This window comes from Mycobacterium sp. IDUB_37, assembly GCF_055419245.1.
In genome coordinates this window covers 227,672-340,585 of sequence record NZ_JBVAXG010000002.1, presented here as the reverse complement: position 1 = coordinate 340,585, position 112,914 = coordinate 227,672, and the positions used below count along the sequence as shown (strand labels likewise).

113 protein-coding genes and 4 pseudogenes (2 of these 117 only partly in view) are annotated in these 112,914 nt (G+C 63.4%); 53 read left to right on the top strand and 64 right to left on the bottom strand.

Going from position 1 to position 112,914, the window contains the following annotated elements; genetic code table 11:
* On the top strand, window positions 1-1,447 hold the 3' portion of the coding sequence (locus tag ACZY1I_RS08185) for a DNA repair helicase XPB (RefSeq protein ID WP_463753850.1). The gene continues 203 nt to the left of window position 1, outside the view; 1,447 of the gene's 1,650 nt are visible here — the last part of the coding sequence; its start codon lies beyond the left edge, outside the window; it ends in the stop codon at window positions 1,445-1,447.
* 18 nt (window positions 1,448-1,465) lie between these two features.
* Here ACZY1I_RS08185 and ACZY1I_RS08180 read toward each other — a convergent pair whose 3' ends face one another.
* Both ACZY1I_RS08180 and ACZY1I_RS08175 read right to left on the bottom strand, forming a co-directional pair.
* Window positions 1,466-2,611 (bottom strand): thiolase family protein, encoded by a 1,146-nt coding sequence (locus ACZY1I_RS08180; RefSeq protein WP_463753849.1) that lies wholly within the window; start codon window positions 2,609-2,611, stop codon window positions 1,466-1,468.
* A 19-nt stretch (window positions 2,612-2,630) separates the two neighbouring features.
* Window positions 2,631-3,044, bottom strand: a complete 414-nt coding sequence (locus tag ACZY1I_RS08175) for a Zn-ribbon domain-containing OB-fold protein (protein ID WP_463753848.1) — start codon at window positions 3,042-3,044, stop codon at window positions 2,631-2,633.
* Between the two features lie 153 nt (window positions 3,045-3,197).
* On the opposite strand from ACZY1I_RS08175, the gene ACZY1I_RS08170 reads away from it, so the two are divergent.
* The 3 genes and pseudogenes from ACZY1I_RS08170 (at window position 3,198) to ACZY1I_RS08160 (ending at window position 7,038) form a co-directional block, all read left to right on the top strand.
* Complete coding sequence (locus tag ACZY1I_RS08170; protein WP_463753847.1) at window positions 3,198-5,108, top strand: serine/threonine-protein kinase; 1,911 nt, start codon at window positions 3,198-3,200, stop codon at window positions 5,106-5,108.
* A pseudogene (locus ACZY1I_RS08165) lies at window positions 5,008-6,253 on the top strand (serine/threonine-protein kinase); the annotation flags it as partial. The gene ACZY1I_RS08170 and the pseudogene ACZY1I_RS08165, both read left to right, overlap by 101 nt.
* Before the next feature lie 164 nt (window positions 6,254-6,417).
* Complete coding sequence (locus ACZY1I_RS08160; protein WP_463753846.1) at window positions 6,418-7,038, top strand: hypothetical protein; 621 nt, start codon at window positions 6,418-6,420, stop codon at window positions 7,036-7,038.
* 10 nt (window positions 7,039-7,048) lie between these two features.
* On the opposite strand, the gene ACZY1I_RS08155 is transcribed toward ACZY1I_RS08160, so the two are convergent.
* Together ACZY1I_RS08155 and ACZY1I_RS08150 are read right to left on the bottom strand one after the other, a co-directional pair.
* Complete coding sequence (locus ACZY1I_RS08155) at window positions 7,049-8,032, bottom strand: LLM class F420-dependent oxidoreductase (protein WP_463753845.1); 984 nt, start codon at window positions 8,030-8,032, stop codon at window positions 7,049-7,051.
* Between the two features lie 23 nt (window positions 8,033-8,055).
* Window positions 8,056-8,592 (bottom strand): TetR/AcrR family transcriptional regulator, encoded by a 537-nt coding sequence (locus ACZY1I_RS08150; protein WP_463753844.1) that lies wholly within the window; start codon window positions 8,590-8,592, stop codon window positions 8,056-8,058.
* 74 nt (window positions 8,593-8,666) lie between these two features.
* On the opposite strand from ACZY1I_RS08150, the gene ACZY1I_RS08145 reads away from it, so the two are divergent.
* Genes ACZY1I_RS08145 through ACZY1I_RS08135 form a run of 3 tightly spaced genes read left to right on the top strand, consistent with a single transcriptional unit; the run spans window position 8,667 to window position 11,384 of the window.
* Window positions 8,667-9,872 carry an FAD-dependent monooxygenase gene (locus ACZY1I_RS08145; RefSeq protein WP_463753843.1) on the top strand — a complete coding sequence of 402 codons (1,206 nt, stop codon included), beginning with the start codon at window positions 8,667-8,669 and terminating at the stop codon, window positions 9,870-9,872.
* Between the two features lie 30 nt (window positions 9,873-9,902).
* Window positions 9,903-10,769 carry an LLM class F420-dependent oxidoreductase gene (locus ACZY1I_RS08140; protein WP_463753842.1) on the top strand — a complete coding sequence of 289 codons (867 nt, stop codon included), beginning with the start codon at window positions 9,903-9,905 and terminating at the stop codon, window positions 10,767-10,769.
* Between the two features lie 9 nt (window positions 10,770-10,778).
* Window positions 10,779-11,384: a class I SAM-dependent methyltransferase gene (locus tag ACZY1I_RS08135; RefSeq protein ID WP_463753841.1), complete on the top strand. Its 606-nt coding sequence runs from the start codon at window positions 10,779-10,781 to the stop codon at window positions 11,382-11,384.
* Window positions 11,385-11,454: 70 nt separating this feature from the next.
* On the opposite strand, the gene ACZY1I_RS08130 is transcribed toward ACZY1I_RS08135, so the two are convergent.
* Both ACZY1I_RS08130 and ACZY1I_RS08125 read right to left on the bottom strand, forming a co-directional pair.
* Window positions 11,455-13,599, bottom strand: coding sequence for a 3-hydroxyacyl-CoA dehydrogenase NAD-binding domain-containing protein (locus ACZY1I_RS08130; protein ID WP_463753840.1), 2,145 nt, complete (start codon window positions 13,597-13,599; stop codon window positions 11,455-11,457).
* Between the two features lie 4 nt (window positions 13,600-13,603).
* Window positions 13,604-14,815, bottom strand: coding sequence for an acetyl-CoA C-acetyltransferase (locus ACZY1I_RS08125; protein WP_463753839.1), 1,212 nt, complete (start codon window positions 14,813-14,815; stop codon window positions 13,604-13,606).
* 231 nt (window positions 14,816-15,046) lie between these two features.
* On the opposite strand from ACZY1I_RS08125, the pseudogene ACZY1I_RS08120 reads away from it, so the two are divergent.
* Window positions 15,047-16,256: pseudogene (locus tag ACZY1I_RS08120) on the top strand (pyridoxal phosphate-dependent aminotransferase).
* Here ACZY1I_RS08120 and ACZY1I_RS08115 read toward each other — a convergent pair.
* The 4 genes from ACZY1I_RS08115 to ACZY1I_RS08100 form a co-directional block, all read right to left on the bottom strand.
* A complete protein-coding gene (locus tag ACZY1I_RS08115; protein WP_463753838.1) occupies window positions 16,210-16,644 on the bottom strand; it encodes an SRPBCC family protein in 435 nt (144 codons plus the stop codon). The pseudogene ACZY1I_RS08120 and the gene ACZY1I_RS08115 sit on opposite strands and share 47 nt — an antisense overlap.
* Window positions 16,645-16,709: 65 nt before the next feature.
* Window positions 16,710-17,171 (bottom strand): SRPBCC family protein, encoded by a 462-nt coding sequence (locus tag ACZY1I_RS08110; protein ID WP_463753837.1) that lies wholly within the window; start codon window positions 17,169-17,171, stop codon window positions 16,710-16,712.
* Window positions 17,172-17,227: 56 nt separating this feature from the next.
* A complete protein-coding gene (locus tag ACZY1I_RS08105; protein ID WP_463753836.1) occupies window positions 17,228-18,316 on the bottom strand; it encodes a CaiB/BaiF CoA transferase family protein in 1,089 nt (362 codons plus the stop codon).
* Between the two features lie 5 nt (window positions 18,317-18,321).
* A complete protein-coding gene (locus ACZY1I_RS08100; protein ID WP_463753835.1) occupies window positions 18,322-18,765 on the bottom strand; it encodes an SRPBCC family protein in 444 nt (147 codons plus the stop codon).
* On the opposite strand from ACZY1I_RS08100, the gene ACZY1I_RS08095 reads away from it, so the two are divergent.
* Window positions 18,764-20,494, top strand: a complete 1,731-nt coding sequence (locus ACZY1I_RS08095; protein ID WP_463753834.1) for an alpha-keto acid decarboxylase family protein — start codon at window positions 18,764-18,766, stop codon at window positions 20,492-20,494. The genes ACZY1I_RS08100 and ACZY1I_RS08095 overlap by 2 nt on opposite strands.
* Before the next feature lie 2 nt (window positions 20,495-20,496).
* Here the strand turns inward: ACZY1I_RS08095 and ACZY1I_RS08090 are convergent, their stop codons facing one another.
* From ACZY1I_RS08090 to ACZY1I_RS08060, 7 genes are all read right to left on the bottom strand, one after another.
* Window positions 20,497-20,676 (bottom strand): (2Fe-2S)-binding protein, encoded by a 180-nt coding sequence (locus tag ACZY1I_RS08090; protein ID WP_463753833.1) that lies wholly within the window; start codon window positions 20,674-20,676, stop codon window positions 20,497-20,499.
* Window positions 20,677-20,688: 12 nt separating this feature from the next.
* Window positions 20,689-21,318, bottom strand: a complete 630-nt coding sequence (locus tag ACZY1I_RS08085) for a fatty-acid--CoA ligase (protein WP_463753832.1) — start codon at window positions 21,316-21,318, stop codon at window positions 20,689-20,691.
* 11 nt (window positions 21,319-21,329) lie between these two features.
* Window positions 21,330-21,968, bottom strand: a complete 639-nt coding sequence (locus ACZY1I_RS08080) for a twin-arginine translocation pathway signal (protein WP_463753831.1) — start codon at window positions 21,966-21,968, stop codon at window positions 21,330-21,332.
* Entirely contained in the window at window positions 21,965-22,981 is a 1,017-nt protein-coding gene (locus ACZY1I_RS08075) for a hypothetical protein (protein ID WP_463753830.1), read from the bottom strand. The genes ACZY1I_RS08080 and ACZY1I_RS08075 overlap by 4 nt, the downstream gene beginning before the upstream one ends.
* A gap of 414 nt (window positions 22,982-23,395) precedes the next feature.
* Window positions 23,396-24,853: a FadD3 family acyl-CoA ligase gene (locus tag ACZY1I_RS08070; protein ID WP_463753829.1), complete on the bottom strand. Its 1,458-nt coding sequence runs from the start codon at window positions 24,851-24,853 to the stop codon at window positions 23,396-23,398.
* Window positions 24,850-26,040 carry an amidohydrolase family protein gene (locus ACZY1I_RS08065; RefSeq protein ID WP_463753828.1) on the bottom strand — a complete coding sequence of 397 codons (1,191 nt, stop codon included), beginning with the start codon at window positions 26,038-26,040 and terminating at the stop codon, window positions 24,850-24,852. The genes ACZY1I_RS08070 and ACZY1I_RS08065 overlap by 4 nt, the downstream gene beginning before the upstream one ends.
* A 124-nt stretch (window positions 26,041-26,164) precedes the next feature.
* Window positions 26,165-26,587 (bottom strand): lipoprotein LpqH, encoded by a 423-nt coding sequence (locus ACZY1I_RS08060; protein ID WP_463753827.1) that lies wholly within the window; start codon window positions 26,585-26,587, stop codon window positions 26,165-26,167.
* A 99-nt stretch (window positions 26,588-26,686) separates the two neighbouring features.
* On the opposite strand from ACZY1I_RS08060, the gene ACZY1I_RS08055 reads away from it, so the two are divergent.
* Window positions 26,687-27,451, top strand: a complete 765-nt coding sequence (locus ACZY1I_RS08055) for an enoyl-CoA hydratase/isomerase family protein (RefSeq protein ID WP_463753826.1) — start codon at window positions 26,687-26,689, stop codon at window positions 27,449-27,451.
* A 38-nt stretch (window positions 27,452-27,489) separates the two neighbouring features.
* Window positions 27,490-27,879: a hypothetical protein gene (locus ACZY1I_RS08050; protein WP_463754343.1), complete on the top strand. Its 390-nt coding sequence runs from the start codon at window positions 27,490-27,492 to the stop codon at window positions 27,877-27,879.
* Here the strand turns inward: ACZY1I_RS08050 and ACZY1I_RS08045 are convergent.
* The gene (locus tag ACZY1I_RS08045) at window positions 27,795-28,508 is read right to left on the bottom strand and encodes a TetR/AcrR family transcriptional regulator (protein WP_463753825.1); all 714 of its coding nucleotides are present in this window, start codon (window positions 28,506-28,508) and stop codon (window positions 27,795-27,797) included. The genes ACZY1I_RS08050 and ACZY1I_RS08045 overlap by 85 nt on opposite strands.
* A 227-nt stretch (window positions 28,509-28,735) precedes the next feature.
* On the opposite strand from ACZY1I_RS08045, the gene ACZY1I_RS08040 reads away from it, so the two are divergent.
* Window positions 28,736-30,022, top strand: a complete 1,287-nt coding sequence (locus ACZY1I_RS08040; RefSeq protein WP_463753824.1) for a cytochrome P450 — start codon at window positions 28,736-28,738, stop codon at window positions 30,020-30,022.
* A 3-nt stretch (window positions 30,023-30,025) separates the two neighbouring features.
* On the opposite strand, the gene ACZY1I_RS08035 is transcribed toward ACZY1I_RS08040, so the two are convergent.
* Genes ACZY1I_RS08035 through ACZY1I_RS08015 form a run of 5 tightly spaced genes read right to left on the bottom strand, consistent with a single transcriptional unit; the run spans window position 30,026 to window position 33,550 of the window.
* A complete protein-coding gene (locus ACZY1I_RS08035; protein ID WP_463753823.1) occupies window positions 30,026-31,072 on the bottom strand; it encodes a CgeB family protein in 1,047 nt (348 codons plus the stop codon).
* Between the two features lie 10 nt (window positions 31,073-31,082).
* A complete protein-coding gene (locus ACZY1I_RS08030) occupies window positions 31,083-31,364 on the bottom strand; it encodes a cytochrome C oxidase subunit IV family protein (protein ID WP_463753822.1) in 282 nt (93 codons plus the stop codon).
* Between the two features lie 4 nt (window positions 31,365-31,368).
* Window positions 31,369-31,956, bottom strand: a complete 588-nt coding sequence (locus tag ACZY1I_RS08025; protein WP_463753821.1) for a cytochrome c oxidase subunit 3 family protein — start codon at window positions 31,954-31,956, stop codon at window positions 31,369-31,371.
* Window positions 31,953-32,780: a hypothetical protein gene (locus ACZY1I_RS08020; RefSeq protein ID WP_463753820.1), complete on the bottom strand. Its 828-nt coding sequence runs from the start codon at window positions 32,778-32,780 to the stop codon at window positions 31,953-31,955. The genes ACZY1I_RS08025 and ACZY1I_RS08020 overlap by 4 nt, the downstream gene beginning before the upstream one ends.
* The gene (locus ACZY1I_RS08015) at window positions 32,777-33,550 is read right to left on the bottom strand and encodes a hypothetical protein (protein WP_463753819.1); all 774 of its coding nucleotides are present in this window, start codon (window positions 33,548-33,550) and stop codon (window positions 32,777-32,779) included. The genes ACZY1I_RS08020 and ACZY1I_RS08015 overlap by 4 nt, the downstream gene beginning before the upstream one ends.
* A 101-nt stretch (window positions 33,551-33,651) precedes the next feature.
* Between ACZY1I_RS08015 and ACZY1I_RS08010 the strand changes: the two genes are divergently transcribed.
* Together ACZY1I_RS08010 and ACZY1I_RS08005 are read left to right on the top strand one after the other, a co-directional pair.
* Window positions 33,652-34,221, top strand: coding sequence for a TetR/AcrR family transcriptional regulator (locus ACZY1I_RS08010; protein WP_463753818.1), 570 nt, complete (start codon window positions 33,652-33,654; stop codon window positions 34,219-34,221).
* Between the two features lie 68 nt (window positions 34,222-34,289).
* Window positions 34,290-34,577 (top strand): hypothetical protein, encoded by a 288-nt coding sequence (locus tag ACZY1I_RS08005; RefSeq protein ID WP_463753817.1) that lies wholly within the window; start codon window positions 34,290-34,292, stop codon window positions 34,575-34,577.
* A 6-nt stretch (window positions 34,578-34,583) separates the two neighbouring features.
* Here ACZY1I_RS08005 and ACZY1I_RS08000 read toward each other — a convergent pair whose 3' ends face one another.
* Window positions 34,584-34,988, bottom strand: coding sequence for a hypothetical protein (locus ACZY1I_RS08000; protein ID WP_463753816.1), 405 nt, complete (start codon window positions 34,986-34,988; stop codon window positions 34,584-34,586).
* A gap of 165 nt (window positions 34,989-35,153) precedes the next feature.
* Between ACZY1I_RS08000 and ACZY1I_RS07995 the strand changes: the two genes are divergently transcribed.
* The 3 genes from ACZY1I_RS07995 to ACZY1I_RS07985 all read left to right on the top strand — a co-directional run bounded on the left by ACZY1I_RS07995 (window position 35,154) and on the right by ACZY1I_RS07985 (window position 37,079).
* On the top strand, window positions 35,154-35,876 hold the full coding sequence (locus ACZY1I_RS07995) for a hypothetical protein (RefSeq protein WP_463753815.1): 723 nt from the start codon (window positions 35,154-35,156) through the stop codon (window positions 35,874-35,876).
* Window positions 35,873-36,430 (top strand): twin-arginine translocation pathway signal, encoded by a 558-nt coding sequence (locus ACZY1I_RS07990; protein WP_463753814.1) that lies wholly within the window; start codon window positions 35,873-35,875, stop codon window positions 36,428-36,430. The genes ACZY1I_RS07995 and ACZY1I_RS07990 overlap by 4 nt, the downstream gene beginning before the upstream one ends.
* A gap of 199 nt (window positions 36,431-36,629) precedes the next feature.
* Window positions 36,630-37,079, top strand: a complete 450-nt coding sequence (locus ACZY1I_RS07985) for an Rv2253/PknI dimerization domain-containing protein (protein ID WP_463753813.1) — start codon at window positions 36,630-36,632, stop codon at window positions 37,077-37,079.
* 17 nt (window positions 37,080-37,096) lie between these two features.
* Here ACZY1I_RS07985 and ACZY1I_RS07980 read toward each other — a convergent pair whose 3' ends face one another.
* The 10 genes from ACZY1I_RS07980 to ACZY1I_RS07935 all read right to left on the bottom strand — a co-directional run bounded on the left by ACZY1I_RS07980 (window position 37,097) and on the right by ACZY1I_RS07935 (window position 49,567).
* A complete protein-coding gene (locus ACZY1I_RS07980; RefSeq protein ID WP_463753811.1) occupies window positions 37,097-38,773 on the bottom strand; it encodes an MCE family protein in 1,677 nt (558 codons plus the stop codon).
* The gene (locus ACZY1I_RS07975) at window positions 38,773-40,068 is read right to left on the bottom strand and encodes an MCE family protein (RefSeq protein WP_463753810.1); all 1,296 of its coding nucleotides are present in this window, start codon (window positions 40,066-40,068) and stop codon (window positions 38,773-38,775) included. Before ACZY1I_RS07975 ends, ACZY1I_RS07980 begins: the two co-directional genes overlap by 1 nt.
* A complete protein-coding gene (locus tag ACZY1I_RS07970; RefSeq protein ID WP_463753809.1) occupies window positions 40,065-41,489 on the bottom strand; it encodes an MCE family protein in 1,425 nt (474 codons plus the stop codon). Before ACZY1I_RS07970 ends, ACZY1I_RS07975 begins: the two co-directional genes overlap by 4 nt.
* Window positions 41,486-42,568, bottom strand: a complete 1,083-nt coding sequence (locus ACZY1I_RS07965; RefSeq protein WP_463753808.1) for an MCE family protein — start codon at window positions 42,566-42,568, stop codon at window positions 41,486-41,488. The genes ACZY1I_RS07970 and ACZY1I_RS07965 overlap by 4 nt, the downstream gene beginning before the upstream one ends.
* Window positions 42,561-43,592: an MCE family protein gene (locus ACZY1I_RS07960; RefSeq protein ID WP_463753807.1), complete on the bottom strand. Its 1,032-nt coding sequence runs from the start codon at window positions 43,590-43,592 to the stop codon at window positions 42,561-42,563. Before ACZY1I_RS07960 ends, ACZY1I_RS07965 begins: the two co-directional genes overlap by 8 nt.
* A complete protein-coding gene (locus tag ACZY1I_RS07955) occupies window positions 43,589-44,848 on the bottom strand; it encodes an MCE family protein (protein ID WP_463753806.1) in 1,260 nt (419 codons plus the stop codon). The genes ACZY1I_RS07960 and ACZY1I_RS07955 overlap by 4 nt, the downstream gene beginning before the upstream one ends.
* A 28-nt stretch (window positions 44,849-44,876) precedes the next feature.
* The gene (locus ACZY1I_RS07950; RefSeq protein WP_463753805.1) at window positions 44,877-45,722 is read right to left on the bottom strand and encodes an ABC transporter permease; all 846 of its coding nucleotides are present in this window, start codon (window positions 45,720-45,722) and stop codon (window positions 44,877-44,879) included.
* A 44-nt stretch (window positions 45,723-45,766) separates the two neighbouring features.
* Window positions 45,767-46,573 (bottom strand): MlaE family ABC transporter permease, encoded by an 807-nt coding sequence (locus ACZY1I_RS07945; protein WP_463753804.1) that lies wholly within the window; start codon window positions 46,571-46,573, stop codon window positions 45,767-45,769.
* Between the two features lie 256 nt (window positions 46,574-46,829).
* Complete coding sequence (locus tag ACZY1I_RS07940; RefSeq protein ID WP_463753803.1) at window positions 46,830-48,035, bottom strand: CaiB/BaiF CoA transferase family protein; 1,206 nt, start codon at window positions 48,033-48,035, stop codon at window positions 46,830-46,832.
* On the bottom strand, window positions 48,032-49,567 hold the full coding sequence (locus tag ACZY1I_RS07935; protein ID WP_463753802.1) for an aldehyde dehydrogenase family protein: 1,536 nt from the start codon (window positions 49,565-49,567) through the stop codon (window positions 48,032-48,034). Before ACZY1I_RS07935 ends, ACZY1I_RS07940 begins: the two co-directional genes overlap by 4 nt.
* Window positions 49,568-49,865: 298 nt before the next feature.
* Between ACZY1I_RS07935 and ACZY1I_RS07930 the strand changes: the two genes are divergently transcribed.
* The 3 genes from ACZY1I_RS07930 (at window position 49,866) to ACZY1I_RS07920 (ending at window position 52,146) form a co-directional block, all read left to right on the top strand.
* Window positions 49,866-50,567, top strand: coding sequence for an SDR family NAD(P)-dependent oxidoreductase (locus ACZY1I_RS07930; RefSeq protein ID WP_463753801.1), 702 nt, complete (start codon window positions 49,866-49,868; stop codon window positions 50,565-50,567).
* Between the two features lie 11 nt (window positions 50,568-50,578).
* Entirely contained in the window at window positions 50,579-50,773 is a 195-nt protein-coding gene (locus ACZY1I_RS07925; RefSeq protein ID WP_463753800.1) for a ferredoxin, read from the top strand.
* A 116-nt stretch (window positions 50,774-50,889) separates the two neighbouring features.
* Window positions 50,890-52,146 carry a cytochrome P450 gene (locus tag ACZY1I_RS07920; RefSeq protein WP_463754342.1) on the top strand — a complete coding sequence of 419 codons (1,257 nt, stop codon included), beginning with the start codon at window positions 50,890-50,892 and terminating at the stop codon, window positions 52,144-52,146.
* Window positions 52,147-52,240: 94 nt separating this feature from the next.
* Here the strand turns inward: ACZY1I_RS07920 and ACZY1I_RS07915 are convergent, their stop codons facing one another.
* Both ACZY1I_RS07915 and ACZY1I_RS07910 read right to left on the bottom strand, forming a co-directional pair.
* Entirely contained in the window at window positions 52,241-53,416 is a 1,176-nt protein-coding gene (locus ACZY1I_RS07915; RefSeq protein ID WP_463753799.1) for an acyl-CoA dehydrogenase family protein, read from the bottom strand.
* On the bottom strand, window positions 53,400-54,398 hold the full coding sequence (locus tag ACZY1I_RS07910) for an acyl-CoA dehydrogenase family protein (protein WP_463753798.1): 999 nt from the start codon (window positions 54,396-54,398) through the stop codon (window positions 53,400-53,402). The genes ACZY1I_RS07915 and ACZY1I_RS07910 overlap by 17 nt, the downstream gene beginning before the upstream one ends.
* Before the next feature lie 114 nt (window positions 54,399-54,512).
* Here ACZY1I_RS07910 and ACZY1I_RS07905 point away from each other — a divergent pair, with 114 nt between their 5' ends.
* From ACZY1I_RS07905 to ACZY1I_RS07895, 3 genes are read left to right on the top strand one after another with little or no spacing between them, the layout of a single operon-like run.
* Complete coding sequence (locus ACZY1I_RS07905) at window positions 54,513-55,013, top strand: nuclear transport factor 2 family protein (RefSeq protein WP_463753797.1); 501 nt, start codon at window positions 54,513-54,515, stop codon at window positions 55,011-55,013.
* A complete protein-coding gene (locus ACZY1I_RS07900; protein WP_463753796.1) occupies window positions 55,010-56,110 on the top strand; it encodes an NAD-dependent epimerase/dehydratase family protein in 1,101 nt (366 codons plus the stop codon). The genes ACZY1I_RS07905 and ACZY1I_RS07900 overlap by 4 nt, the downstream gene beginning before the upstream one ends.
* 7 nt (window positions 56,111-56,117) lie before the next feature.
* Window positions 56,118-57,104 (top strand): NAD-dependent epimerase/dehydratase family protein, encoded by a 987-nt coding sequence (locus ACZY1I_RS07895; protein WP_463753795.1) that lies wholly within the window; start codon window positions 56,118-56,120, stop codon window positions 57,102-57,104.
* On the opposite strand, the pseudogene ACZY1I_RS07890 reads toward ACZY1I_RS07895, so the two are convergent.
* From ACZY1I_RS07890 to ACZY1I_RS07880, 3 genes and pseudogenes are all read right to left on the bottom strand, one after another.
* A pseudogene (locus ACZY1I_RS07890) lies at window positions 57,093-57,738 on the bottom strand (nitroreductase family protein). The gene ACZY1I_RS07895 and the pseudogene ACZY1I_RS07890 overlap by 12 nt on opposite strands.
* 90 nt (window positions 57,739-57,828) lie before the next feature.
* Window positions 57,829-58,905: a phosphotransferase family protein gene (locus ACZY1I_RS07885; RefSeq protein ID WP_463753794.1), complete on the bottom strand. Its 1,077-nt coding sequence runs from the start codon at window positions 58,903-58,905 to the stop codon at window positions 57,829-57,831.
* On the bottom strand, window positions 58,902-60,035 hold the full coding sequence (locus tag ACZY1I_RS07880) for an Rv3169 family protein (protein ID WP_463753793.1): 1,134 nt from the start codon (window positions 60,033-60,035) through the stop codon (window positions 58,902-58,904). Before ACZY1I_RS07880 ends, ACZY1I_RS07885 begins: the two co-directional genes overlap by 4 nt.
* Before the next feature lie 94 nt (window positions 60,036-60,129).
* On the opposite strand from ACZY1I_RS07880, the gene ACZY1I_RS07875 reads away from it, so the two are divergent.
* The 4 genes and pseudogenes from ACZY1I_RS07875 to ACZY1I_RS07860 all read left to right on the top strand — a co-directional run bounded on the left by ACZY1I_RS07875 (window position 60,130) and on the right by ACZY1I_RS07860 (window position 63,358).
* Window positions 60,130-60,750, top strand: coding sequence for a TetR/AcrR family transcriptional regulator (locus ACZY1I_RS07875; protein WP_463753792.1), 621 nt, complete (start codon window positions 60,130-60,132; stop codon window positions 60,748-60,750).
* Between the two features lie 91 nt (window positions 60,751-60,841).
* Entirely contained in the window at window positions 60,842-61,978 is a 1,137-nt protein-coding gene (locus ACZY1I_RS07870; protein WP_463753791.1) for a phosphotransferase, read from the top strand.
* 87 nt (window positions 61,979-62,065) lie between these two features.
* Window positions 62,066-62,452: a carboxymuconolactone decarboxylase family protein gene (locus ACZY1I_RS07865; protein WP_463753790.1), complete on the top strand. Its 387-nt coding sequence runs from the start codon at window positions 62,066-62,068 to the stop codon at window positions 62,450-62,452.
* A pseudogene (locus ACZY1I_RS07860) lies at window positions 62,449-63,358 on the top strand (NAD(P)-dependent oxidoreductase). Before ACZY1I_RS07865 ends, ACZY1I_RS07860 begins: the two are co-directional and overlap by 4 nt.
* Here the strand turns inward: ACZY1I_RS07860 and ACZY1I_RS07855 are convergent.
* Window positions 63,349-64,017 (bottom strand): hypothetical protein, encoded by a 669-nt coding sequence (locus tag ACZY1I_RS07855; protein ID WP_463753789.1) that lies wholly within the window; start codon window positions 64,015-64,017, stop codon window positions 63,349-63,351. The pseudogene ACZY1I_RS07860 and the gene ACZY1I_RS07855 overlap by 10 nt on opposite strands.
* A 236-nt stretch (window positions 64,018-64,253) precedes the next feature.
* On the opposite strand from ACZY1I_RS07855, the gene ACZY1I_RS07850 reads away from it, so the two are divergent.
* From ACZY1I_RS07850 to ACZY1I_RS07835, 4 genes are read left to right on the top strand one after another with little or no spacing between them, the layout of a single operon-like run.
* Window positions 64,254-65,411 carry an amidohydrolase family protein gene (locus ACZY1I_RS07850; RefSeq protein WP_463753788.1) on the top strand — a complete coding sequence of 386 codons (1,158 nt, stop codon included), beginning with the start codon at window positions 64,254-64,256 and terminating at the stop codon, window positions 65,409-65,411.
* Between the two features lie 22 nt (window positions 65,412-65,433).
* Complete coding sequence (locus ACZY1I_RS07845) at window positions 65,434-66,579, top strand: amidohydrolase family protein (RefSeq protein WP_463753787.1); 1,146 nt, start codon at window positions 65,434-65,436, stop codon at window positions 66,577-66,579.
* Window position 66,580: 1 nt separating this feature from the next.
* Window positions 66,581-66,973, top strand: coding sequence for a Rieske (2Fe-2S) protein (locus tag ACZY1I_RS07840; protein WP_463753786.1), 393 nt, complete (start codon window positions 66,581-66,583; stop codon window positions 66,971-66,973).
* A gap of 15 nt (window positions 66,974-66,988) precedes the next feature.
* Window positions 66,989-67,855, top strand: coding sequence for an alpha/beta fold hydrolase (locus ACZY1I_RS07835; RefSeq protein WP_463753785.1), 867 nt, complete (start codon window positions 66,989-66,991; stop codon window positions 67,853-67,855).
* Window positions 67,856-67,860: 5 nt separating this feature from the next.
* On the opposite strand, the gene ACZY1I_RS07830 is transcribed toward ACZY1I_RS07835, so the two are convergent.
* A complete protein-coding gene (locus tag ACZY1I_RS07830; RefSeq protein ID WP_463753784.1) occupies window positions 67,861-68,334 on the bottom strand; it encodes a hypothetical protein in 474 nt (157 codons plus the stop codon).
* 37 nt (window positions 68,335-68,371) lie between these two features.
* Here ACZY1I_RS07830 and ACZY1I_RS07825 point away from each other — a divergent pair, with 37 nt between their 5' ends.
* The 5 genes from ACZY1I_RS07825 (at window position 68,372) to ACZY1I_RS07805 (ending at window position 72,173) form a co-directional block, all read left to right on the top strand.
* Window positions 68,372-69,667, top strand: coding sequence for an NADH-ubiquinone oxidoreductase-F iron-sulfur binding region domain-containing protein (locus tag ACZY1I_RS07825; protein ID WP_463753783.1), 1,296 nt, complete (start codon window positions 68,372-68,374; stop codon window positions 69,665-69,667).
* Complete coding sequence (locus ACZY1I_RS07820) at window positions 69,664-69,969, top strand: ferredoxin (protein WP_463753782.1); 306 nt, start codon at window positions 69,664-69,666, stop codon at window positions 69,967-69,969. Before ACZY1I_RS07825 ends, ACZY1I_RS07820 begins: the two co-directional genes overlap by 4 nt.
* Window positions 69,966-70,751, top strand: coding sequence for an SDR family NAD(P)-dependent oxidoreductase (locus ACZY1I_RS07815; RefSeq protein ID WP_463754341.1), 786 nt, complete (start codon window positions 69,966-69,968; stop codon window positions 70,749-70,751). Before ACZY1I_RS07820 ends, ACZY1I_RS07815 begins: the two co-directional genes overlap by 4 nt.
* Window positions 70,739-71,710, top strand: a complete 972-nt coding sequence (locus tag ACZY1I_RS07810; protein WP_463753781.1) for a phosphotransferase family protein — start codon at window positions 70,739-70,741, stop codon at window positions 71,708-71,710. Before ACZY1I_RS07815 ends, ACZY1I_RS07810 begins: the two co-directional genes overlap by 13 nt.
* A 109-nt stretch (window positions 71,711-71,819) precedes the next feature.
* Window positions 71,820-72,173 (top strand): type II toxin-antitoxin system HicB family antitoxin, encoded by a 354-nt coding sequence (locus ACZY1I_RS07805; RefSeq protein ID WP_463753780.1) that lies wholly within the window; start codon window positions 71,820-71,822, stop codon window positions 72,171-72,173.
* Window positions 72,174-72,254: 81 nt separating this feature from the next.
* On the opposite strand, the gene ACZY1I_RS07800 is transcribed toward ACZY1I_RS07805, so the two are convergent.
* Window positions 72,255-73,547 carry an acyl-CoA dehydrogenase family protein gene (locus ACZY1I_RS07800; RefSeq protein ID WP_463753779.1) on the bottom strand — a complete coding sequence of 431 codons (1,293 nt, stop codon included), beginning with the start codon at window positions 73,545-73,547 and terminating at the stop codon, window positions 72,255-72,257.
* A gap of 14 nt (window positions 73,548-73,561) precedes the next feature.
* Window positions 73,562-74,344: an enoyl-CoA hydratase/isomerase family protein gene (locus ACZY1I_RS07795; RefSeq protein ID WP_463753778.1), complete on the bottom strand. Its 783-nt coding sequence runs from the start codon at window positions 74,342-74,344 to the stop codon at window positions 73,562-73,564.
* 95 nt (window positions 74,345-74,439) lie between these two features.
* Here ACZY1I_RS07795 and ACZY1I_RS07790 point away from each other — a divergent pair, with 95 nt between their 5' ends.
* The 6 genes from ACZY1I_RS07790 (at window position 74,440) to ACZY1I_RS07765 (ending at window position 82,145) form a co-directional block, all read left to right on the top strand.
* Window positions 74,440-76,107, top strand: coding sequence for a thiolase C-terminal domain-containing protein (locus tag ACZY1I_RS07790; protein WP_463753777.1), 1,668 nt, complete (start codon window positions 74,440-74,442; stop codon window positions 76,105-76,107).
* Complete coding sequence (locus ACZY1I_RS07785) at window positions 76,104-76,994, top strand: alpha/beta hydrolase (protein WP_463753776.1); 891 nt, start codon at window positions 76,104-76,106, stop codon at window positions 76,992-76,994. Before ACZY1I_RS07790 ends, ACZY1I_RS07785 begins: the two co-directional genes overlap by 4 nt.
* Window positions 76,995-77,089: 95 nt before the next feature.
* On the top strand, window positions 77,090-78,802 hold the full coding sequence (locus tag ACZY1I_RS07780; protein WP_463753775.1) for a PE-PPE domain-containing protein: 1,713 nt from the start codon (window positions 77,090-77,092) through the stop codon (window positions 78,800-78,802).
* 126 nt (window positions 78,803-78,928) lie between these two features.
* Window positions 78,929-80,638, top strand: a complete 1,710-nt coding sequence (locus tag ACZY1I_RS07775) for a PE-PPE domain-containing protein (RefSeq protein WP_463753774.1) — start codon at window positions 78,929-78,931, stop codon at window positions 80,636-80,638.
* A 101-nt stretch (window positions 80,639-80,739) separates the two neighbouring features.
* Window positions 80,740-81,945 carry a cytochrome P450 gene (locus ACZY1I_RS07770; RefSeq protein WP_463753773.1) on the top strand — a complete coding sequence of 402 codons (1,206 nt, stop codon included), beginning with the start codon at window positions 80,740-80,742 and terminating at the stop codon, window positions 81,943-81,945.
* Between the two features lie 8 nt (window positions 81,946-81,953).
* Window positions 81,954-82,145, top strand: coding sequence for a ferredoxin (locus ACZY1I_RS07765; RefSeq protein ID WP_463753772.1), 192 nt, complete (start codon window positions 81,954-81,956; stop codon window positions 82,143-82,145).
* 18 nt (window positions 82,146-82,163) lie between these two features.
* On the opposite strand, the gene ACZY1I_RS07760 is transcribed toward ACZY1I_RS07765, so the two are convergent.
* The 8 genes from ACZY1I_RS07760 to ACZY1I_RS07725 form a co-directional block, all read right to left on the bottom strand.
* Window positions 82,164-82,451: a DUF1330 domain-containing protein gene (locus tag ACZY1I_RS07760; RefSeq protein WP_463753771.1), complete on the bottom strand. Its 288-nt coding sequence runs from the start codon at window positions 82,449-82,451 to the stop codon at window positions 82,164-82,166.
* A gap of 10 nt (window positions 82,452-82,461) precedes the next feature.
* Window positions 82,462-82,650 carry a ferredoxin gene (locus ACZY1I_RS07755; protein ID WP_463753770.1) on the bottom strand — a complete coding sequence of 63 codons (189 nt, stop codon included), beginning with the start codon at window positions 82,648-82,650 and terminating at the stop codon, window positions 82,462-82,464.
* The gene (locus ACZY1I_RS07750; RefSeq protein WP_463753769.1) at window positions 82,647-83,921 is read right to left on the bottom strand and encodes a cytochrome P450; all 1,275 of its coding nucleotides are present in this window, start codon (window positions 83,919-83,921) and stop codon (window positions 82,647-82,649) included. Before ACZY1I_RS07750 ends, ACZY1I_RS07755 begins: the two co-directional genes overlap by 4 nt.
* A 136-nt stretch (window positions 83,922-84,057) precedes the next feature.
* Entirely contained in the window at window positions 84,058-84,561 is a 504-nt protein-coding gene (locus ACZY1I_RS07745) for a hypothetical protein (RefSeq protein ID WP_463753768.1), read from the bottom strand.
* The gene (locus tag ACZY1I_RS07740) at window positions 84,558-85,175 is read right to left on the bottom strand and encodes a TetR/AcrR family transcriptional regulator (RefSeq protein ID WP_463753767.1); all 618 of its coding nucleotides are present in this window, start codon (window positions 85,173-85,175) and stop codon (window positions 84,558-84,560) included. Before ACZY1I_RS07740 ends, ACZY1I_RS07745 begins: the two co-directional genes overlap by 4 nt.
* A 105-nt stretch (window positions 85,176-85,280) precedes the next feature.
* Window positions 85,281-86,426: a thiolase family protein gene (locus ACZY1I_RS07735; RefSeq protein WP_463753766.1), complete on the bottom strand. Its 1,146-nt coding sequence runs from the start codon at window positions 86,424-86,426 to the stop codon at window positions 85,281-85,283.
* 43 nt (window positions 86,427-86,469) lie between these two features.
* On the bottom strand, window positions 86,470-87,636 hold the full coding sequence (locus ACZY1I_RS07730; RefSeq protein WP_463754340.1) for an acyl-CoA dehydrogenase family protein: 1,167 nt from the start codon (window positions 87,634-87,636) through the stop codon (window positions 86,470-86,472).
* 114 nt (window positions 87,637-87,750) lie between these two features.
* Window positions 87,751-89,049: an amidohydrolase family protein gene (locus ACZY1I_RS07725; protein ID WP_463753765.1), complete on the bottom strand. Its 1,299-nt coding sequence runs from the start codon at window positions 89,047-89,049 to the stop codon at window positions 87,751-87,753.
* Between the two features lie 388 nt (window positions 89,050-89,437).
* Between ACZY1I_RS07725 and ACZY1I_RS07720 the strand changes: the two genes are divergently transcribed.
* Genes ACZY1I_RS07720 through ACZY1I_RS07690 form a run of 7 tightly spaced genes read left to right on the top strand, consistent with a single transcriptional unit; the run spans window position 89,438 to window position 95,147 of the window.
* Window positions 89,438-89,998: a carboxymuconolactone decarboxylase family protein gene (locus tag ACZY1I_RS07720; protein WP_463753764.1), complete on the top strand. Its 561-nt coding sequence runs from the start codon at window positions 89,438-89,440 to the stop codon at window positions 89,996-89,998.
* 2 nt (window positions 89,999-90,000) lie between these two features.
* The gene (locus ACZY1I_RS07715) at window positions 90,001-91,296 is read left to right on the top strand and encodes an aromatic ring-hydroxylating oxygenase subunit alpha (protein ID WP_463753763.1); all 1,296 of its coding nucleotides are present in this window, start codon (window positions 90,001-90,003) and stop codon (window positions 91,294-91,296) included.
* Window positions 91,277-91,603 (top strand): hypothetical protein, encoded by a 327-nt coding sequence (locus ACZY1I_RS07710; protein WP_463753762.1) that lies wholly within the window; start codon window positions 91,277-91,279, stop codon window positions 91,601-91,603. The genes ACZY1I_RS07715 and ACZY1I_RS07710 overlap by 20 nt, the downstream gene beginning before the upstream one ends.
* A gap of 2 nt (window positions 91,604-91,605) precedes the next feature.
* The gene (locus tag ACZY1I_RS07705; protein ID WP_463754339.1) at window positions 91,606-92,817 is read left to right on the top strand and encodes a metal-dependent hydrolase family protein; all 1,212 of its coding nucleotides are present in this window, start codon (window positions 91,606-91,608) and stop codon (window positions 92,815-92,817) included.
* Window positions 92,804-93,238: a nuclear transport factor 2 family protein gene (locus ACZY1I_RS07700; RefSeq protein ID WP_463753761.1), complete on the top strand. Its 435-nt coding sequence runs from the start codon at window positions 92,804-92,806 to the stop codon at window positions 93,236-93,238. The genes ACZY1I_RS07705 and ACZY1I_RS07700 overlap by 14 nt, the downstream gene beginning before the upstream one ends.
* Complete coding sequence (locus ACZY1I_RS07695; RefSeq protein WP_463753760.1) at window positions 93,235-94,335, top strand: acyl-CoA dehydrogenase family protein; 1,101 nt, start codon at window positions 93,235-93,237, stop codon at window positions 94,333-94,335. The genes ACZY1I_RS07700 and ACZY1I_RS07695 overlap by 4 nt, the downstream gene beginning before the upstream one ends.
* Window positions 94,336-94,394: 59 nt before the next feature.
* Entirely contained in the window at window positions 94,395-95,147 is a 753-nt protein-coding gene (locus tag ACZY1I_RS07690; protein ID WP_463754338.1) for an acyl-CoA dehydrogenase family protein, read from the top strand.
* A gap of 24 nt (window positions 95,148-95,171) precedes the next feature.
* Here ACZY1I_RS07690 and ACZY1I_RS07685 read toward each other — a convergent pair whose 3' ends face one another.
* Window positions 95,172-96,347 (bottom strand): acyl-CoA dehydrogenase family protein, encoded by a 1,176-nt coding sequence (locus ACZY1I_RS07685; protein WP_463753759.1) that lies wholly within the window; start codon window positions 96,345-96,347, stop codon window positions 95,172-95,174.
* A gap of 189 nt (window positions 96,348-96,536) precedes the next feature.
* Between ACZY1I_RS07685 and ACZY1I_RS07680 the strand changes: the two genes are divergently transcribed.
* From ACZY1I_RS07680 to ACZY1I_RS07665, 4 genes are all read left to right on the top strand, one after another.
* On the top strand, window positions 96,537-97,190 hold the full coding sequence (locus ACZY1I_RS07680; RefSeq protein ID WP_463753758.1) for a TetR/AcrR family transcriptional regulator: 654 nt from the start codon (window positions 96,537-96,539) through the stop codon (window positions 97,188-97,190).
* A 259-nt stretch (window positions 97,191-97,449) separates the two neighbouring features.
* On the top strand, window positions 97,450-98,649 hold the full coding sequence (locus ACZY1I_RS07675) for a cytochrome P450 (RefSeq protein WP_463753757.1): 1,200 nt from the start codon (window positions 97,450-97,452) through the stop codon (window positions 98,647-98,649).
* Between the two features lie 21 nt (window positions 98,650-98,670).
* The gene (locus ACZY1I_RS07670; protein ID WP_463753756.1) at window positions 98,671-99,522 is read left to right on the top strand and encodes a mycofactocin-coupled SDR family oxidoreductase; all 852 of its coding nucleotides are present in this window, start codon (window positions 98,671-98,673) and stop codon (window positions 99,520-99,522) included.
* Window positions 99,523-99,543: 21 nt separating this feature from the next.
* Entirely contained in the window at window positions 99,544-100,380 is an 837-nt protein-coding gene (locus ACZY1I_RS07665) for an SDR family NAD(P)-dependent oxidoreductase (protein WP_463754336.1), read from the top strand.
* A gap of 29 nt (window positions 100,381-100,409) precedes the next feature.
* Here ACZY1I_RS07665 and ACZY1I_RS07660 read toward each other — a convergent pair whose 3' ends face one another.
* From ACZY1I_RS07660 to ACZY1I_RS07605, 12 genes are all read right to left on the bottom strand, one after another.
* Entirely contained in the window at window positions 100,410-102,821 is a 2,412-nt protein-coding gene (locus ACZY1I_RS07660; protein ID WP_463753755.1) for a CaiB/BaiF CoA transferase family protein, read from the bottom strand.
* Window positions 102,818-103,795, bottom strand: coding sequence for an enoyl-CoA hydratase/isomerase family protein (locus ACZY1I_RS07655; protein ID WP_463753754.1), 978 nt, complete (start codon window positions 103,793-103,795; stop codon window positions 102,818-102,820). Before ACZY1I_RS07655 ends, ACZY1I_RS07660 begins: the two co-directional genes overlap by 4 nt.
* Before the next feature lie 3 nt (window positions 103,796-103,798).
* A complete protein-coding gene (locus ACZY1I_RS07650) occupies window positions 103,799-104,917 on the bottom strand; it encodes a M24 family metallopeptidase (protein ID WP_463753753.1) in 1,119 nt (372 codons plus the stop codon).
* Window positions 104,907-106,076, bottom strand: a complete 1,170-nt coding sequence (locus ACZY1I_RS07645) for a M24 family metallopeptidase (protein WP_463754335.1) — start codon at window positions 106,074-106,076, stop codon at window positions 104,907-104,909. The genes ACZY1I_RS07650 and ACZY1I_RS07645 overlap by 11 nt, the downstream gene beginning before the upstream one ends.
* Before the next feature lie 62 nt (window positions 106,077-106,138).
* Window positions 106,139-107,296 (bottom strand): amidohydrolase family protein, encoded by a 1,158-nt coding sequence (locus ACZY1I_RS07640; protein WP_463753752.1) that lies wholly within the window; start codon window positions 107,294-107,296, stop codon window positions 106,139-106,141.
* Window positions 107,297-107,333: 37 nt separating this feature from the next.
* A complete protein-coding gene (locus ACZY1I_RS07635; RefSeq protein WP_463753751.1) occupies window positions 107,334-108,572 on the bottom strand; it encodes a cytochrome P450 in 1,239 nt (412 codons plus the stop codon).
* A 2-nt stretch (window positions 108,573-108,574) separates the two neighbouring features.
* On the bottom strand, window positions 108,575-108,769 hold the full coding sequence (locus ACZY1I_RS07630; protein WP_463753750.1) for a ferredoxin: 195 nt from the start codon (window positions 108,767-108,769) through the stop codon (window positions 108,575-108,577).
* Window positions 108,766-109,437, bottom strand: a complete 672-nt coding sequence (locus tag ACZY1I_RS07625) for a TetR/AcrR family transcriptional regulator (protein WP_463753749.1) — start codon at window positions 109,435-109,437, stop codon at window positions 108,766-108,768. Before ACZY1I_RS07625 ends, ACZY1I_RS07630 begins: the two co-directional genes overlap by 4 nt.
* A 151-nt stretch (window positions 109,438-109,588) precedes the next feature.
* A complete protein-coding gene (locus tag ACZY1I_RS07620; protein WP_463753748.1) occupies window positions 109,589-111,094 on the bottom strand; it encodes an FAD-dependent oxidoreductase in 1,506 nt (501 codons plus the stop codon).
* A 62-nt stretch (window positions 111,095-111,156) separates the two neighbouring features.
* Entirely contained in the window at window positions 111,157-111,621 is a 465-nt protein-coding gene (locus tag ACZY1I_RS07615; RefSeq protein ID WP_463753747.1) for an SRPBCC family protein, read from the bottom strand.
* 90 nt (window positions 111,622-111,711) lie between these two features.
* Window positions 111,712-112,116, bottom strand: a complete 405-nt coding sequence (locus ACZY1I_RS07610; protein WP_463753746.1) for a DoxX family protein — start codon at window positions 112,114-112,116, stop codon at window positions 111,712-111,714.
* Between the two features lie 41 nt (window positions 112,117-112,157).
* Window positions 112,158-112,914: the 3' portion of an SDR family NAD(P)-dependent oxidoreductase gene (locus ACZY1I_RS07605; protein WP_463753745.1), read on the bottom strand. It continues 50 nt past the right edge of the window; only the last 757 of its 807 coding nucleotides appear in the window; its start codon lies off the right edge, out of view; it ends in the stop codon at window positions 112,158-112,160.

The window sequence follows — 112,914 nt, the reverse complement described above, 5'->3', positions numbered from 1 at the left end:
TGCGCTGGTGAGTTTCTCCCGGTACGCGGTGCCACAGCCGTTGCTGGTCGACATAGTCGACACCATGGCCCGCTACGGCCGGCTGCAACTGGTCAAGCACCCTGCCCACGGTCTGATGCTGGTGAGTTTCGATCGGGCCGTGCTCGAGGAAGTGTTACGCAACAAGAAGATCGCTCCGATGCTTGGCGCCCGGATCGATGACGACACGGTCGTCGTGCACCCCAGCGAACGCGGCCGCGTCAAGCAGATGTTGCTCAAGATCGGCTGGCCTGCAGAGGACCTCGCGGGCTATGTGGACGGCGAAGCCCATGCGATCAGCCTGCAGACCGATGGGTGGGAGCTCCGCGACTATCAGCAGCTCGCCACCGACTCGTTCTGGGCGGGCGGTTCCGGTGTGGTGGTGCTTCCCTGTGGTGCCGGCAAGACATTGGTCGGTGCAGCAGCCATGGCCAAAGCCCAAGCCACGACGCTGATTCTGGTCACCAACATCGTCGCGGCCCGGCAATGGAAACGTGAGCTGGTCGCACGCACCACGTTGACCGAGGAGGAGATCGGCGAATACTCGGGCGAGCGCAAGGAGATTCGGCCCGTCACCATCTCGACGTACCAGATGGTCACCCGTCGCACCAAAGGCGAATATCAGCACCTCGAGCTGTTCGACAGCCGCGACTGGGGGCTGATCATCTACGACGAAGTGCATCTGCTGCCCGCTCCGGTTTTCCGGATGACCGCGGACCTGCAGTCGAGGCGGCGACTTGGCCTGACGGCAACGCTGATTCGCGAAGACGGCCGTGAAGGCGACGTGTTCTCCCTGATCGGTCCGAAGCGATATGACGCGCCATGGAAGGACATCGAGGCACAGGGTTGGATCGCGCCGGCGGAGTGCGTCGAAGTGCGCGTCACAATGACCGACAACGAACGGATGATCTACGCCACCGCCGAGCCGGAAGAACGCTACAAGCTGTGCTCGACCGTGCACACCAAAATCGCTGTGGTCAAGTCGATTCTGGCGAAGCACCCTGGTGAGCAGACGCTGGTGATCGGCGCCTACCTCGACCAGCTCGATGAACTCGGCGCCGAACTGGACGCCCCAGTGCTGCAGGGTTCGACCAGAACCAAGGAACGCGAGGCGCTGTTCGACGCTTTCCGGCGTGGCGAGATCTCCACGCTGGTGGTGTCCAAGGTCGCCAACTTTTCCATTGACCTTCCGGAAGCCTCTGTAGCGGTGCAGGTTTCGGGAACCTTCGGGTCCCGGCAGGAGGAGGCACAGCGGCTGGGCCGGCTGCTGCGACCGAAAGCCGATGGCGGCGGCGCCATTTTCTATTCGGTCGTGGCCCGCGACAGCCTGGACGCCGAATACGCCGCGCACCGTCAGCGCTTCCTGGCCGAGCAGGGCTACGGCTACATCATTCGCGACGCCGATGACCTGCTAGGCCCCGCCATCTAGTCTCACCGCGAGCAGGTATCAGAGCGACAGGATCGTCGCCGACGCGGTGCCCGGCGCGCCGTACACCTGGGCCAAGCCGACCTGTGGGTTGCCGGGCACCTGACGTTCGCCCGCTTCCCCGCGCAACTGTCGCACCAGCTCGTGCATCTGCCGCAAGCCCGAGGCGCCGATGGGTTCGCCGTTGGCGATCAGCCCGCCGTCGGTATTGACCGGCAAGGACCCGTGAATCTCGGTCGCACCGTCGGCCAACAACTTTTCCTGATCGCCATGGGCACACAGACCAGTCTCGGCCATGTGAATGACCTCATTGCCGGCATCGGTGTCCTGCAGTTGGGCCACGTCGACGTCCTCAGGCCCGATCCCCGCAGCCTCGTAAGCCGCCTTCGACGCGTACACCGTCGGTGAGACATCCTCGTCCAACGGAGCGAAAGTGGCATGCACTTCGTAGGCCCCGTAGCGACGGGTGCGGATCTCACAGGCACGCACATACACCGGCTTGTCGGTGTACTTGTGCGCGATGTCGGCCCGGCACATGACAACCGCCGCGGCCCCTTCGTCGGGAGCACAGAACATGTACTGGGTCAGGGGGTAGTTGAGCACCGCCGAGTTGAGGATCTCTTCCTCCGAGATTGCCTTGCGGCGGAAGGCATTCGGGTTCAGCGCACCATTGCGGAAATTCTTCGCGGCGACCTTGGCCAGGGTGGCCTGGGAAATGTTGTGGTCGTGCAGGTACTTGTTGGCCTTCATGCCGAAGAACTTGGTGGTGACGAACTGCCCGTTCTGGGCGTACCACTGCGGCAACGCAAGTTTGGCGGGGTCGTCGGTGAAGGCACCGCGTGGATGCTTGTCCAGCCCGATGGCGATGCCAATGTCGTACTTGCCCAACCGGATCGTGTCGGCGGTCTGCTGGATGGCGCTGGCCGCGGTGGCGCAGGCGTTGAACACGTTGGTGAATGTGATGCCCGTGAGCCCAACCAGTCGGGTCACCGCGTCGGGATTGGATACCTCGTGGCTACCGCCGAACCCGAACTGGATGTCCTTCCATTCCAACCCGGCGTCGGTGAGCGCGAATTGAATCGCCTCGGCACCCATCTGCATCGCGGTCTTGTCGAATCTGCCGAAGGGATGCAGGCCCACTCCGATGATGGCGACGTCGTTGGTCATCTCAGCCTCCTGGGTCCTGTTAGACCGGCTCGAACGCGAAGGTGATGATCTCTTCGCCCTCTTCATTCGTTACCAACGGCACCATGGTGAGCTCGACCTCCTGGCCGAACTGCAGCTTGGCCGGGTCGTTCTCGGTGAGTCGGCCCTCGACTCGGATCACGTCACCGAGTTGCACCAGGCCCACCCCGAACGGCACGAAATGCTTGCCGGTGGGCCCGGCGTACGGAGCGCCGGGCGGGAATCCTTGCGTGGTCCACGCGATCAGGCTGCCGCGGCGCGGCAACAGCACCTGGCTCATCTCCCCTCGGCTGCAACGCGGACACCGTTCCTGCTCGGGGAACGTGGTGGCCTCGCAGTTGCCGCAGCGGCTGCCGATCAACTGTGGATTGTCGTCGGGCCAGGTCGAAATGCCAGGGTCGAGTGCTTTTTGCATCGAGGGTCCTCCGTCGTCGGACGTGAGAAATAATGCGACTCACCAAACCGTACAACAGGGTTCCGGAAAGATGGAAATCCCATTCTCAATCTGGGCAGCACTCCGCTTGCAATTGCCGCTACGCCGAAATCGCCCAGCAATTACGATTTGGCCATGTCGCTTGAGGTTGGCCAGGTGTTCGCCGGCTACACGATCCTGCGGGAGCTCGGCGCGGGGGGAATGGGGAAGGTATTTCTGGCGACGCATCCACGGCTACCCCGCGACGACGCCATCAAGGTTTTGCCCGCCGAGTTCACCGACGCCTCGGAGTATCGCGCGCGTTTTGCCCGCGAAGCGGATCTGGCCGCGGGCTTGTCGCACCCCCACATCGTGCGGATTTATGACCGCGGCGAGGACGAGGGCCGGCTGTGGATCTCGATGGACTACGTGTCGGGCACCGACGTCTCACACCTGCTGCGCGAGCGGTACCAGAGCGGCATGCCCGTCGACGAGGTCGTGTCGACAATCACCGCCGTCGCCTCGGCGCTGGACTACGCGCACCACCGCGGCCTGTTGCACCGCGACGTCAAACCGGCCAACATCCTGCTGTCCGACCTCGAAGGTCAGCAGCGCCGGGTATATCTCGCCGACTTCGGCATCGCCCGCCTGATGGATGACTCCTCGGGTTTGACTGCCACCAACATGGCGGTGGGCACCATTGCCTACGCCGCACCCGAGCAGCTCAAAGGCGATCCGGTGGACGGTCGCGCCGACCAGTATGCGTTGGCCTGCACCGCATTTCATATGCTGACCGGCGCACCGCCGTACGCCGATTCCAATCCCACCGTGGTGATCACCCAGCACATCAGCGCCCCACCCCCGTCGATCGGAGCGCGCCGGACCGAGCTGGGCGGACTCGACACCGTGTTCGCCGCTGCAATGGCCAAGGCCCCGGCCGATCGATTCGGCAACTGCAGCGATTTCGCCGCCGAACTGAGCCGACACCTTTCTCCCTATCACCACGACAGTTCAGTCTCCTTGTCCGCCCAGCACACTCAGCCGGCGATTGTGCTCCCCTATCCGCCCACGGCACCGATCCGACAGCCGAAGCAACGAAGGAACGCCTTCATTGTTGGCGCGTTGATCGCGATTGCGTTGCTGATCGTCGGCGGAGTCTTCGCCGGCGTCAAACTCACCCAGTCCCACAACAGATCCACCCCCGCCTCCCCCAAACCGACTGCCGGCCCGGAAAACAAGCCTCAAGGCTCGACGGCGGCGCCGCAGCCGGGACCCTTTACCGGCACCTATCGCGCCGACTTCGGACCTGTCGGCAACCTGGACGACCAACCATCGCCGGGCGCGGCACCCACGGTCGGCAGCTACGGCGTGCGATCGGTGTGCGGCGGCGCCGGGTGCGTAGCGACAGCGTCGCGCCTCAAGGGTGAGGCCACTTTCGCCACGACGATGGTGTTCGACCAAGTGGGCGCGAAATGGATTTCGGTGGCCCTTTCCACCAACCGGTGTCGCGACAGCACCGGCGAAATCTGGGAGGTGTTCGTGCTACAGGCACAGCCTGACGGCACGTTCACCGGCGAACACACCCGCACAGCGCGCAACAACTGCCAGGAGAAGCGGACGGTGAAGTTCACCCGCACCGGCGACGTCGACCCCGGACTTCCCGACCCGGCCACACTCCCGCCGCGGGTGTCCTCGGCGGCCGAAGCACTGCACGGCCACTACAAGTTGACCCGGGTCTTCGTCGGCGGAAACCCTGAGCAACTGGGCAATTCGCTGATCATCACCTACTGTCTGCGCACCGGCGATCGGTGCATGAGCTACTTCCACTCCAAAACCGGTGATGTACCGATGATTTTCCAAGGCACCGCCTGGACCTGGGATGACTCGAGCAACGGGAAGTGTCCCAATGGAGACGCGGCGACCCTGAAAGCCAACGGCCAGTACCCGCTACCCCAACCGATGCAAGATCCGATTCCCACTCTCACCGGCAACGGGCGATGGGTGCAGACGGGATCCTGCGCGGTCAATGTCGATTTCGCCGAAACGTTCACGCGCACAGGCGATTAAGAAAATGCCGCTGCAGGTCGGCCAAGAGTTTGCAGGGTATAAGATTCTGCGTGTCCTAGGCGCCGGGGGCATGGGCACGGTGTACTTGGCGACCCATCCGCGGTTGCCGCGGGACGACGCACTCAAGGTGTTGCCGGCGGAGTTCACCGGCGATGAGGAGTATCGCGCGCGGTTCACCCGCGAAGCCGATCTGGCCGCTGGCCTGTCTCATCCGCAGATCGTGGGGATCCAAGACCGCGGCGAACATGACGGCCAGTTGTGGATTTCGATGGACTATGTGGCCGGCACTGATGTCGCTCAACTGGTGACGGAGCGCTACCAGTCCGGCATGCCCGTCGAGGAGGTGGCCTCGATCGTGACCGCGGTCGGATCGGCACTGGACTATGCCCACTACCGCGGCCTGCTGCACCGCGACGTCAAGCCGGCCAACATCTTGCTGACCGATCCTGACCGGCAGGGACGGCGGATCTATCTGGCAGATTTCGGCATCGCCCGCCGCATCAACGATTCAGCGGGACTGACCGGAACCAACATGGCGGTTGGCACTGTCGCCTACGCCGCCCCTGAACAACTCCGAGGTGAACCGCTCGACGGCCGCGCCGACCAATATGCATTGGCCTGCACGGCATTTCACCTGCTGACCGGCATGCCTCCCTACGCGCACGACAACCCGACAGTGGTCGTCGCCCAACACGTCAGTGCCCCACCGCCCTCGATCAGCGCCCGTCGCGCCCAGTTGGCGGGACTGGATTGGGTGTTCATGCGAGCCATGGCCAAGGAGCCGTGGGGCCGGTTCGGTACCTGTAGCGAGTTCGCCGCCCTGGTAAGCAGTTTCCTCACCGGCGAATACAGCGGCACCCAGCCTGCCTTCCCCGTCTCCGCACCCATCCCGTTTGCGGCCACCGCCCCCACCTTGCCAACACCCGCCGAAAACAAGCCCGGTCGAAGAACCGGCATACTCGTCGGCGCCCTGCTCGTTGTCGCCCTGCTGATCGGCGTCGGCATCTTCGCCACTACCCAACTCACCCAAAAGCCTCGCGCCACCCCGTCCGCTACCAGTTCCGCGCCGACCACCACTGTCACCCTGGCGCCCCCGCCAACCACGACTTCCGTCACCCCCGACACCCCCGGCCCCTTCAACGGCACCTACCGGGCCGACTTCGGAGCGGACACCGACCTCGACGGCAACCCCGGCACAGCCGGACCCGTCACGGTCGCCTACGGCCTGCGCTCGTTGTGCCGAAACACCGGGTGCGTGGCCACGGCAACGCGGACATCCCGAGGCTCAGACGACCTAGCGTCCTCGCTGGTGTTTGACGAGGTCGGCGGCCGCTGGCTAGCCGTGGCCGCAATCCCCGACAAGTGTCTGACCAACCCGACCGAATCCTGGCAGGCTTATACGCTCACGCCAGGCCCCGACGGCACCCTGACCGGCGAATTCGTCCGGACCAGCGCGAAGACCTGCCGAGACAAGAGAACGCTGACTTTGACCCGCACCGGCGACCTTGACGTCAACATGGTGACTGACCCGGCGACCCTACCGCCACGGGTGGCATCGCCCGCCGAAGCTTTGCACGGCCACTATCACTTGATACGCACCTTTCAGCGCGGAATTCCGGGCCCGCCGGCCGATGCCGCAGTCGCCACCACGTGTCTACGCACCGGCACGCAGTGTGCCAGCTACTTCCACGGGAGTTCGGGTGACCTTCCGCTGATATTCGCCAACGGCATCTGGAGCCTGGACACCGAAGAGGATTACCCATGTCCGGCCGGTGGCATCACGCATTTCAGTATCAGCGCGCACTTTCCGCTGCCCCAGCCACCACAGAATCCGATCCAGCTGCTCAGCGGACACGGGCGCCAGATACAGACGGGCAACTGCGCGATCGACACGGAGTTCGAGCAGACAGCCGCGCGCACAGGCGATTAGCGTTGGGTGGCTAGCTCAGCGCGGGGATCACTTCCCGCTCGAACAACTCGATACCCGACCGGTCATACGCGGCTTCCGGGAAGTAGCAGATGGCGTACTCGCAGCCGAGATCACGCACCTTGGACAGCCGCTCGATGACCTGTTCCGGCGTACCCGTCGCCCCATCCGGCATACCGGAGGCCATCGAATCCGCCAGCGCCTCCGGCACATAACCGGCCAGTCGGTCGCGTACCCGCTGCTGCCGGTCTTTCACCTCGGCCTCCGAAGTGCCCAGCACCGCAGTGAAATTCGACGACCGGACGATCGCGTCGAAGTCAGTACCCAGGTTGCGACAGTGCTCCGCGAGCACCTCCGACTTGTGCGCAAACCCCTCCAACTCCGGGGTGAAGTTCGTGTACTGCGCGTACTGCGCGGCGATCCGTAAGGTCTTCTTCTCGCCACCGCCGGCGACCCACAGCGGAATACCATTGTCTTGCAATGGTTTCGGAGCAACGATCGCGCGGTCCACCTGGTAGTGCTTGCCGTCGAAACTGACCTTGCCGTCCCGCCAGGCGTCGCGCATGATCTGCACTCCTTCGTCGAGCCGGCCCAGCCGTACTCCGGCCGACGGGAAGCCGTAGCCGTAAGCGCGCCACTCGTGTTCGTACCAGCCGCCGCCGATGCCCATCTGAACCCGGCCACCGGAGATGAGGTCGGTGGTGGCCGCTACCTTTGCCAAGTACACCGGATTGCGGTAGCTCATCGCGGTACACATCTGGCCGAGCTTGATCCGTGAGGTGACCGCGGCATAGGCCGCCATCAAGGACCAGGCTTCGTGCGTGGCTTCGTCGCTGGGCACCGGAACCGTGTGGAAGTGGTCGTACACCCACAACGAATCCCAGGCACCCCCGTCGGCGTAACTGGCCAGACCCTTCATCACCGCCCAGTGCTGCTCGGGTGCGATGCCGACGAGATCCATTCGCCAGCCCTGCGGGATGAAGAGACCGAAGCGCATAGCCGTGACTTTAGACCGCTCTCCTAAACGCCCAACGCAGCCAGCGCTGCGGCCACCGAAAGCTCCCGCAGTTCCTCACGCGGCGCCTCGGGAAACTGTAGGCAGCAGTCCTGCAGACCACCGAACGCCAGCACCGCCCGAGTGGCTTCGGCCAGCGTCGGTTCGGGGCCGAACACCAACTTGCCGAGCCTCTCCCGCCAGGCCAGCACGGTATCGACGAGGCCCAGGTCGGCCAGCATCGTCAGTTCGGCCAACACCAGCATCAGGTCATCACGGTGCCGGTGGTGAAAGTCGAAGTAGCCGTACAACAACTCGCGGACGTCGGTGTCACTTCCGCCCTCCCGCTCGGCGACGAACCGTTCCCCTTCGTCGATCAGCGGCACCAGAATGCTGCGCACCAGGTCTTCCCGCGAACTGAAGTGGTAGTACAGCGCGGGCTTGGTAATCCCGAGTTCGTCGGCGATGTCTTGCAAGCTGGTTCGTTGCACGCCGTTGCGGGAGAACAGATCGCGAGCGGCCTCCTGGATGCGCTGCCTGGTGTCCGACCTGGGCTTGGTCACCGGTCTAGCGTAACTGACTTACCGATAGGTAAGCTGACCAACGGGCTTACCGAACGTTAAGTAAGGAGGGCGTCATGCGCATTTTGATCTCAGGCGCCAGCGTCGCCGGGCCGGTACTGGCCTATTGGCTCGCCCGGTACGGCTTTGACGTCACGGTTGTCGAACGCGCCCCGCAACTCCGTAAGACCGGTGGCCATGCCGTCGACCTGTTCCGGCCGGCGATGGAAGTCTCGGAGAAAATGGGCGTGCTGTCCCGAATCGAGGCCTTGGCCACCGGCACAACCGAAATGACGTTATACCGCCAAGGCGCCAAGCACCCGGCACGGATCGACATCACCAAACTCGTTGCGGCTGGGTCCGACCGACACGTGGAGATCATGCGCGACGACCTCAGCGAGGTCTACTACAACGCCGGTTGCGACGAGGTCGAGTACATGTTCGGCGACTCGATCACCTCGATATCCGCCGACGACGGCGAGGTGACTTTCGAGCACGCCGCGCCACGCCGCTTCGACGTCGTGATCGGTGCCGACGGGCTGCATTCCAACGTTCGCCGACTCGTCTTCGGTGAAGACGCCGGTCGTACCCAGTTTCTCGGCGGCTATCTGGCCGTGTTGTCGGTGCCGAAATCGTCTGCGCGCGATGGCGAAATGGTCATCCATCTGGGAGCCGGCCGCATGGCCGGGATCTACACCGCGCAACCCTTAGACGATGCACGCGCACTATTCATGTTTCGGCGCAAGGATGAATTGCAGTACCACCATCGAGATGTACTGCGCCAGCACCAAATACTGCGAGCAACGTTCGACGGAATGAATCCGACGGTGGACGGGTGGCTGGATCAGCTCGACCGCGCACCGACTTTCTACTTCGACTCCATCATCCAGTTGCAACTCGAAACCTGGTCGCGCGGACGGGTCACCCTGGTCGGCGACGCCGGGTACTGCCCGGGGCCCGCCGTCGGCGGGAGCACCAGCATCGCGGTACTCGGCGCCTACATACTGGCCGGCGAGCTGGCAGCGGCAGGCGGCGACTACACGGCGGCATTCGCAGCCTACGAGCAGCAGATGACGGACCCGGTGCGTCGCAGTCGCGCCTTTGCCCGCACGGCGGCGAAGAGCATCGTGCCGAACTCTGCGGCCGGCGTTCTGGCCCTCACCCGTGCCGGACAACTGATCACGCTGCTGCCCGCAGGACTCACCAGGGCCGCCGCCAAGCTGAATACCAAGGGCGCCAGGCTTTTCGACTCGATGCAGTTCAAGGACTACTCGCACGTCTAGGCACGGTCACTTAAGAGAGGAACAAAGCACATGCAACTCACTGGTCTCGGAATATGGAGCAGCCAACTGCGCTACAGCGATGCATCCGAAGCCGCCGACGCCGCAGCGGAATTGGACGAACTCGGCTTCACTGCCCTATGGATCCCCGACGTTGGTGGGCCGGTTTTTGACGCAGTAGGTCGGCTGCTCGCAGCGACCAGACGAACCGTCATCGCCACCGGAATCCTGAACCTCTGGATGCACACCGCCGACGACGTCGCCGCCTCCTACGCTGCACTGACCGGAGAACATGGCGATCGGTTTCTGCTGGGGATCGGAGTCAGCCATGCACCGCTGATCGACGCCGGGCAGCCGGGGCGGTATCGCAAACCACTGGCAGCAACGGCATCCTTTCTCGACGCGTTGGATGCCACCGAAAAGCCCGTCCCCGCTGACCGGCGAGTGCTGGCGGCGCTGGGCCCCAAGATGCTGGAGTTGTCCGCGAGCCGCGCCGCCGGGGCCCACCCCTACCTGTCAACGCCCGACCACACCGCTTCTGCCCGTGCGACTTTGGGTGATGGCCTGTTGTTGCTCCCGGAGCAGACCGCAATCCTGTGCGACAGCGTCGATGAGGCGCGCAGTATCGGAACCGATTGGCTCCGATCGTATTTGGCGTTGCCGAACTATGCCAATAACCTGTTGCGGAGCGGATTCTCCAAAGACGATCTGACCCAGGTGAGCGATCGCCTGTTCAACGCAGTCATCGCCTGGGGCGACGAGGAAGCAATCCTGCGGCGGGTCAACGAGCACCTTTCCGCCGGGGCGGATCATGTCTGCGTGCAGGTGCTCGATGCCGACCCGCAGGTTTTTCCCAGAGAGCAGTGGCGCCGGCTTGCTGCCGCCCATGAGACCAACTAGAGGCTGAGCATGGCGCTCAACCACCGGCTCAAGCACCTGCAGTATCGGATGTTGTACCGGCTCGGCGTCGTGCCTTGGGACGGTCACCCGATCGGCAACAAGCTTCGAGAACTCGTTGAAGTCGACGCTCTGCCGGCCGGCGTCGCACTCGACATCGGTTGCGGCACAGGGGACAACTCGATCTACTTGGCCAACCACGGCTGGCACGCAACCGGAATCGACTACGTGGCACAGGCTCTCGACAAAGCCCGCGCCAAAGCCAGCGCAGCGGGCGTCGACGCCAGATTTGTGCGCGCCGACGTTACCCGGCTGAGCTCGGCGAGAGTCGGCCAAGCTTTCAGGCTGATTGTCGACAACGGCTGCCTACACGGCATGAACGACGACGACCGCGATGCCTACGTCCACGAGGTCACAGCGCTGTCGACAACCGAGACCCGCATGCTCGTAATGGCGATGGTGCCCGGCCGGTCACCAGGAGTACGCGGGATCGATCTGCAAGAGATACAGCGACGATTCACACCGGCTTGGACACTGTTGTCCTCTGGCGATGAACCAACCCTGGACCACAACGGCAAAAACCCCGGCCGCTACTACCTCTTGCAGCGCGCTTCCTAGCGCGGGCAGACGTAAAAGCCCCCAAAACAACGCTGTTTTGGGGGCTTTACGTCTGCTCGCGGCAGAAAAATTACGTCAGCGAGTCCGGCGGCAAGAAGCGCTCGCCATACTTCTCCGCCAGCTCACGGGCACGGGCCACGAAGGCCTCCTTGCCGCGGCCGAGCGGGCCTTCGTAGCCCACGATGTACTGTGCGCTACCGCCGGTCCACGGCGGGAAGCCGATGCCCATGATCGACCCGATATTGGCGTCGGCCGTGGACGTCAGCACGTTCTCGTCGAGGCATTTCTGCGTTTCCAGCGCCTCGGCGAACAGCATGCGATCGATCATGTCCTGCAACGGCGGCTCCGATGAGCCCGACTTGAACGTGTCCCGCAGGCCCGGCCACAGGCCTGAACGCTTGCCTTCGGGGTACTCGTAGAAGCCCGCGCCCTTGAGCCGGCCAGACCGACCGAGCTCAATCATCTTCTCTACCACGGCTTCTGCCGGGTGCGCCTCGTACTTGCCACCGGCGTCTTCGATGCCCTTGCGAGAAGCTGTGGCGATCTTGTGCATCAGCTCCAGGTTGAGCTCGTCGGACAGCTGCAGCGGCGGCGCCGGGTAGCCGGCCTGCGAACCCGCCTGCTCGATGCTGGCCGGCTCGACGCCCTCACCGAGCATCGCCAGCGCCTCGTTGACGAAGGTGCCGATGACACGCGAGGTGAAGAAACCGCGGCTGTCGTTGACCACGATCGGTGTCTTGCCGATGGCCAGGGTGTAGTCGAACACGCGGGCCAGCGCCTCGTCGGAAGTCTTCTCGCCCCGGATGATCTCCACCAGCGGCATCTTGTCGACCGGTGAGAAGAAGTGGATTCCGACGAAGTCTTCCTGCCGCTTCACGCCCGTTGCCAGACCAGTGATCGGCAGCGTGGAGGTGTTCGACCCCAACAGGGCGTTGGGCTCGACGACGTCCTCGATCTCCTGGAACACCTTGTGCTTGAGTTCCTGGTTCTCGAAAACGGCTTCGACGATGAAGTCGACGCCCTTGAGGTCGGCGGGGTCAGCCGCCGGAGTGATCCGCGCCAACAGGGCGTCACTCTTCTCCTGGGTGGTGCGACCCCGCTCCAGGGCCTTGGCCTCCAGCTTCTCGGAGTAGCCCTTGCCCTTCTGAGCGGCCTCGAGCGAAACGTCCTTGAGCACCACGTCGTAACCGGCCTTCGCCGAGACGTAGGCGATGCCCGCGCCCATCATGCCGGCGCCGAGGACGCCGATCTTGTTGATCTTGACCGGCGCAATGCCGTCCGGCCGCGACTCACCATTGTTGATGGACTGCAGGTCGAAGAAGAACGCCTGGATCATGTTCTTGGACACCTGGCCGGTGACCAACGTGGTGAAGTAGCGGCTCTCGATGCGGCTGGCGGTGTCGAAGTCGACCTGTGCACCCTCGACGGCTGCCGACAGGATTGCCTTCGGTGCCGGCATCGGGGCGCCCTTGATCTGCTTACGCAGCAACGCCGGGAACGACGGCAGGATCGACGCCAGGCCGGGCGACGACGGAGTGCCGCCGGGGATCTTGTAACCCTTTTTGTCCCAAGGCTGTTCGTGGGCGTCGGGGTTGGCCTTGATCCATGCCTTGGCGGCCGGGACCAGTTCTTCGACGGTCGGCAGCACCTCGTCGATCAGACCGAGTTCCTTGGCCTTGGCCGGCTTGAACCGGGTGCCCTGCGACAGGACATTCATGAAAGCGTTTTGGATGCCGAACATGCGCACCGAACGGGTGACGCCACCGGCACCCGGCAGCAAGCCCAGCGTCGCCTCGGGGAATCCGAACTGCGATCCCTTGACGTCGGCCGCAATACGGTGGTGGGTCGCCAGCGCGATCTCCAGGCCACCGCCGAGCGCAGCGCCGTTGAGCGCGGCCACCACTGGCTTGCCCAGGGTCTCGAGGGTGCGCAGCTGCTTCTTGACGTTCTCGACCAGATCGAAAGCCTCACCGGCATTTTCCGGACCGATCTGGATCATGCTCTTGACGTCACCACCGGCGAAGAAGGTCTTCTTCCCACTGGTGATCACCACACCGGTGATCGAATCCTTCTCGGCGACAAGGCGTTCGACGGCCTTGCCCATCGACTCGATGTACGCCTCGTTCATGACGTTGGCCGATCCCGATGGGTCGTCCAGAGTCAGCGTGACGATGCCGTCGTCGTCCTTGTCCCACTGAATTGTGTTGTCGGCCATGTACTTAAACCCTCTCGATGATCGTCGCGACACCCATGCCGCCGCCAATACACAGCGTCACCACGGCGCGCCGGGCGTTGCGACGCTCCAGCTCGTCGACCATGGTGCCGAGAATCATTGCGCCGGTGGCACCCAACGGGTGGCCCATGGCGATCGCACCGCCGTTGACGTTGAGCTTCTCGTCCGGGATGTTCAGGTCCTTCTGGAACTTGAGCACCACCGACGCGAACGCCTCGTTCAGCTCGAACAGGTCGATGTCGTCGACCGTCAGGCCGGCGCGGTCCAGCACCTTCTTGGTGGCCGGGGTGGGTCCGGTCAGCATGATCACCGGGTCGGCGCCGCTGGTCGCAGTCGCCACGATGCGCGCCCGCGGAGTCAGCCCCTGCGACTTGCCCGCGGCCTCGTTCCCGACCATGACCAGCGCTGCGCCGTCGACGATCCCGGAGGAGTTGCCACCGGTGTGGACGTGGTTGACCTTCTCGACGTAGTGGTACTTCTGCAGCGCTACATCGTCAAAGCCACCCATGGCCGCGAGGGCCTCGAAGGCTGGCTTCAGCTTGAGCAGACCCTCCCGGGTGGTCTCGGGACGCATGTGCTCGTCGTGGTCGAGGATCAGCAGACCATTCTGGTCGACGACCGGCACCACGGACTTGGCGAAATAGCCGCCGGACCATGCCTCGGCCGCCTTCTCCTGACTGCGCAGCGCGTAGCTGTCGACATCGTCGCGGGAGAAGCCCTCGATGGTGGCGATCAGGTCGGCGCCGATGCCCTGCGGGACGAACATGACGTCGTAGTTGGTCGCCGGGTCGAGGCCCATGGCGCCGCCGTCGGATCCCATCGGCACGCGGCTCATCGACTCGACACCACCGGCCAGTACCAGGTCGTCCCAGCCGGAGCGCACCTTCTGCGCGGCGGTGTTGACGGCCTCCAGGCCGGACGCGCAGAAGCGGTTGAGCTGGACGCCGCCAGCGGTGACGGGCATGCCGGATGCGAGCACCGCGGCCCGGGCGATGTCGCCGCCCTGGTCACCGACGGGCGAGACGCATCCCAGGATGACGTCGCTGATCAGGTTCTCGTCAAGGTCGGGGTTGCGCTTGCGCAACTCGTTGATGAGACCGACGACCAAGCTCAAAGGCTTGACCTCGTTCAGCGAGCCGTTTCGTTGCTTGCCACGCGGCGTGCGGATGGCCTCATAGATGAAGGCTTCTTCGGACATGTAAATTTCCTGTTCCAAAATGGGAAGGGTTTGGATCCGCTTAAAGAATAGGTCCAGTAGGGGCACACTAACAAAGCGTTCGGCCAACCTGTTGGTTGGGAGGGATATTGCAGGTCAGGACCCTCGACCGGCCGCCCTCGCCGACCAGTGTGAGGCCGAACACACACTCGGTGCCGAATGTGTTGCCGGCCGCACGCTCACCGGCCACTTACCCGCCTAAGCTCGACCACCATGACGGTCCCGCGGCTGCAGCCCTACGCGACCACGATCTTCGCGGAGATGTCCGCGCTGGCCGCGCGTATCGGCGCGGTCAACCTGGGACAGGGGTTTCCCGACGAGGACGGCCCTCCCGAAATGCTGAAGGCCGCCCAGGACGCGATCGCCGACGGCATCAACCAGTACCCGCCGGGACTGGGCATCGCACCACTACGCCAAGCCATCGCCGACCAGCGCCGGCGGCATTTCGGCATCAGCTACGACCTCGAAAGCGAGGTACTGGTCACGGTCGGGGCGACCGAGGCCATCGCCAGCGCCGTGTTCGGCCTGATCGAACCCGGCTCCGAGGTGCTGCTGATCGAGCCGTTCTACGACTCCTATTCGCCGGTGCTGGCGATGGCCGGCGCGCACCGGGTGGCGGTGCCGCTGGTCGCCGACGGCAGCGGCTTCGCACTCGACGCCGACGCGCTGCGGCGTGCCATCACACCGCGGACCCGAGCCCTGATCGTCAACTCGCCGCACAACCCGACCGGCGCCGTGCTCAGTGCGCCCGAATTGCGGGCCATTGCCGAGATCGCAGTGACCGCAGACCTTCTGGTGATTACCGACGAGGTCTACGAGCACCTCGTGTTTGACGACCGTACCCATATACCGCTGGCGGGCCTCGACGGAATGGCCGAGCGCACGATCACCATTTCGAGCGCCGCAAAAATGTTCAACTGCACCGGCTGGAAGATCGGATGGGCTTGCGGCCCAGCACAACTCATTGCAGGCGTGCGGGCAGCGAAACAGTATCTGAGCTACGTAGGCGGGGCCCCGTTCCAGCCGGCCGTGGCACTGGCACTGAACACCCAGGACAACTGGGTGGCGACCCTTCGAAGCACGCTGCAAGCCAGACGGGACCGGTTGTCATCGGCACTGGCTGACATCGGCTTCGCGGTGCACGACAGCTACGGCACCTATTTCCTGTGCGCGGACCCCCGACCACTGGGATACGACGACAGCACCGAGTTCTGTGCGGCACTACCCGAAAAAGTCGGCGTAGCCGCCATCCCGATGTCAGCCTTCTGCGATCCGGCGGCCAAGCACGCCGATGTTTGGAATCACTTGGTCCGCTTCACATTCTGCAAGCGCGACGACACCATCGACGAGGCAATCAAGCGACTGGCCGCGCTGCGCTAGTCGCCCAGCACCCGTTTGCGTAGGTCTTCCAGCGCCGTACTGAGGATCTTCTTGCGAACCATTTTCGCCCAGAATTCCGGCAGCGGCGCGAACGGTTCGACGGTCATCGTGAACCGCACCCGGGTCCGTTCCTCACCCTCCATGGTGAGGTTGTACTCGCCGTGCTGGCCGTGTTGCTGGGCGGTCCGATTCGCGTCCCACACCACCCAGTCCGGCCCCCAGTGATATTCGAGGATTTCGGTATCGATGATCCCTGTGACTTTGATAGCGACCTTGACATGGTGGGGGCGACCATCGGGATGAGTGTCGATGACTTCGGCCCGTTTGTGCACCGACGACCACGACGACAGCGCATTAATATCTGCGAGCACGTCAATAATCTTCTCGACGGATGCGTCGATCAAAATGTCGGACGATGCTTGGATGGCCATTGCTATCAAGTTAGCAACGGAGTCCCGCGATCCACGGCGAAACGCACTGACAGCGGCGGGATGCGCTAGTCGACTGGGTCTGGGCCGTCAGCCGTCCCGTTTTCGACCAACTTGCGCAGCCCTTCGGTCGCCGCAACGAGAGCGGCGTTACTTGCGCGTTTGACGATGAAGGCCGGCACGGGCCCGGACGGTTCTACGGTGATGTCAAACCGCACCCGAGACTGGTCGACGCCCTCGGGCTTGACCGAATACTCGATGTGCTGACCGTGTTGCTGGAACGTCTTTTTGGCGTCCCAGACCACCCAATCCGGACCCCAGTGGTATTCCAGAATCTCGTTGTCGACAAGGCCCAGAATCCTGACAGTCGCTTTGACATGACGCGGTAGGCCGTCGGGATAGCTGTCGATTACTTCGACCTTCTTGTGCAGCGGCGATAACAGTGGCAGCGCGCTGACATCTCGCAGCGCCTCCATAACCTTCTCCGGCGCCGCGCTGATCACAATTTCTCGCGATGCTTGAACAGCCACTAAAGCAAAGCTAGCAACGCCGGTCCAGTCTCGTGGGGTGTTGCGTCAATTACTTGTTACCAGCCGATTTCGGTCAGCGCCGTGGTGCTGGCCGGCGGCGGGCCCACCGGCCCGGCCGGCGTACGGGAGAAGCGCGGCGCGGGTGCGGCCTGCGAGAAACCGTGCGCGGTGATCACCGTCGATCGCGCGGTCAGATGCGCGTCGGTGGCCGCTTCACCCCAGCTCAGCACCGGTGTCACGCAGGCGTCGGAACCGGCGAAAACCTCGGTCCACTCGTCGCGCGTACGGCTGGCAAATTTCTCGGCGAACAACTCGCGCATTCGTGGGAACGCTCCGGCGTCGAGTTGGTTAGGCACCTCGTCGGTCGACAGCCCGAGCCCAGACAGCAAGGCGGCGAAGAATTGTGGCTCGATTGCGCCGACTGCGACGTATTTGCCGTCCGAGGTCTCGTAGCACCGGTAGAACGGAGCGCCGCCGTCGAGCAGAAATGATTCACGCTCCTCGCGGAGCGTCCCAGACGACTTCATCGTCCACATCATCTGGGCGAGCACGCTGACACCGTCGACCATCGCGGCATCGATGACCTGCCCGGTGCCGGATCGCTCCCGCTCATACAGCGCCGTCACGATGCCGAGCAGCACCAGCATCGAGCCGCCGCCGAAATCAGCAACCAAATTCAGGGGCGGCGTCGGTGGTCGATCACGGTATCCGAGCGACGACATGGCGCCGGTCTGCGACAGATAGTTGATGTCATGGCCCGCGGTGGAAGCGAGCGGCCCATCCTGTCCCCAGCCGGTGATGCGCGCATAGATAAGACGAGGGTTTACCGCTGCGCAGTCGTCCGGTCCGATACCGAGTCGCTCGCAGGTGCCGGGGCGAAAGCAGTCCAGCAGCACATCGGCTTTCGCCGCCAACTCCAGCAACACCTCGGGCTGGGTCTTGACATCCAGATCGACGATTCGCTTGCCGCGGTGCAACAGGTCCCGATCCTCGGCCGGCATCCTTAAGCCACCGGGCCGTCGAATCCGCACCACGTCGGCCCCCAAATCGGCGAGCACCATCCCCGCGTGCGGCCCAGGTCCGATACCACCAAGTTCGATGACCTTCACCCCGGCCAGCGGCCCCCCGCCAAGCCCGTCCGTCACAGGGACTATTCGCCCCTTTTGACCTTCAGCACCCGCGAACGCAACTCCTGGGTCGCGGAGTCCATCGTCCCCTTGACGGCACGCTTGAGCACGAAACCGGGCAATGGCACGTTCGGGTCGACGGTGACCTCGAATCTGACCAAGGTCTTGTCGCCCTTCGGAACCAGGGTGTACTTCCCGTCCTGCGATTTCTGCTGGCTGGAGCTGACCAACGTCCAGCTCACCTCGTTGCCGTTCCAGGTGTAGGCGATCACCTGTTCGTCGGTGATTCCGGCCGTCTTGACCTTCATATTGACCTGGCTCGGCCGCCCGTCGGCACCCGTCTCGAGGATTGCTGCGCTGACGTGCGGTCCCGACCATTCGGGCATCGCCTCGAAGTCAGCGATGACGTCAAGGATCTCGTCAGGGCTGGCTTCGATGACGATTTCGCGGGTTTCTTTGATTGCCATGGCCGCACGATATCGCGGGAGCGCCCCGGCGGGAATAGGTGTTTCAAGGCGTACCGTCGATTTCGTGACTGACTCCGTATACACCGTGGGCGACTACCTTCTCGACCGCCTTGCCGAACTCGGCGTCTCGGAGATCTTCGGAGTTCCCGGCGACTACAACCTTGCATTCCTCGACCACATTTTGGCCCATCCGAAGCTTCGTTGGGTCGGCAACGCCAACGAGCTCAACGCGGGCTACGCGGCCGACGGTTACGGTCGACTTCGCGGATTATCTGCTTTCGTAACAACATTCGGCGTCGGCGAACTTTCGGCCGCCAACGCCATCGCGGGAAGCTACGCCGAACACGTGCCAGTCGTCCACATCGTCGGCGGCCCCTCCAAGGATGCGCAGGCCACCCGCCGGGCGTTGCACCATTCGCTCGGCGACGGCGACTTCGAGCACTTCTTTCGAATCAGCCGTGAGATCACCTGCGCCCAGGCAAATCTCATGCCGGCAACCGCTTGCAGAGAGATCGATCGGGTGCTATCGGAGGTACGGGAGCAGAAGCGACCCGGGTACATCCTGATGTCCACCGATGTGGCCCGCTTCCCCACCGAACCGCCCGCGGACCCGCTCCCTCGTTACACCGGAGGCACCAGCCCACGGGCATTGGCGATGTTCGCTGAAGCCGCCACCGAACTCATCGGCGATCAACAGCTGACGGTGCTCGCCGACCTGCTGGTGCACCGCCTGCAGGCGGTCGCGGAACTGGAGGAACTACTGGCGGCCGACGTGGTGCCGCACGCGACGTTGATGTGGGGCAAGAGCCTGCTCGACGAGAGCTCACCGAACTTCCTGGGTATCTACGCGGGATCGGCAAGCGCAGACCGTGTCCGCACCGCGATCGAGCAGGCGCCGGTGCTGGTGACCGCGGGGGTGGTGTTCACCGACATGGTCAGCGGCTTCTTCAGCCAGCACATCGACCCGGCCCGGACCATCGACATCGGCCAGTACCAGAGCAGCGTGGCCGACAAGGTCTTCGCACCCCTGGACATGACCGCCGCGTTGGAGGCGCTGACCACCATCCTGACCACTCGCGGGATCAGTTCACCCCCCGTCGCAGCGCCGCCCGCCGAACCGCCGCCGCCCACGCCGCAGCGCGATCAGAAGGTGACCCAACAGCACCTGTGGAACAGGCTGTGCGCCGCGCTCACCCCGGGCAACGTGGTGCTGGCCGATCAGGGGACCTCATTCTTCGGCATGGCGGACCATCGGTTGCCGCACGGGGTCACCTTCATCGGCCAACCACTATGGGGCTCAATCGGTTACACATTGCCAGCCGCATTCGGCGCCGCGGTGGCACATCCCGACCGCCGCATTGTGTTGCTGATCGGCGACGGGGCCGCTCAACTAACCGTGCAAGAACTCGGCAGCTTCTCTCGCGAAGGGCTGTCGCCGGTCATCGTGGTGGTCAACAACGACGGCTACACGGTAGAGCGCGCGATCCACGGAGAAACGGCTCCCTACAACGACATTGTCAGCTGGAGCTGGACCGATATCCCGCGCACCTTAGGTGTGGCGAATCCGCTGGTGTTCCGAGCCGAGACGAACGGCGAACTCGACGACGCACTCACCGCGGCCGCAGAACACCAGGACCGCATGGTGTTCGTCGAAGTGGTGTTGCCGCAACTCGAGATCCCGCCCTTGCTAGCGCAACTCGTCGGGCCGATGCAGCCGAAAGGCGACTAGAGCTAGTGGTGCGCCCGGTCGTCGCACGATGACGCGATGATCGCCCGCACGGTGCGCCGGCAGCGTCCGCAATCAGCGCCGGCACCGCAAGCGGCGGCCACCTCGTTGCAAGTGGACGCGCCGGCAGCGACAACCTCGACCACCGTGTGACTGGTGACGCCGTTACAGAGGCATACGAACATCGCGCAATCCGCTTATTCCGTGCCGATCCGCATCATGTCGAAATACCGGCCGACGAACAGCGGCGGGTAGGCGCCCACTCCCGCACCACCCCTCATCCACTGCGCCGTGGCGTCCGGATGGTCGATCCACTCGCGTGCATCCTTTTCGTCCGGAAACTCCTGCAGGATCAACACTTCATGGGAATCATCGAAAGCCTGAAAGACCCACGTCTTTCGCACCCCGGCCGCGGCGAACCGATCCATCGCGAACCCGACCTCGGCCGCCAGTGTCGACACGTCGTCCACCGATGCGAAGGCAGCCAGCACGACTCCGGGCGCCTTCGGCGCTAAAGAGGGCGTGGTGATGAACCTTTCGACGATCTCGCCGGCGAAGACCGCAGGGATGTCCTCGACACCCGCCTCGTCGAACCAGTCGAAGAACACTCGGGAGCGCAGCAATTCCACGATCGGCTCACGGCTGTGTACGCCGATCATCACGAGCACCCGGCCATATTCGTGGGTAGACGAGTAGACCAAGACGTGGTGAGCACCGATGTCGGCGAGCGCCGCCTTGTTTCGTTCGAGCAGCGGCCACACCCGGCTCGGATCAGGAATACGGTAATCCGACGCGATGACCATCGAATGAATGTCGCCGTCACTCATTGGCGCCGCCCCTAAGCCGGATTGAACTGCGAAATAAGCCACTTTCCATCGTTTTTCGTCAACGTGACAAGAACGCTGCTTGACGTCATCGTCGGCTCCGGCCGGTCTTTGCTCTGCGTGCTCTGGTTGATGAACAGCAGGACAATGGCCGAGTCGGGGTGAAATTCGGTCAGCGCGCCACGTAGCACCACCGCACTCGTCTTCACTGACTTCTGTTTTGCTGCCGGGCCGACAATCTGCTGCGAGAACTGGTCGTAGTAAGACAGGAACTCGCCCGTCAAATGCGATCTCGCAGTGGAGAAATCGTGGTCGAGCGTGTCCGGCGAATACGACAGAATCGCAATGGTGCCATCAGTGGCCGCCGCGATTGCCGACTTGGCGGCCGCCTGATCAACCTCGCGATCCGGCTTGTAGGAGAACCAATACAGCCCGCCCAGCACCGCCAGCGATGTCACCACCAGCACCGTCACCAGGGCGACACCAATGTTTCCCGACCATCTGCTCCGCCGCCCCGATGACGAGAAACCCTTCACCCGCCCGGTCAGGCGCTGGAACTTTCCGGCACTCGCAGTGGGTTCGGCCTCGTCGGCCTTATCGGCCTTCTCGGCCTTCGCGGCCTTATCGGTGACCGAAGTTTCCTTGGCGGTCACGGCACGAACTCCACTCTCGACATCTTGAGCTGCCCGCCCTCACGGGTGACGGTCACGATCAGCCGGTATTTTCGTGGATCTTGTTTGGCGCCAGCAGCATTGGTCACTTCCGAGGTGCTCGCGACCAGCACCACCGCTGAATTATCGGTCAGCGTATCGAGGTCCACCGCGGTGGCCTGAACCGAGCCCTGCGATATCACCTGAGACTGTTCGACGACATTGGTGAAGTCTTGCGCCATCTTCACGAAATCGTCCTTGAATGTGCCGGTGGAGACTTCGAGGATGTTGCGCACACCTTCCTTTGCGTGTGCGAAGTCCAATGATGTCAACGTCACTACGCCCTGCTTGGCAGCCGCGGAGTACTCGGCAACGAGTTGGTGCTCGCGGTTCGCGTTCTTGTGCAAGATGGCCATCTCCACGCTGGCCCCTAATGCAGCAAAGCAAACGAGGACAGCGAAGACCGCTGCAACCACGGACAGGTTCGGGCGCCGGATCCCACCCACCCAACGCCGCACCAAACCAGTGGACGATTCCTCGGGTGCGGCTTCCTCCGTCTCTTGGAGAACCTCTTCTTCGTGCGCCTCGTCGGCGGGGGCAAGTGTCTTTTTGCCAGCAGCCGGACTCTTCTCGAGCTTGACTTTCTCCGGCTCGTCGGCAGCGTCGGTAGCCGCCGGCTCGTCAACCGGCTTCGTCTTAATCAGTTTGGGCTTTTTGGTCTTGCGCACCTTGACCGTGGTCGGCTCCACGGTCTTGCCCGCATCCGCACCGTCGTCTACCGACGGTGCGGGATCTGCGGGAATTGCGTCCTCTGCAGCAGTTTTGGCTGGTGCCTCGACTGGCTTGTCGGCTGGCTCTTCCACGGCAGCCAGTTCGGCTTCGCGGCGCAACTGAATTGCCCGAGCGCGGGCCCGGGCGGCAGCGGCCAGCGCCTCAGCTTCGGCAGCCTCCGCCTCCGCCTGATCGGCCAGAGAACGCATCTCCGCGGCGGTCTGCGGTGAGTCGCCCTTGTTCACCGGAGCCAAATCCGAGTCGGCAGCACCGCGGCGGGCGCCGCCACGCTCCGCTCATCGGTTCGAGAACGAGGCTGCTCGTCGGTCAATCTGTCACTCCTCTACCGCTGGCCCGTCGGTGACAAATCCGTTGGTCGCCGACGATATCGGACGGTCGAAACTGTGTGCCCGTTCCGATGCCGTGCGGGTGCGACGGGCGTCGCCGTTGGCCACCCTACTCGGCACCCGCGATAGCGCGTGAACATTTGGGCAGCTCACGACCGTTCCCGTCGGTAGCCCTCGGAGAGGCAGATTATCACCGTCTGCCCAGGACATTACCTGCCATACCGAAGCATCACCCTCAAAATGCATGACAAGCTGTGGAAATAGCATTCTCGAATCGGACATATCGCCGCACTTTCAAAACTGACCTCAGCGTCAGCGAAGCAGGTCTTTGACTACCTTGCCGGTTGCATTGAGCGGCAAGGATTCCAGGAACTGCACTGATCGTGGCACCTTGAACCCCGCCATGCGGTCCCGACACCAGTCGATCAATTCATCAACGCCGACAGCGCTTTTGCGGACGACGAACGCTTTCCCGACTTGCCCGAGCCGCTCATCGGGTACACCGATCACCGCGGCCTGCGCGACGGCCGGATGGTTCAGCAGAAATCCTTCGATCTCGGCTGGATAGGCGTTGAACCCGCCGACGATGTACATGTCCTTCTTGCGTCCGATGATCCGCAGCCGGCCCCGCTGCGGTCCACCGTCAGCCCCCGTGAAGTTCCCCAGGTCGCCGGTATGCAGCCAACCGTCGGCGTCGATCGCGTCGGCGGTGGCGGCGGGATCGTCGAGGTAGCCCGCCATCACGCCATAGCCGCGGACCAGAACCTCGCCGTCGTCGGCGATGGTTACCTCGACCCCTTCGCACGGCACGCCTGCCGTCGTGGCCACGTCCTCGAAAGAATCACCCGGCCTGGACAGGGTGACGTTGCCGGCCTCGGTGAGGCCGTACCCGGTCATCAACGTCTGGAACGGTAACTCGTGATGAATACGGCGAACCAGTTCGACGGGGATGTCGGCGGCTCCGGTCACTCCTGCCCGTAGCGTCGACAACCGCGCTTTGTCGCCGATCGTGAGCAACGAGTGATACAACGTCGGCGGCCCGGGCAGCATCGTGACCCGTTCGCGCTCAATGAGATTCACCACCGTGTCGATGTCGAACACCGGCACCGGCAACATCGTCGCGCCCCGCAAGAAGGATGCGACGAGGCCGGCTTTCAATCCGAAGGTGTGGAAGTACGGATTGATCTGCAGGTAGCGGTCGCCCTGGCGCAGGTCCGCCAGCGTCGCCCACTCCTCGTACATCCGCAGGGTTTGACGGTGATTCATCATCGCGCCCTTCGGACGGCCAGTCGTGCCCGAGGTGAAGATGATGTCGGAGACGTCGGCACCACTCACCGATCGCTCGAAAGGTGATCCACTGGACAGGAAGTCCGATTTGAGGTCGATCACCGGGACACCCGCGGGCGCGCTGTAGTCCTGGCCCAGAAATCCCGTCTCCACAAGGACCGCTTTGACTCCGCTGCGGACGATGATGTCGCCGGCTTCGTCCGTCTTGAAGCGGGTATTGACCGGCACCAGCACGCCGCCCGCAGTGAGCAACCCGAACGCGGCAATTATCCAGTCGGCCGAATTGGGCGCCCAGATGGCCGCCCGGTCGCCCTTATCGATCCCGAGCTCGGCGAAAGCACCTGCAGCGCAGCGTATTCGATCGACAAGCTCAGCGAAGGTGTAGCGCAGCGGACCGTCCACGACCGCTTCCGCATCGCCGAAACGGTCCGCCGCACTCAAGACCATCTCGGGGATGGTCTCCCACAATTGCGCGCCTGTCACACCGTGACAAGCCGGGCGAGGTTACCGCCCATGATCTTCGCCTGGTCGTCGGCGGACAGATGCGACAGCGCCTCGATGTAATAGGTCGGCTCCGCCAGTCCCTCGGGATGCGGCCAGTCCGAGCCGTAGAGCACCTGATCAACACCGACGAGGTTGACCAGGTCGTCGATGCCGTCCTCGAAGAACGGACTGACGTGAATGCGATTCTTGACCATCTCGACCGGGTCGCTCGGAAACGCCTCCGGGGCCTTTCGGAAGACCTCCGCCAGGCCATCTAGCAGCGGGTTCATCCACTTCGAACCGGCCTCGACGATGGCGACCTTCAGCTTGGGGTGCCGGTAGAGCGCACCGTGGATCACCCACGACCCCACCGAGTCCTGGATCGGCCGCCACTCGTTGAGGATGCCCATCGCATTGGTTTGGAACGGCAGCATCTCCGCGCTGGCACCATCCCACTCGGAGGTGTACCGGGAGTAGCCACTGTCGCTGGAGTGCATACCGACCAGCACGTCGTACTCGACGACCCGCTCCCAGAACGGGTCGAACTCGGGCAGCGCGAACGACCTTGGACCACGGAAGCCGGGGACCGGAGCCGGCCGGACCAGGATGCAACGCGCACCGCGCTTTACCGCCCATTCCAGCTCCTCGATCGCCTTCTCGACGATCGGCAGGGTGATGACCGGGGTGGTGAAGATGCGGTTCTGGTAGTTGAAGCCCCAGACTTCGTCGAGCCACTCGTTCAGCGCGTGGACGAGAACGTGGATGGCAACGGGGTCGTCCGACAGCCGCTCCTCGAGGAGGCTGGCCAGCGTCGGGAACATCAGGGTGCGGTCCAGGCCCAGCTCGTTCATCTTCTCCAGGCGCGGACCAGGCTCGAAGAACGCCGGGATCGCGCGCATCGGCTCACCGAACAGCTCGCGTTTCGACTTGCCGTCCGGGTTGCCGTACTTGAAGTACTCCTCCCAGGCGCCCGGCCGGGCGACGACCTCGAAGGTCGGGTTGGGAATGTAGTTGCTGATCTGGCCGCGGATCGCGATCTTGGTGCGTCCGTTGATCTGCACGTACTGGACGTGGTTCTTGTACTCCTTCGGCAGGAACTTGGTCAGCGCCTCCGGCGGCTCGTAGAGATGGTTATCTGCGTCAAATATCGGGAACGGAACGTCCACCCGATGCGACAACTGACCCATGGAATCCTCCTTCGCAATTTCTGAGAATAATATTCTCATACGGCGTCATACGCAATGCGCGCCGGTCACCTCGCGATCGCAAGCGCCGGCCCGAACCGGGGCAGTTCAGCTCAGAATGCGGGGGTCAGCACTTCGCGCTGATCTTGAAGTCGGCACTGGACGCTTCGGTGGGTTTTGCGGTGCTGGCGCCGTTCGCAGTGCCGGTGATGACGAAGGTACTGCCGTCGAAGCGGGTGCTTGCCGCTTCCCCGCTGCCCTGCGAATACGTGCCGGTGAAGCCACCGAAATTGTGGAAGCGGACCGACGTCGCGGTGCCCGGATGCTTCCGCTCGTCGAGAACGACCGTGGCGCCCGACGCATCGTCGCCGAGCTGAATGGTGCGGTACCACTCCTGCTGGTAGCACCTGACGAGGTCGGGTTTGACGTCATTGCCGTTGACGGTCGCGGTTGCGGTGCTGGCGAGCTGGCCCTGTGACGGTGTGCTGCAGGCGCCGACGACCCCTGTCGCCACCACCACTGCCGCTACGACCGCGATCCGGTTCTGCATCTGGCACTCCCTGTACAGCTTCTCGACCTGCATTGATGATGCTATTCTCCGTGCACGAGAATGCCAATATCGCTGTTCTCGCCTGAGGAGCTATCACGCATGGTCGACCTGGAGTTCGACGACAGCGACACCGGGCTGGCGGTAATTACCATCGACCGTCCTCATGCCCGCAATGCCATTGCGCTGGAAACCATGGACCAGCTGCAGCAGGCACTCGATGGCGCGACAGGCGCTCTGGCCCTGGTGATCAAGGGTGCCGGCGACCGGGCGTTCGTCTCCGGCGGTGACCTCAAGGAGCTGAGCGCCCTGCGCACCGAGGAGGACGCTGCGGCGATGGCGAAACGGATGCGGTCCGTTTGCGACCGGATCGCCGCCTTTCCGGCTCCGGTGATCGCCGCGTTGAACGGGCACGCCTTCGGTGGGGGTGCTGAGGTCGCTGTTGCCGCCGACATCCGGGTGGCCGCGGACGACATCAGGATCGCCTTCAACCAGGTGCAGCTGGAGATCATGCCGGCGTGGGGCGGCGCCGAGCGGTTGGCCGCACTGGTCGGCAAGAGCAGGGCGCTGCTGTTGGCGGGTGCGGGAACCCCGGTTGATGCCATCGACGCCGAGCGCCTGGGCTTGGTAGACGTGGTGCTGCCACGGGCATCCTTCGACTCCGCCGACAAGGGCTGGCGGTCGATCGCGGTTTCGCTGGCCCGCCGTCCGGCCGCCGAGATAAAGCGCGTAATCAGCGGTGTTTCCGCTGATGAGGCGATAGCATCGTTTGCACGGTTGTGGGTGGCGGACGCGCATTGGCAGGCCGCCGAGCGGGTCATGAATCGCACAGCCAATCCTCGCCCAGCTGCCGGAGGAGCGATATGACGGCCACCGCAATAAGGCAACTCAGCGTCAGCACAGCGATGCTGCTCGGGGCGGTAGGTCTAGCCGCGGGCACCGGCATGGCGCGCGCCGATGACGACCCGCCCATGCATCAGGTGGTCTACACCATCTCCGCCCAGAATCCGATCTACGCGGATATCTACTACGGCGATCAAGATCCGACGAAGTTCTCTGACTACAGCCACAACCCCTACACCTTCACGCCGAATATCCAGGCCGACATCGCGCCGGGCCGGCCGTGGACTCAGCAGGTGATGCTGATCAATCCGGACGCGTGGGCGATGGTCAGTGTCAGCACCGCGCGACAACCAGGTATCCCGAATTTTCACTGCACGGTGTCAGTTGACGGAGCCGTCGTCGTATCCAAGGACGGAGCCAAAGGGGTGCTCTGCTCGCTTCGCACCTGGTGAACCACCCACACCGCAGGTACGTCGGTGATCGGTTGCGGCTCGCCTTCCAGTCGGCGCAGTTGCGCTTCGACGAATTCGAGGGTTTCCCGGTGACCACCCGACATGCCCATCGCCTGCTCGAGCACCAGGAACCGCGACAGGCTGGTCATCAGCACGGTGAACACAGCGGGCGACACAAAATCGGCGATGATCTTTTTCTCCGCCTCGTATTGCTTGAGAGCGGCCGCCACCACCTGGCGTTGCTCCTCGCGGAAACGCTCGGCGTAGTAAGCGATTTCGGCCCGCATTTCCTTCCGGTGATTCGCCAGCGCCATGAATTCCATCGAGATGCGGGTGAAGCCGGGATCGGTGCCGAATCTCCACAGCGCCCACAACGGCTGCGGCGACTTCAGCAGCAGCGCTTGGGCCTGCAGGCCTTCCTCGGCGCGGCGGCGAAAGACCGCCAGGAACAGCTCCTCCATGGTGCGGAAGTAGTAGTGCACCAGCTGAGGTTTGAGTCCCGCCTTGTTCGCCAGTCGTCGGGATGTCACTGCGGCATAGCCCTCTTCGAGCATCAGCTGCTCAGCCGCGTCGAGCAGCAAGCCGCGATTCTTCGCGTCTGGCGCTCCGATCCTGCGGGCCGATGTCATGCCCCTACCCCGTACTCTCTGCGCTCGCCTGGCAGTCACGCCGATCGTATCCACTGGGCATGGTTGAACCCCGCCGCACACCGACCGTGTGACCTTGACCACGACAATACTGCCATGCTAAGCAGGTGCTCAGCAGAGGAATCGAATTCAGGCGACGCCAGCTCTCGTCGCCGACTGACCATTGGGCAACCCCGGATTAGGGGACAGCTTGGGGAGGCACGCACCAAATGACCACTTTCGACTCGATCGACTTCTTCACCGACCCGTCGTTGGTGCCTGATCCGTACGCGTACTTCGACTACCTGCGCGACCAGAATCCGGTGTTGCGACTGCCGCACTACGGGGTTATCGCCGTCACCGGATACGAGGAGGCCACCGCGGTCTATAAGGACGTCGAGTCCTTCTCGAATTGCGTGGCGTTGGGTGGCCCGTTTCCGCCGCTACCGTTCCAGCCCGACGGTGACGACATCAATCACCAGATCGACGAGCACCGGGAGAAGTTCCCGATGTTCGAGCACATGGTCACCATGGATCCACCGGATCACAGCAAGGCGCGGTCGATCTTGAGCCGCCTGCTGACACCGAGCAGGCTCAAGCACAACGAAGAATTCATGTGGAAACTGGCCGACCGGCAACTCGATGAATTCCTCGTCAACGGCGAGTGCGAGTTCATCAGCGAATATTCAAAGCCGTTCGCCACCTTGGTGATCGCCGATCTGCTCGGTGTTCCCGAAGAGGACCACAAAGAGTTCCGAGTCGTCTTGGGCGCCGACCGTCCGGGACGAGTCGGAGCACTGGACCACGAGTCCGTAGGAGTCAATCCGCTGGAGTGGCTCGACGAGAAATTCAGCTCCTACATCGAAGACCGGCGCGCCAACCCGCGTGAGGACGTCCTGACCGCTCTGGCGACCGCGAAATACCCGGACGGGTCGACACCGGAGGTCATTGAAGTGGTCCGGTCGGCCACCTTCCTCTTCGCCGCCGGCCAGGAGACCACAGCCAAGCTGCTCAGCGCCGCACTACACGTGATCGGCGACCGGCCGGACATTCAGCAACAGCTTCGCGACGACCGCAGGCTGATTCCCGGCTTCATCGAGGAATCGCTGCGCATGGAAAGCCCGGTCAAGAGTGATTCGCGGCTGGCGCGCAAGGCCACCCAAGTCGGCGGAGTGGACATCGCGGCCGGCACCGTGGTGATGGTGCTGCCGGGTGCGGCCAACCGTGATCCGCGCCGGTTCGACAACCCGCACGAGTTTCGTCTGGACCGCAAGAATGTCCGCGAGCACATGGCTTTTGCGCGCGGAGTGCACTCCTGCCCAGGCGGGCCGCTCGCCCGGGTGGAAGGCCGGGTCTCCATTGAACGAATTTTGGACCGGATGGCCGACATCAGCCTTAGCGAGTCCGAGCACGGTCCGGCCGACAATCGCCGCGTCACCTATGAGCCGACCTTCATCCTGCGCGGGCTCAACAATCTCCATCTCAGCTTCACACCGCAGAACCTTCCGCGGGCGTAGCGGCTACCACTGGTCAATCGAGCCTGAGGAAAGCGCCTGGCGCAGAGTGGCGGCCTGGTCGCGGGCGGAGAAAACCCGATAGCCACGCTCGCCCAGTTCGCGGCGCGCGCGCTCGTCGCCGACTAGATCCACGCAGCGATCGACCAATTCACCGTAGGTGGCGAACGCGATGCCACTTTCCAGGCCCGACTCCAGATCGCGATCCTCCGCCAGACCCACGCCACGCTCGGAGACCACTGCGCGCTTGTTGGCGAGCAGATACGAAAGCCGCACAATCTCGAAGACCGGCGTCCGCATATAGGCGTCCTGATGCAGGTTGATGACGATCTTCGCGCGCGCAATCCAGTCATCCCGGCGCGCGCCGTACACGCCGAATAGCGACTCGACACGTAGACCTCGGGCACGCAAGCCGTCGAGAACGACCTTCCGCCGTTCATCCACAGTGCCGTAGAACAACACATCGACGTCCTCGGTGGCCGGGACGATTCGGGTCAACTCGGGGACATACCCGATCGGCACGTGTGTGGGCCGGGGCAGCTGCCACGCGGCAAACCGCTCGATATTCGCCCTGCTGTAGTCCCACACCGGGTGCCGCCGCAGGATGTCGAGGTACGCCGGCGTCATCCAGGCCGAGTTGGACGCGACTTGTTCGAGGTTGTACAGGATCGCGTTCTTGGGCGGCTTCAGGCCGAAAAAAGGCATCAGGTTCGAACCCAGCACGATGGTGCGGCAGTCCTCGAGGTCGAGCCTCGTGGTGAGCTTCGATTCGTGACCAAGCGACAGAAGCGCGTGGTGCACTGTCTCCGCTACCTCGAAAAATGCACCCGAATGCGCATAATCGGGGCGCGACACAATCGCGACGGCGAACCGCGTGGGCGGATGGTCCTGCACCTGACCGGTCGAGCGTCGCGGGTCTGCCCCGCCGCGGCCACCGCCGCCCAGCAGGTCACGGATAGCAGCATTGCCCCCGCCACCCGCCGTGCCGTACCCGCCAGTCACGTTCCAATGCTCCTGTGCGTGTGCTTCCACCGGACGGACGTACTGTGCCATCCGTGTGAGATCAGTGCAACGCCAGGCCCACAAAGTAGCTGCCGAACAGCCCGGCTGCGATCAGCAGCACCCAGGCGTCGGTCAGCCGGCGAAGCACCGCGGGGGCTTCCCTGACCTCCATGAATTCCCGAAAGATGATGCGCACCTTGATCAGTGCTATGACGATGACGCCCGAGGTGACCACCGCATTGGATTTCAGCGATCCGTTGGCCGAGTGGTCTACCACGAGGTAGCCGAGTGTGAGCGAGGCCAGTACCACCCAGACGACCAGTAGCCTCGTGTTGAACTTCACCGCATCACCTCACCACGTAGAGCAGTGCGAAGATCAACACCCACAGGAAATCCACTGTGTGCCAATAGGTTGCGCAGGTTTCGACGAGCACCTGCGATTCCTGCGACCCCCGCCGTGCACCCCGGAGTCGGTACACGACGACACCGAGTGCGACGAATCCGATCAGCAGGTGAACGAAGTGGATCCCGGTGAGGAAGAAGTAATACGTGAAGAAGTCGCTACTGTCCGGGCCATTTCCTTCGTGCACCAGGCGGGTCCATTCAAACACTTTGAGTAGTAGGAAGACTGCCGCGAACCCGGCCGTGAGGAAGACGTCGCGAAGGGCCGCCCGATGGGCACCGGCCCGAGCGGACTGAACGCAGCGCGCCACCGACCAGGAACTCAACAGCAAGACCAGGGTATTGAAAACACCGATGCGTAGGTCCAAATGTGTTTGAGCACTTGAGAAGATCTCGGGACTCTTGGTCCGATAGAACAGGTAGAAGCCGAAATATCCGGTGAACACCAGCGATTCGAACAAGACGAAGGCCCACATGTCCGGCTGCCCCGGCACGAACTTCGCGCGCTTGGCCTTCTCGTCGAGGTCGGTCATGACGCCGTCGCCAGTTTCGCTGCTCGTCTGGAAGCCACGGCGGGCAGCGGCCCCGTGCCGAAGTCTTCGCGCCGGATCATCTGAAAAAGCATGACGATGAAAGTGACTTGGTAGACGCCGAATACGACCATGTCCAGCCACCATGCGATCTGACCATTCCACGCCAACACGCCACGCCGGAAGATCCAGCAGGGCGCGACGACAACCTCGGTGAGCGCATTGCACAGGTTGAGATAGCCGAACCACTTGGGAAACACCCGGTTCTTGTCGATCAGGATCGCGACCATCCAGATCAGCGACCCGATGAGGAACACTCCCATGGTTCCGTCGAAGGACAAGAAGGCGAAGTCGTACAGCCAACCGAGCGCTTCGGGGTTTCGCGCGGGGCGCAGCGTTCCGACGATCAGCGCGATGCACAGCAACAGCAGGCCGGGAACCGCACTGAACGAGTAGATGAGCAGGTACGTGTAGCCGAAGGCGCGGCTTACCGACATGCGACGCATCGAATACGCAATGAGGGCATTATTTATCGCGGTAATGCCGGTGACGGCGAAGATGATGCCGAAGCCCACTGGAATACCGAGGTGGCGTTCGAAGAACCAATGCGCCTGGGTCGCAAGGTCCCAGGTGGGCTGCGGTGGGGGCTGGACCTGCGCCACCACGAAGAACACCGGAAAGAAGAGATTGTAGAAGACGACCATGGCCCACCACGCGATCCACAACTCGCGCTTGGGGTTGTGCCGCAGGTGCCAGGCGATCCGGCGATGCAGTGGGCCGGCGGGAGGGCCGTCCGCCAACTCCGGCGGGTCCGCGACGGTACTCATGCGCCGTCCAGTTCTACTGCGATTCCATGGATTTCGGCACGTTCCCGATACACCGCCTGCCCCAGAACGATGCCCATCACGACAACCCAGACGCCGATCGCGATGTTCTTCACCCAGAACGACAACACGCCGTCCCACGCCAGCGGCCCCGACAATGACACACCGACGAAGGCCGCCGGCACGAGCGCGGCGGCAACGAGCAGGTTGAAGTGCGCCACCCACCGGCTGAAGATCGGCCGCGACGGATCGTCGAAATAGATTGCCAGGGCCAGGATCACACTCTGCCCGATCAGAAAGGGAACCAAGATGGTGAAGGTGATCCACGCGAAATCGTTGAGCAACTGCGTCAGCTCCGCACTGCGTTCCGGCCTGAAAGCAGCCAGCAGCCAGCAGACGTCGGCGACGAGGAACAAGGTGGGACCGCCGGCCACACAGCCCAACATCGCGTACGAGAAGATCGGCGTGCGATGTGCCATCCGCCTGATCTGCAACACGATCAGCGTCAGAATCGGGACGAGGCACACGCCGAACCAGTTGAACACGATCATGCTGTAACGGATCTGGGGAATGTGGGCCGGATCGCGGTAGAACGCGGCGACCTGTTCCGCCGACATCGTGGGTGACATCGGCGGGTTGAAGCCCGGGAACAACAAGAAGGCGGCGATCCAGATGATCACCGTGACGGGCAACGTCCACAGCAAGATCAGCTCGCCATCGACCTGTCTGCGCGCGGGTGGCGCCGTCACCACGCTGTCATCGATGTCGGCCATCGGCTGCTCCTTCGCGCACATGGCTGGGCCCGTCAGCGAAACTAGCCGATCGGCTATTCCAGGTCAATAGCCGATCGGCTAGGCTCCCCGATGTGGTCGATATGACGCCCCGGAGTCAGTTCCGGTTCATTGCGCGCAGTGCCGCGCAGACTCGCATTCTCGACGCCGCCTTGAGGTTGATCGCCGAGCACGGAGTCGGCGGCACCTCGCTGCAGATGATCGCCGACGCCATCGGTGTCACCAAAGCGGCTGTGTACCACCAGTTCAAGACCAAAGAACAGATAATTGTCGCGCTCACCGAACGCGAACTCGGCGGGCTCGAAGAGGCGCTGGAAGCCGCCGAGGCCCACGATCACAGCACCGCCGCGCGCGAGGTGCTGCTTGGCAGGGTCATCGACATGGCCATCGAAAGACGTGGCGCGGCAAGCACGCTGCAGTTCGATCCGGTCGTCGTGCGACTGCTGGCCGAGCAGGCACAGTTCCAGCAGTTCATTGCGCGGCTCTACGGCGTTCTGGTCGACGACACTGCCGAGGACGCACGCGTGTCAGCGGCGATGCTGTCGGGTGCAATCGCGGTGGGAGTCGTGCACCCCCTGGTGGCCGACATCGACGATGAGACACTGCGGGCCCAACTGCTCCGGATCACCCGCCGCCTCTTCGACGCGAACTAGTCAGGTCAAGTCGATCGCATTCTGTCAGTTCCATTTTCACAGCTCCGCCGCTCAGCTACCGTTCTCATATGAACACCCTCGCGCGCTTCGCTGTCGCAGCGCTCATGGTCAGCAACGGTTTCGGATTGGCATGCGCCGCCACCGCTCACGCAGATGATGACGTTCCCTGGCCATTCGTGGGATACCACTGGTGCCCGGGCAATCCCTTCAACGCCGCGGCTTGGGGACCACAGTGGGATGGCACAACCTGCCACGACGCACACCATCGAGACATGGACGGCACCATCCATAACCGGGATTACTTTGGCCCCAGCCCCTTTCAGGACTGGCCCAATATTCCCAACACCCGGCCCTGATTCGGGTTACGTGTCCCCGCGCTCCCAAACCTTCTTGCCGTCATGGGGATTGCACACGAGGAACAAGCCATCGGGCGCCTGCGCCACGTAGTACTCGGGATACTCCACGCACGAGGAGCTCTCCTGCTTGATACCGGCCATCGGCGGCGACCGGAACCATCGCGGCTCATATCTGCGCGGTGACCCGCAGAACATCAGCCGACCGGGTTCGGTAGCGAAGGAGACGTAGTAGTCGGCCGTGCCGAACACGTAGTAGGTGGTGTTATCGCACGGCGCGCCGAGCACAACGTGGCCGGCGATCCCCGGTGTGCAGTCGGGGTAATCGCAGGTAGCCGGATCTGCAGCAGCCTGCGGCGCCACCACCCCGCCGAGGCCAAGCAATGCGGCGACCGCTACCAAAATGAATCGCACCAGCTTAATTTGCCACAGCTGGAAAGAAAATTCATTACCTTGGCCATAGCTGGTAAGAAAATTCTCCCATTCGGAGAAGGCGTCACATCGGTCACCGCGCCGCGGGCATCATCCCTGGGCGGTGATAATGTGACTCACTCGTAGTTGCGGGCGAGGAGGTGATTCATGCCGCCGCGCGAATCTTCAGCCGATGCGCTGGACATGGAGGGCGCTGCTGGTCCTTCTGCGCCGCCCCAAGCAAGCGATCTCGCCGAGATGGACGCCCGCGCCGAAGCCGCCCGGGCCCGTGCGGTCAAGCTGCGCAAGCAGGCTGAGGCCGCCTCGCAAGATCCTGCGGATCCTGCCGACCAACCGGTCGAACTGGAAGTCGAGTCGACTCCAAGGCGCCGACGACGGCCCCAGCTGTCACGCCGAAAGGCCAGCTTCATGGCCGCGGCGGTGCTGGTCAGCGTCGCGGCCCTGAGCGGCAGCGGCTACCTGGGCTGGCGTCATCACCACGTCATTCAGCAAAGTCAGCGCTCCGCGGAATTCGCGACGGCAGCCCGCAACGCTGTTCTGAAGATGATGTCGATCGACGGGAACAAGGCCCGCGACGACGTGCAACGTTTCGCCGACGAAACGACGGGGCAATTCAAGGCCGGCGTATTGATGGGAGCCGAGGACCTGGTCAGGGCCCTCGAAGAGTCAAAGGTCGTCGCCAAGGCCACCGTGCAGGCCGTAGGCGTGCAGTCGATGACCGAGGATTCTGCGACTGTCCTGGTCGCGGCGAAGTCTGAACTCACCAAAGCTGACCAGCCGAAGCCCGAACTGCGTAACTGGCGCCTCGTCGTCAACATCGAGCGAGACGGCGGAAAACTGAAAGTTTCGAAAGTCGAGTTCGTCCCGTGACGGTCGATGAAACACCGACTCGAGTGCCGGCCGAACGTCCCCGGACAGACGAGCGTTGGACACGTCGACTGCTGGCACGCTGGCGCCTCATCCTGGTGGTGATTCTGGTCGTCAGCACGACCGGATACGCGGTCAACTACTTCTTCTCTACATACCGCGCGGATATGGAGACGGATCGGTCAGTCACACATGAGGTGATCAAGGCGGCAAGCGATGGCGCCGTAGCGCTACTGTCCTATTCGCCAGACACACTCAGCCGCGATCTCGCCAACGCCAAGTCTCGGGTCACCGAGAACTACCTGCCCTATTACCAGCAATTTGCCGACCAGATCGTGGGACCGTCGACACAGCGGGCACAGGTCACCAGCACCGCCACGGTCGTCAAGGCCGCGGTATCCGAACTGCAACCGAATTCAGCGGTCGTACTTGTTTTCGTCAAACAGAAAACCGCGAGCAAGGAAAAGCCCGAACCGGTAGTGACATCGAACAGCCTTCGGGTTACGTTGAAAAAGATCAACGGTTCGTGGCTAATCGAGAAATTCGATGGCGTATGACCGCACAAAGCTTTCTCGAGAATCGGACATTGATCACGACGACAGTGTTAATATCCGTGTTTCGCTGGAAATAGTCGGTTTGCAAGCCGGGCTGCGATCCAGTTCGTAGCGCGTCGAGGAGCAGCAACACATGATGCGTCCGATAAGTGCGGCGGCAATTGCAACGCTGACTGCCGCCGGCCTGGTCACAGGAGTGGGGATGGCTCCCACCGCACTGGCATATGACCCTTCCATCAACGGGACATACACCGCGACCCAGATCGGCGACTGGGCCAAGACGAGGCAGGTCTACCAAAACGAGGACGTGGTTCGCAGCACCTGGAGAATCAGCACATCGTGCTCCACCGCCCAGGACTGCACCGGCCAGGTAGTCAGCGATCAGGGCTGGACCGCACCGCTCACGATGCATGATGGGCTCACCTGGTACCTGAAACGCGAGATCCCGAACTGGGAAACGTGCGCAGACGGCACCTCGTACGCGGGCCACGACAATATCTATTTCTATCCGGCGAACCCGGAGACTGGCGAAAACACGCTTGGCTCACCAGTTTTAGCCGGACGCGAAAAAACAGTCGCCGCGAGCGGAGGCTGCGGATACAACTCCCCGCTGGTCATCGAACAGCCCTTCAGGCTGGACAGGATCGGCTGACCCAACCAGCCTGACCATCAGATGGCGAACATGTCCTTCCACGTTTTGGGCGCCTTCGAAGCGACCAGATCAGTCTGCCGATAAACCTGACCATCGGGGGCGATGTAGCTCCCGGTCTCCGGACTGTACTGCGCAAACGCCAGGGAGGGACCTGATGCTCCTCCGGGTAGTGCATTGTGGCCGAAGGCACTTGGCGCCGCGTTAGGCACGTCGGCAGCCGGCGCCGGCGCCGGCGCGGGCTCAGGCATGGGGGCTGGGGCGGGCGGAGGGGCTTGCCCGGCGGGCAGGTCGAGTGGCGCGATCGCCGCTACCTGCCCCATCGGCGCCTGGGTAGTCACCCCTGGCGCTACCGGTGCGCCTGCGGGCGGAGGCACCGCTTGGGCAGGCATGGGTGTGCCGTCCACTGGCCCGAAAATTCGTTCCCTGTTCCAGTTAACGCGATCGTCGGGCGGGATGCCTTGTGCGAGCAGGTTCGGGTCCAGCGGGTAGGTACCGAACGCATGCTGCCTCATCGCCAGCGGCATGAAAGGTTTGTCACTGTCACAGATTTCGACGGTGGGCGCGCGCTTGCCGGGGTGTCCCTGGCAGGGATAATTGCGCGCGCCACGCACCCCGATCGGTGAATCTTGCGGCAGCTTGCAGTACAGCCCGTCCGGTGTGTCCAACGTTGTGGTGTCGGCCGGCGAACGCCACTGGCTCGGTGGCAGGAAGCCAACCGTGCAGGCGGGCGGGTCGCTGAGGATGAGATTGAAAGCGCCCACAGCCAATCCGGTCGGGGACTTGGTTCCCAGGAACGACTGAATCGCGGCGGTGAAAGGCGGCAGCAACACCAAAACTTGTTCCAGCGAGGCATGGTACGTCACACCGATCTGGCCGATCGTGGTGAGGTTGGCCAGCAGCACCGGCAACGTCGGCTTGATTTGGTCAAGCAGCCTCGACGCCTCATTGAGTGCGCCCGGCCCATTCTCCAGCAGGGTGCGAATCTGAGGATCATTGGTCGCCAATTGCCCTGTCACTCCGGCAAGGCTGCGGGCCCATCGCCGAATGCCATCAGCAGTCTGCGCTTGGCTGTCCAACAGTCGCCCGCTGTCTTCGGTCAGCGTCCGCGCCTGTTCGGAGACGCCGTTGAGGTCCCCCGAAATCTGCGCTGACGAGTCGAACAGCGAACCGAAATCGTAACTGGCGCCGTTGAATGCCTTGAACGACTCGTCGAGCAGTTTGGTGAGCTTGCCCTGCGGAATGCTGTTGAGCAGTGCACTGGTTTGGTCGAGCACCGGGCCGATCGGCTGCGGCAACTTCGTGTCTTTCAACGAGATTACCGAGCCGTCGTGCAGATAGGGCCCTGAATCGGTTCGTGGCCGCAGGTCCACGTACTGTTCGCCCACTGCGGAGATGCTGCGTATCTCAGCTTCCAGGTCTGCGGGTATATTCGGCGAGTTATCAAGCCGCATAATGGCTTTCGCACCGTGAGCGGTGAGTTCGACGCTCGTCACCTTGCCGATTTGTACGCCGCGGTAGGTCACATTGCTGAAGCGATAGAGGTTGCCGGTTTCCTTCATCTCCAGTGTGACGGTCATCTTGCCGATGCCGAGCAATGTCGGCGCCTGGATGTAGAAGATGACCATCACGAACAGACCGATGATTCCCACGATCGTGAAAACCACAAGTTGGATTCGGATGAATCGGGTGAGCATTACCCACCTCCCTCAGTCGGAGCGACCGCGGGCGGCAACCCGCTGGGCGGCAGTGCCCCCTGGTCGGCGGGCGGCACTGCACCTGTCGGCGGGCCCGGCGCGGCGGCCGGCGGAGGAGGCAGCGCCAGCCCTGGGTTTCCGGCCGGTGGCGGCCCGGGCAGATATGACCCTGGTGCGCCCGGTGCCCCGTATCGGAACTGCAGGTACTCCGGCTCACCTGCTGCAGGAACCATTTCCGCGCCCAGCCGTTCCCAGTGGGTACCGCGCAGGATGCTCTTGCGGAGTCCGGCGTTGGTCATATCGATAATGAAGGTCCCGTTGACGTAGTCGCCTCGGATATAACGGTCGATGAAGCCCTGGGTGAACGGGAACGTCGGCGCGTAGGCAAGGGCCTGATCGAGATCCGGACCGATATCGGCGAGCGCTTTAATGGTCGGCTCGAGGTTCTTGAGGTTGTTGACCAAGTCCGATCCTGCGTCATTGACCAGTCTGGTCGCAGTGTCGCTGAACGTCCCGAGCTTGCTCAACGCACTCGTGATGCGGGGCCGCTCCCGATTGAGCACATCCAGCGCCGGCGGAATCTTGTTGAGTGCCTCGGTGATTACATCGCGCTGCCCGGCCAACGTCCCGGAGAGGCGGTTCAGGGCGTCGATTGATGCCACGAGATTGTCACGCTGTTGATCGAAGGTCCCGACGAATTTGTCGAGCCGGTTCAGCAGGTCGCGAACATCACCCGCACGCCCGGATAGCGCGGTGTTGAAGTTGTTGATGATGTCGCCGATCTGCCCCAACCCGCCGGCGTTGAGGACCACCGACAACGACGACAACGTCTGCTCGGTTGAGGGATAGGTCGACGACCGGTTGAGCGGAATGGTGGCGTTCGGCTTCAACTTATCGCTGCTCGGCGCTTGGTCAAGCGGAGTGTTCAGGGCCAGATGCATGGATCCCAGCAGACTGGTCTGTCCTACGCTCGCCACCACGTTGGCCGGTATTGACACGCCCGGCTCCACCGAGATCTCGACGTCGGCATGCCAGCCACGTACCGCGAGATTGCGAATGCTGCCAACAATGACGTCGCTCATCATCACCGGCGAATTCGCTTCCAGCGTACCCACATTAGCGATCTCGACGTGATAGGTACTGGAGCCCGAACCACGCCCCACTGCCCCTGGCAGCGGCAGCGAGTTCATGCCGCTGAACGCACAACCTGTCGCGGTGAGCATCACGCAGATCCCGATGCCCAGCGTTCTCCGGAGGTTGCGCACTGCGTGCCGGGCGGTCATGGCTCGGCTCATGGCGAAGGCCTTTCCGCGGGCAGTAGGAGTTCCGGCACGCTCTGCGGTGCCGGTCCCGGTGCGGGCGGCACACTCGGCGGCGGGGGTTCCGGCATTGCCGCCCCAGGTATCCGTCCCGGCGGACCGGGCGGCGGTGGCGCTTCAGGAACGTCGCCGGGCAGCCCGGTGTACGCGGACACAGCCGGGGGCAATTCCGGTGGCACGGGTTTCGGACCTTCCCCCCCGGGCGCGAGCCGTTGCTCCGTGTAAATGACGTTTTTCGGGTCGAAGGCCGGCGCCAGGATCGGGTTGATCGGGATCGGGAAGTAGTTGAAGTTGAAGAAGGTCAACGGGTTGAACACCTTGAGCGCTGGGCTCAGGTACAACCCGCACAACTTGCCCGTCTCGACCGAGGTGACGTTCTCCAAAGCTCCGAATTGCGAGCAGAGCGCCCAGCTGGGATTGCTGAAGTTCTGCAGTCCTACCCCGCCACGCACGTTACCCACGTCTGGGTCGTAGTCGTTGTAGGCGTTGGCAAGTGCGTTCGGCGCTACGTGCAGCACGTTCTGTAGCGCCATCTTGTTGTCGACGAGAATCTGGGTGAGGTCAGCCAGTCGAGTGATCTGTTCAGCGGTCTGGTCACGGCTGCCTTCGATGAAGCGCTGCACCTCTCCGACCGCGCTGGAAAGGTCGGTCAGCGCCGCGTCCAAATTGGTTTTATTGTCGTCGAGCACGCTGGTGAGGGTGGCCAGCCGATCGTTGAACTGCACCAACTGAACGTTGCTGTCCCGCAAGGCACCAACAAATGTCTGCAAGTTCTTGATGATGTCGACGACGTTGCCGCTGCCGTTGGCGAAGGTCCGCGCCAGGGCCGAGAGTTGCCTCAGCGTCTCGCGCAACTTATCACCGTTGCCGCCAAGCGCGTCGGCGGCGGCGTCGATGAACTTCGCCACCGACGGCGTCGAGACTCGACTGTTGGGCCCGAAATCGTTTGCCAACTTCAGCAATTGGTCTTTGATCTCGTCCCATTCGACCGGTGTCGCCGTTCGGTCGACCGGTATCACCGCGCCGTCCCCCATGGTGGCACCGGTGGACCGGTAGGCAGGAGTGAGCTGAACGTAGCGAGCCGCCACCAGGTTCTGGGCGACGATCACGGCTTTCGCGTCCGCCGGAATGGAGATTCCGCGATCGACGTGCATCACCAGCCTGGCCTGAGTTCCGGCGGGCTCGATCGCCTCGATCGTGCCGACCTTCAGACCCGACACTCGCACATCGTCACCGGGATAGATCGCCGTAGCGGTGTGGAAGTAAGCGGTGATCGTGGTCGGGCGGAAGAAGGTGTTGCGGATCGCCACTCCGCCGCCGATCAGGACGAGCGCGGCCAGCACGATCGTCAGGACGATCCGCAGTGGTCTGCGTGGAATGGCGTCGAGTCGGCTCATCGCGACCCTCCCGGGTTCATATTGAACGGGAACGGGAGCAATGCGCGCGGCCCGGCGTTGTCCGGCGGTTGCCCCGGCGCTCCGTAGGCGCGGAAACCGAAGGCGTAGTCGAGGAACCACTGAAAGAATTGCAGGGTCAACAGGTTCGGGATGAACGGGTTGTAGTAGAACCCGCTGGACACCGTCTCGCCCTGGGTCAGCTCGAATTTCGCGAGACCCGGTATCGCCTTGCCGAGGTTGTCGCGGTTTGATTCCAACATCGCGGTCACGGAGTTCAACTTCGTCAGCGTCGGCGCTAACTTGGCCTCATTATCGTGCACCAGGCCGGAAAGTTGCTTGGCCACAGCCGAAGTGCTGGCGAGGAGTCGGACGATTGCCTGCCGACGATCCACCAGCATGGAAAGCAGATCGTCGGCGTTGAGGATCAGGGTGTTCAGTTGCTGACTGCGTTCGGAGAGGATGTGCGTGACATCGGCAGCGCCCTTGAGCAATTGACTCAACGTCTGATTACGGCTATTGAGCGTTGACGAGAGGCGGCTCACCCCGTCGAACGTCGGACCCAGTTGCGGCGCAATCTGGTTCAGCGTGTTCGACAGCGTGTCGAGGGACTGGTTGAGGGTGTCGGTGTTGGTTCCCTGGATGTCTGTCGAAAGGTCGCCGACGGCCTCGGACAGCGAATAAGGGGAGGAGGTTCGCGACAGCGGGATCACCGACCTGGGTGCCAGATTGCCGGCACCCGCGGATTCGACCGTGAGTACTCGCTGTCCCAACAGCGAACCGGTCCTGATGTGAGCGGTACTCGCCGACCCGAGTTGTACTGCACCTTTAACGGTGAATGTCACCAGAACGTCGCCGTTCTGCAGCGACATGTCCGACACGCTGCCGACTTTTGTCCCGGAGACCAGCACGTCGTTGCCGCCCAACAGGCCACCGGTATCGGCGAACACCGCCTGGTAGCGAACATTGGTGGCGCGCTGTATCAGTTGATCGGGGGACAACCCGACGGCAATGACAAGCACTATCAGCACAACCCCGATAAAGCCGGGTCGGATGAGGCGAGCTCCGCGGTATTTAAGCATCGGGTTCGGCGCACCTTCCGGTCACCTGGTGGGTGACGCCCACCTCCACCGTTCGATACTGCAGATCCGACACGCGCAACGACAATCCGCAGAGGTAGTAGGGGAACCAGGCACCGTACGAGCCGAGCCTGGTCAGCTTGCGATAGTTGTTCGGCAACTTCTTCAGTGACACATCAATGAGGTCTTTGTCTTTATCTAGCAGTGGGGCAAGCCGATTCAGCTGGTCAATGGTGCCCGCCAACGGCGCACGGGCGCGGGTGAGCAGATCCGCGATCGAGGCGGTTCCGTTGTCCAACGCGGTGATAGCGGCGCCGATCGTGTCCCGGTCCGCCGATAGTCCAGTGATCAGGCGCTCGATTCGGTCGATCGCGCCGGAGAATTTGGTTCCCTCCGCATTGACGGTGGCTACTACGGTATTCAGGTTGTCGATCAGGGCCTGCACCGTTTGGCCGTTGTCGGCCAACGTGTTCGAAAACGATGACGTCTTGGCGAGCAGCGACTGCAGCGTGCCGCCCTCGCCCTGGAAGACCTCGATGAGCGATGCGCTGAGCGCATTGACGTCTTCTGCCTTCAGGCCCTTGGTAACGGGCTTCAGCCCACCCAGCAGCAGATCGAGGTCGAGGGCCGGCGCCGTGCGATCGATCGGGATCTCCGCGCCGCCCGCCAGCGCCTGGGTGGAGCCGGGACCGTCGAGCAACTCGAGGTAGCGATCGCCGACCAGGTTGAGGTAGCGAACAACAGCCCGGGTGCCGCCATTGAGCACAACGCTACGGTTAGCGTCAAATTTCACGAGGACCTTTTTGTCCGAACGCAATTCGACACTGTTGACCGTACCGACCCGGACACCGGCGACCCGCACCGTCTGCCCCTCTTTGAGACGCGATACGTCGGTGAACACCGCGGAATAGTCTGTCGACGAACCGGTTTGGTATTGCCCGAAGATGAAGAACAACGAAATGGTCAGCAGCACCATGACCAGCGCGAAAGCGCCGAACTTGAAGATCATCCCGCGTGAGCCGGTCATCCGGGTTGTCCAACCTGGAACGTGTTGCGCGGCGGTCCGTCGATCGGCCCGTACAACAGTTGCTTCAGCGCATCAGAGTTCAGCAGCAATTGCTGGTTGCCGTACTGCTGCGGATTGGCACCGACGTCGGCCACCACGAAGGGCGGCGCAACGTCATAGGGCACCACCGGCAGATTTTGACACTGCGGGCCGCCGGTCGCAGCGACCTTCGGGAGGTTGCCTGGGTACCGGTAGCGTTCGGCGCCAAAACCGATATACACCAGTACCTTAATTGTGGGCTCGGGCAAGTTTGGCGAATGCAGGTTGACCAAGGAGCCGGCTAGACCGCACCACAGCGCCTCGTGGTACTCGTTCGTCAAATTCGTTGTCGGTAAGAGCAAATGCAGTGAGTCGGTCAGCCCCTGCCGGTTCCCGCCGATCACCTCGTTACCGATGTCCGCCAGGCCGATCGAGCTGATCAGGAAAGCATCTAGGTTCTGTTGTTCTTCGACGATCGACTTGCTGATCCTGATCGTGTTCTCGGCCGTCCTGACCAAATCTGGTGCGGCATCGGCGTAGGCGTTGCTCACTATCGGCAGGACCGAGAGGTCGTGGTTCAACGTCGGCAGGGCCGGATCCTGCTTGGCCAGAAACGCATCCAGGTCGGACAGCGCCTGGCCGATCTTGTGTCCGCGGCCGTTCACCGCCGCCGCCAGCGCCCCCAAGGTCTCGTTGAGCTTGGCGGGATCGATATTCGACAGCAAGCTCGTGAGCTGTTGGAAGACGGTGTTGACCTCGACCGTGACGCCCTTGCCTTCCAGCACCTGATGGGGTTGCAGGCTCTGCTGGGACGGTTGCTCAGGCGGTAACAACTCGACGAATTTGGCACCGAAGACCGTCGTCGACGCGATGTCCACAAGCACATTGCGCGGAATGAGATGAATCTGCGAAGGCTGCATCGCAAGGTGCAGAACGGCCTGACCGTTCGGTCGCTCTTCGATGGACTCGACCTTGCCCACCACCACGCCGCGCATCTTCACTTTGGCTTCTGGATTCATCACCAGGCCGGCCCGCGGCGATACGACAGTGACAGGCACGCTGTCGGTGAAATCACTTCGGAACAAACCGATTGCGACGGCGACGATGGCGAGGATCACGACGACTGTCGCCAGGCCCATCAGTGGGCGGGTGTAGCTGCGGGGCTTCGGTCGACCATGATGGTGGGAGCGGCCCCTGGTGCTTGGGCCATGGCGGCCCGACGGCACATTTGCAGTCACTGAACTGTTTCCTCCTCTCGCATCGCCACTACCCGGAAAGGTTGAAGTTGCCGTTGGAGCCGTAGATGGACAAGGAAATAAGCAGCGTCACTGAGACGACCACGATCAGTGAGGTTCGCACCGCGTTCCCGGTGGCGACGCCGACGCCTGACGGCCCGCCGGATGCGAAGAAACCGTAGTAGGTATGGATCAGCAGGATGGTGATCGCCATCAGGACGGCCTGCAGAAACGACCACAACAAGTCGATCGGATTGAGAAATGTCGTGAAGTAGTGCTGATACAGGCCACCCGATTGCCCGAACAGCACCACCGTGGTGAACTGGCTGGCCAGAAACGACAGACTGACCGCGATGCTGTAAAGCGGTGTGATCGCCAGCAATCCCGCGACGATCCGGGTGCTGACCAGATACGAAACCGGCCGAATCGCCATGGATTCCAGCGCGTCGATTTCTTCGTTGATCCGCATCGCGCCCAATTGCGCGGTAACTCCGGCACCGAAGGTGGCCGCCAAACCGATTCCCGCGACGATCGGGGCCGCGATACGCACGTTGATGAAGGCGGCGAGGAATCCGGTCAGTGCCTCAATGCCGATATTGCCCAGTGAGCTGTAGCCCTGGACCGCCAGTGTGCCGCCGGCGGCAAGCGTCAGGAAGCCGACGATCACCAAGGTGCCGCCGATCATCGCCAATGTGCCCGCACCCATGCTGATTTCAGCGATGAGGCGAATGACTTCACGGCGGTACCGGGAGACCGCGAACGGTATGCCGGCAATTGCCTTGCCGTAGAACAGCGTATGATCGCCGATTCGGCCCAACAGGCCGACCGGCCTCCCGAGTTGGCTTGTCAAACGCGGGTAGACAGCTCGCAGTGCCACAGTGTGTGCTTACACCTCCTTGAGCATTCTTCGGTCCGTTTCGCCTACTTAGCCGACATTCGGATGCCGATAGCGGTGACAACCACATTCACCACGAACAGTGACATGAAGGCGTACACGACTGTCTCGTTGACGGCGTTGCCGACGGCCTTAGCACCCCCGCCAGTGATCGTCAGCCCCCGGTAGCACGCGACCAGTCCGGCGATCAGCCCGAAAAGTGCTGCCTTGACACAAGAGATGATGACCTCGGGTACGCCGGTCAACAGCGTGATACCCGCGGCGAAGGCGCCAGGATTCACATCTTGAACGAAGACCGAGAAGATATAGCCGCCCAGAATCCCGATGATGACCACCAGGCTGTTCAGCAACAAAGCCACCAGGCCGGCGGCCAGCATGCGGGGTGTCACCAGGCGCTGAACCGGGTTGATGCCCAACACCTCCATCGCGTCGATCTCCTCGCGGATCGTTCGCGAGCCCAAGTCTGCGCACATCGCTGTGGAACCGGCACCTGCCACGATCAACACCGTCACCAACGGGCCTACCTGGGTGACCGCACCGAACGCCGCACCGGCACCGGACAGGTCCGCCGCACCCAGTTCCCGCAACAAGATGTTGAGCGTGAAGCTGACCAGAACGGTGAAAGGGATGGCCACCAACAGTGTTGGTGCCAGCGCGACGCGCGCGAGGAACCAGCATTGTTCCAGGAACTCACGCCACTGGACGGGCCTGCGGAACGCGAACTTGAGGGCGTCCAACGACATGGCGAACAACGCGCCAACAGCTTCCATGGGTTTGGACCCACGACCCAACATCACGCCAGGGGTCCAGCGCTCCGCACCCTTATTTGCCATGCGCCCCAGTCCCTTTCCGGAACATCTGCGCCCTCAACCGCTTTGGCGGCGTCGTCGATTCGCCGTCAGATACAGCTAGCACCCTCACGCTAGGGCCTCCATTCGGTGGCGTGAGTCGGCGCTTCCAGGCAATGACGGCGACCCGAGCCCCACGTCTAAAAGCGTTTGGCGATTATGACTCATGCCGAGTCCAGGGGGAATGGAAAACGGATAACCGTTATCGGCCGAGTTGATTTCGTCATCGACATCTCGTGCATCAGGTAACCGCGCCGGCGGTCTTGAGTTCGATGATGCGATCCCAGTCGAATCCGAGTTCCAGCAGAATTTCGTCGGTCTGTTCGGCAAATCCAGGTGCCGGCGCGGTCTCGGGAGCGGTGACATCGAACTGCACCGGGTTGGCGACAAGCTCGAGTTCGCCTGCCCGCACGATGTATTCGTTCGCTCGGATCTGCGCATCATCGGCCGCTTGCAGCGTGTCCTGAACCGGCGCCCATGGTCCTGCCAACGTCGCGAAGCGTTCGCTCCACTCGGCAAGCGTGCGTGTTGCAATGACTTTGGTCAAGATCTCAACAGCATCTGCTGTATTCGCCGCAATTTTCTCGGAATCGGCAAAGCGCGGGTCGTCTGCCAGTTCCGGCCGATCGATATGCCGGCACACATCGGCCCAGAACTTGCTGGGCTGCATCATCACCAGGGAGATATAACGACTGTCGGAGGTCGGGTATACGCCGACCAACGGGTTGACCGGCGAACCGTGGATGCCGGGCGGCGGCGCCTGCATCAGTTGACCCAGGTGGTTGGTCAACGCCACGGTGTGGCCCAGCGACCACAGGCCACTACCCAACAGCGAGACATCGACGACGGACGGTTCGCCACTGCGCTCGCGCTTCAGCAGCGCGGCCGCGATGCCGCCGGCCAGGTTGGTGCCGGAGATCGTGTCGCCATAGGCGGGGCCGGGTGGGTTGATCATGCCTTCGTAGCCCATCGGCGTGATGGTGGCCGCGGTTCCAGCCCGACACCAGAAGGCGGTCATGTCATAACCGCCTTTGACCGACTCGCCGCCACGGGGGCCGAGCGCACTGCCGCGGGCGTAGATGATCTTCGGGTTCACCGCTCTGATGTCGTCGACGTCGATGCCGAACTTCTGCCGGTGGTCCGGCAAGAAGCTGGTCAGGAAAACGTCGGACCGCCGGGCAAGCTCGTAGAGCACTTCCTTGCCTTCGGGCACCGACATGTCCAGGCCGATGCTGCGCTTGCCTCGGTTGGCGTGCTCGATGTTGGGGTTGGGATCCCCTTCGACGCGGAGCATTCCGGTCTGACGCAGACCACGCTGTGGGTCGCCGGTCACTGCGTGCTCAACCTTGACCACCTCGGCACCCCACTCGCCGAGCACCGCGCCCGCCGACGGGACGAACCCGTACATGGCGACTTCCAGAACCCGGATCCCCTCGAGTGGTTTCATGCGCTGGCCCCCTGAACCGTGACGACTGGTACGGCAAAAGTCTTGCGTTCCAGGAACTCTTCCAGCCCCGCAACTCCCATCTCGCGTCCGACGCCGGACTGCTTGAAGCCGCCGAACGGGCTGTCCGCACCGAAATAGTTGCCGCCGTTGATGGAGAACGAGCCGGTCCGAATCCTGCGAGCTACCGCCACCGCGCGGTCTTGGTCGCGACTGAACACCGCACCGGCCAATCCGTAGATGGAGTTGTTGGCGATGCGTACCGCGTCATCGTCGTCATCGAAGCCGATGACGACCAGCACCGGTCCGAACACTTCGTCCTGGGCGATCTCACTGTCCGGATCCACATTGGTGAGCAGAGTGGGCGCATAGAAGAAGCCCGGATCCAACCGCTTGCCACCGGTGACCAGGGTCGCCCCCGCCGCGACGGCGCGCTGGACCATGCCGTCGACCTTGTCCCGCTGACGCTCGTTGATCAGCGGGCCCATGTAGGTCTTCGGGTCAGCCGGGTCGCCGTGCCGGACCTTGGCGAAGTTCTGCTTGATCAGCTCGACGATCTCGTCGTGATGCTTCTTCGGCACCAAGAGCCGCGACGTCAGGGCGCAACCCTGTCCTGCGTGGGTGACCATGCTGAACGCCGCGAACAAGCTGGCGCCGGCGAAGTCCGCGTCGTCCAGCATGATGACCGCGGACTTGCCGCCCAACTCCAAGAAGACCCGCTTGACGGTGTCGCTGGCCGCGGCCATGATCTTGCGGCCGACGGCGGTTGAACCGGTGAAGGTCACCACGTCGACATCGGGGCTGGTGGTCAGGGCGACACCGACGGCGGGATCCGAGGAACTGAGTACGTTGACGACGCCGGCCGGGATTTCGGTGTGGTTGGCGATCAACTCACCCAACGCCTGCGTGACCAGCGGAGTGTCCGGCGCGCCTTTGAGGACGACGGTGCAACCCGCGGCGAGCGCGGGCGGCAGCTTGGCCAGCGCGAGCTGGTTCGGATAGTTGTAGGCGATGATGGCCGCCACCACACCGGCCGCTTCCTTCTCCACCCAGCGGTGGTGCCGCACACCGCGCGACTCTTTTTCGCCGAGGTCTTCAGAGAACTGATAGTCGCGCAGCACGTCGGCGTAGAAGCGCACGATGCCGATCGGCTCGTCGAGCTGAGCGCCCTGCGTCAGCGCACGGGTGGCTCCGACTTCGGCGATCGTCAGCTCCCGCAGCTCTTCGGCGTGCTCGAGCAACGCCTGATGCAGTTGGTCGAGGCAACGGATCCGGAATTGAACGTCGGTGGACCACGTCGTGGTGTCGAAAGCGCGGCGTGCGGCCGCGATGGCCTGCTCGGCCTCCTCGACGCCGGCGTCGGGCGCGTGCCCCAGCACCGCACCGGTCGCCGGGTTGATCGAGGGGAAGGTACTCACGGTCGTCACGAGCCGGCCGTCGATCAGCAACCGACGGTCGGCGACGTTTCCGGGGTCGGGTCCGCCGCCGGTCGGCGGCACGCCCGCGACCGTTTCCGCCGCGTCCTGCACAGGCATCAATTCCCCTGGTCCGCCACGGCTGTGGCCCCGGTCACGATAATTTCATTCTCATCCTCGGCGAATCTTACATTCGACCACCGAGAACACAAGGAGACAATGCGTCTCAAATGTCTTATCGGCTAGCTAGGCAACCGCTCAGCGAGCATGCTTGAATGCCACTTCCCGCAGGCCCAGTGTCGTTTTTTGGCCAACTTGCGACCAACTTCGACAGGAGAGTAAGGTTCTCATAATTGCAAGGGAGATTCTTTGTGGCTGAGATTGACACCGTGACAATCGACCTCTTGGTGCCGCGGCGATGAAGACTGCGGTAGTCACAGGCGGTGGCTCCGGCATCGGACTCGCCGTCGCGCAGCGGTTGCGGGCCGACGGCCGCAACGTCGCCACGATTGATCTCAAACCCTCTGACGACGATCTCGCCTACACCGCCGACGTGACCGACCGCGGACAAGTGGACGCCGCATTATCGGCGATCCGCGAACGCCTCGGGCCGGTCACGATTCTGGTCAACGCCGCCGGCCTGGACGGATTCAAGCGATTCACCAACATCACGTTCGAGGACTGGCAGCGCGTCATCGACGTCAACCTGCACGGTGTCTTCCACACCGTCCAGGCGGTGCTGCCGGACATGCTGGAAGCCGGATGGGGACGCATCGTCAACATCTCGTCGTCGAGCACCCACTCGGGTACCTCTTATATGTCGCACTATGTTGCGGCTAAATCCGCGGTGAACGGGCTGACCAAATGCCTGGCGCTCGAGTACGGACCCAGTGGCATCACCGTCAACGCGGTACCGCCCGGCTTCATCGACACGCCGATGCTGCGCAGTGCCGCCGAGCACGGCTTCCTCGGCGACATCGACCAAAACATCGCCCGGACCCCGGTGCGCCGCATCGGCAAGCCCGAGGACATCGCCGCGGCGTGCGCGTTCCTCGCATCTGACGAAGCCGGGTACATCACCGGCCAGATATTGGGCGTCAATGGTGGTCGAAACACCTAAGGGAGGCACCAGTGAAGGTCTGGGTTGATCCGGAACGCTGCCAGGGACACACCCTGTGTTCGATGATCGCGCCGGATGCATTTGAGCTCAGCGATATCGACGGCAGCGCATCGGCGGTCGATGAGGTTGTTGCGGACGATCAGATCGACCAGGTCCGTGAAGCCGCGCAGTCATGCCCCGAGCAGGCCATCGTTCTGAGCGACTGAACGCGCTTCTCACTTCTACTGGAGACGGCACATTGAGTGTGGATGACAAGAACAGCTATCACTTCGATCGCCACTCGTCGGAATATCGATCGCAGTTCAAGGCCATCACCGAAGAGATGCACGCCAAGTGCCCGATGGCGTGGACCAACACCTACGGCGGGCACTGGGTAGCCGCGGGCAGCCATGAAGTGTTCGAGTTGGCCCGCTGCCCTGCGGTCTCCAACGATCACGACATCCGCAATGAACGGCGTGGCTACAAGGGAATCTCGATCCCGACCGCCAGCCGAGTCAGCGTGGTGCGGGGTGGCATCTTGGAGATGGACGAACCCGAACACCGCACCTACCGCACCGTGCTCAATCCCTACCTGTCACCGGCTGCGGTCAAGCGTTGGGCCCCCTTCATCGACGATGTGACACGCGCCTGCCTCGACGAGAAGATCGAGGGCGGCCACATCGACTTCGTCGACGACCTCGCCAACATCGTGCCTGCCGTGCTGACTCTGGCCATGCTCGGCATCCCGTTGAAGAAGTGGAATCTCTACAGCGAACCGGTTCACGCCGCGGTGTACACACCGGAACACTCCCCCGACATCGAGCGGGTCACCGCGATGCACCGGCAGATGGGCATCGACATGATCACCAACATGCATGAGATCCGGGAGAACCCGCGCCCGGGCATCGTGAACGGGCTGCTGCAGATGCGGATCGACGGCGAGCCCGCACCCGATCTGGAAATCCTGGGAAACCTCGGTTTGGTGATCGGCGGCGGATTCGACACCACGACGGCGCTGACGGCACACTCGCTGGAGTGGCTTTCGGAGAATCCTGTTGAGCGAGAACGCCTCTCACAGCACCGCGACACTCTCCTCGATCCCGCGACCGAGGAGTTCCTGCGCTACTTCACCCCGGCACCCGGCGATGGGCGCACCTTCTCCGACGACACCGAACTCGACGGTAAGCAGTTCAAAGAAGGCGAACGGCTGTGGATCTCGTGGGCGATGGCGAACCGCGACCCGTCGGTCTTCCATGATCCCGACGAGATCGTTCTGGACCGTAAAGGCAATCGGCACTTCAGCTTTGGCATCGGAGTCCACCGGTGCGTCGGATCCAACGTTGCGCGCACGGTGTTCAAATCCATGCTGAACGCAGTACTGGACCGGATGCCCGACTTCCGCTGCGACCCGGACGGCGCCGTCCACTACGAGAGCATCGGCGTCATTCAGGGGATGCGCAAACTGCCGGCCACGTTCACACCCGGCGCCAGAGTGGGAGCCGGATTGGACGAGACACTCGAGAAGCTGCAACGCATTTGCGACGAGCAGCAGCTCGCCCTGCCCGTCACCGAGCGCAAGGAAGCCGCCGTCATCGACTAACCCCGACTGACGCGCCCACCCTCCAGCACCGAGCGTCACACTAGGGTGGCGCTGGTCGCCGAGCGTCACGCCAGCGTGACCTCATGGCGAGGGCTCATCCCCGCGGCAAACCCAACACGCGCTGCGCGACGATGTTGCGCTGAATCTCCGACGTGCCCCCGGCGATGGTGCCGGAAAAGCTTCGGGCATAACGCTCGAACCAACTGGCGAAGTAGTGATCCAGGTTCATCGGCGCGTACGGTCCGGACAGCGCGGGGTGGACGAGCCCGTCACCGCCGCCGGCCTCGAGCGCATGCTCGCTGGCGCGTAGCTCGGCCTCGGAGCCGAGCAGCTTGAGCACGGAAATCGCCGCGGTGTCGTCCTCACCGCGGGAAGCACGCGCCAACGCCACCGAGCCCAGTAGGCGCAGGGCTTGCTTGTCCATGATCGAGCTGGCGTATTGGTCGCGATCGAGCTCGGACTTCGGCGCAAAGTCGGCGATCATGTTGTCCAGCCGGTCAGCGAAACCCAGCCACATCATGGTGCGTTCGTGGCCCAGTGATCCGTTGGCCACCCGCCAGCCCTGGTTGAGCTCGCCGACCAGATTCTCCGCGGGCACCTTCGCATCGGTGAAGAACACCTCATTGAAGTCGAGATCATCGACGGCACAGATGGACGGAAATGGTCGGCGCACAACACCTTCGGTGTCGGTAGGGATCACCAGCACGCTGATGCCCTTGTGCTTTGGCGCGTCGGGATCGGTGCGCACGAAGGTCAACAGAACGTCGGCGTCATGCGCTCCCGAAGTCCACACCTTCTGTCCGTTGACCACGAAGTGATCACCCTCGAGCACCGCCCGGGTCCGCAACGACGCGAGATCGGAGCCCGCGCTGGGTTCGCTCATGCCCAGTGACGCGGTGATCTCGGCGCGCAGGATCGGCACCGCCCACTTTTGCTTCTGCTCGTCACTCCCGAACGAAATCAGTGATGCGGCAACGATGTTGACGCCCTGCGGGTTGAGGCTGTGGTAGATCCGGCGTCGGCACAGCTCCTCGAGGTAGACGTATTGCTGCAGCACCGTCGCGTTGCGGCCACCGAACTCCGGAGGCTGAGTCGGCAGCAGCCAGCCGTTGTCGAACAGCAAACGCTGCCAGCGCCGCGCCCAGTCCGGCATGTGCGAGACCGACCGGGGACGTTCCAGAGTCTCGCTTGCGTCGGGCAGATTGTCGTCGAGGAATGCGGCGAACTCCGCCCGGAATTCCTCGACATCGAAATCAAAAGTCAGCTGCACGGTACTCCTCGGCGATCAGGGCCCGGTGCTCTGCCGCACCCCCGAGCATCAGCTCACCCGCCTTCGCGCGCTTCAGCGCAAACTGCAGATCGTTCTCCCAGGTGAATCCCATCGCGCCGTGAAGTTGCAGGCCGTGACGGAAAACCAGCGACTGGCACTCTCCCGCCGAGGCTTTGGCCATTGCGGCGGCCAGCCGGCGGCGGGGATCGTCAGCCGAGATGGTCAACGCGGCGAAATATGCCAGCGCCCGAGCCCGCTGGATGGCGATGTGCATATCCGCCGCCTTGTGCTGCACGGCCTGGAACGAGCCGATGGGCACGCCGAATTGGTGTCGGCCACGGACATGCTCGAGCACCAGGTCCAGGATGCGCTGGCAGGCGCCGACGGTCGTAATGGCCATGCCCGCCAGGGCGATATGGTGCGCGCGCTCGCGATCCACGATCAGTCGGTCGCTGTCGGGCACCCGCACTTCGTGGAAGGTCAGATCGGCGACGTGCAGCACCGGGTCGAATACCGACTCTCGCCGGGCCGACAACTGACTGGCGTCGGTGAGGAAGACCCCGGCCTCGGTCAACACCGCCAGGCGGTCGACCCGGTCCCCGTCCAGGACGTGCCGCGCGGTGCCGTCCAACACCCAGCCCTCAGCGTCCCGGCGCGCGCTGATCCCGCTGTAGACGGCAGTGCCGGACTGGTTGGGGTCAAACCGGTCCCCGACCAAGGGCGCGAATTGGCTCATGGTCGCCAGGAAGGGCGTTGGGTCGGTGGCGTGGCCGAGTTCCTCGAGCACGATCGCCAACTCCACCGCGCTGGCCGGGTCGTTGAGTTCCGTCCAGCCAAGGTCGAGATAGACCTTCCAGAGCGGAGTGGAGTCGGCTCCCTGCTCGGCCACACTGCGGACCAAAGAAGGGGGACATTGCTTGGCGACGACGTCGCGCACTGTGTCCTGCCACAGCCGCTGGTCAGCATCGAACTCCAAGATCATCGCGAGGCCGCCTCCTGCCGAAGCAACGTTGTGCTTACTTAGTGAGAATATCATTCTCACAGTTGGAAGTAGTAATCTCAGAATCGGGTATCAGCCATACGAGAAGGGGCCGTGATGCAGGACGCCGCAGCGGCGCTCTGGGAGATCGAGACGATCAAGCAACTCAAGGCCCGATATTGCCGCTACCTGGACACCAAGCAGTGGGACGCGTGGCGTCAACTCTTCACCGACGACTTCGTCAGCGACACCTCTCCGTCCGGCGGCGTGCGGATCGCCGGCGCCGACGAGTTCGTGGCCTTTGTCCGCAATAACCTCGGGAAGCCGTCGCAACCGACTGTCCATCAGGTGCATGCCCCCGAGATCACGATCGACTCGGAGACGACCGCGAGCGGGTTATGGGCACTCGAAGACGTGGTGCGCTTGGCCCCGGGCGTCAACCTCAACGGGCGCGGCCACTACCACGAGACCTACGAAAAGGTCGACGGGCAATGGCTGATCAAGACTTCGATCCTGACCCGGCTTCGTGAAGATGTCTTCAATCCGCTTTTCTCAGTGCGCATCTCACCGCGATTGCGCGATGCCGGAGCAGGGCTGGCACGCAGGTTCGGCCGATGACCGAAATCGTCCTCATCACAGGGGCTTTCGGTCAGGTCGGTAAACGATGTGCCGAAATCCTGCTCCGTCGTGGCCACAAAGTCGTCGCGATGGATCTGAACAACGACAGTTCGGCCGCTGTCGCCGCCGAGCTGGCCGAAACCTCCGGTCCAGGAACGCTGATCACGCAATACACCGACCTCACCGACGCCGACGCGGTAGCCGCCGTGTTGAGAGAGCACGAACCGACGTCGATCGTGCATCTGGCCGCGATCGTCTCCCCGCCGTCGTACCGAAACCCCGGCCTGGCCCGCAAGGTCAACGTGGACGGAACCCGGCATCTGGTGGCGGCAGCCAAAGCGCTCGATCACCCGCCGCTGTTCGTATTCGCCTCCAGTGCAGCGGTTTACGGGTCCCGAAACCCCTACCGCCAACCCGAACGCATCACCGGCGACACACCCGTGAACCCGATCGACCAATACGGTGAGGACAAAGTGCTGGCCGAGGCCAGCATCGCCGAAAGTGGGCTGCCCTACGCGCTGCTGCGACTCGCCGCGATCGTCTCACCCGATGGCGCGTCCAACTTCGACGGCGACTACCTGACCCTGGTGCGCGCCACTCCGGTGGACAACCGGATGCATGCCACAGATGCCCGCGACGTCGCGTTGGCCTTCGCCAATGCCGTCGAACGTTGCGATGGCGTGCACGGCAAGGTGCTGGTGATCGCCGGCAATGAGACCAACATCCATCTGATGAGTGACTTGCAGGACGACATGATGGCGGCCGTCGGTGTCGGCCGCCTCGGGCCGTCCATCGGCCTGCGCGGCGATCCGGACGACGACCGCGGCTGGAGCTTCACCGGCTGGTTCGAAACATCGGAATCCCAAGCGCTACTTGACTATCAGGAGCATGACTGGCCCGAGACCGTCGAATGGGTCGCCGAGTCGATGGGCCGGCGCCGCATTCTGCTGCGCATGCTCGGGCCGGTACTGCGCCCGCTGATGCGCGCACTGCTGGCCGTCCAGCGGCGGCGCGAACACCGCGGTCGCTATGCCGATCCGTGGGTCTTCCTCAGCGCAAAGTACGGACCCGACATGCTCGCACCCACCACCGTCTGAGACACCCATGTCCAACAAGAAACTCGTCATCGGCGCCAGCGGCTTCGTCGGCTCCCACGTCACCCGGCAACTTGTGCTGGCCGGCGAGGACGTACGGGTCATGTTGCGACAAACCAGTGCCACCAAGGGTATCGATGATCTCGACGTAGAACGTTGCTACGGCGATGTTTTCGATGACGCGGCACTGCGGGAGGCCATGGCAGGCTGTGACGTCGTCTATTACTGCGTGGTGGAAGCCCGGATGTGGTTACGCGACCCCGCACCGTTGTTTCGGACCAACGTCGAAGGTCTGCGGCACGTGCTTGACGCGGCCCTGGCGGCGGATCTGCGGAAGTTCGTATTCACCAGCAGCACAGGGACACTAGCGATCAATGCTCACCGGCCCGTCACCGAAGAAGACCCGCACAACTGGAACGTCGGCGGACCTTATATCGAATCCCGGATTGCCGCCGAGGATCTGGTGATGCGGTACGCGCGCGAGAAGGGTCTGCCTGCCGTCGCGCTGTGCATCTCAACCACCTATGGCCCACGGGACTGGGCACCGACGCCGCACGGCGGAGTGATCGCGCAGGTGGCCGCCGGCCGGTTCCCGTTCTATATGGGATTCTCCTCGGAGGTCGTCGGAATCGAAGACGCAGCCCGCGCAATGCTTCTCGCGGCCGAGAAGGGTCGTAACGGACAGCGCTACATCATCTCCGACCGGTACATGAGCACGAAGGAACTGCACGAGATCGCGGCCCGCGCGGTCGGGAAACGCCCACCAAGAATCCCGGTTCCTATGCGAGTGATGCGCGCAGGCGCGCGCTTCAACGACCTTGCCGCGACCTTGTTGCGACGCGATCTACCCTTCGCCTATGTCGGCGCGAAGATGGCGGAAGTGATGTCGCCACTGGACCACGGCAAGGCCGAACGTGAATTGGGTTGGCAACCAGAACCTGTGGAGCAGTCGATTGAGAAGGCGGCGAGATGGTTTGCCGCGCAGTCAGCCGAGTAGATCGCCCGCGTCCCGATCCCAATGATCCAAGTTCACGGCGTCATTCAGCGGACGGCGGCGGAACCGGCCCGTGCCTACCCTTGGGCCACCCGACGACGATATGGCCGGCGAGCATCCAATCGTCAGGCACACCAACGGCTTCTCGCAACAGTTGCTCACCGCCATAGGACGCCCAACTGGTCATGCACGCGCCCAGGCCCTGAGCGCGGGCCGCCAGCAGAAAGTTCTGCATGGCGGGAAAGATCGACCCGCCGAGCAAGAGTTCCGAGGCCGTCGGATAGTGGATCTGGGTGAATAGCACCGAGATGAATTCGCCTGCCCGATCGTGTAATTCGTATGTGGCGCGGTTGGTGCGGCCTTTGCGGCTGTTGTCGTCCGGGGCCGGCCGGCTCATGCCGTACACCGGTTCGATCACCTGAAGTGCCTGTGCGGCAGCCTTGGCGACAACGGCCCGCTGTTCGGGCGAACGCAGGACGATGAAGCGCCAGCCTTGTGCGTTGGCACCCGAGGGGGCCCACCTGGCCGCCTCCAAGCAGCGTACCAACGTGGCGTCGTCGACCGGCTCGTCGGAGAACCGCCGGATCGTGCGAGCGGTCGCCATTACCTCCCAGACGTCACCGCTTGCTCCGGCCATCGGGGTCACCACATCATCCTTCGTCCTTGCTGCGGAGCACAGCGTGACACTTTTTACCGAATCTGTAAAGCTGCGCGCGGGCGATCCGAGCTACCCGGCGAGCACCTGCTGCAAGCGTTCCACATCAGGCAGCACCGGCCCGTCGTCAAGCGGTTCGTCGATACCCAGTTCGGCAAGCCCTGCCTTCGTCAGCAACGCGGTGCCATAGGCGGCGAGTGCCAGTTTCGGGTCTTCGCTGTGACCGCCGTCGACGAGCATGGCGCCGATCAGGCAGATGACGGCCATCTTGTAGGCGTTGAAAGCGCGGTACCACGAACGGTTCTCGACCTTGATGCCGCTGACCTTCTCGTAGTGCACCAGCAGGGTGTCGATGGGCAGCGCGGCGGGATGGCTGTTGATCCCGACCGGCTGGACCCACAGCATCTCCAGCCAGCCGATGTCGGTCAGTGGGTCGCCGACTGTGGTCATCTCCCAGTCGAACACGGCGCTGACCTCGCCGCCGGTGAAGGCGAAGTTGCCCGGCTTGGCATCGCCGTGAACCAGCGTGATCCGGGAACACGGGTCCGGTTGGCTGACAAGCAACGCGTCCAGCAGGCGCTCCAGGGCCGGCAACCGACCACGCTTGACGCGGTCCATTTCGGTTGACCAGTGGTGCAGTTCGCGATCGAGGTGGCCGCTGCCTTCGTCCAGCGCTGCGAGGCCGGTCTGCTCGAGGTCGACCGCGTGGATCGCGGCGATCTGTTCAGCCAGGCTCCTGCACATCCGCGCCACTGTTTCGTCGTCGGCGCAGGGTGCCTCCATCTCATAGACATCGCCGCCGACGCGTTCCATCACCAGAAACGGCCGACCGAGCACCTCGCCGGTGTCCTCGAGCCACAGTGCCGGCGGAACCCGAACTTCGGTGTTCTGCAGGGCCCGCAGAATGCTGAATTGACGGGTGAGGTCGTAGGGCTCGAGCAGCGCCGGCGGCTTCGGTCGTAGCCGCAGCACCACGTCCTGCGCAGTGCGCTGCCCATTGTGGTCCGCCACCACGGTCAACACCATCATCTCGGCAGAGTGTCCGAAGTCGACCCGGTCGAGCCCCTCGACGTGGACCTCGTCGGCGTCGGGCAACTGGGTACGCAGCCACCCGGTCAATCGGTCAGCTGTGTTGGCGTCCAACGTCATTGCCCGATCACCTCGTCCGCAGGCAGCCTCTCCACCGGTGTCTTGTCCTGAGTGAAAGCCGACATGTCCATCGCGGTCCAATTCGGGTAGCGCCGGTAGCCTTGGCCGCCGAGCAGCAATTCAAATACGCCCCAACCGGTTTCGCCGTCGAATTCAAAGCGCATCAGCTGATCCAGGGCCATGGATTTGCCCTCGGTTTCAGTGAGCTGGCCGGGATCGGCGCTGTCCCAGGCAAAGTGAATGAAATAGCCGCCACCGCCAAGGTCCTGATACTGACAGTGGGCCATCGGAAGCCCGTAGTACGCGTTGACATGCTGGGTGGGAGTATCCGCTTCGACGCGATAGGTCTCGCCGTCCTCATCGGTGAAGACCAGCACCGCCCGAGCGGGACGCTTGCGGTCGCCGTCGAATTCGATGTCGTGCTCAATGCCGACAAACCGCTTCGACAACGTGCCGTCGTTGTGGACGATACCACCGTCAACGTAATGGACTGTGCCGTCGGATGATTCGATGATCCAGGCCTCGATCGCGCGGTCGTCGAAGCCCGCATCGAGCCACAACCAGAAGTCGATCTTGTCCGAGACCCGCACGCCGAACGTGCGGTCTCGTCCGCCGTGGAAACCGTCGACGCTGATGCGCTCGCCCTCGATCTGCACCCATCCGGTCCAGCGGCCCGGTTCCTTCATGTGATACATGTCGGCAAGCAGTTGCCCATCCGAGTCGCGCACCTTCATGGGCAGCAGTTCCCACATCGGGGCGGTGGGTTCGTAATAGAGTTCCCACTCGATGCCCGAGTCGTTGGGCTCGATATCGAGACGCCACTTCTTCAGTGGCTCAACGCAGGTCCACCGCATCGGCCCGGCGTGCAAGTCGGTACGGTCGCCGACGCTGACCGGTCGCCCGGCCAGCAGATCCCAGTGCCGGCCGTCGGCGAGGCTGACCTTCACATAGCCCAAACCGGATTCGGTGTTGGGGTTGTTGCCGTACCCGCTGGCCAGCAACATCGAACCGTCTGGCGAGGCGGCGAAGAAGTAGCAGCGGTCCGACCACGTCGGGTCGGGGTGATGCACGTGATCGAACGTCGTCGGAAGCTGATGAGTAAACGCTTCGTCGGCGGCCGAGTAGCCCATGGTGTCCCTTTCTGATCATCAGATATTCCGTGGCACAACACCATCCGAAGCATTTCGGGACGGCTATCGCAGTGGCGTCGACTAGCATCGCGGCATGGAACCCAGCCGGCGATGGGGCGACGACCGAGCGATCCTCGACGACGACGAGGCAAAGAGGTTGCTGCTGGATGCCGCGGGTCGCTGCATCGTTCGCCGCGGTAACTCGCAGATCCGGATGGCCGAAGTGGCCGACGAGGCTGGTGTGTCGCGGTCCACCGTCTACCGCTACTTCGCGAGCCGGGACGAAGTGTTGCTGGGCCTGATGCTGGCACGTGTCGACGTGGCCCTCGACGAGCTGGTGAGCTCACTGCGCCATCCCGATGACCCGGTGCGTTCACTGCCCGAGATGGTGCTGGCGCGAGTGGAGTCGGTGGAGGGCGATCCGCTGAACGAAGCGCTGTTCGATACCGAAAGTACTGCCGTGACAACAGCACTCGAGCTGGGTTCGCAACCCATCGTGGAACTGTTGCTGCGTCACTATGGGCCGCTGCTGCAACGATGGAAAGCCGCGCGCCGCCTCTATGACGATCTTGATCCCGGCTGGATCGTTCAATGGTTGAACACCACCACGTTGTTTCTGCTGACCCCATCCTGGCGGCACCGCTCCGCACGCGACAAACGCCAGTTCGTCGAGCAGTTCCTGGTGCGGGCCCTGGTGCCACAGATCAGACAATAGCGTATTATTGTCTGATCTTATAAGCTTGTGCCACCTTGCTCGAACTGTGCGGCAGCGTCGCGATTGCGTCAGGCAATCAGAACGGACCACTGTGAAAACATTCGTAGGCCAAGCCATTTCGGCCATCGGACTGACAGCGCACTTGGGCCGCGGTGTGGGACGGGTTACCGCCGATGCCGCGGTCGGGAGCCGGGCGGGACTGCCACGCACCGTCGACGAACTCGATGCGAGCGTGCTGTCCGACGTCATGGGGACACCCGTGAAGTCGGTTCGCGTCCTCGACTCCGACGCCGGGACCTCGTCGCGAGCGCGTCTGGCCTTGACCGGAGACGATGTCCCCGAAACGGTGTTCGTCAAGCTCGCGGCGCAGACCGCCGCCACCCGATTGATGGGGGAACTCGGCCGACTCGGGCACACCGAGGTTCGGTTCTACCGCCAACTCGCCCCGGAACTCACCGGCGTCCCGAAGGCCTATGGCGCCTCATTCGACAAATGGACCGGGCGCTACCTGATCCTGCTGGAAGTCCTGCCTACCGAGACATGCGAGTTTCCCGACACCCTGCACCCCTTGTCCGTTGATCAGGCTGGCTTGATCGTGGAATTGCTGGCCAAGCTGCACGCCACCTTCTGGGGTCGCCTGCCCGCCGATGGGCGCGGACCGCTCGGCTGGCTCTACACGCCGTCGGGCGACGTCACGTCGTTGCTGACGGGCGCGCTGATGAACACCTCGATCAAGCGGGTTGCCGAGCGCACCGACATACCGGTCGAGAATGGTCGCTTCATCGCCGACAACTACCGCGCCGTCGCGGCCCTGATCGACACTCCCCCACACACCGTCATGCACGGCGATGCTCACCCTGGCAACGTCTACTTCCGCAATGGCACGGCGGGATTGCTGGACTGGCAGGCCGTTCGGCGCGGCCATCCCTGCCGCGAGTTGGCCTACACGCTGATCACCAGCCTGACACCGGAAGACCGCCGCACCGCGCAGCGCGACTTGCTGGATCGGTACCGACACTCGCTGGCCGCAGCCGGCGGTCCCAAGCTGGACGGCGACGACCTCTGGCTGCGTTACCGGCAAGGCGCGCTGTACGCGTACGTGGCCTCGCTGATCACCGCGGGGATGGGCGGGATGCAGGTCGAAGACATCGCGATGGAAGGCCTGCGCCGCGGCGTCGCTGCCCTCGATGACCTGGAAACTGTTGCCGCGCTGAAGAAGTCACTCTGACGTCAGCCGGTTACTGCTGTCTGGCAGCCGATGCGCCGAGCACCATAAACTGCTGAGAAACAGACCCGGCCGTAAGGGAGCACGACGTTGGACAGCGAAACATATCAGCTAGGTCGGCAAATCCGCTCCGAGGTCCTGGGCAAGGAGTATGTCGACAAGGCACTCGCCGAGGCCGACGACTTCACCAAACCCCTGCAGGATCTGGTCACCGAGTACTGCTGGGGAGCGGTGTGGGGGCGCGACGGCCTGAGCCGCAAAGAGCGCAGCATGTTGAATCTGGCCATGACGTCGGTACTCAACCGCCCTCATGAACTGCGCACCCACATCAAGGCCGCGTTGACCAACGGGGTCAGCCGCGAGCAGATCCGCGAGGTTTTCCTGCAGGTCGCCATCTACGCGGGCGTGCCGGCCGCCGTCGACAGCTTCCGCACCGCCGGCGAAATCTTTGCCGAACTCGACGAAGATCGCCAATGAAACTTGGCTTCGTCGGCCTGGGAAACATGGGGTTTCCCATGGCATCTCGACTCGTCGAGGCCGGTCACGATGTGGTGGCCTTCGACACGAATGCCCCGGCTCTGGACCGCATCGTCTCGCTCGGTGCGCGCGCCGCGACATCGCCGAAGGACGTGGCCGACCGCACGCAGACTGTCCTCGCGAGTCTGCCGACGCCCGCTGTCTCGCTTGCGGTGGCGACGGGCTTCAACAGGAGTGATCGACGGCTCCCAGGTGCAGCGCTACGTCGACCTGTCCACCGTCGGCAGCCAGACGGCGGCACAAATCCATGACCGTCTTGCACGACACAACATCGTCGCCATGGACAGCCCGGTCAGCGGTGGCGTGGGCGGTGCCGAACGCGGTGCGCTCGCCCTGATGGTGTCCGGCCCGCGCACCGGATTCGACGCGATCCGTCCCGCACTCGAGACGCTCGGCCGACCCGTATACGTCGGCGACAAGCCCGGCGCCGCGCAGACGATGAAGTTGGCCAACAACATATTGGCGGCCAACGTACTGGCCGCGACCGCAGAAGTGGTGGTGATGGGCGTCAAGGCCGGTCTGGATCCCGCCGTGATGATCGAGGTGCTCAACGCCGGGTCGGGCGGCACCAGCGCCAGCCGGGACAAGTTCCCTCGCGCGATCCTGCCGCGCACCTTCGACTACGGCTTTGCCACCGGCCTGATGGTCAAGGATGTGCGGCTCTACCTCGAGGAGGCCAGGGCGCTGGGCGTGCCGGTCGAGATCGCCGATACGATCGGCCGGCTTTGGGAGGTAGCGGCCCTCGACGAAGGTCCCGAGTCCGATTTCACGACGGTGATCAAGCAGTTCGAGAGGGCGGCGGGCGTCACGGTAGGCGCGCGATCAGGGCAGATTCCTCAAGACTGAGCTGACCCCTCGTGCGCCTCGCGGTTACCAGGGGGCCAACCGAAAAGCCATGCGCCGACAAGGAAGCAGAGGGCGCCGAAGAACGTACCAACATTCGCCCACACCAGGCTGACGTCGGTACCGGAGCGCAGCTCCAAGGCGCTCAGGGCTGAGATGCCGAACAGGATCGAGCCAGCCAGGTTCAGCAAGGCGATGCGACGCGCGGCGTCCGCAACATGGCGAAGCCGCCGTTCTCGAACCTCGGGAACTATCGCTATGGACGACGAGACCAGGAAAGCTATCGATCCCAGTACGTCAGGCACCCACACCTCGGCATCGACCAACTCCGGGCGTGCCCCGATGGTCAGGACCGCGTCCACGGTGTTGACGTTGAACAGCACGGTTCCCACCAACTGGCTCGCGGCGGCCAGCCAGTCGGCGGTGTAAGCCCGCACCGGCAGCCACCTCCGCTCGGCCTCCGGCAGCTCGCGTCGAGCCAACAGGAACTGCAGGATCGCCCCGGCGGTGAAGAACACCGCCCCAATCGCGTAGGTCACCGCGGCGAGCAGCGGTGGCGATTTCGGCAGCACCGAGAGTAGGACACCGAGCGCGAACAGAGCCGCGCCGATTGCGAACTGCAGGCCGGTCCAGCGCACCAGCCCGATTGTCGCGACGTTCACGCGCGGAATCGTATCCAGCGGGCCCAGCGGCCTGCTCACAAAGTGTGAGAATGCTATTATCCGGATTGAAGAACAACGCTTGCAACAAGGGCAGCAAAATCGCCAGTACCAGGACAGATGACTAACTGAAATGCTTACCGGAAATCTGTTGATGGGCGGACGGGCAAAATGTTAGATTGTCTATCATATGGCCCGGCCGGGCTTACTCACGCTGCCGCAGCCGGAGGGTGGCTTTCGTGATCGAACATGCTGACGGGACACGCACGCCGCTCATCGACGCCAGCGTGCACATCTTCTTCCCGTCCAACCGAGACCTGCGGAAGTTTCTTCGCGAGCCGTACAAGAGCCGCGGGTTCCCGGATTACGAGATGGACTGGTACGGGGCGCCCGGCGGCGAGTACACGCCCAACTCCGAAGGCCCGGATCGCGAATATCCCGGCTCGAGCCCGGAAATCGTTGGGCACGAACTATTTACGAAGCGCGGCGTCGATATCGCGGTGCTGCACCCAATGGGGCGGGGGATCATGCCGGACCGCCACCTCGGTAGCGCGCTGCATGCCGCGGGCAACGAGATGTTGGTGACGCGCTGGCTTGAGTCTGAAGAGTTCGGCGACCGGTTCCGCGGCACCATCCGGGTCAACCCCGACGACATCGCCGGCGCGCTGCGGGAGATCGAAAAGTGGCGGGGCCACCCCAGGGTCGTGCAGATCGGGGTCCCGCTGCAATCCCGCGAGGTCTACGGCAAACCGCAGTTCTGGCCACTGTGGGAGGCGGCCGTCGAGGCGGACCTCCCGGTTGCGGTGCACATCGAGTCCGGCTCGGGCATCGCCTACCCACCCACCCCGTCCGGCAATACCCGGACTTACGAGCAGTACGTCAGCTTCATGGCGCTGAACTACCTGTACCACTTGATGAACATGATCGCCGAGGGTGTCTTCGAACGCTGGCCGACGTTAAAGTTCGTCTTTGCCGACGGCGCAGCCGACTTTCTGACACCGTTCATCTGGCGAATGGACACGTTCGGGCGGCCGCACCTCGAGCAGACACCGTGGGCACCGCGCATCCCCAGCGACTACCTGCCCGGCCACGTGCATTTCATCCAGGGCAGCCTCGACGGTCCCGGGGACACCGAGTTCGCCGGTGAGTGGTTCGGCTTCACCGGCAAGGACGACATGGTGATGTTCGGTTCCAGCTACCCGCACTGGCAGTGCGCTGACATCAGCAAACTGCCTTCGGCTCTATCCGAAGAACAGCGCGACAAGCTGTGCTGGCGCAACGCGGCAAACCTCTATGGGATTGACGTTTCGTCCGTCGCGATCGCAAGCGCGGCGCAGCCGGGCGCAGCGGGTCGCGACCATCGGCCTAGTGCCCTATCTGAGCTGGGCGCAGAATGAGTATTGAGCAAGGGAGACCACGATGACGCTGACCCACATGCATGAACGTGTCCCCGCCGCCGAGCGCATAGCCGTCCGGTGCGTCGACTCAGATGTGCACCCGACGCCGAAACGGGGTGAGATCACCCAGTACATCCCGGAGCCTTGGCGCAGCAAGTATTTCCTGGCTCGCAACGTCGGTGAGCAGATCTATTACGACGCTCCCGACTACGCACACGCCTACGCCATGCGCGTGGACGCCTTCCCGCCGGACAACGAGTTCCCGGGCAGCGACCCTGACATGGCGTTCCGTCAGCTGATCATGGAAGCCGGTTCCGACATCGCCATCCTGGAACCGGCGGCCTATCCGGCGCGTATTCCGGAGGCCCAGCACGCCATGTCGGTCGCGCTGAATGACTGGCAGGCCAACCACTGGCTGGACAGCCACAACAACTGGCACCAGCGGTGGCGGGGATCCATCTGCGCCGCCATCGAGGACCCGGAAGCGTCCGTGCAGGAAATCGAGCGCTGGGCCGGACATCCCTACATGGCTCAGATCTTGATCAAGGCGGAGCCGCGGCCGTCCTGGGGCAATCCGAAATATGACCCGATCTGGGCCGCGGCCACCAAGCACGACATCACTGTCAGCTGCCACCTATCCCGCAGCCAGTTCGAGGAATTGCCGATCCCGCCCGTCGGCTTCCCCAGTTACAACCACGACTTCATGGTGACCTACTCGTTGCTGGCCGCTAACCAGGTCATGAGCCTGGTCTTCGACGGCGTCTTCGATCGGTTCCCGACGCTGCGCATCGTGTTCGTCGAGCATGCGTTCAGCTGGATACTGCCGCTGATGTGGCGGATGGACTCGATCTACGAGGCGCGCAAATCCCGGATGGACATCAAGCGCAAGCCCTCGGAGTACGTCAAGGACCACATCAAGTTCACCACGCAGCCGCTGGACTATCCCGAGGACAAGACGGAACTGACTCGCGCGCTGGAGTGGATGGAATGCGAGAAGATCCTGTTGTACTCCTCGGACTACCCGCACTGGACCTTCGACGATCCGCGGTGGCTGGTCAAACACCTGCCCAAGCACGCCCGCGAAGCGGTGATGTTCAAGAACGGCATCGAGACGTATCACCTGCCGGAGACGGTGCCGGTGCTCGAGGGTCAAGTCCGGGTCCACTGAGTTGGAAGAAAAAGTCAAGCGGCCCCGCCTCGCCCAGGGTCGCGAGCATGTTGTCGCGACGGTGGACGAGATCCCGCCGGGCACGCACAAGCTGGTGCCGATCGGCCGGCACGGTGTGGGTGTCTACAACGTCAACGGATCCTTCTACGCGATCGCGAATTATTGTCCGCACCAAGGCGGCCCGCTGTGCTCGGGCCGCGCCCGGGGACGCACCGTCGTCGACGAGAGCGCTCCCGGTGACGCAGTGATGGTGCAGGACCGCGAATACATCTACTGCCCTTGGCATCAATGGGGTTTCGAACTGGCGACCGGCACCACTGCGGTCAAGCCGGAGTGGAGCATTCGTACCTATCCGGTCCGGGTGGTCGGCAGTGACGTTCTGGTTATGGCCTAACAACAGGAGAATTGCGTGCCTTCTATCGAGATCAACGGGGGAAACGTCGTCTACGAAATCGTCGGCGACTCAGGCGATCTCATCGCCCTGACCCCCGGCGGCCGGTTCAGCAAGGAGATCGAGGGGCTGCGTCCGCTCGCTGACGCACTCGCCGCCGGCGGCTATCGGGTGCTGCTGTGGGACCGACCCAACTGCGGCGCCTCCGATGTGCAGTTCTACGGGCAGAGCGAGTCGCACATGCGCGCCGAAACCCTGCACAAACTGGTCACGGGTCTGGGCTTCGAGCGCTGCATCCTGGCCGGAGGCTCCGGCGGCGCAAGGGATTCCATGCTCACCACGATGCTCTACCCGGAACTGGTCACCAAACTCGTGGTATGGAATATCGTCGGCGGCATTTACGGCACCTTCGTCCTGGGTTCCTTCTACATCGTTCCGAGCATTCTCGCCGTGCGCGGCACCGGCATGGACTCAGTGGTCAAGGTGCAGGAATGGCGCGAGCGCATTGCGGAGAACCCGGCCAACGAGCAGCGCTTTCTCGATTTCGACAAGAACGATTTCCTCAAGGTCATGCTGCGCTGGCTCAACGCCTTCGTTTCCAAACCAGGACAGACCATTCCGGGCGTCGAGGACGAAATGTTCGACCGGATAAAGATTCCCACGTTGATCATCCGCGGCGGCGAGAACGACATGGATCACCCCAAACGTACGTCGCTGGAAGTCAGTTGCCTGATCAAGGGATCCAAGCTGATCGACCCACCCTGGCCCGAGGATGCCTGGGAGCGCGCCTCCGAGGATCGCGCGGCGGGACGAGTCAAGCACTTCAACATGTTCGACACCTGGGTGCAGGCTGCACCCCCGATCCTGGAGTTCCTCAGCTCGTGACGGCGTCACTCGGTGCGGATGTGGACCTCGCAGTTGAGCGAGGCCTCGAGCGCGGTATGGATCCGGCTTTCGGGAACACGCTCCAAGTCGGCTTCGCGCAGCGTGACATAGATGATGTCGAAGCCATCGTCATCAATCTCGCGAACCACCTCACCGGTCAGCCCGAAGCCGGACAGCACGCCCCGGGCGTCGTCGTCGGTTCCCCTGCTGACGAAGGTGACCACACCGGGTACGGGTACGACCTTGAATGCCTTGGTGCACAACTCAACTGCTGCGACCCTGGTGTCTTCGGCATCATCACCGGCGATCAGCAACTGCACCTCCCGGCGATGCACCGGCATGGCAATGAGGTCGCTGTCCACGACGTCGGCATTGGCCTCGCCGATGAGTGCGAGGAGCACTCCCATGCCCTCACGTAATTGCTCCCCGGTGAGCGCGCCCGCCGGATCGACATTGACCCGCACGACGGCAGTCCGCATGCCGGCAAGCCTAACTGCAACGAACGGGGGCTGATCGATGGAAGCCACCGACACCGCGTTAAGGGCAGTCGCACTTTCCGATTGCCCGCCTCGGCTACTCCGTGCTGAGCACACCCGGGAGGACATCGCGGCCTATCGCGCGCAGGGCGGGTACCTGCCGTTGACCGCCCCCGACGCACTGCTCAGCGAAGTCGAAGCCGGCGGGTTGGTCGGTCGTGGCGGTGCGGCCTTCCCCCTTGGGGTGAAGCTTCGTACGGTGCGCGACAACGGGCAAGTCGCCGGTGGCAGCGTGGTGATCGCCAATGGCGAAGAGGGAGAGCCGGCTTCGTTCAAGGACCGCTGGCTGCTACGCAATCGGCCGCACCTGGTGCTGGACGGATTACTGTCGGCCGCAACGATCGTGGCCGCCGATCGCGCATACGTCTATGTGTCCGAACCGGATTCGGAGCAGAGCATCAGACTGGCACTCGATGAACTGGGCGCTGACGCTCCGCCTGGACTGAGTATCGACGTGTGGTCGGTGGCGCCCGGATACGTCGCCGGCGAGGAAACGGCCGCGGTCCAGGCGATCAACGGCGGCCCCGCCAAGCCCACCGACAAACCGCCACGCCCCTTCGAAGCGGGTGTCGGCGATCGCCCGACGCTGGTGAGCAACGTTGAGACGCTGGCCAACCTGCCCTACCTGCAACGCCACGGCGCCAAGGAATTCCGGTCGCAAGGAACAGACGTATCGCCCGGCACCTTCCTTGCCACCATCACCGGGGCGGGCCGGCCGGCCGTCCTGTACGAGCTTCCCCATGGCTTGCATTTCACTGAACTGCTTGCACTGCATGGAGTTTCGCGTGAGCAGATACGCGGGGTGCTGATGGGCGGTTACTTCGCCGGCTTGGTCAATCGCCGGGTGCTGGACACCACCCTGGACCATGAGACCATGCGCGGGATCGGCAGCGGGTTGGGCTGCGGCGCGATCTCGCTGATCACCGACGACTGTCCGGTAGCGGTCGCGGCGGCGGTGCTCGCTTACTTCGATCGCGAGAACGCCGGGCAGTGCGGATCGTGTTTCAACGGAACGGCCGCGATGGCGGCGGTCGGCGGGGCGTTACGTGACTCTGCGGCTACCGCAGAGGATCTCGACCGCCTGCGTCGATGGTCAGTCGTGCTACGTGGACGGGGAGCATGCGCGACGCTGGACGCGGCCACCAATGTCGCTGCCACTCTGCTCGACGAGTTCCCTCTCGAGGTCGACCACCATCTCGCCGGCACCTGCCCGGACTGCAGCCAGGGCGCGTTCCGTGCCGATCGCCCCTACCAGGCGACGGTGAGCCAACTATGAAGATCCGCCTGGACCGGACCGTGTGCGACGGCTTCGGCCTGTGCGCCAAACATGCACCCGGATACTTCTCGCTCGACGACTGGGGATACGCATCACTGACCGGTGACGGCGCCAAAGGCGATGTGCCTGAACGTGATCGCGACGCGGTCATGCGCGCCCTGCTGGACTGCCCGGTGCACGCCATCACCGAGTGGGGTGCCCGGAAGCCCGAAGTCACCCACCCAGAACCGGTCACCGACGAGGACCCCGCCGAACACCTCAAGACAGAGTCGAACGAAGCACAGTGGGGCTTCACCCGTTGACCGGGCGATGCGCCCGCCGTACCGCGCTGGTGACCGGCAGCAGCAGGGGCCTGGGCAAGGCGATCGCCCAGCGGTTGGCCAGCGAGGGAGCAACCGTCGCTCTCACCGCGCGAACCCTGGAGCCCGACCCGAAATACCAAGGTTCCCTGCAGGAGACGCTAGATGAGATCTCCGGAGACGGCGGTTCGGCGATCGCGATACAGGCGGATCTGTCCAGATCTGATGAACGCCAACGCTTGTTCGCCGAGGTCGTCGACCGCATCGGCGCCCCGGACATCGTTGTCAACAACGCTGCCGTCACGTTCCTGCGACCTCTCGACGAGTTTCCGGAGCGACGGGTGCACCTGATGATGGAGATGCATGTCGTTGCACCGCTGCACCTCACGCAACTGGCTCTACCCGCCATGCGGGAGCGCCACCAGGGCTGGGTGTTGAATGTGACGTCGGTCGGCGGGGACCTCCCGCCCGGCCCTCCTTTCGACACCTTCGACCGCAGCGCCGGGTTCGGCATCTACGGAACCGTCAAGGCCGCACTGAACCGACTCACCAAAAGCCTTGCGGCAGAACTGTATGACGACGGCATCGCGGTCAATGCGGCCGCACCCTCCAAACCGGTCGCGACGCCAGGGGCGGGCAGCCTCGACCTTGCCAAGACAGATACCGAGGACATCGAGCTGATCGCTCAGACGGCGCTGGAGTTGTGCACCTGTGACGCGAAGTCGATGACGGGGCGTATCGCACACACCCAAACCTTCCTGCGCGAAATCGGATGGTTGAGCTGACCGAACTCCTCGATCAGCTACGCGGCCGACTGCCTGACATCGCCGGCCTTCGCCCGTTGACCGGTGGCGCATCCAGCCTGACCTTTGCCGGGCAGCTGAACCGACAGCGCGCCGTGGTGAAGGTAGCGCCACCCGGCGTGGCACCGACGCGACATCGGGACGTGCTGCGCCAAGCCCAGGTCATCAAGGCACTCGGCCCGACTCCGGTGCCGGTCCCCGACGTGTTGCGGGAGGACCCCGGTAACCCGCCCGAGGCACCACCGTTGTTCGTCATGTCCTGGATCGATGGAAGCTCTTGCGAACCACTGTTCGATCCAGCAGTCCGCGCGGATGCAGTTGTGGCCGAGCGATTTCAGAGTGCCGCGGTGACATTGGCTCAACTGCACCGCATTCAGCCTGCGGACGTCGGACTGGACGCTCAACCTGTCGTCGGCGTCGAAGAGGAGGTCGGACGTTGGTGTCGAACGCTGGAGACGGTGGATCCTGGGCTGGCGCCGGGGTGGCGCGATATCGCCGCGACGCTGCGAGACTCGGCCCCTGAGCCGCTCTCCCCCGCAGTCGTTCACGGCGACTTCCGTTTGGGCAACTTGTTGTCCGACGGGAACCAGATAGCCGGCGTGATCGACTGGGAGATATGGTCATTGGGCGATCCGCGCGTCGACGTCGGTTGGTTCCTGATCAACAGTGACCCAGACACCTACCGGCGCGCCTCGGCATACCTGGGGATGACGCCGCTCCCCGAGGAGTTGGCCGACATCTATCAGGCCGCGGTTGGCCGAGAGGTGCCCGACCTGCCGTGGTTTCAGGCACTGGCTTGCTTCAAGTCGGTGGCCACCTGGGCGCTGATCGTCAAACACAACCGCCGGCGCACGGAACCCGACGCTGAGCTGGAGGCGATGTCGAACGTTTTGCCGCACTTGCTTTCTCGAGCTCAAGCTCTGCTCGGTCAGCGCGGGTAGCGGCTGACTGATATCGCGGGCGATATCTTAATTGCCGATCGCCTAATGGTCCGCTGGCGGTGACGGGTGTGACTGTTGGTAATGCAGGTCTCGTGCTATCAAGTCCCGCATGAACCATTACACGTTCCGCGCCGAATGGTCTCCCGACGAGAACCAGTACATCGGCTTGTGCCTCGAGTTTCCTTTCCTGAAAGAACGTGCGACCGATGCGACGCGAGCAGTCGCCCTGGTGACGGAGGCTGTTGGTAGGCACCTGGACGAGCTGAGGGACAGCGGCGTAGAGGCTCCGGCGTCACTGACCGAGCGCAGCTACAGCGGCACCTTCGTCGTCCGGACTTCAACTAATTTGCACACCCGCCTGGCGATCGAAGCACAGGAACAGGGGGTCTCCATGAATCAGTGGATAGTTCAGCAGCTTTCGGGCCGCCCTCTGGCCAGCCTCGGAGAGTTCCCCTTCGATTGACGCAACGCCAATCAGATCAGTCACGTTAGCCACCGCCAGCGGACCATTAGACGATCCGCAAATGCGATAGCACCGGCGATATCAAACCCGTAACCCCGCCAGCTGTGTGGCGAACTTCTTCTCCGCGGCCTCGCGCAGCCGCAACAAGTGTTCAGACGGAAACAGGTCGGGAGCCGGCTTGTAGTCCTTGAGCAGCAACCGTGCCAACACGGTCTTGTGCACTTCGGTTGGCCCATCCGCTAATCCGAGGACAAACGACTCGACCAGATGCTGCACGAAAGGCATCTCGTGGGTGGTGCCCAGCGAACCATGCACCTGCAGCGCGCGGGCCGACACGTCATGCAAGACCTTCTGCATCATCGCCTTCACCGCAGAGATGTCGGCGCGGACGGCCTTGTAGTCGTTGTGCTGATCGATTTTCCACGCAGTCTGCAACGTCAACAGCCGGAACGCCTCGATCTCCATCCACGAATCTGCGATCATCTCTTGGACAAGCTGCTTGTTGCCGAGCATGTCACCTTGGGTGTACCGGGAAACCGCACGCTCGCAGAGCATGTCGAAGATGCGGCGCACCAGACCGACGGTGCGCATCGCATGGTGGATGCGTCCGCCACCCAGCCGGGTCTGAGCCACCACAAAGGCCCCGCCGCGCGGACCGAGCATGTTCTGCGCCGGAACCCGCACATTCTCGTATCGCACGTAGCCTTCGCGGCCACCGCCGAGGGGCTGATATCCCAGTCCCACGTCACGCAACAGGTTGATACCGGGTGTCTCACCGGGAACCACGAACATCGAATGCCGTTCGTAGGGAGCGGCTTCAGGGTCTGTCACAGCCATGACGATCAGGACGGACGCCATCGAGGCGAAAGAGGAGAACCACTTCTCGCCGTTGATGATCCACTGGTCACCATCCCGGACCGCCGACGTCGTGAACACCTTCGGGTCGGCACCGCCCTGCGGTTCGGTCATCGAGAAGCAGGACACGATCCGGTTGTCGAGCAACGGCTCGAGATAGCGCTTCTTGAGCTCGGGCGTTCCGTAATGAGCCAAGATCTCGCTGTTGCCGGAATCCGGTGCCTGCGAGCCGAATACGATGGGTGCGCATTCGGATCGGCCGAGGATCTCGTTGAGCAGCGCCAGCTTCAGCTGGCCATAGCCGGGCCCACCCAAGTGCGGACCCAGGTGAGTGGCCCACAGCCCGCGCTGCTTGACGATCTTCTGCAGCGGCGGAATCAACGCCTGGCGCACCGGGTCGTTGAGGTCATGCGATTCCTTGACGAGCAGATCGACGGGTTCACATTCGGAGCGCACGAAGTCCTCTACCCAGGAAAGTTGCTCTGCCCACTCCGGGTCAGTCGAAAAGTCCCACGCCACAGGCTAATCCTCTCTTAGTGCCCCGACCACCGCTGCCGCAGCGCCGCTGCCTCGTCGGTGGCATGGCTCAGCACTTGATTTCGATTTTCCAGCTCGAGTGCCGGCGCCAGGCTCGGAGCGTCGGTATTCACTTGTAGCGCTCGCTTTGTCAGCTGGACACCGAGCGCCGTGAGATCGGCTATACGACTGGCCAATTCAACCGCGGTTTCCACCAACTGGTCGGGTTCGATGAGTTGACTCACCAACCCGCGGCGGTCCGCTTCCTCGGCGGATACCGTGCGGCCGGTGAGCATCCAGTCCGCGGCGACACTGGTCCCGACGATTCGGGGCAGGTGATAGCTCATCCCCATCTCCGCACCGGAAAGACCCAGCAGAATCGCGGCGTTACCGAATGACGCTGTCGTGGAACAGATCCGGATGTCAGCCGCCAAGCATAGAGCCAAGCCTGCACCGACGCACGGGCCGTTGACCGCCGCAATCACCGGCTGCGGCAGGCCCCGGATCGCCTGCGGTATCGCGGCCATCGCCTCCTGAAACCGCAACCGGTCAATGGCCGGATCGTCGGCGGCCGGAATTCCGGTGCCGAAGTCCCGCACATCGATGCCCGCACAGAAGCCACGACCCTCGCCGGTGAGGACGACGACGCGCACTGACGTATCGGCCGCCACCGCGGCGAATGTGGCCGTGAGCTCGGCCAACATCTCGTCATTGATCGCGTTCAACCGTTCGGGACGGCTGAGGCGGATCAACGCCACACCCACCCGCGGCGCCTCTCGAACCAACGTCTTCGCGCTCAAAGGCTCTCCACCCGTCCTTTATCCAGGATGATAACGTAATTCTCGGATTCGTATAACGGGCCTACCAGGTAGGCCGCCCGATTCCCGGAGGTGACGTGACGGAAGCTGTTCGGAAAGCACCGGGCCGACCACTGCCCCTGGTCACCGATGAAAATGAGTTCTTCTGGACCTCAGGCGCCGACGGCATACTGCGGTTCCAGGAATGCCAGGCATGCAAATCGCTGATCCACCCACCGGCGCCGGTGTGCCGGTATTGCCGCGCCCGCGACATCGGCGTGCGGGCCGTCTCCGGGCGGGCAACCCTGGCGGGTTTCACCGTGAACCACCGATTCAGCCTGCCCAGCATGCCCGCGCCCTATGTGATCGCACAGGTCGCGATCGTGGAGGACCCCCGGGTCCGGTTGACTACCAACATCGTGGACAGCGACTCCGATCAGCTCGAACTCGGCCAGGCTGTCGAGGTCACGTTCGAGCAGCACGAGGACGTGTGGTTGCCGCTGTTCCGTCCCATCCCCGACGCTGAGCCAAACGCACTGCCGGACGACGAGATCGCGCCGGAACGCTTCGGCGAATACGTGCGCCCCATGCTGACCACCGAGAAGTTCGAGGACAAGGTCGCGCTCACCGGCATCGGCATGTCACCGATCGGCCGCCGCCAGATGCTGCCGCCGCTGACGCTGACCGTGCAGGCCTGCGAGGCCGCCATCGCCGACGCCGGACTTACCTACGCCGACATCGACGGCCTCTCGACCTATCCCGGCGGCGGAAATCTGGGGGGCTTCGGCGAGGGCGGGGTCACCGCGCTGGAAGGGGCGCTCGGCATCCGACCGGTGTGGCACAACGGCGGCATCGAGACCTTCGGCCCAGGCGGGTCGGTCATCGCCGCCATGCTCGCGGTCTCGGCCGGCCTTGCTCGGCACGTGCTTTGCTTCCGGACGCTCTGGGAAGCCACCTTCAACGAGCTGATGAAGCAGGGCAAGATCATCCCGTCCGGCGGCCGAACCGCCAGCTGGCAGTGGCCATTCGGCGCCACGTCGGCCGCACACACGCTGGCGCTCAATGCCCAACGCCACTTCCATCGATATGGCACCACGAAAGAGACGCTCGGCTGGATCGCGTTGAATCAGCGCGCCAACGCCGAACTCAACCCGACCGCGGTGTACCGGTCACCGATGACGATGGACGACTACCTGAACGCGCGGTCCATCACCACGCCCTTTGGCCTGTACGACTGCGACGTGCCGTGCGACGGCGCCATCGCGGTCATCGTCTCCGCCGTGGACGCGGCCCGGGATCTCGCCAAGCCACCCGTTCTCGTGGAGGCGGTGGGAACGCAGATCATCGAGCGCATCGACTGGGACCAGAGCACGCTCACTCATGAACCGCAGGTGCTGGGCCAGTCCGCGCACATGTGGACACGCACCTCACTGCGGCCGTCCGACGTCGACGTCGCCGAACTCTACGACGGCTTCACCATGAACTGCCTGTCCTGGATCGAAGCGCTGGGCTTCTGCGGTATCGGCGAGGCCCGGGAATTTCTGGACGGCGGCAAGAGCATCGCCCGCGACGGCCAGATACCGCTCAACACGCATGGCGGCCAGCTTTCCCACGGCCGCACCCACGGCATGGGGCTGCTGCACGAAGCCGTCAGTCAGTTGCGCGGCGAGGCCGGGCCGCGCCAGGTCGCCGATGCCCGGGTCGGCGTGGTCAGCAGCGGTGGCCTCACTCCCAGCGGCGTGATCTTGTTGCGGACCGACGCATGAGCGTGAGCCCCCGCCCGCGGGTGGTGATCGCCCACGGCGTGCCCATGTCCGGAGTCATCGCCGAGGCAGAGCAACCCAAAGCAGTGATCCTGGCCATTCACGGTGGTGGAACCACGGCTGCGTACTTCGACTGCCCCGGCCACCCGGAGCTTTCTCTATTGCGATCGGGGCCCGCCCACGGGTACACCGTCATCGCCCTGGACCGACCCGGGCATGGCAGTTCGGCGCCCTATCCGGAGGCAATGGAGCAACCCGAGCAGCGAGTGAATCTCGCGTACGGGGCCGTTGACCGCATCATCGGGGACAGATCGCGTGGCGCCGGGTTGTTCGTGCTCGGACATTCGGGCGGCTGCGAACTGGCCGTGCGAATGGCCGCGGACGACCGTGGCGCCGGACTGCTCGGCCTCGAACTCGGCGGCACTGGCAGGCGCTATCACGACGCCGCCAAGGCGATCATGAAGGCGGCCGCCATCAAAGAGCGGCCTCCGGGTACCCGCGAACTGCTCTGGGAGCCGCTGCACCTCTACCCCGCTGACATTCTGCGCGGCATCACGAACTCCGCTACGGCGCCGAACTACGAACGGGGCATGGCGTTGAACTGGCCGCACCAGAACTTTCCGGCGCTGGCTCCGGCGGTGCGGATCCCGGTGCACTTCACGCTCGGAGAGCACGACAGGGTATATCGGTCAGACCCGGACGCACTGGCAGAGATTGCCGATATGTTCACGGCAGCAACATCTTTCGTTGCCGACCTGCATCCCGATGCCGGGCATAATCTCAGCCTCGGCCACAGCGCCGCCGAGTACCACCGCAAGGTGTTCTCCTTTGTCGACGAATGCGTGGCCGCACGCTCGGCGGGTGACGGCGCCGACCGGGAGGTCGGTTGACCAAATGGCGGCGCTGATCGGCCCGGCGTGACTACCATTGCCTGATCAGTAAGGGGCGAACGTCATCTGCGATGCCCTGCGGCTAGGGGGATTCGTTGTCTTATCTGGTCGCGGCGCCGGAGGTGGTCCTAGATGCGGGACGCGTTCTCGCAGGCCTCAATTCGACGATCGGTGCGGCGCACACCGCCGCCGCGGCACACACCACAAACCTGCTGGCCGCCGCCGAGGATGAAGTGTCGGTCGCGATCGCGGCATTCCTCTCCGATCATGCCTCGACTTATCGGGAGCTGAGCGCGCGAGCCGAAGCCTTCCACGCGCAGTTGGTCCAGACGCTTGATGCCGGGGCGACCGCATACACATCGGCCGAGTCTGCCGCTGCCGCAACGCTGCAAGCCGTCAGCCCTGCGATGCCGACAAGCATTGCCGCGCCTGCCGCGGACGTCGCGATCATCATGGGTCCGAGTGGCTTCCCGGTGCCTCCGCCGCTGTACATACAAGCCGTCATGGAACAGTACGTAAAGCAGTTCTTTCCTGCCGCGTTGCCGCTGCCACTGACGACACCGGAAAGCGTGTATCCGAATACCGGCGTCAACACCCTGCCGTTGGATTCATCGGTGAAGATTGGCGTGACCACGCTGAACAACGCGATCATGCAACAGATCGGCGCCGGCAACCACGTCACCGTGTTCGGCTATTCGCAAAGCTCACTGCTTTCCTCTCTCGTGATGTCGCAACTGGCGGCGAATAACGTTTCTCCCAATGACGTTTCGTTCATCCTGGTGGGCAATATCGGCAATCCCAACGGGGGCTACGCGACCCGTCTCGGATTTACCTACCCGCTGGGCGGGCCAGCTACATTCCCGAGCTTCGGAATCACGCTCAGTGGCGCCACCCCCAGCGATTTGTACCCGACGCAGATCTACACGATGGAATATGACGGCATCGCCAACTTCCCTCGCTACCCGCTCAATGTGCTCTCGGTGCTCAACGCCTATGCCGGCATCGCCTACGACCACACTGCATACCTGAACCCCATACCGGGCTCAGAAGTCATCAACATGGGCACTTACGGCCAGACGACGTACCACATGATCACCGATCCAACTCTGCCACTGCTCAACCCGCTGAAAGTCATCCCCGTCATCGGCCAGCCGCTGTACAGCCTGCTCGAACCCGACACCCGCATCCTGGTGAACCTGGGTTACGGCAACATCGAACACGGCTGGGACACCCAGAATCCGCCGAACGTCGTCACACCATTCGGGCTTTTCCCGACGAATATCGACCCGATCGAGTTGATCACCGCACTGAATAACGGCGCGCAGGAAGGAATTACGAACTCCATTGCGGATCTGCAGCACCCGACGTTCGGTTTCGACTGGTCGTCGATACAACCGCTGCTGGGTTCCGCGCATACGTTCGGGCTTACGCCGACTCTCATCACCAACCCGATAGACCCGCCATCGAACATTGTCACAATCATCAATGCGACCAGCACTTTTTCCAATGGCAGTGTGCCGGTCAGCGCCAACAATATCTTCGACGCATTCGGCAGCGTGATTACCAACTCCGCGGCCACGATACTTCCGATAACAGATACCGTGCTCGGCGTCGGGGTAGACCTCACCTATTACGACTTGAACCTTGCCATCGACAGTCTGCAACACGGTGACCTCCTGGGGGCGATCCTTAAACCGATCGCCGCGAACAATGCGTTGCTGCCGTACATCGTCGTTACCGGCACCGTCGCTCCGATCGGCGAGGCGTTCGCGAAAACCTTCAGCGAGTTCGCCAGCCTCGCACCCTGACCCATCGTCGGCGCCTGCGCTGCCGAATCACCAAAGCGCGACGCCGATCGACCCGACCTGACTAGTATTGCCTGACCGGGACGGGGGCGACCGGCGTTTGAGATGTGCTGTGACTAGGGGGATTCGATGTCGTATGTGGTCGCGACGCCGGAGGCGGTGTTCGATGCGGGGCGCATTCTCGCGGGTCTCAATTCGACGATCAGCGCGGCTCATGTCGACGCCGCGGCACACACCACGAACCTGCTCGCTGCCGCGGACGACGAGGTGTCGGCGGCGATCGCGGCATTCTTCTCCGATCATGCGGACGCCTACCAGGCACTGAGCGTGCGAGCCGAAGCCTTCCATGCACAGTTGGTCCAGACCCTTGGTGCCGGCGCGGCCGCGTATACGACCGCCGAGTCAGCGGCCGCATCGACGCTCCAATCCGTAGCGGTGCCGACCGGCATTCCCGCCGCTGCCGCCGGAGAAGTCGCAATCATCATGGGGCCAAGTGGTTTTCCGGTGCCGCCGCCGCTCTACGTGCAGGCCGCGTTGGAGTCCTACGTACATCAGTTCTTTCCCACCGCCGTAGCGTTTCCATTGACGACACCAGAGGGTCTGTATCCGATCACCGGCATCAACACTTTGCCGCTGGATTCGTCGGTCAAAATTGGCGTGGCCACGCTGAACAACGCGATCATGCAACAGATCGCCGCCGGGAACCACGTCAGCGTCTTCGGCTTTTCGCAGAGCTCATTGCTCTCCTCCATCGCGATGTCGCAATTGGCCGCGAACAACGTTTCCCCCAATGACGTGTCGTTCATTCTGGTGGGCAATCCCGCCAATCCCAACGGGGGCTACCTCACTCGTTTCGGCTTCCCCTATCCGCTGGGGGGCACCGCTTCATTCCCGAGCTTCGGAATCACGCTCAGCGGAGCCACCCCGAGCGATCTATACCCGACACAGATCTATACGAAGGAATATGACGGGTTCGCCGACTTCCCCCGCTACCCGCTCAATCTGCTCTCGGTCCTCAACGCTTATGCCGGCATCGGATACGACCACACCACGTATCTGAATCCGTCGCCCGGTTCCGAAGTCATCAACATGGGCACTTACGGCCAGACGACCTATCACATGATCACCGAACCGGGCCTGCCGCTGCTCAATCCGCTGAAGGTCATCCCCGTCATCGGCCAGCCGCTGTACAGCCTGCTCGAACCCGATACCCGCATCCTGGTGAACCTGGGTTACGGCAACATGGAGCACGGCTGGGACACCCAGAATCCCCCCAACGTCACCACACCATTCGGGCTCTTTCCGACAAATGTCGACCCGATTCAGGTGGTCAGCGCACTGAACATCGGCGCACAGGAAGGAATCACGAACGCCGTCGCGGATCTGCAGCACCCGACGTTGGGATTGGATTGGTCGTCGATTCAACCCCTACTGGGGGTCGCGCATACCTTTGGGCTGACGCCGACGCTGCTGACCAACCCGATAGACCCGCCGTCGAACATCCTTACTTTCCTCGATGCGGCCAGCACTTACGGAAATGGCAGCGTGCCCGTCAGCGCCGGCAATATCTTCAATGCCTTCGGCGGCGCCATTTCAGCCTCGTCGGCCACGGTACTTCCGATGATCCAAACCGGGCAGGCACTCGCGATTGACCTGCCTATCTACGATGCCAACCTTTTCGTTTACGGTCTGCAACAGGGCGACCTGCTGGGCGCCTTCGCGAAACCGATCGCCGCGAACATGGCGTTGGTGCCGTTCATCGTCGTTGCGGGTTCCGTCATTCCCGTCGGCGAAGCCGCCGCGATCGCTTTGAGCGAGTTCACCAGCCTGGCACCCTGAGCCCTTTCCGGCACGCCCGGAGACGACTACCGTTTGCGTTACAGTCGGGCTTTCAGCTGTAATGGTTTTGGACCGCAGCCAGCCAAGCGAGGAGCGCTTCCATGACCATGTCGAAGGTCGTCTTCGATCCGTTCTCGCAGGACTTCTTCGACGGTGCCTGGGATACCTACAAGCGAATGCAGCAGGAGGCACCGGTCTACTACAGCGAAGAGTACGACTTCTACGCGCTGACCCGCCACGCCGATGTGGCGGCGGGACTGAAGAGCTTCGAAACGTATTCCTCGGCCTTCGGCATCGACCTGTCGATGGTGCGGACAGGCAAGCCGCCGGAGCAGAAGTCGATCATCTTCATGGATCCCCCCGACCACCGGCATATGCGCAGCCTGCTGAACAAGGTCTTCACGCCTCGCGCCATTCAATCCCAGCGGGAAATGGTGGGCCAGAAGATCGACAAGTACCTGAGCAAGGTCGATCCCGACCGGTTCGATGTGGTCCAAGATTTTTCCGGGCCGTTTCCCGTCGAAGTGATCACCACGATGCTCGGGGTACCGGAGGAGCACGCGCAGCGGGTACGTCATTTGATCGACGAATCTCTGCACCGTGAGCCCGGACAGGTCGAGGTCGGCGAGCGCGGCATGCAGGCCAACATCGAGACCGGAATGATGTACTACAACCTCCTTCAGGAGCGGCGGGTCGAGCCGCGCGATGACTTGTTCACCAAGCTGATCAACGCCGAAATCGAACGTGAAGACGGCAAGGTCACCAGCCTGGACGACATCGAAATCGCCGGCTTCGCAACATTGTTGGGTGGGGCGGGCGCCGAGACGGTGACCAAACTGATCGGCAATGCGCCGGTTGTATTCGCCCGGTTCCCCGGGGAATGGCAGAAGCTGCTCGATGACCGCAGCAAAATTCCCGCAGCCGTCGAAGAGCTGTTGCGCTACGAGGCGCCGTCTCAGTATCAGGTTCGTTGCTCGATCAAAGATGTTGAGCTGCATGGCGTCACGATTCCCGCGATGAAGCCGGTGTTTCTGATCAACGCCGCAGCAAACCGAGATCCCAACGCCTGGACCGATCCCGACACGTTCAACATCGACCGCGACCGGCACGAGGCGCTGAATCTGAGCTTCGGCTACGGGATTCACAGCTGCCTGGGTGCTGCACTGGCCAGGATGGAAAGCGTGATCGCGCTGGAAAAGCTGCTCGACTTCATGCCCCACTACGACGTGGACTGGGAGAACTGCAACCGCGTCCAGATGCAGAATGTCGCCGGTTGGAAGAACGTTCCCGTCAGAGTGGCTCGGTAGGTGCTGTCGTGAAAATCGAAGTCGACTGGGACCTCTGCGAAAGCAACGGCGTGTGCATGGGCATCATCCCGGAGGTGTTCGAACTAGGGGATGACGACATGCTGACAGTGCATAAAACCGAGGTGACCCCGGACATCGAGGAGCAGGTTCGCGAGGCTGTGCGGCAGTGTCCGCGTCAGGCGATCTCGATCGAGGAGTAGCGGGCCCAACTGAGGGTTCTAGAAGCCGGCGAGGATGACCGCGTTGCAGTCGGCCGCCGCCTGGCGCAGCTTCGCGGCGTTTTGGTAAGCCTCGGATTCATACCAAGCGCGGGCGGCGTCCACCGATTCGAATTCCAGCACCACGGTCTGATTTCCGTGCCAGTCACCCTCGAGGATTTCCGGCGAAGTATCGACGGCAAGAACTTTGACGCCACCCATGGCCGCACCCGCGGCCTTGCCATAGGCCTTCATGCCTTCCGGATCCTTGATGGCCTCGGTGAGAATCACATACCCTTTGGCACCCATTTGTCCTCCTTCAGCGTTCCTTGATCGCCTGCTCGGGACAACATTCGATTGCTTCCCGGGTTACCGCCTCGAATTCCGCTGGGACGTCGGACGTTATCGACTCGGCGTAGCCGTCGTCGGTCAGGGAGAAGACTTCCGGGCACAACGTCAGGCACATCCCGTGGCCCCGGCAGGATTCTTCGTCGACCCACACCCTCATGCCGGCGTGAACTCCAGGTGCAGTTCGGTCAGCCCCCGCAGGATGTACGTCGGAACGTATTGGTAGCGGCGGTCATTCGCCGGTCCGTGCACGCTCTCGTCGATCCTGATGTCGGACGTGCGGTCGAGTAGGCGCTCGATCGCCACCCGGGTCTCGGCCCGCGCCAGCGGCGCACCAGGGCAGCTGTGGATTCCACGCCCGAACGAAATATGCTGGCGGGCATTCTTTCTGACCGGATCGAAGGTGGCGGGTTCTTCGAACCGGCGCGGATCACGGTTCGCGGCGGCCTGAACCACCATCACGGTGGTTCCGGCGGGCAGGTCGACCCCACCTACATTGACGGGCACCCGATTCATTCGGAAGTCGCCCTTGACCGGGCTCTCGTGGCGCAGCGACTCTTCGATGAAGTTGGGGATCAGGCTGCGGTCCCTGCGCAGCTGCGCCTGAATGTCCGGGCGCTCGCCCAGGGTCTGCAGCGCGGCCCCGAGCAGCCGCACGGTGGTCTCCTGACCGGCGGAGAAGACGTTGCTGGCGACGCGGGCCACGTCCTCGACTTCGGGAATAGTGCCGTCGGGATAGGTGGCAGTGGCCAGGCCTGTCAGCACGTCGTCGCGAGGCTCGCGTCGTCGGTCTCGGACGTAATCGGAGAAGAGGCCGTAGAGAAACTCGAGCGGACTGTGCGCCAACGCTTCCTTGCCGGTACCGCCAATACCGCCGCCCGAGTTCTGGCGGATGCCCTTGATGAACTTGTCCCGGTCTTCCATCGGCACACCGAGCAGGTCGGCGATGACCAGCAGCGTGAAGGGTCCCGAAAAGCCCTTGATCCACTCCCCTTTGCCGGGGGCAAGAAACTCGTCCAGCACCTGATCGGCCAGCACCCACATCGCGTCCTCGTTCTCCTTGAGGCGCTTGGGGGTGATCAGCCGCATCAGCAGCGAGCGGTGGTTGGTATGGGTGGGCGGGTCAAGCGTGGGCAGCTGGTCACTGAACGGCAGCTTGTTGCGGTGCTCCTCGATCTGCTCGGTAATGTCGTCGCCCTCGAGGGGCACCGGAAACCCCGGAAACGGACCGGTCACCGAGATGCACGAAGACCACGTGGCGGCGTCGTTCAACACCGAGCAGGCTTCTTCCCAGCCGGTGATCATGCTGACCCCGTAGTGGGGCTCCTTGGCTATCGGGCACTTCTCGCGCATCGCCTCGTAGTAAGGGTAGGGATCCCCGACCAAGCCGCGATCGCGGAAGAAGTCCAACTCGGTGAAGTCACTCACCATCTCTCGCTCCGATCAATCTCGGCTAGTGAGAACGTGCCTCTCATGTATGAGTATTACATTTCCACATGGCCTGGCGAACCGCAATGTGCACGAACACCCGCAAGGGGAGGTCGTCATTAGGGACGGATAAGCCGCGTCAGGCAGGGAGCAGATCGGCAGCCACCGAGCGGCATGCCATCAAGCCGCTGCGAAACGACTCGAGCGGCTCGATTGAGCCGGTCGGCGACGCGGCGGCGGCGAGCGCCTGAGCCTTGAACGTTCTGGCGGCCATGCTGAGCCGATACTGCACTCGGCCGACGCTGTCATCGATCTCAGCCGGCCACGTCCTGCCCCAGAGCGTCACCTCGGTGACGCCGTGGTCGAGGGCCTGCAGTACCCCGGCCCGCACCCGCGGGTCGGAACCGAGCAGATCCGCCGCGGCCGCCAGCGCTTGCGGGCGGGGCCGGGTGTCCACCGACGCCAACGCGGTTTCCAGGTCGAGCGTCTTAGCGCCAAGGATGTGCAGCGGCCGGTCGTCAGGATGGTCGGTGAGCAGAACGGTGACGTCCCAGCCGGCCATCGACCGATCGAAGAGCCAACCACCGGCGAACTTGACCACATCGGCGACGCTGGAGGCGACGACGTCCAACCGGTATCTCATATCGGGTTCTTGGTCGTGTCCGGCGGCAGAAAGTCGCGCGCCAGCATCTCCGCGTACTCCTTGAAAACCTCGGTCAGCGGGATCGATGGATCGAGCAGCCATGTCATTTCCATTCCGTGGGTGAAGGCGAGAATTTCGGTTGCCTTGACGGTGGGGTTTATGTCGGTGCGGTAGCGGCCGGCGGCCTGCCCTCGGCGAATTCCGTCGGCGACGATTTCGGTCGCGTCCCGCTGCCGGCGCACCAGGCGGTCGTGCAGCGGTGCGTCGGCGGCGATGTTCTCCACCAACAGCACGGTGAAAGTGCCCACCAGTTCGGGTGCCCGGTTGAAGCGGTCGGCGACCTGCGCGATCTCGCCGATGAGGTCGCCGCCCCGGTCGGAGTGTTCATCGTCGTCGACGTCACGGGCGTCCAGCACCGCGTGCAACAGCTGTTCTTTGGATTCGAAGTGGTGCAACAGGCCCGCCGAGGTCACACCCGCTTCGCGGGCGATCTGGGCGAGCGCGGTGTTGCGCCACCCGTTGCGCGACAACAGCCGTTGCGCCACCTCGAGGATCCGCTGTCTGCGGTCCTCGCCCTTGGCGAGCAGCGTTTCGTACGGCCGTACGTCGGGCACCCAGTTCCTCAATTCGAACCAATGGGAAAACCAACCTAATGAATACACAGTAGGTTGGTTTGCCGACCGTGACAAGGGTCGCGCTGGGGCCCACAGACCCCCGCCCTAGCTCACAAGTTCGACCAAAGTGGCGTTGGCGGTGCCGCCGCCTTCGCACATGGTCTGCAGTCCAAAGCGGATGCCGTTGTCGCGCATGTGGTGAATCATGCGGGTCATCAGTACAGCGCCCGACGCGCCCAATGGGTGGCCCAGCGCGATGGCGCCGCCCAGCGGGTTCAGCCGGTCCGGGTTCGCGCCGGTTTCGGCGAGCCAGGCCAGGGGCACCGGCGCGAACGCCTCGTTCACCTCGTAAACGCCGACGTCATCAATCCGGACGCCGGACTTTCGCAGCACCTTCTCGGTGGCCGGAATCGGCCCGGTCAGCATCAGCACCGGGTCCGCGCCGGTGACGGCCCCCGCGTGGTAGCGAACTATCGGCGTCAGACCCAATTCCAGAGCCAACTCGGCTGTGGTCACCAGTAGCGCGGCCGCACCGTCGGAGATCTGCGACGAGTTGCCCGCGTGGATCACTCCGTCCTCGACGAATGCCGGCTTGAGTCCGCTGAGCTTTTCCACCGAGGTCCCCCGCCGCACGCCCTCGTCTTGATGGACCACGGAATCGTCGGTGAACACCGGAACGATCTGTTCGGTGAATGCGTGGGTGTCCAACGCAGCGGCAGCTCGCTCATGGGACAAGGCGGAGAATTCGTCCAGTCGGGTGCGGGAGAACCCCCACTTCTTGGCGATCATCTCCGCCGACAATCCCTGATTGAACGAGAAACCGTCATAGCGGGCAAGGACTTTCGGGCCGTACGGCGTGCCGGTCGCCCGTGCCGCGCCCAGCGGAACTCGGCTCATCACCTCGACACCGCCGGCTACCACGACATCCTGCTGGCCCGACATGACGGCCTGCACGGCGAAGTCGAGCGCCTGCTGACTGGACCCACAGGCCCGGTTCACCGTCGTCCCCGGAATGCTCTCGGGCCAACCCGCGGCGAGCACCGAGTAGCGGGCGATATTGCTGGACTGGTCGCCGACCTGCGACACGCAGCCCCAGATCACATCGTCGATGATCTCCAGGCTGATGCCGGCGCGCTGGACCAGTTCGTTGAGGACGACGGCGGACAGGTCGGCGGCGTGCATGCCCGATAATCCGCCATTTCGCTTGCCGACCGCGGTGCGCACCGCCTCGACGATGACCGTTTCACGCATGTTCCGCTCCGATTGCTAGGGCTTGGCCCGACCTTAGCGGTCGTCAGTAGCTCCGCGGCAGCTTCAGTACATGTGAACCCAGGAAGTTCAGAATCATCTCTTGGCTGACCGGCGCGATCTTCATCAGCCGGGCCTCGCGGAAGTAACGCGCCACGTGGTACTCCTCCGAATAACCCATGCCACCATGGGTTTGCAACGCCCGGTCGGCGGCGGTGAAGCCGGCGTCGGCGCACAGATATTTGGCGGTATTGGCTTCACGCCCACAGGGTTTGCCGTTGTCGTAGAGCCAGGTGGCCTTGCGCAGCATCAGTTCGGCGGCATCGAGGCGCGCCAGCGAATCCGCCAGCGGGAACTGCAACCCCTGATTCATCCCGATGGGCCGCCCAAAGACCTCACGCTCGTTGCCGTATTTCACCGCCTTCTCCAGCGCCACCCGGCCGATCCCCAGCGCTTCGGCGGCGATCAGCATGCGCTCCGGGTTCAGGCCGTCCAGAATGTACTGAAAACCCTTGCCTTCCTCACCAATTCGGTCCTCGATTGGCACTTCGAGGTTGTCGATGAACAGCTCGTTGGAGCTGACGGCGTTGCGACCCATTTTCTTGATCGGACGGACGTCGACCCGACTGCGGTCCAGATCCGTCAGGAACAGCGTCATCCCGTCGGTCTTCTTGGTTACCTCGTCGTACGATTGGGTTCGCGTCAGCAGCAGGATCTTGGACGACTCCAGTGCTTTGGAGATCCACACCTTTCGGCCGTTGACGATATAGCGGTCACCATCGCGTTTAGCGAACGTGGTGATCCGCGAAGTATCAAGTCCCGCACCGGGTTCGGTGACACCAAAGCAGACGTGCACTTCGCCGGTCGCGACCGATGGCAACGTGCGCGCCTTGAGTTCCTCGGAGCCGTGCACCACCACCGGTTGCATGCCGAAGATCGACAAATGAATGGCGCTGGCGCCGTTCATGGCGGCGCCGGACTTGGCGACTTCTTCCAATAGCAGCGTGGCTTCGGTGATGCCGAGTCCATGACCGCCGTACTCGGTCGGAATCGTCATCCCCAGCCAGCCGCCATCGGCTATCGCGCGGTAGAACTCGGTCGGGAACTCGTGCTCCTGATCCTTTTCCATCCAGTAGTGGTCATCGAACTTGGACGCCAACTCGGCGACGGACCGCCGGATCAGTTCCTGGTCCTCAGTCAGCTCGAAATTCATTCCGCCATCGCCAGGCACTGGCGCGCCTCCTTTTCAGCGCGAACAGACGCAAACTCGCACGATTACGGCCCAATCAATGCGAGTTTGCGTCTGCTCGCCGGGGAACGGAACCCCTCAGTCCTTGTTGCCGCTAAGGGCTTTCGCGTTGGCAGCGAAGTCCGCGAAGGACGAGCCGCCACGGCTCTCCTTCTCGTGGCCCGCCGCCTTGATAGACACGTCATGGCCCTCGGCGGCCTTACGCAGCGAACCGACCGTCGCCTGTTCACGGGAAATGTGGGTGAACGGATCGAACGAGTACCAACGCATGGCGTTCTCGTGGGTCATCTTGTTGATCTCATCATCGGGAACGTCGTTGAGCGACAACACATCCCACAGTTCTTCCGGCGCGCCCGGCCACATCGAGTCACTGTGCGGGTAGTCGGCCTCCCAACAGATGTTGTCGATACCGATCATGTTGCGCAGCTTGACGCCTACCTTGTCGCTGATGAAGCAGGTCAGGAAGTGCTCCCGGAAGACCTCGCTGGGCAGCTTGCCCTTGAAGTCCTGGTGGGTCCACGTCGAGTGCATTTCGTAGGTGCGGTCGGCGCGCTCCAGGAAGTAGGGAATCCAACCGGTGCCACCCTCGGAGAGGCCGATTTTGAGGTCCGGGTACTCCTTGATCGGCCGCGACCACAGCAGATCCGCCGCGGCCTGCACGATGTTCATCGGCTGCAGCGTGATCATCACGTCCATAGGCGCATCGGGCGCGGTGATCGCCAGCCGGCCCGAGGAACCGATATGCACGTTCATCACAGTGTCGGTGTCAACCAGGGCCTTCCACAGCGGGTTCCAGTACTCATTGTGGAAGCTGGGGTAGCCCATTGCGGCGGGGTTCTCGGTGAAGGTCAGCGCGTGAACGCCCTTCTTCGAGACCCGCCGTACCTCCGCGGCGCACGCTTCGGCATCCCAGATCACCGGTATGGCCATTGGAATGAACCGCGCCGGGTACGCCCCGCACCACTCTTCGATGTGCCAGTCGTTGTAGGCCTGCACCAACGCGATCGAGAAGTCGTGATCATCGGTGGCGAACAGGCGACCGGCGAAGCCCGGGAACGACGGGAAACAAATCGAGGCCAGAATGCCGCCGGCATTCATGTCCTTGACCCGCTCGTCGACGTTGTAGCAACCCGGCCGGATCTCGTCGAGCCCCGTCGGCTCGATTCCGTACTCCTCTTTGGGTCGTCCGGCGACCGCGTTGAGCGCCACATTCGGGATCACCGTGTCGCGGAACTTCCACATGTCCGAGCCGTCAGCGTTGTGCACCAGTCGGGGCGCGTCGTCCTGGTACTTCGACGGCAGATGATTCTTGAACATGTTCGGCGGTTCGACCGTGTGGTCGTCCACGCTGATCAGGATCATGTCCTCTTTGTTCACGGGTCTTCCCTTCTCATCTGAACCAGCTGATCGGGTTCATGCGAATGCGTGGGCCCTGGCTTTACATCGGACTCAGCCCCAAACGCGTAGGACGAGCCCCGCATGCGACAAGCTGTCTATATGTTGAAAACTAGCTTCTCGCGAAGCGAGAATCAACATCCAGCATAGCCATCGGGCGGCCCGGAGAGCTCGTCACGCACCTTGCGACTAGGCACATTGCCTGGTCGGACGCGAAAACCCGGCGGGCGGCGGGAAGCCCCGACAGCAGCACTGAGCCGTTGCGCCCGCACTTGCATTGACCCGTCGACCGATTCGTGCAAGTCTATTGGTTGTAAATGAGAATATGATTCTCGCTCAGCGAGAAGACGACCGAGAGGAAGCCCGCGCGATGCGCTTGCCGCCCCTGCCTGCCGACCAGTGGGACGACGCTGTTCTGGACGCGCTGGCCGGCATGCTGCCCCCGGAGCGCCGCAACCCGCGCGATGCGTCCAACGTGCTGGCGACATTGGTCAACCACCCGGCGCTGACCAAGGCATTTCTCCGGTTCAACGTCCACCTCTTGTTCTCGTCCACACTGCCGCCACGACTGCGTGAACTGGCCATCCTGCGCGTTGCATACCGGCGGGCCTGCACCTACGAGTGGACGCACCACGTCGATCTGGCCAAACGAGAGGGCCTCACCGACGCCGAGATCGAAGAGACGACCCATGTCGTTCCGATCGACGGCACCCTCGATGAATTTGAGCGGGCAATCATCACCGGGGTCGACGAACTTGAGGAGCGTTCTGCGTTGACCGACGAGACCTGGGCCATGCTCGGCACCCGCTTCGACGACCGCCAGCGGATGGACTACGTCTTCACGGTCGGCTCCTACGCCATGCTGGCCATGGCCCTCAACACTTTTGGCGTACAGGTCGAGACAACCACGGAACCCGAAGAGGAGAGGTAGAAGTGGCCCACTTCCCCAAGCCGGCTGCCGGCAGCTGGACAGAGAACTATCCCGAACTGGGCACCGCCCCGGTCGACTACACGGACTCGATCGACCCGGCGTTCTTCGAAGCTGAACGCGACGCGATCTTCAAGCGCACCTGGCTCAACGTCGGTCGGGTCGAGCGACTGCCGCGCACCGGCAGCTACTTCACCAAAGAGCTACCCTCGGCCGGCAAAGGCATGTCCGTCATCATCTGCAAGACCAAGGACGGCTCAGTCAAGGCCTACCACAATGTCTGCCGCCACCGTGGAAACAAGTTGGTGTGGAACGACTTTCCGCATCAGGAGACTTCGGGTACCTGCCGCCAGTTCACCTGCAAGTACCACGCCTGGCGGTACAACCTCGACGGCGACCTCACCTTCATTCAGCAGGAGGATGAGTTCTTCGACGTCGATAAGAGCGACTACGGCCTGGTCTCGGTGCGGTGCGAGCTGTGGGAAGGCTTCATCTTCATCAACTTCGACGAGCACGCGAAGCCGCTCACCGACTACCTGGGCCCGCTGGCCAAAGGCATCGAGGGATACCCGTTCCACGAGATGACCGAGACCTATTCCTACCGCGCCGAAGTCGGCAGCAACTGGAAACTGTTCATGGACGCCTTCGCCGAGTTCTACCACGCGCCGGTGCTGCACCAGGGCCAGTACACCAAAGAAGAGGCCGCGAAGATCCAGAAGTACGGGTTCGAGGCGCTGTACTACGAGATGGCGAGTCCGCACGCGATGATCTCGACCTGGGGAGGCCAGGCGCCGCCCGTCGACATGAGCATGGTCAAGCCGATGGACCAGGTGCTGCGCAGCGGGTTGTTCGGCCCCTGGGACAAGCCGGAGATCATCGAGAAGCTCACTGAACTGCCGCCGGGTGTCAATCCGAAGAAGGTCAAGCAGTGGGGCATCGACGAGTGGCACTTCTACCCGAACATGATGCTGCTGATCTGGGAGCCGGGCTGGTTCCTGACGTACCACTACTGGCCGACCGCTGTCGACAAGCACATCTTTGAAGCCACACTGTTCTTCGTACCGCCGCGCAATGCCCGGGAGCGTCTGGCTCACGAACTGGCGGCGGTGACGTTCAAGGAGTACGCGCTGCAGGACGCCAACACCCTGGAGGCGACCCAGACCATGATCGGCACCCGGGTCGTCAATGACTTCCCGTTGTGCGATCAGGAGATCATGCTGCGCCATCTGCATAAGGTGACCAACGACTACGTAGCCAACTGGACGAAGGAGGGCCAGAACAATGGCAAAGTTACCGTCTGAATTCGCCTACCTGGAACCCTTTTTGGATTGGGACCTGGCTACCGAACCCGAACGTTACGCCAAGCGACTCGCCTCGACGATGCCCGAGATGCAGGCGTTCTACGACGCCGCGTTTCCGCATCTGGACGATGTGATCGAGTACTGCGACAAGTACTCCTTGGACGACCTACCGGCGGACGCGCGTACGCTCATGCACCTGATGCAATCGCTGGTCATGGTGTCGTTCCCGATCGAGGCCTGGAAGCAGCCGCGCGTCCCCGACAGCGGCGCGGCATGGGTGGAACTGATCCGGGAGCCGGTGATCTAGCGTTGCTGACGCTCAAAGCGGCGGGGCTGCTCGACGTCGACTCCGGTGAGATCGTCCGGCCGGGCATCGTACGGATCGAGGGCGACCGCATCGTGGGCATCGGAGGCGAACCCGATGGCGACACAATCGATCTCGGAGACCAGATCCTGTTGCCCGGCTTGATGGACATGGAGGTCAACCTGCTGATGGGCGGCCGCGGCGAGAAGCCGGGGTTATCCCAAGTGCAGGACGACCCGCCCACGCGGGTGCTGCGCGCGGTCGGTAACGCCCGCCGCACCCTGCACGCCGGGTTCACCACCGTGCGCAACCTCGGACTGTTCGTCAAGACCGGCGGTTACCTACTGGATGTGGCGCTGGGAAAGGCGATCGACGCCGGCTGGATCGAGGGGCCGCGCGTGGTGCCTGCCGGACATGCGATTACACCCACCGGCGGACATTTGGACCCGACGATGTTCGCCGCCTTCATGCCGGGCGCACTCGAGCTCACGGTCGAGGAGGGCATCGCCAACGGTGTCGACGAAGTCCGGAAAGCGGTGCGCTACCAGATCAAGCACGGTGCGCAGTTGATCAAGGTGTGCGTCTCCGGCGGCGTGATGTCGTTGACCGGTGAAGCTGGTGCACAACACTATTCGGACGAGGAGCTACGCGCCATCGTTGACGAGGCGCACCGGCGCGGCTTGCGGGTCGCCGCTCACACCCATGGAGCGGAAGCGGTCAAGCACGCGGTCGCGTGTGGTATCGACTGCATCGAACACGGCTTCCTCATGGATGACGAGGCCATCCAGATGCTCGTCGACAACGACCGGTTCCTGGTGACCACTCGCAGGCTCGCCGAGGCGATGGACGTGTCGCACGCTCCGAAAGAGTTGCAGGACAAGGCCGCCGAGATGTTCCCGAAGGCAAAGACTTCCATCAAGGCGGCCTACGAAGCCGGCGTGAAGATCGCGGTCGGCACCGATGCTCCGGCGATCCCGCACGGCAAGAACGCCGATGAGCTTGTCACCCTGGTGGATTGGGGCATGCCACCGCTGGCGGTGCTGCGCGCGGCCACCACCACCGCCGCCGAACTGATCAACTCCCCCGACCTGGGCCGGCTTGCCGTAGGCAAACTCGCCGATATCATCGCGGTGCCGGGAAATCCGTTGGAAGACATCACCGTTACGCGTAACGTCAGCTTTGTCATGAAAGGCGGCAAGGTCTTTGTCCACAACTGAGCCAACCAGAACCGATGACTTGGTGGAGATCCAGCAGTTGCTCGCTCGCTATGCGGTGACCATCACCCAGGGCGACATCGACGGACTGGTAGGCGTTTTCACCCCGGACGGCACCTATAGCGCCTTCGGCGACACTTACACCCTGGACAGGTTCCCGGAACTGGTCGCCGCCGCGCCAAAGGGCCTGTTCATGACCGGAACCTCGCTGGTCGAAAATCTGGATGGTGACACCGCCACCGGCACCCAACCGCTGTGCTTCATCGAACACTCCGCGCACGACATGCGCATCGGCTACTACCGCGATACCTATCTGCGAACGGCCGACGGATGGCGATTGAAAACCCGTGCGATGACGTTCATTCGACGTAGCGGGGTGCATGACTCAGGACGCCCGCACGCCGTCGGCCGACCCGCACCGTGACTTCCGAACCCACTGTCGAGCAATTTCGGGCGGATCTCTGCGCCTGGCTCGACGAACATGACCTGACGCCCGGGCCGGACCATTCACTGCAGGGTCACATGCGGCAGATGTCCCGGGTCAGTGCGGCGTTGTACGACGCGGGCTGGATGCGTTACGGCTGGCCGGTGGAAGTCGGCGGACTGGGCGGTCCCGCATTGCTACGCGCGGTCGTCGGCGAGGAGGTCGTCGGACGCCGCCTGGCCGAACCGGGGCCTTACTCGATGCTCGAGGTGCTCGCGCCGACGATGATCGATTATGCGCCAACAGAACTGGCTGCCGAGATGGTGCCGCTACTGCTGCGCGGTCGCGAGCAATGGTGTCAAGGCTTCTCGGAGCCAGGCTCGGGCAGCGACCTCGCGTCGTTGACGACTCGAGCCGTTCAGGACGGCGACAACTGGATTGTCAACGGGCAGAAGGTATGGACCAGCTTCGCGCAGTTCTCGACCCGTTGCGTTCTACTCACCCGCACCGCGCCCGGTCATGACGGAATCACCGCGTTCTTCGTCGACATGGATACGCCAGGCATCACGGTCCGACCGCTTCGCACGATGCACGGTGTCGACGAATTCTGCGAGGTGTATTTCGACGACGTGCTGATCCCGTCCAGTCGGATGCTCGGCAAGCCGGGAGACGGCTGGCGGTTGGCGATGGATCTGCTGCCCTATGAGCGTTCGACCTGCTTCTGGCAGCGGATTGCGTACCTCTACTCGCGATTCGACGCCCTTATCGCCGAGGCTGAAGACACCGACGAATCAGCTTTGGGCACTGCTTATCTCGCACTCCACACGTTGCGATGTCGATCCCGTGCGACTCAGCATCGGCTGGCGGGCGGGGCACGCCTCGGACCGGACACGTCCATCGACAAGGTGTTGCTGGCCGGCGCCGAACAGAAGCTCTACGACACCGTCCATGACCTGCTGCCCGGGGCACTCGAACTCGACGACACACCGTGGCGATCGGAGTACCTGTACTCGCGTGCGGCAACCATCTACGGCGGTACGGCCGAGATCCAGCGCAACATCATCGCCCGCCGGCTACTCGACCTGGGCAAGGAGTGATCGTGGACATCACCACCGACTCCGAATTGCAGCTACTGGCCGACGCGCTACGCACGACTATGAACGCCTCGACCGGTGCCAAGCTGGATGCGGCATTAGCCGAGCTCGGCTGGCTCGACATGCTCGACGAAATACCAGAAGCGGCCGTCCCTTTGGTCTTCCAGCTACTCGGCGAAACCGGCGCGCATGCGCCGGTGCTGAACGACGTCGTGCTGTGCGCCGCGGGGCGGGCGGGCGGCGGTACCCTGCCGCTGCCGTATGCGGGCGGCTCTTGGGTGCGTTGGGAACGCACCGACGAAGTCGCGCCCGCGCTGGACGACGAACTCCCGCTGCTCCGTGCCGAGGCAGGAGATTTGCTCCTGCCTGACATGTTGGCCGCCGGCCGACGAGCACTGGGCTGGTGGCTGGTCGGCAGCAGCCGCGCCATGCTTTCGCTGGCCCGAAGCCATGCGCTCGACCGGGTCCAATTCGGCCGTCCCATCGCGTCTTTCCAGGCCGTACGGCACCGACTCGCCGAGACCCTGGTGGCGATCGAGGGTGCCGAAGCCACGCTGCAGACTGCCACCGACCATCCTGACGAACTGGCCAGCCTGTTGGCCAAAGCCGCAGCCGGACAAGCGGCACTGACCGCAGCGCGCCACTGCCAGCAGGTGCTCGGCGGCATCGGCTTCACCGCCGAACACCAATTGCATCGCCACGTTAAACGTGCACTGGTGCTCGACGGACTGCTCGGCAGCTCCCGCGAGCTGACCCGCGAAGCGGGAGTGATACTGCGAGACAAGGGATTTGCGCCCAGAGTCGCCCAACTCTAGAGCGCGTCGTCTGCCACGGCCAAGCTAATTGCGCGGCAGACCCAGCACGCGCTGAGCGACGATGTTGCGTTGTATCTCCGATGTACCCCCGGCGATGGTGCCGGCGAAACTCCGCGCGTACCGGTCAAACCAGCTGCCGAAGTGGCTGTCCAAGTTCAGCGGGGCGTACGGCGCAGTGACCGCCGGATGCACAAGCCCATCCGCACCCACGGCGTTCAGCGCATCTTCGGAGGCCCGTTGCACCGCCTCGGAGCCCAGCAGCTTGAGCACCGACTGGGCGGGGACGTCTTCCTCACCCCGCGCGGCTTGCGCCAGAGTCGCCGAGCCCAACAACCGCATCGCGTGGGCATCCATCACCAAGGTGGCGTAACGGTCCCGTTCGAGTGCTCCGGCCGGTTTGAAATCGATTGCCAGATGGTCCAACAGGGTTGCGTAGTCCATCCACAACATGGCGCGCTCATGCCCCAGCGAGCCGGTCGCCACCCGCCATCCCTCGTCGAGCTCGCCCACTAGGTTCTCAGCCGGCACGCGCGCGTCGGTGAAGAACACTTCGTTGAAATCGACATCCTCGTGGTCACATACCGATGCGAACGGTCGTCGCACCACGCCAGGAGCATCGGTCGGAATCAGCAACGCGCTGATGCCCTTGTGTTTTGGCGCATTCGGATTGGTGCGCACGAACGTCAGTATGACGTCGGCATGATGGGCACCCGAGGTCCAGACCTTTTGTCCGTTGACGACGAAGTGGTCGCCATCCAGCGCCGCCTTCGTCTTCAACGACGCCAGATCCGAACCCGCACCCGGTTCGCTCATCCCCAGGGAGGCGGTCATCTCGGCGCGCAGGATCGGCACCGCCCAGCGCTGCTTCTGCTCTTCGGTCCCAAACGACAGCAACGACGCCGCGATAATGCCAACGCCCTGCGGGTTGAAGGTTCGGTAGATCCGGCGCCGGGCCAATTCGTCGGCGTGCACGTACTGCTGCAGCAGCGAGGCATTGCGGCCCCCGAACTCGGGCGGGTTGCCGGGCAGCAGCCATCCGTTGTCGAAAAGCAGACGCTGCCAACGCGCCGCCCACTCCGGCATATCCGAACATGACCGCGGCCGCGGTTTCATCTCGGCCTCATCGGGCACGTGTTCGTCGAGGAATGCGGTGAAATCAGCGCGGAATGCCTCCACGTCGGCATCAAAACTCAGTTGCACAGGTCTCCTCGAAGCCCACTCTCATGAATCTGCTTCCCAAACACACGCGTAAGAGAATAGTATTCTCGTCGTGAGGAAGTTACAATCTCCAAGACATCGTCCGTGAGGAGGTTGAGCGCAGCTATGGCACGACGTTCTCCGGTACAGTCCAACCATGTTCTCTCCTCGCGGCAATCTCCGGAGCCGCCCGTGACGACCCCGAGCGAAGAGCCGGCCTGGAAACAGCGGGCCGTCGAGCGGTCCATCAAGACCGCGAAATTGCGCGCGGCGCAGCGCGTTCAGCGATTCCTCGACGCCGCGCAGGCCATCATCATCGAGAAGGGCAGCACCGACTTTACCGTCCAGGAGGTCGTGGACCGCTCGCGCCAGTCGTTGCGCAGCTTCTACCTGCAGTTCGACGGGAAACACGAGCTGCTGCTCGCCCTATTCGAAGACGCACTGAGCCGCTCGGCCGACCAGATCCGCGCCGCCACCGAGAGTCACACCGATCCGCTAGAACGACTGAAGGTCGCGGTCGAACTGCTCTACGAGGCCTCCCGCCCCGACCCGACGGCCAGGCGGCCGCTGTTCACCGACTTTGCTCCACGGTTACTGGTAACTCATCCGGCTGAGGTCAAGATTGCCCACGCACCACTGCTGGCTTTGCTCACCGAACTGATGGAAGCCGCAGGTGAAGCGGGCAAGTTGGGTGCCGAAGTCAACCCCAAGCGGGTTGCCGCAATGACCATGCAGACGGTGATGTTCATCGCGCAGTCCAGCGGGGGCAACGACGACGCGACAGTGCACCCCATCAGCGCGGACGAAGTCTGGGACTTCTGCTCACACGGATTCGCTGGTAGCTAGTTCGAGCCTGCCTTCTCGCGGCAGCGCTCTCGCACGCCTGGCCTGTTTCGCCCTTTTTGGCTGTCAATTTTTCGACGAGCGAATATCGCACGCCATTAAGTTGGCGAGAACGCTATTCTCTGATAGTAAGAACGGTAAATAGCCAAAACGGATTCGGCGTTGACACTCGTTGGTGGGTGATGACAGAGTTCTAGAGGCGGCATGATCGCGCTCCTCGCGGAAATGGGGCGGCGCGGTTCCGGCGAGAGGGCATTCTTCCGTGACAGTCAGCGCGGCCAGCGACGTCTACTTCGACCCCTACGACGTCGAGCTCAACGCCGACCCCTACCCCATGTTCCGGCGGCTCCGTGAGGAGTCGCCGCTCTACTACAACGCAGAGCACGACTTCTACGCGCTCAGCCGGTTCGCCGACGTCGATGACGCGATAGTCGATTACCAGACCTTCAGCTCGGCCCGTGGTGCGATAATCGAACTCATTCGGGCCAATCTCGAGATGCCCTCGGGTGTGCTGATTTTCGAGGATCCGCCGATCCACGACATCCATCGCAAGCTGTTGTCCCGCATGTTCACCCCGCGCAAGATCAACGCGTTGGAACCCAAGATCCGCGAATTCTGCGCGCGCAGTTTGGATCCGCTGATCGGCACCGGAAAGTTCGACTTCGTCAACGATCTCGGGGCGCAGATGCCGATGCGGGTCATCGGCATGCTGTTGGGTGTCCCCGAGGAAGATCAAGAAGCCGCAAGGGATTTCGCCAACGCACAGATGCGGACCGAGGCCGGGAAACCCATGGACTTCGGCGAAGGCATCGCCAGCCCCGATTTCTTCGGCCAGTACATCGACTGGCGCGCCGAGCATCCCTCCAACGACATCATGACCGAACTGCTCAACGCCGAGTTCCTGGATGAGACCGGGACCGTGCGCCGGATGCGTCGCGATGAACTACTCACCTACGTCACCGTGGTATCCGGGGCCGGCAATGAGACCACCACCCGGTTGATCGGCTGGGCCGGCAAGGTGCTCGCCGAACACCCCGATCAACGTCGCGCCCTGGTCGAGGACCCGGCATTGATCCCCGGGGCCGTCGAGGAACTGCTGCGCTACGAACCACCAGCGCCGCACGTCGCGAGGTATGTCACGCGCGATGTGGAATATTACGGCCAGCGGGTGCCGGAAGGCAGCGTCATGATGATGCTCATCGGCGCGGCCAACCGCGACCATCGCCAATTCCCGCCGGACGGAGACACTTTCGACATCCGCCGGGTACCGCGCCAGCACCTGACTTTCAGCGTCGGCACGCACTACTGTCTCGGCTCTGCGCTGGCCCGACTCGAGGCGCGGATCGCGCTCGAGGAGATTCTGAAGCGCTTCCCTGAGTGGGATGTCGACCTCAACGCAGCCAAGCTTTCCCCGACGTCGACTGTGCGGGGTTGGGAGTCCATGCCGGCAATTCTCGGCTGAACCAGGAAACGAGGTAACAAAATGGCGGAGGAAGTCCAAGGACGGGTGGCTGGAAAAGTCGCTTTCGTCACCGGGGCAGCGCGCGGTCAAGGCCGCAGCCATGCAGTGCGGTTGGCCGGGGAAGGCGCCGACATCATCGCCGTCGACGTGTGCAAGCCGATCGTGAAGAACACCACGATCCCGGCGTCCACGCCCGAGGATCTGGCCGAGACTGCCGATCTGGTCAAGGGCCTCAACCGCCGGATCGTCACTGCCGAGGTGGATGTGCGCGACTACGACGCACTCAAAGCCGCGGTGGACAGCGGCGTCGAGCAGTTGGGCAGGCTGGACATCATCGTTGCCAACGCCGGCATCGGCAACGGCGGCGACACCTTGGACAAGACCAGCGAGTATGACTGGCAGGAAATGATCGACGTCAACCTGTCAGGCGTGTGGAAATCGGTGAAAGCCGGTGTCCCACATCTGATTGCGGGGGGCAACGGCGGGTCCATCGTGCTGACCAGTTCCGTCGGCGGGCTCAAGGCGTACCCGCACTGCGGCAGCTATGTCGCGGCCAAGCACGGCGTGGTGGGCATCATGCGATCCTTCGCAGTCGAGTTGGGACACCACAAGATTCGGGTCAACTCCGTGCATCCGACGCACGTGAGCACCGACATGATCATGAACGAGGGAACCTGGAAGTTGTTCCGCCCAGACCTGGAGAACCCGGGTCCCGACGACATGGCGCCGATCTGTCAGATGTTCCACACCCTCCCGATTCCGTGGGTAGATGCCGAGGACATCAGCAATGCGGTGCTGTTTTTCGCCTCCGACGAGTCCAGGTACGTCACCGGCGTCACCCTGCCCGTCGACGCGGGGAGCTGCCTCAAATAGGGTTCCGTCAGTATGGACGGAATTTCTAGCTTCTCAGGCCGTGGGGCAGTCATCACCGGCGGCGCCAGCGGCATCGGCTTGGCCACAGCAAAGGAGTTTGCCCGTCGAGGCGCCAAGCTTGTCCTGGCCGACATCGACAAACCTGGGCTGGAACAGGCCGTCGCGCACCTGCGCGGTGAAGGCTTTGAAGCGCACGGCGTGATGTGCGACGTCCGGCATCTCGAGGAGGTCGTGAATCTGGCGGATGAGGCTTTCCGCCTGCTCGGTCAGGTCGATGTGCTGTTCAGTAACGCCGGAATCGGCATAGCTGGTCCACTCGCGGACATGACTCATGAGGACTGGCGCTGGGTTATCGATATCGACCTGTGGGGTGCGATTCACGCCGTCGAGGCATTCCTGCCCAGACTGATCGAACAGGGCACGGGCGGTCATGTCGCGTTCACGGCGTCCTTCGCCGGTCTGGTGCCCAACGCCGGCCTCGGGACCTACTGTGTTGCCAAGTACGGGGTGGTCGGTCTCGCGGAAACGCTTGCCCGCGAGGGAAAGCAGAACGGCATCGGAGTGTCGGTGCTATGCCCGATGGTGATTGAGACCAAGCTCGTGTCCAATTCCGAGCGGATCCGCGGTGCGGACTACGCGCTGGACTCAACGCCAGATCTGACCAGCGAACTGGGCGCGCTCCCAGCGCAGGATGACACCGTCAACGTCGACAACTTCGCCCGTTTGACCGCCGACGCGATCCTGGCCAACCGCCTCTACGTGCTGCCGCACGAGGCGTCCCGGGCTTCGATCCGCCGCCGGTTCGAGCGCATTGACCGGACCTTCGACGAGCAGGCCGCCGAGGGCTGGCGCCATTAAGCCGCGCGAGCGCTGGCCGGCGCCAAAATCTAGGTGCTGTCGTACCTGACCGGCCGGCAACCGATGACACGATCGGCCTCCAGCCCAGCGATTTCCGCCTCGCTCAAACCCAGCTCAGTGAGTAACTCGCGGTTGTGCTGCCCCAGCAGCGGGGCCGGCTGGGTATGAAACCGGCACGGCCCGCCGGACAATCGCATAGGCACGGTACTGAGACTGGCCGGCCCGTTCACCGGATGGTCCACCACTTCGAAGAAGTCACGCGCCGCCAGCTGGGCCAATTCCGTCTGCCGGTGCGGCTGCATGACCTTGGCTACCGGCACGCCGGCATCCCAGAGGGTCCCCACGATCTCATCGGCGGTCCGGTGTTCGCACCAGGCGGCCAGTTGCCCATCGATCAGGTCTTCGTTGTCCCGCCGCCCGGCAACCGTGGCCAACACGGAATCGCCTGCCCACGAGGGTGATTCAAGCGCGTCACGCAGCCGGCCCCACTGTTCGTCGGTGGCTATCGCGATGGCCACCCAGCTGTCCGGACGATCGAATTCATCGATATCGCTGCTGCGGTAGAGGTTCTGCGGCACAGCGGTCGGACCGCGGTTGCCGACGCGCTCCAGTAGCGCTCCGTAGGCGGAATATTCGATGACCTGTTCCGCAGCAACGTTCAACGCGGCGTCGACCATGGCCGCCTCCACCAGCACGCCTTGTCCGGTTCGACGGCGGTGTTCCAGCGCCAGCAGCAACGCGTTCAGTGCGTGCACTCCGGCGTTCGGGTCACCGACCGAATACGGCTCGAAGGGTGTTCGGTCGGGATAGCCGGTCAGCCAGCTGATCCCCGAGGCCGATTCGATGACGTAGGCGAAGGCGGGGTTGTCGCGCCACGGCCCGTCGAGCCCGAAACCAGGCATCCGCAGCATGACGATATCGGGCCGAATAGATTGCGCAGCAGCAAAATCCAGCCCGATCTGGTCCAGCACCCGAGGCGTGAAGTTCTCCGCGATCACGTCGCAGGTGGCAATCAGGCGGTGCAGTAGGTCCCTTCCGCGTGCGGTCTGCAGGTCCAGGGTCAGGCCCTTTTTGTTGGTGTTCAGCGCCGCGAAGATCGGCGACTTCTCCCACCAGTTGTCCTCGGTGACCGGAACACCGGCAATGAGCCGGGTTCCATCGGGGCGTCGGGTCGACTCGAGGTGGATGACCTCGGCACCGAGCATGGCCAGAAAATGCGTGCACGACGGCCCAGCCCAGAAAGTGGTCATGTCGAGCACACGAATTCCGTTCAGCGGCAGCTGCTTTACCCGCGCACCGGATACCGGCTTCGGTCGAGGGGTCAGCACTGCCGAGCGGTACTGCGCGGTATGTTCACCCAGGCCGGGCGCGGGGCCAGGTTGGCGCAACCGTGCGGGGCGCATCCGGTACGGATGACCGGGCTGCGCGAATCCGTCGCGAGGGTTGGTCAGGAACGAACCGCGTTCAACGAAGTGATCCAGCGACGCGACGTTGGCGCCGTTGCCGACCGGGGCATTGGGTATCCGGAACGCGGACGCGAGTTCGCGGATCTCATCGACGGGTTGGCTGCGCACCCATTCGTAAATCTCGGTGGCGTGGATGTTGGCCTGTTCGGTGATCGACAGCGGCGAATTCTCGTCGATCCACTCCGGGTGTCCAACCATCGCGCACAGATCGAACCACTGTTGCGCGGTTCCGCAACCGAGATCCACCAGCCCGTCTTTGGCCTCGGCAACGCCGGGGACAGTGGGCCGACGGGCGTCCCGCCACGGGCGCCCGAGCATCTCGAAGAAGGTCACCGGATAGTAAGTGAGACAGAGGATCTGGGTCTCCAGCATGGAAAGGTCGATCAGCTCGCCGTCGGCGCGCTCGCGGCGCCGGAAGGCCAGGGTGGCCGCGCTGGCGTAGGCGCCGGCCAGATACTCGCCGACTTGTCCGCCGACAAAGACGGGGGCCCGGTCCGCCACACCCCGGCCCAGGCCGATGATTCCGCCGGACCACGCCTGCAGGGTGAACTCGGTCGCCGCCCGGTCTCGCCAGGGTCCCTGCAGTCCGAAGGGTGTGATCGAGGTGACGATGAGGTGCGGATGGCGACGGCGGATCTCTGTCGGCGTAAAGCGTTCCTGTTCAGCCACATTCGAGCCGGGCGACCAAATCACGGCGTCCGAGGCGGCAAGCAGTTCGTCGACCAGCGTGTCGTCGGCGGCCGGATCGGCGACGACGCTGTGTTTGGAGCCGGCCAGAAAGGCAAACAAGGCGCCGTCGACACCATCCGGAATCGCCGCGCCGGACGCCGACCAGCGCCGCAGCGAATCACCCTCTGGTGGTTCGATTTTAACGACGTCAGCGCCGCCATCAGCGAGCAATTTGGTGCAGTAGGCACCCGCGATTCCGGTGGACAGGTCGACGACTGTGTAGCCGTGCAGCGGCGGTTCGGTCACCGGTGCTTGTTCTTCCGCTTGCCCTTGGGGCGTGCCTTCTTGCTCAGGCGCCATTCCGGCGGGAACTTGCTGTCGTTGTCCTTGACCGCGTCACCGAGACCCCGGTCGATCGCGTCATCGAGCGAGAAGTCCGCCGCGTCGGGACGCACACTGCCACCGGTGGATTCGAACAGGCCGCTGAGCAAGCTACCCATGTACTCGCCGTGGAACTGTTTCATGATCTCGAAGAACGTCTTCTGCAGAAACACCGTGTCGGTGGGCCGATTTCGCGCGCATGCGAGCGCGTATTTGTCCACCTCGGCTTCGAGTTGGTCCCGAGGTACCACGCCGTTGAGGAAGTTGCAGTCGTACATCTCTGCGGCAGTGAAAGCTCTTCCGGTGAAAACCATTTCCTGAAACTTGCGGATACCCATGGTTTGCGCCCACCACCACATCCGTGGTCCCCACCCGTAGTAGCGGAAGGATGGGTGCCCGAACAGTGCGTCGTCGCTGGAGATCACCAGATCAGCGTCTGCGGCCTGATAGAAGTGCCAGCCGTAGCAGTAGCCCTTGGCTTCCAGGATGCTGATCTTCTTGAAATCCTGCAGACCGCGAATGCCCGAGTTCGGGTTGGCATACCACTGGCCGATGGACGCACCGTGACGAAACGAACCCTTCGGCGGATAGGTGACTTCGTCTGCGCCGATCCGGAATTCGGCTAACAGCGGGCCCTGGTGGTCCGACGCCTTGGCTTGCATGAACTCTTCGAGATCGGCACCGGAGCCCAGATCGTCGCCCACACCGCGGATCACCAGCACCTTGACGTCGTCGTCCACGCCGGCCCGATGCAACAGGTCGGCGTAGCGCTGACGGGCGGCTATCGTCGGCGCGTTCAGGTGCTCCGGCCGGTCGAACGTGATGGTGGCGATGCGGGTCTTGGCGTTCTTGTCATATCGGATGATCTTGTCCGCGCCGGGCTTCGCCCCGCCACCCATCGCTCAGCTCCGCCAGAACGGGCTCGTGGTCAGCACCTCTGGGCCTTCGGCGGTAATCAACACTGCTTCACGCCCGAACACCGCACCAACGCCCGATTCCCATACGTAACCCGTGACGGCAAGGAGCATGCCCGGTTCCAGCCGTTCGGCGACAGCGGTTTGGGGTAGGCGCGCGGAGATGACGGGCGGGTCGAAGCCCATACCCAGCCCGCGAGCGACCGGCATCGGCGGTGCCGCCTCCCCCGCTTCGCGGTATGCGGCCAGCAGCTCGCCGGCGCCCGCACCGGGCCGGCACGCGGCGATCAATCTGTCCCACAGTCGATCCCAGCGGCCAAACAGTTCGGCGGCTCCTGGCACATCTCCGACCGGCCAGGTACGGCCGACCTCGCCCATATATCCGCCCGCCAGGACTCCCGCGGACAGCGCCACCAGGTCGCCGTTCTGAACGCGGCCGTCACCGTCTGCCCGCCGCCAGGGATGTGCGCGCGAAGTCACCCAGGCGACATCCTGATTCGACGGCGTGCTCACTCCACCCGCCGCCAGCGCCTCCAGCAGTACCCCGGCCAGCACCTGTCCACTTGCCCCGGGGCGTAATTCGGACACGGCGGCCGCCAACGCGGCTTCGGCCACGGTGATCGACTCGCGCAATGCGGCGATCTCCTCGTCCGTCTTGATCCGTCGGGCCGCCCGCATGGCCAGTTCTCCGTCGACCAGTTCCGCATTCGGGAACGCCGTCGGCAGCAACTGCGCGAAAACCGGTGACAGCGCGTCGGTTCCGACCCGGCGAGCGGTGGCCGCACCGTCGATGCGCTGTAAGGCCGCGATGGTGTTCACCGGATTCCAGGAGATGCCATAGAGGTTCTCGTGCGGGATGTCCTCGGGAACACCCTCGTCCCAGGTGCTGAGTAGGTGAATGGCTCCGGTGGCACGCACCAACACACAGGTGGGTCCGAACGGCCGGGTTCCGGCCACCCACAGTTGCGGGGCCCCGGTCACGTAGCGGACGTTGGCCTGCCGACCCAACACCAGCACATCGAGATCGTGCTCGGCCATCTGGGACAGCGCACGTTCCCGACGTCCGCAGCGCAGTGCCCGGTCGTCGGGCAGAACTTCAGTCGACATAGGGGTCATAGGGGTAGTCGGTCAATAGAGTCGAGCCTTCCTCGGTGATCACCAGGACTTCTTCGCTGCGGTAGCCGCCGGTGCCGTCCTCCCACACCACCGGTTCCACCACCAGCACCATGCCTGGCTGCAGGACAAAGTTCTCATCGAACTGGTCGCCGAGATCCGTTCCGATCATTGGCATCTCAGCGGCGTTCACCCCGATTCCGTGGCCCAGGTAGAAGTGCGGAAGCCACGGTCGGGTGCCCCCGTTGGCGGCAATCGCGGCCCGGCCCAGGTCGGCGGCGGTAACACCCGCGCGGGCGGTGCCCAGTACGGCGTCCATGATCTCGCGCCACTTGTGAAACTGCGCCTGCTGTCGCGGTGACGGGTCCTGCCCGACGATCCAGGTACGCCCGAAGTCCGAGCAGTAGCCCTGGTAGGTGATGCTGACGTCGGTCCAGAGCACGTCGCCCTTGACGAGTTCGCGTTCGGTGCTCAGCAGCGGTAGGGCGAGGTCTCCGTGCGTCGTCCAGACGCCCTCGGCCTTACTGTGCGGCATCACCTGCCAGATCGGTTCGAGCATGCTGGCCATGGCGCCCAACTCAAATGCTCTGCGCAAGAAGCGTGCCGACAGGTCGATCTGGCGGATGCCGGGTGCGAGCGACCTGTGCACTTCCACCATCGCCTCGTCAGTGATCTGCACCGCGGTACGGATGCACGCCAATTCATCCGGGGTCTTGATCACCTTGGCGGCGCTGACCACCGCTGCCGCATCGACCGGTGCGCCGTTGGGGAACAACAGCTTCCGCGCCCGCGACATGGCACCGGTGAGTTCGTCGACCGCCACCGTGGACCCCGACGGCACCAGCTCTGCCAGTAGTCGCGCGAAATCTGCTACGCCTTCGTCAAATTCGAGATAGACCGGGCCGTGCAGGTGGTCGGCTGGCAGTTCCGACTCCTGCGAGGCACCTTCCCGAAACGGCAGGAACAGGTGCGGCCAGTCGTCGCCGGCCAACACCACAGCTACGGGCCGCTCGACGTAGGACAGCCCTGCGTCGCCCAACGGCCAACTCGTTCCGGTGGCATAGACGACGGCGTTGTTGCCCAACAAGATCAGCGCGTCGACACCACGCTCTGCCATTGCCCTGCGCAACCGGGCCCCGGTTTCACGCCGCATCCGGCTAAGGTCGGGGGTATCGGGGATGGTCAGGCCCTTGGCAAAAGTGGTCACAGGCCTCGTCACACACCCAAGAATTCGCTGATGTTGCCGCTGACGATGCGGGCGGCATTCTCCGGGCCGACGGCCTCGACGACTGCCCCCAGCGACTTCTCCGAATAGCCGTAGGTGCTCTCGTTGTGCGGGTAGTCGCTGGACCACATGACCTTGTCGACCCCGATGCGGTCGATCAGCTCCAGACCCAGGGGGTCAACCATGAACGATGCGCTCATGTGCTGGTTCCAGTAGTAGCGCACGTCATGTTCCAGCGGCCGGTTGAACATGTGCTGATAGGACGCGACCAGATGCTCGGCATCCTGCAGTGCCCAGGGCACCCAGGCGATGCCGCCCTCGAACCAGCCGATCCGCAGGCTCGGGTGCTGATCGAGGATGCCGCCGAAGATGTACTTGGAGAACGTCTCCCGGAACCCGTCGATGTTGATCATCATGCCGACCACGACGCTGTTGAACTCGCACGGACTCTTCGGCGGCGTCTCTCCGATGTGGTGGGTGACCGGAAGACCAGAGGCCTCGATCTCATCCCAGACGGCGCTCATCGTTGTGCTCGCATAGTCGATCGGATTGCCGTCGTCATCTTTGCCGGGGTTCAGTGGCATCAAAAAAGTCTTGAGCCCCAACGCTTTCAGCTCCGCCAGCGTCTCCCGGGTGCCTTTCGGGTCCCACCAGTTGATCAACCCGGCGCCATAGAAGTGTCCGTTGGAGAGTTCTTGAAGCTCCGCCATGTACTCGTTGTAGATGCGAAAAGTGATCTCGCGCAGCTTCTTGTCCGGATAGTGGAAGAGCGCCAGCACCGCGTTGGGGAAGGCGAGTTCCTTGTCGACGCCGTCCTCCCGCAACTCCTGGATCCTGGCCTCGATGTTGGTGCTGGCCGCGCCGGGCAGGTCGTCGTACTGCATCAGCACCGCGCTGAAATCGCCCGGCAGGAACGACTGACCTTTGCGCCCCACCTGATAGGCGCCTTCCTCGTACCAGATCCGTGGCGCCTTGTCCTTCAGGTCCTCCGGGAAGCGTTCGTAGAAGATGTCGGCGGCAAGTGAAATATGGTTGTCGGCCGAGAAAACCTCGGTGCCGGCGGGCAGCCCCACTTCGGTTTCGAGAGCGTGTCCGCGCCGATCCTTTGGTGCACCAAAGCCTTTCGGCGGATATAGAGTGCTTGTCATCATTGACCTCATCAATCTAATTGGGCTGAAATCAGGCTTACCAGGTCACCGGCAGTTCGTAGACGCCATAGGCGAGACGGTCGTGTTTGAACGGGACTTCTTCGAGCGGGACGGCCAGCTGCAAAGTGGGAATGCGGCGGAACAAGGTGCGGAAGACAATCTGCAGCTCGGCACGGGCCAACTGCTGGCCCACGCACTGGTGCCTGCCGTAGCCGAAGGCGACGTTGCGGTCGGCACCGGAGCGGTGCAGGTACAGCCGATCCGGATCGGTGAAAGCCTCCGCATCCCAGTTGGCGGGCGCCAGATCGATGATGATGCCCTCACCCCCGCGAATGACCTCCCCTGCGATGTGGATGTCTTCCAGGGCGACGCGGCGCTGGCCGTTCTGAATGATGCTGAGGTAGCGCAGCAATTCCTCGGCCGCGTTGGCGACAATCTTGGGGTCCTCGGCGTCGCGGATGGCGGGCAGCTGGTCGGGATTCTGCAGCAACGCAAGCACGCCGAGCCCGAGCATGTTCGCGGTGGTCTCGTGCCCAGCGATCAGCAGTCCAGTGCCGAGCTGCGCAGCCTCCTTGACGCTGAGGTCGCCTGCCTTGACCCGCTCGGCCAGATCGGAAACCGCATCCTCGGACGGGTTCTCCATCTTCGCCTCGACCAGCCGGCAGAGGTACTTGTGCAGGCTCATTGCACCCTTGACGGTGTCCTCACCCGTTGCGTACCGCGCCAGTCCGACGTTGGCGTGATGCTGGAACATGTCGGCGTCTTCGTAAGGGACGCCGAGCAATTGGCTGATCACCAACGATGGCACCGGCAGCGCGAGTGCGGTGACGATATCGGCCGGTTGCGGACCGGCAAGTATCGCGTCGATATGGTCATCGGTGACCTGCTGGATGGTGGGGCGTAGGTTCTCCACCCGACGAAAAGTGAAGGGCTTGGACAACATTCGGCGGAATCGGGTGTGTTCGTCGCCATCGGCAGTGAAGACCGAGCGTGGGCGCTTATGCACGGTCGACAACATGCCGGCGTTCCAGTGCGGGAAACCGGGCACCCGGTCGTCGACGCTGACCCGGGAATCCGAGAACAGTTCCCGGCACTGCTCGTATCCCGTGATGAGCCACGGCGTACTGCCGTCCCAGATCCGGACCCGCGATAGCGGCCTGGCTTCGGCCAGTGCCATCACATCGGGGGGTGGGGCGAATGGGCAGCCGGCCGCCCGTTCCATCGGATACTCCGGGATACCGGTGTCGGTGGTGCTATCGGTAAGCGTGTCAGACACGGTCACTCCTCGATCTGGATTGCCAAGGCCGGGCAGAACGCGGCGGCTTTGCGCGCACCCTCTGTCTGGTCGGCGGTCGGATTGGCGTTGAGCAGGACGACGACGCCATCCTCATCGCGTTGGTCGAACAACTCGGGTGCGTTCATCACACAGTTTCCGGCCGAAGCGCAGACGTCTTGATCGACAGACAGTTTCATCTGCTCGTCTCTTCGCTTGTCGGCGTCACGGGCGCCAGCCACAGACCCACGATCGCGTCGATGAGACCGGTCGCGGCAGCCCGCCAGGTTGCCCGGGGCATGGACGTACCATCGGCGAGCGCACGCTCGAGATCGGCACAGGTGTGCATCAATAGGTTGCGCGCCATGATGTTTCGCTCGAACCGAACATCGACCGACCAGTCGGGCAGGCAGCTGTTGATGCCGTCGACGACCTGGACCAGCGACGGTGAGCTCAGCGCGTCCTTGACGACGATGTTGTGGTAGGCGGGATCGGTCATGGCCTGCGCAGCGAACCGTGCGTACCAGGTGGGATTGCCCAGGGCTTCGAGGTGCTCGGTCAGGGGGCATACCAGGCAGGCCACCCAGTCGCGCATTCCTGCCGATGCCGGCAGGGAGGTGACCAACTGCTCGCGTAACTGCTCGATGGGTCCGCGGTGTCTCTGCTCGATCGCGCGAACGAGGTCCGCCTTGGTGCCGAAGTGGTAACCGACCGCGGCGTTGTTGCCCTGCCCGGCAGCTTCGCTGACCTGCCGATTGGATACCGCGAACACCCCGTGCTCGGCAAACAGCCGTTCGGCGGCGACCAGGATCGCCTCCTGAGTGGAGCTGGCCCGCTCGCTGCGAACGGCCCTGCCGACTGTGGTCATACAACCCAGTGAACCGCGATCCGCGGCCTTAAGTCAAGCGACTGCTTTAATTATGTCACTGCGACCCTGGACGCCACGCTGGCGTGACGCTCGACGCCCAACTTCGCGCTGGCGTGACGCTCGCGGGATGGCGGCGACTGGTGCGCTATTGCTATGCGGTGAGGTCGGTGGTGGCGGGACCTTCGAGCAAAGTGCCGTCCGGAGCGAACCTCGAGCCGTGCAGCGGACACTCCCAGGCTTGGTCGGCGTCGTTCCAGTTGACGATCCCACCGAGGTGCGGGCATACCGGCGAGACGGTGCGCTCGACGCCGTCGACCCGTGACCTAGCTTCCAGATGCCACGGCGGGCCGCTGACCACACCGCCTTCGTCGTCTTCTGGGTCCCGGTTGATCCAGCGCGTCGCCGGTGTGATCCAACCCCGGCCGAGATTCAATCCCACCTCGAGGTTGGACTGCATCGCCGTGACCAGACCGGACAGCTCGTGTCGACTCCAACTGGCGAATGCACTGGCCCAGTCCATCCGGCCGCCCAGGATCCTACTCGACAGGGCCAATGCCGCCGCCGGACCATTGGTCATCCCCCACTTGTTGAATCCTGTTGCAATGAAGATAGTTTCGAAGTTCGGCAAGATGGGGCCGACGTACGGCAATTCGTCGATTGGGCTGTAATCCTGCGCCGACCAGAAGTGGGTCTGCTTCGCGCCCGGATAGTGCAGGCCGGTCCAGGAGGACAACTCGTCAAGTGCTTTGGTGGGGCTCTTCTCCCGACCCACCGTGTGTCCGGCTCCGCCGACAATCAGCAACTCGCCATCGCCTACCGGCGCGTATCGCACCGAACGGGTCGGCGAGTCGGTCGAGATCATCATCGGCCGGGTGATGGTGCCAGGAACTTCGAAAGCCAGGCAGTAGGACCGCTGGGGTTTCACACGCGCAAAATATCCGCCGCGGTCCAGAATCGGCGTCCCAGTGGCGAGCACCAGTTGGTCGGCGCGTAGATCGACGTCCTGTTGTGCCTCATCGTTGACTGTCACGCGGACCCCATTGCCCCGGCTGGACACGCTCCGCACCCGCGCGTGCTCGACCAACCGCCCACCGTGCCCCAGCAGTTCTACGGCAAGAGCATCCAGGAACTTCATCGGATCGAACTGCGCCTGCCCCGCGAGCTTGACTCCACCGTGATAGGGAAACGGCACATCGGCGTCGTCCTCCCATGTAACTGGTAGTCCGACCGTCGTCGCGGCCTTGAATTCGTCGCGAGCATCCTTGACGCCATCGGGGGACTGCGCATAGGTGTAGGCATCTTCACGTTGGACCGCGACGCCGTGCTTCTCACAATGGTGAAGCACCCATTCCATGCCTTCTCGGTTTCCGTCCAGATAGGCCCGGGCGGTGTCCCGGCCATGCTTGGGCAGAATCTTCGACAGGTGGGTGGCCTGCAGCAGGCTGATCTTGGCGGTGGTGTTTCCCGTCGCGCATGCGCCGACCGTGCGCGCCTCCAAGACCAACACATCCTTGCCTGCGCGTGCCAACAAGACCGCGGTGGTGAGCCCGGTAATGCCGGCGCCGACCACGATGACGTCTGCAGACTGCGGCCCGTTCTCAAGCGATCCTGCAGCCCAAGGTTTTTCGGTCCGATCGGCAAGCCATAAAGAAGTCACCGGGGTTTGGTACCCGCAATTGCTACCGACAAACGAACGAACGCCCGATGAGACGTCGCCGGCTACTCAACCTGACTGGGCTCGAGACCTTCGGCGAGCGCCCCCAGACGCCACAGACACTCACGATTGCGCGGATACACCGCCGCCAGCGCCAGCTGATCAGGCAGCACACTGGCAGGCCCCGTGACGGGCACCTCAATCATCTCGATCCGGCAGCCCTTCGGAATGTCTATGAGCCGCATAGTGATACGGGCCGCGCCGAATAAGCCTACTCGTGCCTTCAATACGAGTTCTTCTCCCGGCGTGCAGCTTTCAACCTCGGTTTTGTCGTTGATGACCATTGGCCAGACCCCGACCGAGTGCTTGATGGAGGATCCGGGCTCCGGCCAGTTTGAGTCGACCGCGCGAGTGCGGCTATTGCCCACCACCCACTGGGCGTAAGTCCATCCATCCGCCACCACGTCCCAAACGCTTTGGCGGGATGCCGACACGTCTCGCGTCGTGGTCAAGGCTTTAGTCAGGTTCATCAGAAGTCCTTCCGCGCTGGAACACCATCTCGGGATACCCGAACCACCGGAAGGTAGCGCTCAAATCGCCAAGCAGTCTTTCAGTAGGAACTAACGCCCCACGGTGGGCTTTCCGATGGCATCCCACGCCCCCGTGCACCACAGCGCCCAGACCACCAGTACCGGCTGGAACAGCAGCCGGATACCCCGGGCCAGGTCCGAATCCAGTCCGAAAGCACTCGTGTGTGTTGCGAATTGGGAGATATTGCCGGGAAATACCAGCACGAAGAAGATCGCTGCGATCCAGCCGAGCAACACTTGCCACCGGGTCAGCAGCAGTAGGCTCGCTCCGAGCACAATCTCCACCACGCCCGAGGCGACGACGATGAAGTCTGCGTTCAACGGCAGCCAATGCGGCACCTGGGCATAGAAGGCGGTGCGGGCGAAACTGAGATGGGCCACCCCGGCGAAGGCGAGGAAGGCACCCAGTGCGACGCGGGCTATCGTTCGCAGCATGACTACCGTGCCGAGTTCTGGAACCGAGCGGTCATGGCTTCCTAGCTTTGCTTTCTGGACCGGATCACCTTGCCCGCCGAGGCCCCACCGTCCACCGGTAACACGGTTCCCGTGACGTAACGCGACCGGTCGGTGGCGAAATACAGAGCGGCTTCCGCGACGTCGTCAGGGGTTCCGTCGCGCTTGAGCGGACGGTCGTCGCGCATCGTCTGACGGATCTGCGCCTCGAATCGTTCCAGTTCCGCGGGATCCACGTCTTTGGCCGACGAAGCCAGGATCGGCGTTGGAATGCTGCCCGGCGCGATGGCATTCACCCGAATCTCTTTATACGCCAGTTCAATTGCCGCCGACTTGGTGAACTGAATGACCGCGGCCTTCGACGCCCGATAGGTCGCCACGCCACCGCCGGCCTGGATGCCGCCGATAGAACTCACATTGATGATGGATCCGCCGCCATTGGCCGCCATGTGCCGCGCGGCATCACGGGTACCCACCATCACCCCGAGGACATTGACCGCCATGACGCGGTGGAAGTCGGCGAAGTCGTCGTCGAGCAGGCGGCCCAGGGGGCTGGAAATGCCGGCGTTGTTCACCATGACATGCAGGCCACCGAACTTCTCGACCGTGGCCGATATCAGCGCACCGACTTGTCCGGGATCTGACACGTCGGTGCGGTGAAACAGTGCGCTATGGCCCAGCGTGGACGCGAGGGCCTCGCCGCCGTCGGTTTCGATATCGGCGATGACGACGCGCGCGCCCTCGGCGACAAACCGCTCCACGAGGCCGCGACCGATCCCC

What these genes read in the sequence shown, in the direction of transcription:
- ACZY1I_RS08180 (WP_463753849.1), bottom strand. Translation starts at nt 2,611, where the DNA reads ATGACCAACGACGTCGCCATCATCGGAGTGGGCCTGCATCCCTTCGGC.
- ACZY1I_RS08175 (WP_463753848.1), bottom strand. Translation starts at nt 3,044, where the DNA reads ATGCAAAAAGCACTCGACCCTGGCATTTCGACCTGGCCCGACGACAAT.
- ACZY1I_RS08170 (WP_463753847.1), top strand. Translation starts at nt 3,198, where the DNA reads ATGTCGCTTGAGGTTGGCCAGGTGTTCGCCGGCTACACGATCCTGCGG.
- ACZY1I_RS08155 (WP_463753845.1), bottom strand. Translation starts at nt 8,032, where the DNA reads ATGCGCTTCGGTCTCTTCATCCCGCAGGGCTGGCGAATGGATCTCGTC.
- ACZY1I_RS08145 (WP_463753843.1), top strand. Translation starts at nt 8,667, where the DNA reads ATGCGCATTTTGATCTCAGGCGCCAGCGTCGCCGGGCCGGTACTGGCC.
- ACZY1I_RS08140 (WP_463753842.1), top strand. Translation starts at nt 9,903, where the DNA reads ATGCAACTCACTGGTCTCGGAATATGGAGCAGCCAACTGCGCTACAGC.
- ACZY1I_RS08135 (WP_463753841.1), top strand. Translation starts at nt 10,779, where the DNA reads ATGGCGCTCAACCACCGGCTCAAGCACCTGCAGTATCGGATGTTGTAC.
- ACZY1I_RS08130 (WP_463753840.1), bottom strand. Translation starts at nt 13,599, where the DNA reads ATGGCCGACAACACAATTCAGTGGGACAAGGACGACGACGGCATCGTC.
- ACZY1I_RS08125 (WP_463753839.1), bottom strand. Translation starts at nt 14,815, where the DNA reads ATGTCCGAAGAAGCCTTCATCTATGAGGCCATCCGCACGCCGCGTGGC.
- ACZY1I_RS08115 (WP_463753838.1), bottom strand. Translation starts at nt 16,644, where the DNA reads ATGGCCATCCAAGCATCGTCCGACATTTTGATCGACGCATCCGTCGAG.
- ACZY1I_RS08095 (WP_463753834.1), top strand. Translation starts at nt 18,764, where the DNA reads ATGGCCGCACGATATCGCGGGAGCGCCCCGGCGGGAATAGGTGTTTCA.
- ACZY1I_RS08100 (WP_463753835.1), bottom strand. Translation starts at nt 18,765, where the DNA reads ATGGCAATCAAAGAAACCCGCGAAATCGTCATCGAAGCCAGCCCTGAC.
- ACZY1I_RS08090 (WP_463753833.1), bottom strand. Translation starts at nt 20,676, where the DNA reads ATGTTCGTATGCCTCTGTAACGGCGTCACCAGTCACACGGTGGTCGAG.
- ACZY1I_RS08085 (WP_463753832.1), bottom strand. Translation starts at nt 21,318, where the DNA reads ATGAGTGACGGCGACATTCATTCGATGGTCATCGCGTCGGATTACCGT.
- ACZY1I_RS08065 (WP_463753828.1), bottom strand. Translation starts at nt 26,040, where the DNA reads ATGGGTCAGTTGTCGCATCGGGTGGACGTTCCGTTCCCGATATTTGAC.
- ACZY1I_RS08060 (WP_463753827.1), bottom strand. Translation starts at nt 26,587, where the DNA reads ATGCAGAACCGGATCGCGGTCGTAGCGGCAGTGGTGGTGGCGACAGGG.
- ACZY1I_RS08055 (WP_463753826.1), top strand. Translation starts at nt 26,687, where the DNA reads ATGGTCGACCTGGAGTTCGACGACAGCGACACCGGGCTGGCGGTAATT.
- ACZY1I_RS08050 (WP_463754343.1), top strand. Translation starts at nt 27,490, where the DNA reads ATGCTGCTCGGGGCGGTAGGTCTAGCCGCGGGCACCGGCATGGCGCGC.
- ACZY1I_RS08045 (WP_463753825.1), bottom strand. Translation starts at nt 28,508, where the DNA reads ATGACATCGGCCCGCAGGATCGGAGCGCCAGACGCGAAGAATCGCGGC.
- ACZY1I_RS08040 (WP_463753824.1), top strand. Translation starts at nt 28,736, where the DNA reads ATGACCACTTTCGACTCGATCGACTTCTTCACCGACCCGTCGTTGGTG.
- ACZY1I_RS08035 (WP_463753823.1), bottom strand. Translation starts at nt 31,072, where the DNA reads ATGGCACAGTACGTCCGTCCGGTGGAAGCACACGCACAGGAGCATTGG.
- ACZY1I_RS08025 (WP_463753821.1), bottom strand. Translation starts at nt 31,956, where the DNA reads ATGACCGACCTCGACGAGAAGGCCAAGCGCGCGAAGTTCGTGCCGGGG.
- ACZY1I_RS08020 (WP_463753820.1), bottom strand. Translation starts at nt 32,780, where the DNA reads ATGAGTACCGTCGCGGACCCGCCGGAGTTGGCGGACGGCCCTCCCGCC.
- ACZY1I_RS08015 (WP_463753819.1), bottom strand. Translation starts at nt 33,550, where the DNA reads ATGGCCGACATCGATGACAGCGTGGTGACGGCGCCACCCGCGCGCAGA.
- ACZY1I_RS08010 (WP_463753818.1), top strand. Translation starts at nt 33,652, where the DNA reads ATGACGCCCCGGAGTCAGTTCCGGTTCATTGCGCGCAGTGCCGCGCAG.
- ACZY1I_RS08005 (WP_463753817.1), top strand. Translation starts at nt 34,290, where the DNA reads ATGAACACCCTCGCGCGCTTCGCTGTCGCAGCGCTCATGGTCAGCAAC.
- ACZY1I_RS07995 (WP_463753815.1), top strand. Translation starts at nt 35,154, where the DNA reads ATGCCGCCGCGCGAATCTTCAGCCGATGCGCTGGACATGGAGGGCGCT.
- ACZY1I_RS07985 (WP_463753813.1), top strand. Translation starts at nt 36,630, where the DNA reads ATGGCTCCCACCGCACTGGCATATGACCCTTCCATCAACGGGACATAC.
- ACZY1I_RS07980 (WP_463753811.1), bottom strand. Translation starts at nt 38,773, where the DNA reads ATGCTCACCCGATTCATCCGAATCCAACTTGTGGTTTTCACGATCGTG.
- ACZY1I_RS07975 (WP_463753810.1), bottom strand. Translation starts at nt 40,068, where the DNA reads ATGAGCCGAGCCATGACCGCCCGGCACGCAGTGCGCAACCTCCGGAGA.
- ACZY1I_RS07970 (WP_463753809.1), bottom strand. Translation starts at nt 41,489, where the DNA reads ATGAGCCGACTCGACGCCATTCCACGCAGACCACTGCGGATCGTCCTG.
- ACZY1I_RS07965 (WP_463753808.1), bottom strand. Translation starts at nt 42,568, where the DNA reads ATGCTTAAATACCGCGGAGCTCGCCTCATCCGACCCGGCTTTATCGGG.
- ACZY1I_RS07960 (WP_463753807.1), bottom strand. Translation starts at nt 43,592, where the DNA reads ATGACCGGCTCACGCGGGATGATCTTCAAGTTCGGCGCTTTCGCGCTG.
- ACZY1I_RS07945 (WP_463753804.1), bottom strand. Translation starts at nt 46,573, where the DNA reads ATGGCAAATAAGGGTGCGGAGCGCTGGACCCCTGGCGTGATGTTGGGT.
- ACZY1I_RS07940 (WP_463753803.1), bottom strand. Translation starts at nt 48,035, where the DNA reads ATGAAACCACTCGAGGGGATCCGGGTTCTGGAAGTCGCCATGTACGGG.
- ACZY1I_RS07935 (WP_463753802.1), bottom strand. Translation starts at nt 49,567, where the DNA reads ATGCCTGTGCAGGACGCGGCGGAAACGGTCGCGGGCGTGCCGCCGACC.
- ACZY1I_RS07930 (WP_463753801.1), top strand. Translation starts at nt 49,866, where the DNA reads ATGAAGACTGCGGTAGTCACAGGCGGTGGCTCCGGCATCGGACTCGCC.
- ACZY1I_RS07920 (WP_463754342.1), top strand. Translation starts at nt 50,890, where the DNA reads ATGCACGCCAAGTGCCCGATGGCGTGGACCAACACCTACGGCGGGCAC.
- ACZY1I_RS07910 (WP_463753798.1), bottom strand. Translation starts at nt 54,398, where the DNA reads ATGATCTTGGAGTTCGATGCTGACCAGCGGCTGTGGCAGGACACAGTG.
- ACZY1I_RS07905 (WP_463753797.1), top strand. Translation starts at nt 54,513, where the DNA reads ATGCAGGACGCCGCAGCGGCGCTCTGGGAGATCGAGACGATCAAGCAA.
- ACZY1I_RS07900 (WP_463753796.1), top strand. Translation starts at nt 55,010, where the DNA reads ATGACCGAAATCGTCCTCATCACAGGGGCTTTCGGTCAGGTCGGTAAA.
- ACZY1I_RS07895 (WP_463753795.1), top strand. Translation starts at nt 56,118, where the DNA reads ATGTCCAACAAGAAACTCGTCATCGGCGCCAGCGGCTTCGTCGGCTCC.
- ACZY1I_RS07885 (WP_463753794.1), bottom strand. Translation starts at nt 58,905, where the DNA reads ATGACGTTGGACGCCAACACAGCTGACCGATTGACCGGGTGGCTGCGT.
- ACZY1I_RS07880 (WP_463753793.1), bottom strand. Translation starts at nt 60,035, where the DNA reads ATGGGCTACTCGGCCGCCGACGAAGCGTTTACTCATCAGCTTCCGACG.
- ACZY1I_RS07875 (WP_463753792.1), top strand. Translation starts at nt 60,130, where the DNA reads ATGGAACCCAGCCGGCGATGGGGCGACGACCGAGCGATCCTCGACGAC.
- ACZY1I_RS07845 (WP_463753787.1), top strand. Translation starts at nt 65,434, where the DNA reads ATGACGCTGACCCACATGCATGAACGTGTCCCCGCCGCCGAGCGCATA.
- ACZY1I_RS07830 (WP_463753784.1), bottom strand. Translation starts at nt 68,334, where the DNA reads ATGCGGACTGCCGTCGTGCGGGTCAATGTCGATCCGGCGGGCGCGCTC.
- ACZY1I_RS07825 (WP_463753783.1), top strand. Translation starts at nt 68,372, where the DNA reads ATGGAAGCCACCGACACCGCGTTAAGGGCAGTCGCACTTTCCGATTGC.
- ACZY1I_RS07820 (WP_463753782.1), top strand. Translation starts at nt 69,664, where the DNA reads ATGAAGATCCGCCTGGACCGGACCGTGTGCGACGGCTTCGGCCTGTGC.
- ACZY1I_RS07810 (WP_463753781.1), top strand. Translation starts at nt 70,739, where the DNA reads ATGGTTGAGCTGACCGAACTCCTCGATCAGCTACGCGGCCGACTGCCT.
- ACZY1I_RS07805 (WP_463753780.1), top strand. Translation starts at nt 71,820, where the DNA reads ATGAACCATTACACGTTCCGCGCCGAATGGTCTCCCGACGAGAACCAG.
- ACZY1I_RS07785 (WP_463753776.1), top strand. Translation starts at nt 76,104, where the DNA reads ATGAGCGTGAGCCCCCGCCCGCGGGTGGTGATCGCCCACGGCGTGCCC.
- ACZY1I_RS07775 (WP_463753774.1), top strand. Translation starts at nt 78,929, where the DNA reads ATGTCGTATGTGGTCGCGACGCCGGAGGCGGTGTTCGATGCGGGGCGC.
- ACZY1I_RS07770 (WP_463753773.1), top strand. Translation starts at nt 80,740, where the DNA reads ATGACCATGTCGAAGGTCGTCTTCGATCCGTTCTCGCAGGACTTCTTC.
- ACZY1I_RS07760 (WP_463753771.1), bottom strand. Translation starts at nt 82,451, where the DNA reads ATGGGTGCCAAAGGGTATGTGATTCTCACCGAGGCCATCAAGGATCCG.
- ACZY1I_RS07755 (WP_463753770.1), bottom strand. Translation starts at nt 82,650, where the DNA reads ATGAGGGTGTGGGTCGACGAAGAATCCTGCCGGGGCCACGGGATGTGC.
- ACZY1I_RS07750 (WP_463753769.1), bottom strand. Translation starts at nt 83,921, where the DNA reads ATGGTGAGTGACTTCACCGAGTTGGACTTCTTCCGCGATCGCGGCTTG.
- ACZY1I_RS07745 (WP_463753768.1), bottom strand. Translation starts at nt 84,561, where the DNA reads ATGAGATACCGGTTGGACGTCGTCGCCTCCAGCGTCGCCGATGTGGTC.
- ACZY1I_RS07735 (WP_463753766.1), bottom strand. Translation starts at nt 86,426, where the DNA reads ATGCGTGAAACGGTCATCGTCGAGGCGGTGCGCACCGCGGTCGGCAAG.
- ACZY1I_RS07730 (WP_463754340.1), bottom strand. Translation starts at nt 87,636, where the DNA reads ATGAATTTCGAGCTGACTGAGGACCAGGAACTGATCCGGCGGTCCGTC.
- ACZY1I_RS07720 (WP_463753764.1), top strand. Translation starts at nt 89,438, where the DNA reads ATGCGCTTGCCGCCCCTGCCTGCCGACCAGTGGGACGACGCTGTTCTG.
- ACZY1I_RS07710 (WP_463753762.1), top strand. Translation starts at nt 91,277, where the DNA reads ATGGCAAAGTTACCGTCTGAATTCGCCTACCTGGAACCCTTTTTGGAT.
- ACZY1I_RS07690 (WP_463754338.1), top strand. Translation starts at nt 94,395, where the DNA reads ATGAACGCCTCGACCGGTGCCAAGCTGGATGCGGCATTAGCCGAGCTC.
- ACZY1I_RS07670 (WP_463753756.1), top strand. Translation starts at nt 98,671, where the DNA reads ATGGCGGAGGAAGTCCAAGGACGGGTGGCTGGAAAAGTCGCTTTCGTC.
- ACZY1I_RS07655 (WP_463753754.1), bottom strand. Translation starts at nt 103,795, where the DNA reads ATGGGTGGCGGGGCGAAGCCCGGCGCGGACAAGATCATCCGATATGAC.
- ACZY1I_RS07650 (WP_463753753.1), bottom strand. Translation starts at nt 104,917, where the DNA reads ATGTCGACTGAAGTTCTGCCCGACGACCGGGCACTGCGCTGCGGACGT.
- ACZY1I_RS07645 (WP_463754335.1), bottom strand. Translation starts at nt 106,076, where the DNA reads ATGCGGCGTGAAACCGGGGCCCGGTTGCGCAGGGCAATGGCAGAGCGT.
- ACZY1I_RS07640 (WP_463753752.1), bottom strand. Translation starts at nt 107,296, where the DNA reads ATGACAAGCACTCTATATCCGCCGAAAGGCTTTGGTGCACCAAAGGAT.
- ACZY1I_RS07630 (WP_463753750.1), bottom strand. Translation starts at nt 108,769, where the DNA reads ATGAAACTGTCTGTCGATCAAGACGTCTGCGCTTCGGCCGGAAACTGT.
- ACZY1I_RS07625 (WP_463753749.1), bottom strand. Translation starts at nt 109,437, where the DNA reads ATGACCACAGTCGGCAGGGCCGTTCGCAGCGAGCGGGCCAGCTCCACT.
- ACZY1I_RS07615 (WP_463753747.1), bottom strand. Translation starts at nt 111,621, where the DNA reads ATGAACCTGACTAAAGCCTTGACCACGACGCGAGACGTGTCGGCATCC.
- ACZY1I_RS07610 (WP_463753746.1), bottom strand. Translation starts at nt 112,116, where the DNA reads ATGCTGCGAACGATAGCCCGCGTCGCACTGGGTGCCTTCCTCGCCTTC.